Source organism: Alteromonas sp. DYW1 (assembly GCF_059752595.1).
The window spans coordinates 115,343-230,685 of sequence record NZ_CM186038.1 but is presented as its reverse complement, the minus strand read 5'-3'; the positions used below and the strand labels follow the sequence as shown (position 1 = coordinate 230,685).

106 protein-coding genes and 1 pseudogene (2 of these 107 running past the window's edge) are annotated in these 115,343 nt (G+C 45.8%); 60 read left to right on the top strand and 47 right to left on the bottom strand.

Features of this window, described 5'->3' with window-relative positions; genetic code table 11:
• Positions 1-858, top strand: partial view of a molybdenum ABC transporter ATP-binding protein gene (modC, locus tag AC121Z_RS01030; protein WP_498125916.1) — the 3' portion only. The gene continues 201 nt to the left of window position 1, outside the view; only the last 858 of its 1,059 coding nucleotides appear in the window; its start codon lies off the left edge, out of view; it ends in the stop codon at positions 856-858.
• Positions 859-883: 25 nt separating this feature from the next.
• Here modC and AC121Z_RS01025 read toward each other — a convergent pair whose 3' ends face one another.
• The gene (locus AC121Z_RS01025) at positions 884-2,674 is read right to left on the bottom strand and encodes a histidine kinase (protein ID WP_498128112.1); all 1,791 of its coding nucleotides are present in this window, start codon (positions 2,672-2,674) and stop codon (positions 884-886) included.
• A gap of 332 nt (positions 2,675-3,006) precedes the next feature.
• Between AC121Z_RS01025 and AC121Z_RS01020 the strand changes: the two genes are divergently transcribed.
• The 8 genes and pseudogenes from AC121Z_RS01020 (at position 3,007) to AC121Z_RS00985 (ending at position 11,493) form a co-directional block, all read left to right on the top strand.
• Positions 3,007-6,783: a nitrate reductase subunit alpha gene (locus AC121Z_RS01020; RefSeq protein WP_498125914.1), complete on the top strand. Its 3,777-nt coding sequence runs from the start codon at positions 3,007-3,009 to the stop codon at positions 6,781-6,783.
• 2 nt (positions 6,784-6,785) lie between these two features.
• The gene (gene narH, locus AC121Z_RS01015) at positions 6,786-8,318 is read left to right on the top strand and encodes a nitrate reductase subunit beta (RefSeq protein ID WP_100642516.1); all 1,533 of its coding nucleotides are present in this window, start codon (positions 6,786-6,788) and stop codon (positions 8,316-8,318) included.
• Complete coding sequence (gene narJ / locus AC121Z_RS01010; RefSeq protein WP_411272452.1) at positions 8,318-9,058, top strand: nitrate reductase molybdenum cofactor assembly chaperone; 741 nt, start codon at positions 8,318-8,320, stop codon at positions 9,056-9,058. Before narH ends, narJ begins: the two co-directional genes overlap by 1 nt.
• A 2-nt stretch (positions 9,059-9,060) precedes the next feature.
• Complete coding sequence (narI, locus tag AC121Z_RS01005) at positions 9,061-9,744, top strand: respiratory nitrate reductase subunit gamma (RefSeq protein WP_126828249.1); 684 nt, start codon at positions 9,061-9,063, stop codon at positions 9,742-9,744.
• 54 nt (positions 9,745-9,798) lie between these two features.
• Positions 9,799-10,593, top strand: a complete 795-nt coding sequence (locus tag AC121Z_RS01000; RefSeq protein WP_498125912.1) for a peptidylprolyl isomerase — start codon at positions 9,799-9,801, stop codon at positions 10,591-10,593.
• A 35-nt stretch (positions 10,594-10,628) separates the two neighbouring features.
• Entirely contained in the window at positions 10,629-10,964 is a 336-nt protein-coding gene (locus tag AC121Z_RS00995; protein WP_498125910.1) for a PM0253 family protein, read from the top strand.
• Positions 10,965-11,061: 97 nt separating this feature from the next.
• Positions 11,062-11,151: pseudogene (locus tag AC121Z_RS00990) on the top strand (CBS domain-containing protein); the annotation flags it as partial.
• Between the two features lie 15 nt (positions 11,152-11,166).
• Positions 11,167-11,493 (top strand): CBS domain-containing protein, encoded by a 327-nt coding sequence (locus AC121Z_RS00985; RefSeq protein WP_498125908.1) that lies wholly within the window; start codon positions 11,167-11,169, stop codon positions 11,491-11,493.
• Positions 11,494-12,382: 889 nt separating this feature from the next.
• Here the strand turns inward: AC121Z_RS00985 and AC121Z_RS00980 are convergent.
• The 10 genes from AC121Z_RS00980 to AC121Z_RS00935 all read right to left on the bottom strand — a co-directional run bounded on the left by AC121Z_RS00980 (position 12,383) and on the right by AC121Z_RS00935 (position 30,576).
• The gene (locus AC121Z_RS00980) at positions 12,383-15,124 is read right to left on the bottom strand and encodes a hypothetical protein (protein ID WP_498125906.1); all 2,742 of its coding nucleotides are present in this window, start codon (positions 15,122-15,124) and stop codon (positions 12,383-12,385) included.
• 579 nt (positions 15,125-15,703) lie between these two features.
• Positions 15,704-15,838, bottom strand: a complete 135-nt coding sequence (locus AC121Z_RS00975; RefSeq protein ID WP_498125904.1) for a hypothetical protein — start codon at positions 15,836-15,838, stop codon at positions 15,704-15,706.
• A 40-nt stretch (positions 15,839-15,878) separates the two neighbouring features.
• Complete coding sequence (locus AC121Z_RS00970; RefSeq protein ID WP_498125902.1) at positions 15,879-16,961, bottom strand: efflux RND transporter periplasmic adaptor subunit; 1,083 nt, start codon at positions 16,959-16,961, stop codon at positions 15,879-15,881.
• A 13-nt stretch (positions 16,962-16,974) separates the two neighbouring features.
• On the bottom strand, positions 16,975-20,100 hold the full coding sequence (locus AC121Z_RS00965; protein ID WP_498125900.1) for an efflux RND transporter permease subunit: 3,126 nt from the start codon (positions 20,098-20,100) through the stop codon (positions 16,975-16,977).
• Positions 20,101-20,408: 308 nt separating this feature from the next.
• A complete protein-coding gene (locus AC121Z_RS00960; RefSeq protein WP_498125898.1) occupies positions 20,409-21,881 on the bottom strand; it encodes a tryptophan halogenase family protein in 1,473 nt (490 codons plus the stop codon).
• A 29-nt stretch (positions 21,882-21,910) separates the two neighbouring features.
• On the bottom strand, positions 21,911-22,921 hold the full coding sequence (locus tag AC121Z_RS00955) for a cupin-like domain-containing protein (protein WP_498125896.1): 1,011 nt from the start codon (positions 22,919-22,921) through the stop codon (positions 21,911-21,913).
• A gap of 10 nt (positions 22,922-22,931) precedes the next feature.
• Positions 22,932-23,654, bottom strand: coding sequence for a SapC family protein (locus AC121Z_RS00950; RefSeq protein WP_498125894.1), 723 nt, complete (start codon positions 23,652-23,654; stop codon positions 22,932-22,934).
• Positions 23,654-25,213, bottom strand: coding sequence for a tryptophan halogenase family protein (locus AC121Z_RS00945; protein WP_498125892.1), 1,560 nt, complete (start codon positions 25,211-25,213; stop codon positions 23,654-23,656). The genes AC121Z_RS00950 and AC121Z_RS00945 overlap by 1 nt, the downstream gene beginning before the upstream one ends.
• Positions 25,214-25,284: 71 nt before the next feature.
• Complete coding sequence (locus AC121Z_RS00940; RefSeq protein ID WP_498125890.1) at positions 25,285-28,275, bottom strand: TonB-dependent receptor; 2,991 nt, start codon at positions 28,273-28,275, stop codon at positions 25,285-25,287.
• Between the two features lie 216 nt (positions 28,276-28,491).
• The gene (locus AC121Z_RS00935; protein WP_498125888.1) at positions 28,492-30,576 is read right to left on the bottom strand and encodes a tetratricopeptide repeat protein; all 2,085 of its coding nucleotides are present in this window, start codon (positions 30,574-30,576) and stop codon (positions 28,492-28,494) included.
• A 180-nt stretch (positions 30,577-30,756) separates the two neighbouring features.
• Here AC121Z_RS00935 and AC121Z_RS00930 point away from each other — a divergent pair, with 180 nt between their 5' ends.
• The 13 genes from AC121Z_RS00930 (at position 30,757) to AC121Z_RS00870 (ending at position 47,311) form a co-directional block, all read left to right on the top strand.
• Positions 30,757-31,464 (top strand): DUF6445 family protein, encoded by a 708-nt coding sequence (locus AC121Z_RS00930; RefSeq protein ID WP_498125886.1) that lies wholly within the window; start codon positions 30,757-30,759, stop codon positions 31,462-31,464.
• Positions 31,465-31,806: 342 nt separating this feature from the next.
• A complete protein-coding gene (locus AC121Z_RS00925; protein WP_498125885.1) occupies positions 31,807-34,926 on the top strand; it encodes a glycoside hydrolase family 16 protein in 3,120 nt (1,039 codons plus the stop codon).
• A gap of 345 nt (positions 34,927-35,271) precedes the next feature.
• On the top strand, positions 35,272-36,243 hold the full coding sequence (locus tag AC121Z_RS00920; protein ID WP_498125883.1) for a serine hydrolase domain-containing protein: 972 nt from the start codon (positions 35,272-35,274) through the stop codon (positions 36,241-36,243).
• A 149-nt stretch (positions 36,244-36,392) separates the two neighbouring features.
• Positions 36,393-36,806: a hypothetical protein gene (locus AC121Z_RS00915; protein ID WP_498125881.1), complete on the top strand. Its 414-nt coding sequence runs from the start codon at positions 36,393-36,395 to the stop codon at positions 36,804-36,806.
• An 11-nt stretch (positions 36,807-36,817) separates the two neighbouring features.
• Positions 36,818-37,027 carry a helix-turn-helix domain-containing protein gene (locus AC121Z_RS00910; RefSeq protein WP_498125879.1) on the top strand — a complete coding sequence of 70 codons (210 nt, stop codon included), beginning with the start codon at positions 36,818-36,820 and terminating at the stop codon, positions 37,025-37,027.
• 41 nt (positions 37,028-37,068) lie between these two features.
• Positions 37,069-38,502 (top strand): serine hydrolase domain-containing protein, encoded by a 1,434-nt coding sequence (locus tag AC121Z_RS00905; protein ID WP_498125877.1) that lies wholly within the window; start codon positions 37,069-37,071, stop codon positions 38,500-38,502.
• Between the two features lie 124 nt (positions 38,503-38,626).
• A complete protein-coding gene (locus tag AC121Z_RS00900; protein ID WP_498125875.1) occupies positions 38,627-39,274 on the top strand; it encodes a hypothetical protein in 648 nt (215 codons plus the stop codon).
• Between the two features lie 517 nt (positions 39,275-39,791).
• Complete coding sequence (gene nhaD / locus AC121Z_RS00895; protein WP_498125873.1) at positions 39,792-41,207, top strand: sodium:proton antiporter NhaD; 1,416 nt, start codon at positions 39,792-39,794, stop codon at positions 41,205-41,207.
• A gap of 70 nt (positions 41,208-41,277) precedes the next feature.
• Positions 41,278-41,730 (top strand): hypothetical protein, encoded by a 453-nt coding sequence (locus tag AC121Z_RS00890; RefSeq protein WP_498125871.1) that lies wholly within the window; start codon positions 41,278-41,280, stop codon positions 41,728-41,730.
• Positions 41,727-42,680: a VanZ family protein gene (locus AC121Z_RS00885; RefSeq protein ID WP_498125870.1), complete on the top strand. Its 954-nt coding sequence runs from the start codon at positions 41,727-41,729 to the stop codon at positions 42,678-42,680. The genes AC121Z_RS00890 and AC121Z_RS00885 overlap by 4 nt, the downstream gene beginning before the upstream one ends.
• Before the next feature lie 84 nt (positions 42,681-42,764).
• Complete coding sequence (locus tag AC121Z_RS00880; protein WP_498125869.1) at positions 42,765-46,025, top strand: S41 family peptidase; 3,261 nt, start codon at positions 42,765-42,767, stop codon at positions 46,023-46,025.
• Between the two features lie 185 nt (positions 46,026-46,210).
• Positions 46,211-46,804, top strand: coding sequence for a uracil-DNA glycosylase family protein (locus AC121Z_RS00875; RefSeq protein WP_498125867.1), 594 nt, complete (start codon positions 46,211-46,213; stop codon positions 46,802-46,804).
• Positions 46,805-46,894: 90 nt separating this feature from the next.
• The gene (locus AC121Z_RS00870) at positions 46,895-47,311 is read left to right on the top strand and encodes an alpha/beta hydrolase (protein ID WP_498125865.1); all 417 of its coding nucleotides are present in this window, start codon (positions 46,895-46,897) and stop codon (positions 47,309-47,311) included.
• Here the strand turns inward: AC121Z_RS00870 and AC121Z_RS00865 are convergent.
• Positions 47,293-47,841 carry a MarR family winged helix-turn-helix transcriptional regulator gene (locus AC121Z_RS00865; RefSeq protein ID WP_498125863.1) on the bottom strand — a complete coding sequence of 183 codons (549 nt, stop codon included), beginning with the start codon at positions 47,839-47,841 and terminating at the stop codon, positions 47,293-47,295. The genes AC121Z_RS00870 and AC121Z_RS00865 overlap by 19 nt on opposite strands.
• Before the next feature lie 57 nt (positions 47,842-47,898).
• Between AC121Z_RS00865 and hppD the strand changes: the two genes are divergently transcribed.
• The 5 genes from hppD to AC121Z_RS00840 all read left to right on the top strand — a co-directional run bounded on the left by hppD (position 47,899) and on the right by AC121Z_RS00840 (position 53,909).
• Positions 47,899-48,987 (top strand): 4-hydroxyphenylpyruvate dioxygenase, encoded by a 1,089-nt coding sequence (gene hppD / locus AC121Z_RS00860; RefSeq protein WP_498125861.1) that lies wholly within the window; start codon positions 47,899-47,901, stop codon positions 48,985-48,987.
• A 2-nt stretch (positions 48,988-48,989) separates the two neighbouring features.
• On the top strand, positions 48,990-49,538 hold the full coding sequence (locus AC121Z_RS00855; RefSeq protein ID WP_498125859.1) for a VOC family protein: 549 nt from the start codon (positions 48,990-48,992) through the stop codon (positions 49,536-49,538).
• Positions 49,535-50,542, top strand: a complete 1,008-nt coding sequence (locus AC121Z_RS00850; protein ID WP_498125857.1) for a fumarylacetoacetate hydrolase family protein — start codon at positions 49,535-49,537, stop codon at positions 50,540-50,542. The genes AC121Z_RS00855 and AC121Z_RS00850 overlap by 4 nt, the downstream gene beginning before the upstream one ends.
• Before the next feature lie 215 nt (positions 50,543-50,757).
• Positions 50,758-51,963, top strand: coding sequence for a sugar ABC transporter substrate-binding protein (locus AC121Z_RS00845; protein ID WP_498125855.1), 1,206 nt, complete (start codon positions 50,758-50,760; stop codon positions 51,961-51,963).
• Entirely contained in the window at positions 51,960-53,909 is a 1,950-nt protein-coding gene (locus AC121Z_RS00840; RefSeq protein ID WP_498125853.1) for a sensor histidine kinase, read from the top strand. The genes AC121Z_RS00845 and AC121Z_RS00840 overlap by 4 nt, the downstream gene beginning before the upstream one ends.
• A gap of 6 nt (positions 53,910-53,915) precedes the next feature.
• Here the strand turns inward: AC121Z_RS00840 and AC121Z_RS00835 are convergent, their stop codons facing one another.
• On the bottom strand, positions 53,916-54,209 hold the full coding sequence (locus tag AC121Z_RS00835; RefSeq protein WP_498125852.1) for a YebG family protein: 294 nt from the start codon (positions 54,207-54,209) through the stop codon (positions 53,916-53,918).
• A gap of 73 nt (positions 54,210-54,282) precedes the next feature.
• Here AC121Z_RS00835 and AC121Z_RS00830 point away from each other — a divergent pair, with 73 nt between their 5' ends.
• Complete coding sequence (locus AC121Z_RS00830; RefSeq protein WP_498125850.1) at positions 54,283-54,801, top strand: HAD family hydrolase; 519 nt, start codon at positions 54,283-54,285, stop codon at positions 54,799-54,801.
• Positions 54,802-54,879: 78 nt separating this feature from the next.
• Here the strand turns inward: AC121Z_RS00830 and AC121Z_RS00825 are convergent, their stop codons facing one another.
• Positions 54,880-55,974, bottom strand: a complete 1,095-nt coding sequence (locus AC121Z_RS00825; protein WP_498125849.1) for an SMP-30/gluconolactonase/LRE family protein — start codon at positions 55,972-55,974, stop codon at positions 54,880-54,882.
• Between the two features lie 155 nt (positions 55,975-56,129).
• On the opposite strand from AC121Z_RS00825, the gene AC121Z_RS00820 reads away from it, so the two are divergent.
• From AC121Z_RS00820 to AC121Z_RS00790, 7 genes are all read left to right on the top strand, one after another.
• Positions 56,130-56,471 carry an MGMT family protein gene (locus AC121Z_RS00820; protein WP_498125848.1) on the top strand — a complete coding sequence of 114 codons (342 nt, stop codon included), beginning with the start codon at positions 56,130-56,132 and terminating at the stop codon, positions 56,469-56,471.
• A gap of 87 nt (positions 56,472-56,558) precedes the next feature.
• Complete coding sequence (locus tag AC121Z_RS00815) at positions 56,559-57,785, top strand: cyclic di-GMP phosphodiesterase (RefSeq protein WP_498125846.1); 1,227 nt, start codon at positions 56,559-56,561, stop codon at positions 57,783-57,785.
• A gap of 94 nt (positions 57,786-57,879) precedes the next feature.
• Positions 57,880-58,677: a hypothetical protein gene (locus tag AC121Z_RS00810; protein WP_498125844.1), complete on the top strand. Its 798-nt coding sequence runs from the start codon at positions 57,880-57,882 to the stop codon at positions 58,675-58,677.
• A 156-nt stretch (positions 58,678-58,833) separates the two neighbouring features.
• On the top strand, positions 58,834-60,063 hold the full coding sequence (locus AC121Z_RS00805) for an S-methyl thiohydantoin desulfurase family protein (protein WP_498125842.1): 1,230 nt from the start codon (positions 58,834-58,836) through the stop codon (positions 60,061-60,063).
• A 136-nt stretch (positions 60,064-60,199) separates the two neighbouring features.
• Positions 60,200-60,847: a TonB family protein gene (locus AC121Z_RS00800; RefSeq protein ID WP_498125840.1), complete on the top strand. Its 648-nt coding sequence runs from the start codon at positions 60,200-60,202 to the stop codon at positions 60,845-60,847.
• A gap of 8 nt (positions 60,848-60,855) precedes the next feature.
• The gene (locus tag AC121Z_RS00795) at positions 60,856-61,431 is read left to right on the top strand and encodes a sigma-70 family RNA polymerase sigma factor (protein ID WP_498125838.1); all 576 of its coding nucleotides are present in this window, start codon (positions 60,856-60,858) and stop codon (positions 61,429-61,431) included.
• Positions 61,424-62,008, top strand: a complete 585-nt coding sequence (locus AC121Z_RS00790; RefSeq protein WP_498125836.1) for a hypothetical protein — start codon at positions 61,424-61,426, stop codon at positions 62,006-62,008. The genes AC121Z_RS00795 and AC121Z_RS00790 overlap by 8 nt, the downstream gene beginning before the upstream one ends.
• A gap of 101 nt (positions 62,009-62,109) precedes the next feature.
• Here AC121Z_RS00790 and AC121Z_RS00785 read toward each other — a convergent pair whose 3' ends face one another.
• The 4 genes from AC121Z_RS00785 to hslR form a co-directional block, all read right to left on the bottom strand.
• The gene (locus AC121Z_RS00785; protein WP_498125834.1) at positions 62,110-63,696 is read right to left on the bottom strand and encodes a phosphoenolpyruvate carboxykinase; all 1,587 of its coding nucleotides are present in this window, start codon (positions 63,694-63,696) and stop codon (positions 62,110-62,112) included.
• A 257-nt stretch (positions 63,697-63,953) separates the two neighbouring features.
• Complete coding sequence (locus tag AC121Z_RS00780; protein WP_498125832.1) at positions 63,954-64,535, bottom strand: hypothetical protein; 582 nt, start codon at positions 64,533-64,535, stop codon at positions 63,954-63,956.
• Complete coding sequence (gene hslO / locus AC121Z_RS00775; RefSeq protein WP_498125830.1) at positions 64,535-65,434, bottom strand: Hsp33 family molecular chaperone HslO; 900 nt, start codon at positions 65,432-65,434, stop codon at positions 64,535-64,537. Before hslO ends, AC121Z_RS00780 begins: the two co-directional genes overlap by 1 nt.
• A 35-nt stretch (positions 65,435-65,469) precedes the next feature.
• Positions 65,470-65,859 carry a ribosome-associated heat shock protein Hsp15 gene (gene hslR / locus AC121Z_RS00770; protein WP_498125828.1) on the bottom strand — a complete coding sequence of 130 codons (390 nt, stop codon included), beginning with the start codon at positions 65,857-65,859 and terminating at the stop codon, positions 65,470-65,472.
• A gap of 193 nt (positions 65,860-66,052) precedes the next feature.
• Here hslR and gspC point away from each other — a divergent pair, with 193 nt between their 5' ends.
• The 13 genes from gspC to AC121Z_RS00705 are packed head-to-tail and all read left to right on the top strand — an operon-like array spanning position 66,053 to position 77,855.
• Positions 66,053-66,973, top strand: coding sequence for a type II secretion system protein GspC (gene gspC / locus AC121Z_RS00765; RefSeq protein WP_498125826.1), 921 nt, complete (start codon positions 66,053-66,055; stop codon positions 66,971-66,973).
• 1 nt (position 66,974) lies between these two features.
• Positions 66,975-69,035, top strand: a complete 2,061-nt coding sequence (gene gspD, locus AC121Z_RS00760; RefSeq protein ID WP_498125824.1) for a type II secretion system secretin GspD — start codon at positions 66,975-66,977, stop codon at positions 69,033-69,035.
• Positions 69,035-70,591: a type II secretion system ATPase GspE gene (gene gspE, locus AC121Z_RS00755; RefSeq protein ID WP_498125822.1), complete on the top strand. Its 1,557-nt coding sequence runs from the start codon at positions 69,035-69,037 to the stop codon at positions 70,589-70,591. Before gspD ends, gspE begins: the two co-directional genes overlap by 1 nt.
• A gap of 1 nt (position 70,592) precedes the next feature.
• On the top strand, positions 70,593-71,813 hold the full coding sequence (gspF, locus tag AC121Z_RS00750; RefSeq protein ID WP_498125820.1) for a type II secretion system inner membrane protein GspF: 1,221 nt from the start codon (positions 70,593-70,595) through the stop codon (positions 71,811-71,813).
• Positions 71,814-71,825: 12 nt separating this feature from the next.
• Positions 71,826-72,251 (top strand): type II secretion system major pseudopilin GspG, encoded by a 426-nt coding sequence (gene gspG / locus AC121Z_RS00745; RefSeq protein WP_100658556.1) that lies wholly within the window; start codon positions 71,826-71,828, stop codon positions 72,249-72,251.
• A gap of 58 nt (positions 72,252-72,309) precedes the next feature.
• Positions 72,310-72,888 (top strand): type II secretion system protein GspH, encoded by a 579-nt coding sequence (locus AC121Z_RS00740; RefSeq protein WP_498128111.1) that lies wholly within the window; start codon positions 72,310-72,312, stop codon positions 72,886-72,888.
• Positions 72,885-73,259 carry a type II secretion system minor pseudopilin GspI gene (gene gspI, locus AC121Z_RS00735; RefSeq protein ID WP_498125818.1) on the top strand — a complete coding sequence of 125 codons (375 nt, stop codon included), beginning with the start codon at positions 72,885-72,887 and terminating at the stop codon, positions 73,257-73,259. Before AC121Z_RS00740 ends, gspI begins: the two co-directional genes overlap by 4 nt.
• The gene (gene gspJ / locus AC121Z_RS00730) at positions 73,252-73,890 is read left to right on the top strand and encodes a type II secretion system minor pseudopilin GspJ (protein WP_498125816.1); all 639 of its coding nucleotides are present in this window, start codon (positions 73,252-73,254) and stop codon (positions 73,888-73,890) included. The genes gspI and gspJ overlap by 8 nt, the downstream gene beginning before the upstream one ends.
• Positions 73,883-74,890 (top strand): type II secretion system minor pseudopilin GspK, encoded by a 1,008-nt coding sequence (gene gspK / locus AC121Z_RS00725; RefSeq protein WP_498125814.1) that lies wholly within the window; start codon positions 73,883-73,885, stop codon positions 74,888-74,890. Before gspJ ends, gspK begins: the two co-directional genes overlap by 8 nt.
• Before the next feature lies 1 nt (position 74,891).
• Complete coding sequence (gene gspL / locus AC121Z_RS00720; protein ID WP_498125812.1) at positions 74,892-76,085, top strand: type II secretion system protein GspL; 1,194 nt, start codon at positions 74,892-74,894, stop codon at positions 76,083-76,085.
• Positions 76,086-76,088: 3 nt separating this feature from the next.
• Positions 76,089-76,568 (top strand): type II secretion system protein M, encoded by a 480-nt coding sequence (locus AC121Z_RS00715; RefSeq protein WP_498125810.1) that lies wholly within the window; start codon positions 76,089-76,091, stop codon positions 76,566-76,568.
• The gene (locus AC121Z_RS00710) at positions 76,565-77,317 is read left to right on the top strand and encodes a type II secretion system protein N (RefSeq protein ID WP_498125808.1); all 753 of its coding nucleotides are present in this window, start codon (positions 76,565-76,567) and stop codon (positions 77,315-77,317) included. The genes AC121Z_RS00715 and AC121Z_RS00710 overlap by 4 nt, the downstream gene beginning before the upstream one ends.
• A 37-nt stretch (positions 77,318-77,354) precedes the next feature.
• Entirely contained in the window at positions 77,355-77,855 is a 501-nt protein-coding gene (locus tag AC121Z_RS00705) for a hypothetical protein (protein WP_498125806.1), read from the top strand.
• Here the strand turns inward: AC121Z_RS00705 and AC121Z_RS00700 are convergent.
• The 4 genes from AC121Z_RS00700 to yrfG all read right to left on the bottom strand — a co-directional run bounded on the left by AC121Z_RS00700 (position 77,842) and on the right by yrfG (position 80,474).
• Positions 77,842-78,309, bottom strand: a complete 468-nt coding sequence (locus AC121Z_RS00700) for a prepilin-type N-terminal cleavage/methylation domain-containing protein (RefSeq protein ID WP_498125804.1) — start codon at positions 78,307-78,309, stop codon at positions 77,842-77,844. The two genes, AC121Z_RS00705 and AC121Z_RS00700, sit on opposite strands and share 14 nt — an antisense overlap.
• A gap of 64 nt (positions 78,310-78,373) precedes the next feature.
• Positions 78,374-79,234 carry an SDR family NAD(P)-dependent oxidoreductase gene (locus AC121Z_RS00695; RefSeq protein ID WP_498125803.1) on the bottom strand — a complete coding sequence of 287 codons (861 nt, stop codon included), beginning with the start codon at positions 79,232-79,234 and terminating at the stop codon, positions 78,374-78,376.
• Entirely contained in the window at positions 79,227-79,769 is a 543-nt protein-coding gene (gene yjjX, locus AC121Z_RS00690; protein WP_498125801.1) for an inosine/xanthosine triphosphatase, read from the bottom strand. The genes AC121Z_RS00695 and yjjX overlap by 8 nt, the downstream gene beginning before the upstream one ends.
• A 15-nt stretch (positions 79,770-79,784) precedes the next feature.
• The gene (gene yrfG, locus AC121Z_RS00685) at positions 79,785-80,474 is read right to left on the bottom strand and encodes a GMP/IMP nucleotidase (protein WP_498125799.1); all 690 of its coding nucleotides are present in this window, start codon (positions 80,472-80,474) and stop codon (positions 79,785-79,787) included.
• A gap of 111 nt (positions 80,475-80,585) precedes the next feature.
• On the opposite strand from yrfG, the gene nudE reads away from it, so the two are divergent.
• From nudE to AC121Z_RS00670, 3 genes are read left to right on the top strand one after another with little or no spacing between them, the layout of a single operon-like run.
• Complete coding sequence (gene nudE, locus AC121Z_RS00680) at positions 80,586-81,152, top strand: ADP compounds hydrolase NudE (protein WP_498125798.1); 567 nt, start codon at positions 80,586-80,588, stop codon at positions 81,150-81,152.
• Positions 81,152-81,973 carry a 3'(2'),5'-bisphosphate nucleotidase CysQ gene (gene cysQ, locus AC121Z_RS00675; protein ID WP_498125796.1) on the top strand — a complete coding sequence of 274 codons (822 nt, stop codon included), beginning with the start codon at positions 81,152-81,154 and terminating at the stop codon, positions 81,971-81,973. Before nudE ends, cysQ begins: the two co-directional genes overlap by 1 nt.
• Before the next feature lie 13 nt (positions 81,974-81,986).
• A complete protein-coding gene (locus AC121Z_RS00670) occupies positions 81,987-82,556 on the top strand; it encodes a YceI family protein (protein WP_498125794.1) in 570 nt (189 codons plus the stop codon).
• Between the two features lie 136 nt (positions 82,557-82,692).
• Here AC121Z_RS00670 and AC121Z_RS00665 read toward each other — a convergent pair whose 3' ends face one another.
• Positions 82,693-83,979 (bottom strand): hypothetical protein, encoded by a 1,287-nt coding sequence (locus AC121Z_RS00665; RefSeq protein WP_498125792.1) that lies wholly within the window; start codon positions 83,977-83,979, stop codon positions 82,693-82,695.
• 188 nt (positions 83,980-84,167) lie between these two features.
• Here AC121Z_RS00665 and AC121Z_RS00660 point away from each other — a divergent pair, with 188 nt between their 5' ends.
• The 3 genes from AC121Z_RS00660 (at position 84,168) to AC121Z_RS00650 (ending at position 87,914) form a co-directional block, all read left to right on the top strand.
• Positions 84,168-85,958: a DUF885 domain-containing protein gene (locus AC121Z_RS00660; RefSeq protein WP_498125790.1), complete on the top strand. Its 1,791-nt coding sequence runs from the start codon at positions 84,168-84,170 to the stop codon at positions 85,956-85,958.
• A 76-nt stretch (positions 85,959-86,034) separates the two neighbouring features.
• Positions 86,035-86,619 (top strand): lysoplasmalogenase, encoded by a 585-nt coding sequence (locus tag AC121Z_RS00655; protein ID WP_498125789.1) that lies wholly within the window; start codon positions 86,035-86,037, stop codon positions 86,617-86,619.
• Between the two features lie 83 nt (positions 86,620-86,702).
• Entirely contained in the window at positions 86,703-87,914 is a 1,212-nt protein-coding gene (locus AC121Z_RS00650) for an ABC transporter substrate-binding protein (protein ID WP_498125787.1), read from the top strand.
• A 21-nt stretch (positions 87,915-87,935) separates the two neighbouring features.
• On the opposite strand, the gene AC121Z_RS00645 is transcribed toward AC121Z_RS00650, so the two are convergent.
• The 5 genes from AC121Z_RS00645 to AC121Z_RS00625 all read right to left on the bottom strand — a co-directional run bounded on the left by AC121Z_RS00645 (position 87,936) and on the right by AC121Z_RS00625 (position 93,833).
• Complete coding sequence (locus AC121Z_RS00645) at positions 87,936-89,825, bottom strand: tetratricopeptide repeat-containing diguanylate cyclase (protein WP_498125785.1); 1,890 nt, start codon at positions 89,823-89,825, stop codon at positions 87,936-87,938.
• Positions 89,826-90,171: 346 nt separating this feature from the next.
• The gene (locus AC121Z_RS00640) at positions 90,172-90,378 is read right to left on the bottom strand and encodes a YheU family protein (RefSeq protein ID WP_498125784.1); all 207 of its coding nucleotides are present in this window, start codon (positions 90,376-90,378) and stop codon (positions 90,172-90,174) included.
• Complete coding sequence (locus AC121Z_RS00635) at positions 90,375-91,409, bottom strand: hydrolase (RefSeq protein WP_498125782.1); 1,035 nt, start codon at positions 91,407-91,409, stop codon at positions 90,375-90,377. Before AC121Z_RS00635 ends, AC121Z_RS00640 begins: the two co-directional genes overlap by 4 nt.
• Entirely contained in the window at positions 91,396-91,899 is a 504-nt protein-coding gene (locus AC121Z_RS00630) for a TIGR02444 family protein (RefSeq protein ID WP_498125780.1), read from the bottom strand. The genes AC121Z_RS00635 and AC121Z_RS00630 overlap by 14 nt, the downstream gene beginning before the upstream one ends.
• A 5-nt stretch (positions 91,900-91,904) precedes the next feature.
• On the bottom strand, positions 91,905-93,833 hold the full coding sequence (locus AC121Z_RS00625; protein WP_498125778.1) for an ATP-binding cassette domain-containing protein: 1,929 nt from the start codon (positions 93,831-93,833) through the stop codon (positions 91,905-91,907).
• Between the two features lie 296 nt (positions 93,834-94,129).
• Between AC121Z_RS00625 and AC121Z_RS00620 the strand changes: the two genes are divergently transcribed.
• Entirely contained in the window at positions 94,130-94,336 is a 207-nt protein-coding gene (locus tag AC121Z_RS00620) for a YheV family putative zinc ribbon protein (protein WP_498125776.1), read from the top strand.
• Between the two features lie 11 nt (positions 94,337-94,347).
• On the opposite strand, the gene AC121Z_RS00615 is transcribed toward AC121Z_RS00620, so the two are convergent.
• The 5 genes from AC121Z_RS00615 to bioH form a co-directional block, all read right to left on the bottom strand.
• Positions 94,348-94,842: an RNA methyltransferase gene (locus tag AC121Z_RS00615; RefSeq protein WP_498128109.1), complete on the bottom strand. Its 495-nt coding sequence runs from the start codon at positions 94,840-94,842 to the stop codon at positions 94,348-94,350.
• 28 nt (positions 94,843-94,870) lie between these two features.
• Positions 94,871-95,170 carry a hypothetical protein gene (locus AC121Z_RS00610; protein ID WP_498125774.1) on the bottom strand — a complete coding sequence of 100 codons (300 nt, stop codon included), beginning with the start codon at positions 95,168-95,170 and terminating at the stop codon, positions 94,871-94,873.
• Between the two features lie 69 nt (positions 95,171-95,239).
• Positions 95,240-96,193, bottom strand: coding sequence for a putative metalloprotease CJM1_0395 family protein (locus AC121Z_RS00605; protein ID WP_498125772.1), 954 nt, complete (start codon positions 96,191-96,193; stop codon positions 95,240-95,242).
• A gap of 12 nt (positions 96,194-96,205) precedes the next feature.
• Complete coding sequence (locus AC121Z_RS00600; protein ID WP_498125770.1) at positions 96,206-96,538, bottom strand: hypothetical protein; 333 nt, start codon at positions 96,536-96,538, stop codon at positions 96,206-96,208.
• 109 nt (positions 96,539-96,647) lie between these two features.
• On the bottom strand, positions 96,648-97,469 hold the full coding sequence (gene bioH, locus AC121Z_RS00595; protein WP_498125768.1) for a pimeloyl-ACP methyl ester esterase BioH: 822 nt from the start codon (positions 97,467-97,469) through the stop codon (positions 96,648-96,650).
• Positions 97,470-97,485: 16 nt separating this feature from the next.
• Between bioH and AC121Z_RS00590 the strand changes: the two genes are divergently transcribed.
• Complete coding sequence (locus AC121Z_RS00590; RefSeq protein WP_498125767.1) at positions 97,486-98,193, top strand: ComF family protein; 708 nt, start codon at positions 97,486-97,488, stop codon at positions 98,191-98,193.
• On the opposite strand, the gene AC121Z_RS00585 is transcribed toward AC121Z_RS00590, so the two are convergent.
• The gene (locus tag AC121Z_RS00585) at positions 98,176-100,764 is read right to left on the bottom strand and encodes a M14 family metallopeptidase (protein ID WP_498125765.1); all 2,589 of its coding nucleotides are present in this window, start codon (positions 100,762-100,764) and stop codon (positions 98,176-98,178) included. The genes AC121Z_RS00590 and AC121Z_RS00585 overlap by 18 nt on opposite strands.
• 164 nt (positions 100,765-100,928) lie before the next feature.
• Here AC121Z_RS00585 and nfuA point away from each other — a divergent pair, with 164 nt between their 5' ends.
• Positions 100,929-101,507 carry a Fe-S biogenesis protein NfuA gene (gene nfuA / locus AC121Z_RS00580; protein WP_498125763.1) on the top strand — a complete coding sequence of 193 codons (579 nt, stop codon included), beginning with the start codon at positions 100,929-100,931 and terminating at the stop codon, positions 101,505-101,507.
• Between the two features lie 9 nt (positions 101,508-101,516).
• Positions 101,517-101,816 carry a hypothetical protein gene (locus tag AC121Z_RS00575; RefSeq protein WP_498125761.1) on the top strand — a complete coding sequence of 100 codons (300 nt, stop codon included), beginning with the start codon at positions 101,517-101,519 and terminating at the stop codon, positions 101,814-101,816.
• On the opposite strand, the gene AC121Z_RS00570 is transcribed toward AC121Z_RS00575, so the two are convergent.
• On the bottom strand, positions 101,761-103,041 hold the full coding sequence (locus tag AC121Z_RS00570; RefSeq protein WP_498125759.1) for an MATE family efflux transporter: 1,281 nt from the start codon (positions 103,039-103,041) through the stop codon (positions 101,761-101,763). The two genes, AC121Z_RS00575 and AC121Z_RS00570, sit on opposite strands and share 56 nt — an antisense overlap.
• 146 nt (positions 103,042-103,187) lie before the next feature.
• Here AC121Z_RS00570 and AC121Z_RS00565 point away from each other — a divergent pair, with 146 nt between their 5' ends.
• Positions 103,188-104,258, top strand: coding sequence for a polysaccharide deacetylase family protein (locus tag AC121Z_RS00565; RefSeq protein ID WP_498125757.1), 1,071 nt, complete (start codon positions 103,188-103,190; stop codon positions 104,256-104,258).
• A 105-nt stretch (positions 104,259-104,363) separates the two neighbouring features.
• Here AC121Z_RS00565 and AC121Z_RS00560 read toward each other — a convergent pair whose 3' ends face one another.
• The 3 genes from AC121Z_RS00560 to AC121Z_RS00550 form a co-directional block, all read right to left on the bottom strand.
• Entirely contained in the window at positions 104,364-104,774 is a 411-nt protein-coding gene (locus AC121Z_RS00560) for a hypothetical protein (protein WP_498125755.1), read from the bottom strand.
• Between the two features lie 94 nt (positions 104,775-104,868).
• Entirely contained in the window at positions 104,869-105,366 is a 498-nt protein-coding gene (locus AC121Z_RS00555) for a hypothetical protein (RefSeq protein WP_498125753.1), read from the bottom strand.
• Positions 105,367-105,472: 106 nt separating this feature from the next.
• Entirely contained in the window at positions 105,473-106,255 is a 783-nt protein-coding gene (locus AC121Z_RS00550; protein WP_498125751.1) for a hypothetical protein, read from the bottom strand.
• A gap of 153 nt (positions 106,256-106,408) precedes the next feature.
• Here AC121Z_RS00550 and AC121Z_RS00545 point away from each other — a divergent pair, with 153 nt between their 5' ends.
• On the top strand, positions 106,409-107,044 hold the full coding sequence (locus tag AC121Z_RS00545; RefSeq protein WP_498125749.1) for a response regulator transcription factor: 636 nt from the start codon (positions 106,409-106,411) through the stop codon (positions 107,042-107,044).
• Here AC121Z_RS00545 and AC121Z_RS00540 read toward each other — a convergent pair whose 3' ends face one another.
• The 9 genes from AC121Z_RS00540 to AC121Z_RS00500 form a co-directional block, all read right to left on the bottom strand.
• On the bottom strand, positions 107,045-108,763 hold the full coding sequence (locus tag AC121Z_RS00540; RefSeq protein ID WP_498125747.1) for an ATP-binding protein: 1,719 nt from the start codon (positions 108,761-108,763) through the stop codon (positions 107,045-107,047). It abuts the gene before it with no gap.
• Between the two features lie 66 nt (positions 108,764-108,829).
• A complete protein-coding gene (locus AC121Z_RS00535) occupies positions 108,830-109,222 on the bottom strand; it encodes a hypothetical protein (protein WP_498125745.1) in 393 nt (130 codons plus the stop codon).
• Between the two features lie 222 nt (positions 109,223-109,444).
• On the bottom strand, positions 109,445-110,572 hold the full coding sequence (locus AC121Z_RS00530; RefSeq protein ID WP_498125743.1) for an energy transducer TonB: 1,128 nt from the start codon (positions 110,570-110,572) through the stop codon (positions 109,445-109,447).
• A gap of 164 nt (positions 110,573-110,736) precedes the next feature.
• Complete coding sequence (locus tag AC121Z_RS00525; protein ID WP_498125741.1) at positions 110,737-111,834, bottom strand: MBL fold metallo-hydrolase; 1,098 nt, start codon at positions 111,832-111,834, stop codon at positions 110,737-110,739.
• Between the two features lie 135 nt (positions 111,835-111,969).
• Positions 111,970-112,557, bottom strand: a complete 588-nt coding sequence (locus AC121Z_RS00520; RefSeq protein WP_498125739.1) for a GNAT family N-acetyltransferase — start codon at positions 112,555-112,557, stop codon at positions 111,970-111,972.
• Between the two features lie 11 nt (positions 112,558-112,568).
• Positions 112,569-113,234, bottom strand: coding sequence for an SCO family protein (locus AC121Z_RS00515; protein ID WP_498125737.1), 666 nt, complete (start codon positions 113,232-113,234; stop codon positions 112,569-112,571).
• A complete protein-coding gene (gene cyoE / locus AC121Z_RS00510) occupies positions 113,231-114,145 on the bottom strand; it encodes a heme o synthase (RefSeq protein ID WP_498128107.1) in 915 nt (304 codons plus the stop codon). The genes AC121Z_RS00515 and cyoE overlap by 4 nt, the downstream gene beginning before the upstream one ends.
• Before the next feature lie 30 nt (positions 114,146-114,175).
• Positions 114,176-115,153, bottom strand: a complete 978-nt coding sequence (locus tag AC121Z_RS00505) for a COX15/CtaA family protein (RefSeq protein WP_498125735.1) — start codon at positions 115,151-115,153, stop codon at positions 114,176-114,178.
• Positions 115,154-115,165: 12 nt separating this feature from the next.
• Positions 115,166-115,343, bottom strand: partial view of a redox-active disulfide-containing membrane protein gene (locus AC121Z_RS00500; RefSeq protein WP_498125733.1) — the end only. Its footprint extends 377 nt past the window's final position; the window shows 178 of its 555 coding nt (coding positions 378-555); its start codon lies off the right edge, out of view; the stop codon is at positions 115,166-115,168.

Genomic DNA, 115,343 nt, shown 5'->3' with positions numbered 1-115,343 from the left:
CTTAAGCCGCACAAGCGAGCCATTGGATATGTCTTTCAAGAGCCAAGTCTATTTAGCCATCTCAGCGTTAAGGATAATCTTCTCTATGGTATCAAACGTGCCGTTCACGCAAGCAAACAGAACCTAGATGAAGCAATTTCAGTGTTGGGAATTGCACACCTGTTAAATCAAAAGCCTGCTGAATTATCAGGTGGGGAAGCACAGCGTGTCGGCATTGCTCGGGCACTGGCGTTGAACCCCAAGATTTTGCTGTTTGATGAACCACTGGCATCTCTTGACGATGACCGAAAACGCGAGATTTTACCTTTCTTAAAGCGTGTTAAGCGGCAACTGAGCATACCCATGTTATACGTTACTCACGCAGCGCCAGAAGTGGCAATGCTAGCAGATCATGTTGTTGTTATGCATGAAGGTAGTGTGGTATCTAGTGATTCGCTGTCGGCCTCGCTTTCAAATGAGATGTTACCACTAAGACTCAATGATGAGATATCGACGGTCTTGTCAGGCAAGGTAATAAAGATTGACAAGCAGTGGCACTTAGCTTGTATGTCTATTGGCGACCAAGCACTTTGGATACCCAACAATAGTTTCAAGATAGGCAACCAAGTAAGAGTTCAAGTCTTTGGGAAAGATATCAGCCTGGCGAATTCTGTAAGTAAAAACAGTTTTCAAAACGTGCTCAACGCTCAGATTGTAGCAATCAATGAAGGTGAGCACCCAAGCCAAGCAATTGTAAAAGCTACTGTAGGCGAAAATGCTTTTATGGTTTCGGTAACCAAACGCGCAATAGCAAATTTGTCTTTAGCGGCTGGTAGCCAAGCGTTGTTACAGGTGAAATCAGTTGCAATTCACAGTTGATAAAACGGGTCAAAAGCTTGGGAAATCAAGCACTCTTGCTCTTTACCTCAAGAGTTCGCGCATACTCCGGAATAAAACTAAACATGACCATGGTGCCGCGTTCATCATTTCGTTTGACTGATAATTCCCCATCCAAATTCCGGCTGCGTTCCTTCATAATGGCCAGGCCGTAGTGATTCAGCTTATTCGGGTCTTCAGGGATGCCAATTCCGTTGTCTTTAACCGTTAATATCACTTCTGATAAGGAATTAGTGGTTATGCCAATTTCAATATTGGAGCCCTTAGAATGATAGAATGCATTTTGGGTCGCTTCTCTGGCAATTTGTAAAAGATGTATTTCTTCTTGAGGCGTGAAGGGAATATTGCTTACGTGATAATTAAGCGTAAAACTGAAATCGTCTGAGCGGTTTTGCAATTGCGAAATCGTTTGCTCTAATGCGGCTTTGATGCCCTGTCCATCGAGTTTCAATCTGAAAGTAGTTAACAATTCACGCAGTTCACTGTAAGCCGCGCCAAGTCCATTTTTTAACTCATCAATAACTTGGTCTATTTGCTCCTGAGCACTGTCTTTTTGCTGCAGGCGTTGCAATCGAGTTACCTGAATTTTTAGGTAGGACAATGCCTGCGCCAGAGAGTCATGCAGTTCTCTGGCAATTATCGTGCGTTCGTTCATCAAAGCGATACGCCGCCCCTGTTCGTTTTGATGTTTCATGCTAAGACCATTGGCGACCTGTTCAGCAATGGCTTCAAACAGCTGGTGCTGCCAGTCTTCCAGAATACTCCCTTCAGCCAAACTCACCACCAAGACACCATAGTGTTGATCCCCAATACTTAACTGATACTTCATTTGCCCATTAACAGGTGGAAAAAGTGAATCATGCTCAGTACAGTTGTGACAGAGCTGTTGTTGGCATTTGTCTGGAATCGTTTTTTCGGTACTCATCAAATGTTCATAGGGGCTCGTGCCTTGCGCTGTCATAATGCATAGGTCTAAGTCTTTTACACCTGTTACGTCAGCCAGCTTGTTGAGTAATGGTTGAAAATCGACAGAGCCGGGTTCAACTTCATTGAGTTTGCGTGACACTTGAAACAGCAATTCGAGTGATTGATTTGAACGCGATAGCTTTCTTGTCTTTCGTTTGATTTGCTCTTCCAGTTGCGATTTTGAGCGATACAGGCTGCCGCTCATTTTGTTGATTGTTCGGGCCAACAATGCAAGCTCGCCTTTGCCCGTTTCCTCTGCTCTGGCAGTGAAGTCTCCTTGGCCTATTTGACGAGCTACTGCTGTCAGCTTTGAAAGCGGTTGCTCTATATGCCGATGCACAATCACCATCGCTAGCGCAATAAGTATCAGGGTGCAGAATAATGCCAGACTCTGAACTAATCGGATCGTAGCAATATTGGTTTCAGCATGTTTTTGGTAAGCAGTAACCACTAGTTCGATGTTTTCCACCAATGTGTTGAAAACTCCAAGACTAGAAGTATTATTCTCAGCTGACGCAGTTAAATAGGCTTGGATCAACGGCTTGACTTCTTCACTCCAGTATTTTGTAACAGCCGCATGATGCTTTGCAATATCACCGCTATCCCGAAGCGCCTGTTGATTAACCAGCACGCCGGTATTCAAAGTCAGATCAAATTCACCAACTAATTGATTGATTGTCTCAATATCATAAGGGCTTTCCTGCATCATGCTATGAATTCGATACGCCTGCATTCTCAATGAGCCCGCCACATTGACCGCCTGAGCATCAAACTGAGCGCCGTCACTCATAAACACGGTAGTAAACATACTGATGATCGCCAAAAAGCTCACCGAAAACATTAATGCGGCGATTTTAAAAACTGTCGAATGTATGAAACTTTTAATCGGTTGCATGGGATATTTTTAGATTTCGTCGACTTACAAGTGATACCTACAAAGATTAGTTTACGCTCAATTTCTAATCGGTTTTTAATGACATCAGTCTAGACCCCTTTAATACAAAGGAAAAGCAAAAAAATGCCTCTACCACTTTGGTGGTAACTCCCTTATTTAGCGCCATTTTCGAGCTCTTGCCGTGCGATTAACAATGCACTTTAATCCATGTAGAGCTTGAGTTTGCAGCGCATCTTAACGTTGCTATTCCATTGATAAAGGAGTCTGGCGTGAGTCATTTTTTAGACAGATTGCAGTTCTTCAAACGTAACGAAGAGCCGTTCTCAAACGGTCACGGGGTTACCACGAATGAAAGTAGAGGGTGGGAAGACGGATATCGCCGTCGCTGGCAGCATGACAAAGTTGTGCGTTCAACCCATGGTGTTAATTGTACCGGGTCATGTTCCTGGAAAATCTATGTAAAAGATGGATTGGTAACCTGGGAAACTCAGCAAACCGATTACCCACGTACGCGCCCAGATCTTCCTAATCATGAGCCAAGAGGTTGCCCAAGGGGCGCAAGTTACTCTTGGTACATCTACAGCGCCAATCGCCTCAAGCATCCAAAAATTCGTAAACGCTTAGTTAAACTTTGGCGAGTAGCGAAAGCCCAACACCAGGACCCGGTAGAGGCATGGCGCTCGATTGTCGAGGATCCTGTAAAAGCCAAAGAATATAAACAACAACGAGGCCTGGGGGGATTTGTTCGCGCTAACTGGAACGAAGCTAATGAGATCATTGCGGCTGCCAACGTGTACACGGCGAAAACCTACGGCCCTGACCGTATTACTGGTTTTTCACCCATTCCTGCGATGTCTATGGTTTCCTACGCCGCGGGTGCGCGCTATCTGTCTTTAATAGGCGGTAACTGCCTTAGCTTCTATGACTGGTACTGTGATTTACCACCTGCATCTCCTCAGATTTGGGGTGAACAGACCGATGTACCTGAGTCAGCTGATTGGTATAACTCGAATTACATTATTTGCTGGGGCTCAAACGTTCCGCAAACACGTACGCCTGATGCTCACTTCCTCACAGAAGTACGCTACAAAGGTACTAAGGTCATCGGTATCACACCTGATTATTCAGAAGTGGCGAAACTAACTGACCAATGGCTGGCACCTAAACAAGGAACCGATGCAGCATTAGCGATGGCATTTGGCCACGTTATTCTTAAAGAATTCCATGTTGAGAAACCATCAGCTTATTTTGCCGATTATGTGAAACGTTATACCGACTTCCCTGTTCTGGTCATGCTAGACAAAGCTGAGGACGGCAGTCTGCATCAGGGGCGATTCCTTAGAGCGTCAGATTTAGATGGTCAACTCGGTCAAGACAACAACCCTGAATGGAAAACCATCTCGGTCAATGATAAAGATGGCGAATTGGTTTCGCCTACAGGCTCAGTCGGTTATCGCTGGGGTGAAAAAGGTAAATGGAATATTACCCAAACTGATGGTAAATCAGGTGATGAACTCGACTTACGAGTAAGTCTGAAAGGTAGTCATGATGAGTTGGTCAGTGTTGCTTTCCCATATTTTGGTGGTGCGGAGCATGAATTTGGCTACTTCCAGAATACTGAGCACGACGATGTATTGCTGCGCAAAGTGCCAGCTAAGAAAGTCAAACTCGCTGATGGCTCTGAAACCTATGTTGCCACTGTTTTTGACTTAACACTTGCCAACTATGGTGTCGATAATGGCTATGACGATCCAAATGTGGCCAGCAGTTACGATCAAGATATTCCTTATACTCCTGCCTGGCAGGAACAAATCACAGGCGTTCCACGCGCGGATGTAATCAAAGTCGCGCGGGAATTCGCAACCAACGCAGACAAGACCAAAGGTCGTTCCATGGTGATCGTTGGTGCAGGTATGAACCACTGGTATCACATGGACATGAACTACCGTGGTCTCATCAATATGTTGATGATGTGTGGTTGCATCGGTCAAAGTGGTGGCGGTTGGGCACACTATGTAGGGCAAGAGAAACTGCGCCCTCAAACTGGCTGGCAACCACTGGCGTTTGGGCTTGACTGGCAACGTCCACCGCGCCATATGAACGGTACTTCTTTCTTTTACAATCATTCGAGTCAGTGGCGCTACGAGAAGTTAGAGATGACAGAGGTCATTTCTCCAATGGCAAACAAAGACAAATGGTCTGGTTCGATTATTGATTTTAACAGTCGCGCGGAACGTATGGGCTGGTTACCATCAGCACCACAACTTGGCATGAATCCGCTTCAGCTATGCAGAGATGCAGAAGCTGCTGGTAAGTCTCCACAAGACTATGCAGTTGAGCAACTCAAAAGCGGTGAGCTAAATTTTGCCTGCTTGGAGCCTGAAAATCCGCAAAACTATCCACGCAATTTGTTTATCTGGCGTTCGAATTTGCTCGGTTCTTCAGGTAAAGGCCATGAGTACATGCTGCGCCATTTGCTGGGAACAAAACACGGCTTGATGGGCAAAGATCTTGGTGAAGACGGCGGTAAAAAGCCAGAGGACATTAAGTGGGTCGATGAAGCTGCCGAGGGTAAAATTGACTTGTTGGTGACATTGGACTTCCGCATGTCAACCACCTGTTTGTACTCGGACATCGTGTTGCCAACAGCAACATGGTACGAGAAGGACGACTTAAATACGTCTGATATGCACCCATTTATACACCCATTAAGTGCAGCGGTAGATCCTGTGTGGGAGTCCCGTTCTGACTGGGATATTTTCAAAGGCATCGCCAAGCAATTCTCTAAAACTGCAGTCGGCCATTTAGGTGTAGAGAAAGACTTAGTCACCTTACCGATTCTGCACGATACGCCAGCAGAAATCGCACAACCCTTTGGCGTGAAGCATTGGTGGAAAGGAGAGTGTGACCTTATTCCAGGAAAGACTGCGCCGAACATGATTGTGGTGGAGCGAGACTATCCGAATACCTATGCGCGATTCACCTCGATTGGGCCATTGCTTGAAAAACTTGGCAATGGCGGTAAAGGAATAAGCTGGAATACCGACACAGAAGTCGAATTTCTTGGCCAGTTAAATCGTCGTCATGTTGAAGAAGGTGCGAACAAAGGTCGGCCTAAAATTGAAACTGCCATTGATGCGGCGGAAATGATTCTTTCACTCGCGCCGGAAACTAACGGTCACGTTGCGGTTAAAGCATGGTCTGCCCTTAGTGAGTTTACCGGGCTGGATCACACGCATCTGGCGAAACCCAAAGAAGAGGAAAAGATCCGCTTCAGAGATGTGCAGGCACAACCTCGCAAAATCATCAGCTCGCCTACTTGGTCAGGTTTAGAAGATGAACACGTTTCATACAACGCGGGTTACACCAACGTGCATGAGTACATTCCGTGGCGCACAGTCACAGGTCGCCAACAGTTCTATCAGGATCATGAGTGGATGCGCGATTTTGGTGAAACCATGTGCCTGTACAAGCCACCAATCAATCTCAAAACCGTGAAGCCAATGATGAATAAGCACCCCAATGGTAATACGGAGATTGCGCTGAACTGGATAACGCCACACCAGAAGTGGGGGATCCACAGCACCTATTCAGACAACTTGCTGATGCTTACACTGTCTCGCGGCGGCCCGATTGTGTGGATTTCTGAGCCCGACGCGCAGCGCGCAGGCATCGTTGATAACGATTGGATCGAGGTGTTCAACGTGAACGGTGCGATCGCTGCCCGAGCGGTTGTGTCACAGCGTGTACCGGAAGGCATGAGCATGATGTATCACGCTCAGGAACGCATAGTGAATGTGCCGGGTTCAGAAGTTACCAAAACTCGCGGTGGTATACACAACTCAGTCACGCGTGCGGTGATGAAACCGACTCACATGATTGGTGGATATGCACAACAGGCCTACGGTTTTAACTACTACGGTACTGTGGGATGTAATCGTGACGAATTCGTTATCGTTAGAAAAATGGCGAAAGTCGACTGGTTAGACGATGACAGCGTCGAACAGAGTGCAGATGAATTTAACAACTTTGGAGCGGAGGGCTAATCATGAGAGTTAGAGCTCAAATAGGCATGGTGCTCAACCTTGATAAGTGTATCGGTTGCCACACCTGCTCTGTAACTTGTAAGAATGTATGGACATCACGCGAAGGCGTCGAGTATGCATGGTTTAACAACGTTGAGACGAAACCGGGAATCGGTTATCCCAAAGAGTGGGAGAATCAGGAAAAATGGAACGGTGGCTGGACTCGGCATAGCAATGGCAAATTGACACCTAAGCAGGGTGGCAAGCTACGTATTCTGGCCAACATTTTTGCCAACCCCGACTTACCGGGTATTGATGATTACTACGAGCCGTTTGATTTCGATTATCAACATCTGCATAAAGCGGGAGAAAGTAAGCACCAGCCTGTTGCTCGTCCTCGTTCATTGATAACTGGTCAACGAATGGAAAAAATTGACTGGGGCCCGAACTGGGAAGAAATCCTCGGTACCGAGTTTTCCAAGCGTCGAGCTGACAGTAACTTTAATCAGATCCAGGCCGACATGTACGGCGAGTTTGAAAAGACTTTCATGATGTATCTACCTCGCCTGTGTGAGCATTGCATCAATCCTGCATGTGTGGCGTCTTGCCCATCTGGGGCAATCTACAAGCGTGAAGAAGACGGTATTGTCTTGATTGATCAGGACAAGTGTCGCGGCTGGAGAATGTGTGTCAGTGGTTGCCCGTACAAGAAAATCTATTACAACTGGAAAACCGGCAAATCAGAGAAATGTATCTTCTGCTATCCACGTATTGAAGCGGGTCAACCCACAGTCTGTTCTGAAACCTGTGTAGGTCGAATCCGTTACTTAGGCGTTATGCTCTACGATGCTGACCGCGTAGAAGAAGCTGCCAGTGTTGCCAATGATAAGGATCTATATCAAGCGCAGTGCGACATTTTCCTCGACCCATTCGACGAAGCTGTACAGGAAGCAGCACGCAAAGAAGGTATTCCTGAGGCGTGGTTGAAATCAGCCCAAGAGTCTCCGGTTTACAAGATGGCCATGGACTGGAAAGTCGCTCTACCGTTACATCCCGAATACCGCACACTGCCAATGGTATGGTATGTGCCGCCTTTGAGCCCAATTCAAAGCGCAGTTGAGGCCGGTAGTGTGCCAATGGATGGTGTCTTCCCAGACTTAAAAGCGTTGCGTATTCCAATGAAGTACTTAGCCAATATGCTGACTGCGGGTGACGAAGCTCCGGTTGAGCATGCGTTAAAGCGCATGATGGCAATGCGTAAATTTAAACGCTCACAACAAGTTGACGGCGAAGAAAATTTAGAAGCGCTGGAACAAGCTGGACTCAGCGTCGCGCAAGTTGAAGAAATGTATCGTTATATGGCGCTTGCCAATTACGAAGACAGATTCGTCATTCCGACTAGCCACAAGGCATATGCAGAAGATGCTTACGATATGAAATCCGGTTGTGGCTTCAGCTTCGGCAACGGTTGTAGTGGCGGTGACAGTAGCACCGACTTGTTTGGCGGTAAAAAACAAACCGTACGTCAAGTCATTCCTGTGGAGGTACAAGACTGATGGAAATTTTAAAAGTCCTTTCAAGACTTCTTGATTACCCGACAGAAGCGCTCTATGAGCACGGAATCGATATTGCAGAAATTATTGCAAACGATGCCGAGTTTGATGACTACAACAAAGCTAGTCTGCTCGCATTTGTCGATCAGCGCTTCTCAGACAGCTTGCTTGATTGGCAAGCTGATTATGACGGTCTGTTTGAGCGTGGTCGTTCACTATCGCTGCTCATCTATGAGCACATTCATGGAGAATCGCGCGACCGTGGTCAGGCAATGGTTAATTTGCTGGAGCAATACCGAGCCGCAGGCTTGGATATCGGTGTGAGAGAGTTACCTGATTATATCCCCTTGTTTCTTGAGTTCGTTAGCACACAAGGCAGCGAGAATGGCAAAGGCTGGTTGCAGGACATTGCACCCATCCTTGCGCTACTACAAGTGCGGCTGGAAAAAAGAGGGAGTAACTACAGTTCAGTCTTTTCAGCATTAGTTGCTCTTTCTGAGGCAGCTATTGATGTGCAGGCACTGCGTGAGCAAGTCAAAGATGAAAAACGTGATGATACCAAAAAGGCGTTGGACAAAGTCTGGGAAGAAGAAGCCGTCACTTTTGGTGGTGACGCAGTAAACGGCGGTTGTCCGTCTCAGGTCAATCGACCCTCTGAGACGCAACGTCGTGACCAGGATGTTCCCATCAGTTTTGTAGATAATTCGTCAGCCAAAGCGGCTGAGCAAGCAATAAGGAGCTAGTAATGGCTTTTTTAGATATGTTCTTTTTTGGCATCTATCCTTATATCGCAACCGGGATTTTCTTTCTCGGTAGCCTTCTACGGTATGACCGAGAACAATACAGTTGGAAAACTGGGTCAAGCCAAATGCTTAGTAACAAAAACTTTCGTGTAGCCAATATTTTATTTCACGTTGGTATCATTGCGATTTTATTGGGGCATTTTGCGGGCCTCGTATTGCCTTGGGAAATTTGGCATGCACTTGGAATTTCTTTGGCAACTAAGCAAGTGATAGCCATGGGTGTGGGTGGTTTCTTTGGTGTCTTATGCTTTATTGGTTTAACTATGTTGGTAAAGCGCCGTTTGTTTGATCCCAGGATCCGCGCTAACAGCAGTAAGATGGACACCGGCATTTTACTGCTAATCTACCTTCAGTTAATCGTAGGTATGTTTACCATCGTAATCTCTTCGGGTCATATGGATGGTGCTGTGATGTATAACCTAATGAGCTGGTCTCGTTATCTATTGACGTTCAGGCCGGTTGAAGCAGTAGAGTTTATTTCAACGGTTCATCCGGTTTACAAGTTCCACGTTACTTTGGGTATAACGTTGTTTGTACTATTCCCATTTAGCAGGTTGGTGCATATCTGGAGCGTTCCTGTGCAGTATGTCCGCAGAAGCTACCAGGTTGTTCGTTCAAAAGCATAATTACCACAATCACTCATTGGGGCAAGGAAGCCTCCTTTTTAAGTAGGATTGACTATGTCACTTACAAACACCCCCGATATTACAGTAAACGGGAAAACTATTAGCTCGGCTATGATCGACGCTGAGGTTCAATATCATCCGGCAGAATCACGCCGACAAGCGATGGTAAAAGCGGCAGAAACACTGATTATTGGTGAGCTAATTACGCAAAAAGCGATGGAGAAAGGGATACCACTCAACCCTAAATCAGGTGCAATTGAACAAAACAGTCAGTTGATTGATAGCTTGTTAGCCTCTGAAGTCTACGTTCCGGAAGCAACAACGGAGGAATGTGAGCGCTATTACAGTGCAAACAAAGGTACGTTCAAAACACCCCCGTTAATTGAAGCAAGTCACATACTGATTGCATCAGACCCGAAGGATCTTCAACATAGGGCAGAATCTCATGCTTTGGCAGTTAGCCTTATTCACAAGATACAAGGCGGAGAATCTACTTTTGGTGAGTTAGCGAAGCAGTTTTCTTCATGTCCTTCCAAAGATGTTTACGGCAGCTTAGGCCAGCTCTCACATGGCCAGACAGTAAAGGAGTTTGAACGCCAGGTATTTGCCGCTAATGAGGGGCTGATGCCACAGCCGGTGGAGACTCGCTATGGTTACCATGTTGTTCTTGTTGCTAGAAAAGTAGATGGCAAGCCGCTTTCCTTTGATATGGTAAACGAAAAAATCAAACAGTATCTTAATGATAAAGTGCATCGAAAAGCACTCTCGCAATATTTACATCGACTTGTCAGCGAAGCAGATATACAAGGTTTCAAGTTTGAATTCGATGATTCGATGTTAATGCAGTAGCGTTATTTAGACTTGAATAAGTGGTGGGGTAAAAGATGACAAATCCCTTCGCGGCGCGCTGGACAGCGCAAGGACACACGCTCTGTTTGGGGCATTGGGAAATCAGCTTTAACCAACAGCTTTTGGAATTGCCTTCGGTAAAAGCCGAGAACCACATGGGTACACGCGGTATTTTCAGTTGGCTATTCCCAGATGATGAAGAATATACAGAGGGATTAGAGATTCACGAATGGATTGAGGAGCAAGCGGACTGGCTTGTGCCGCTGTTTGAGCGTTACGACATTCCATTCGACGAACAGCATGTTGAGTGGTTTTATCAGGCGGTCAATCAAAATGACTGGCGATGCGGTAGTTGTGGTGGCTGCCTTTAACTAAGAAGGAATGGAAAAATGGTGAGTGATAGTACAACAGTGCTGGATCTGCTAGAGAAATACCACGTAGCAGCAATTGCCAGTACAGATTTATTGACTGCTTATTAAGGCTGGTCAATCAAAAAACTCTCTGAGTTTTTTTGCAAAGCACAAAATAACTGATGCGCCTGTTATTGCATCCGATGAAACCCTTGTAGGTGTTGTGACACAAACTGATGTTGTGAAATTTGAAGGCAGTAGCCCCGATGAAAAAGAGATTGAAAAAATCATTCAACACTACATTGGGCCACAGGGAACCGTGTTGCAATCAGAAATCGACAGAACAAAATCTCGTGCGTCAGATTACTGCACCGTTAACTCTATTATGACCCCCGAAGTGTTTTCAATAGACGAGAAAAGCTCCATTTCAGAGGCGTATAATACGCATGATATCCATCGTTTGTTCGTCACGCGAGAGTCAGAGCTGATTGGTGTTGTTACGGCCATGGATATTCTTAACTGGTTTATTCAATGCCCTACGGAAGATTAATAAAGCTTAGGGTTGTTCTGTGAAAGGCCTTATTATCAATAACCAGTTTTTGAAAGGGGATTAAGCTAAATTTATAAAAAATCTTTGAGTTTCTTAGTCAAATAGTCTGCCTAATAATTTGGGCTGCAAACTTTTTTGATGGCTTACCATAAAATGTGTTTCAAGATTTAGTTAACCAAGAGATATTTAAAGTGATGCAGCAGCAGTCGGTTAATGGTATGAAACTTTTTTGTATCAGATTTGAGTGATATCCACACCAATTTATTCGAATAGTATGATACTTTTTGATTTATTGGATAAGTTGGGTTTAATAAAATCAACAACTTAAATTCGCTATAGTATGATAGTTTTTTGTTAATCTATATTTTTGCAAATTATTGTTTTGCTCTGGTGTGACATATTCTATTGGGTGTTTCTAGCTTCTGCTCAGTGCCATTTGCTGCCGTTGGTAACTCATGTCGTGGGCGGCAGTTGTTTACGTATTGTGGACCTTCACGAATATGATTCGGTTATTATGAGAAGTCCTGATGCTAATCGGGAAACGCCTATTGTTTCTGCTAAAGCTGATTCAAATCCTTCAAACCTTTACAGTACTGCTTGCAGATATTACACATCTGATTGCAGGAAAGGAAAAGTCGCGCTTGATAATGAAATCCGCATTTTAGGTGATTTACGAACAAACTTGAGAGGGTAATCTCTCCAACATCCATGAGAATACGATGGCATGTCAGACGCCAAAATGTTAGGCCACGCACTGCTCGATGGTAAACGCCGCAATGTGAAATACTTGGTAATTAACATGTGCGTTGGCGGCCGCATGGGCGTGGCGGGCCCATTTGAGATTATCTTGCCGCTCATAAAGAGGTGCGAATTGCACATCCATTTGGTATTATTCCAACCGCCCGCGGGTCATTCTGGTCAACGCGTTCTCAAGGGTCTTCATTTCTTTGCTGTCGCAGGCATATCGCTGCATAAACGTTGCGACCCCCCGTAAGTTATCACTCATTGTAAATAAAGACTGTTGTGCATCTTTAGAAATGATACCAAAAGCGCCATAAATGCTTGCCATCGTGTCTATGTGACCGGCACTGGTCCCTTTACCTAGCTGGGTGAATATGTCGGCATGGCGCCTCGCAATCGTATAGTGATACGTTTTACTGTATGTATTGCGATACACCTCTTCCCCCATAATCGTTCGGCTTATCTCATCCCATATTTCAGTACGCGTAAAGTCGATAGGATTTGGGCCTAAGCATTTGGCTGCCAGGTGCTCATATGACACAATGAAAAACCCTGTCATGGCTGTGCTCATGCTAATACCCTTTAAGCTGTCTCGCATAGCTTGCTTCATGGCCTCTGGCTCACTGTCCCGACCAGCAAAAAGAGACGCTAGTTCGATCATGCCGGAATTGAGCATAGGCTCAGACAATTCGAGCATTGCCTTCTCAAATTTTTTGTCTTCCTCGGCTATAATTTGCATGTCGTTTCGATACAGCGCGTTAATGTAAACGGCGCCATCATCGTCGGCACTAAACGGGCCATTTCCTACCCTTATTCGATACGCGATAACTTCAAGTTCTGCCAAGCGGCGCTGTTTAGCCTCGTTAACTAATTGCCAGGTAAAGGAGTATTGCTTATCTGGCCGTATGAACAGGTCTGTAGTGATTTGGTTTAGTTCATCAATACTGGTAATTTTGTTGATTTCATCAATAACACTCTGGCTGACTTGCTCAAGAAAGGGCTCCCGCGCTTTAAACAGCTTGGCAAAAGTGTTGCTCACTACGGGTTGATTTCTGAATCCAACATACAAATCTTTATGTTGTTCAAACCATTTCTTATAGGCAAGAAGTGCTTCCTCCGGCGTTGCATGGCCGGAATCCGCAGGCAAAATATGTATCGAAAAATAATTGGCTAATAAAGCGGGAAGTTCACTATTAATATAATCTCTAATCTCGTCCCGGGCTCTTATATTCAGATCATTCCAACTGGCCAATGTCCGCGGTTCTGCGGCGCTCATCAGTGCCTTCATATCTCCATTTTGAGCCTGTTGTATGCGCGCATTAATTTCAGCATAAACCTCTTCTCGCTGCGATTTACCTTTATGCTCTTCCAGGTTTGCCTCAGCCTGTGTTTTTTCTTCAGACTTAACGACCTTAGATTCAGTATTAGTCTGATTCTTTTGTTCAACCAACCTGGTTTCAGTTTGAGCTTTCTCTACTGGCCACAATGCATTGCGAACATAAACAGACTGCACTTCAAATTCGCTCAACACCGAAGAGTCATTAGCTTTCGCTAACTCGTTTAGTGTGTAGGCCTGCCACTCGGCCGCGCCATCGAGCACCATGCCACCAATGGCGGCACTCATGTAATGCAAAACCCGCGGTATCTCGCCAAAGCCGCTCGACAAGACGTTAATGTGCGATCTTCTAACCGATAAGTTATTCTGCTGCGAGCAAACCCGCCCTAATTCGTAAACATAGCCTTCACGCAACTCATCATCCATATCTAATAGGCTTTGTTCAAAGTAATTGTTGAACACTGATGGCCTGAACAAATTTATCAGTTGAACGATTTGGATGCTTTGCTCCGACGTTCCCTTGTATTTGTTGAGCTCTTCTAGCCAGGCGATTAGTGAAGGCATACAGCCCGAACCGGCTTTTTGCTGCAATACAGGGTGCCGGCCCATGGCAACGTCTTGTTGTTGCGATCTAAGCACCTGCATTTGTTGAGTTAGCAAATTTGCCGCATCCTGATTACCGGCTTGCCGTTCTTGCGCTATTTGTGACTGTACTTTCTGCATTTTCGCGTTGATTTGATTTAGCAGAGCTTGTTTTTGCTGTTGTTTCTCACGTTGGGCCTTTTGCTGTGCTGCCATTGCCTTTTGTCGTAATCGATTTTGTTCGGCGTTAATTTTGGCGCTTTCGCTAAATAAGTCATTTACTTTTTGGCGCAGCTCAGCAACCAATGCATTGTTGCCTTCGGCTCTAGCTTGTTGCCCCTGAATTCTGAATGACTCAACCTGTTGGTTAATGAGATCTGTTTTGTTTTTGGCCTCAATAGCTCGCTGCTTCGCTTCCTCGACTTCCTCATCAGCCCCTACAGCACGCTGCATATATTCAGGCAGTGTATTACCAGCCACCAGCAAAATCGGCGCTTTTTGGCTACTTTGGGGGCCACCAAAAAACAGATATATCTCATCTTTATCTTTGCCTATCGCACCCAAAAGCATAACGGCTGGTTGCCTGTGAGGCTGATACTGAATTTTGAGCATATTTAGCTTAGGAATAAGTTCGCCGGTAAGCGGGTATGTAGCGGGCGCTGGTATGGTATTAAAAGCATCAATTTCCACGACATCGAGTATTACCCTCCCAGCTATCGGTTCCCCGCTGCCTAATTGCATCGCTAGGTCTTGCCCGTTCCTTGCGCCCCGGCGCATAGATGGTTGTACTTTGTTAGCTGAAGAGGCCAAGGCACTAGCATCAAGCTGGAGAGTTATGCGTTTAACGTGCCCTTGCTCAACAACCAGACCCGTCCAGACTTTGGATATCTCAGATAGCGCTGTTTCTGCACGGCTCAACGGGCAAAAGAAAATCCCGGCAATAGACAAAGACGCAACTAATAATCTGTTCAACTTAAATCCCTTTATTCATTTGTGACTGAGCATGCGGCATTAGTCCACCATCGCCTTAGCTCAGTCGATAACATTGTCTAAATAGTAACCTATCAGTGACTAATAGCCAAAATAGCCTTAACCAAAAAGTTAAGGCTTAAGCGATGATATGCAGCGTTCTCCTACTGCTATTTGTCATTATAATCCCCCAGCACGTACCAGGCTTTCTTTTTAATACCTTTTTCAGACAATAAGCCCTAGCAATTTCAAAAATCCTGAATGGTGGCAAGCGGTCTTACCGGTCAGCGAAAATCTTTTAGAACCCACTGCGACATGCCACAATTGGTGCAAGCAGGTGCAATCAAGATAGTCCGCTCATCGTCTTCAGCAGACCATCGCCTTGGCTGTGGTGACGATCCGCTATTCGCTCAAAACAGAAGCACAACTGTTCAAACAATATTTAGACTAGGTTACCGGGATTTAAGCTTGCCTACATGTTTTGATAACACAGCAAAGATTGAAGTTGTTATTGCATGTAATGGCTATAGATCGTCGCTGGAACTGGTAGCGATTGAACTCCAATCGCTACCGACTTTGTCTCTAAGAAAACGCTTGGCTAATAAACTTAGACATATTCTCTTTTTGGTAGTCTTCCATCGACGCATAAAACCCTAAACTTCCAATTAAAAGAAAAGCGGCTACGTAGGCCATTATTTTTTTTGTTTTTGCTTGCATGATACTTCCTTAATTTGATCGCACGTTCTGCTATGAATGATCACGACACACTTTGAATGGTCACTTCTTGCCCTTCAGTGAGACGTTCCGCCCCGCGAACCGCAATTTTATCTCCCGCCTCTAATATCTTGCCCTCTTCTGCAGGGCTAACTTCGACCCACTGACCTTCGCCTTTTCCTACACGCACCGGGATATGGTGAGCCTTATTTTCGCTGTCAATTTTCACCACATGGGTGCCTTCACGTCGGATGATTAATGCATCTCGGTTGATAAGTGTTACCTCGCCAACTTTGGTTACGGGTAACACAACATCAACGAGCTGACCACTGGCCCATTGAGTTCGCTCATCCAACTCGATCTTGGCGCGAATTTCAAAGGTTTGTGAACGTGCATCAGTGGCGGGAATAACTGCCGAAATCAATGCCTGAGATTGTTGTATATGCGTGAACTCATCACTGGCAATCGACATTGTTTGGCCCAGCGCAACAAACGGTAAATATTTGATCGGTACATAAAGCTGTACTTCCAGATTATCAATATCTAAAAATCTCACTAAGGGCTCGGCTCGACTAACCTCTCGACCAGAAAGTTGATAACGAGTACTGACCACACCATCAAAGGGTGCTCTAACCGTTGTCCTTTCAAGTCTATCCGCCAATTGTTGTAAACGAATTTTCGCCAGCTCAATGTCTGACTTAGCCATATCCAATTGATTCTGCGTTGAATCGATTTGACTTTGCGCGGCCGCATCGGTTCTGGCCAGCGACATCAAGCGTGATAGTTCTTTTTGCTGGAACTTAACATTCAACTCAGCACGACGGATCAAGGCTTCTTGCTCAGCATGCTGGAGCTGAACAGGTAACCTGTCTATCTGCGCGATAACCTCGCCCTTTTCCACAAACTGACCAGGCTCAGCGACAAATATCAATTGCCCGGCAGCCCCTGCGGTCAGGTCCACATCGTTGTGACCAAATACCGTACCATGCACCTTCACATTGGTGGTGAGAGGGGCTTGCTGAACGGTTTCGACTTTGACCGGCACTTTGATGTCTTGGGCAAATACATTGACCGAGAATTGAGCCAAAAATACTGCACCAGCCATTACATAGGTAAACTTACTCATTACGATATTCCCGTTAATTCGTTGCGCTAGAGGCATGTACAGTAAAGACTGAACCTGCACTTGATTCTTGGTGAGCGGATTGTTTTTTGTTACCCAATAACAGCAGACTGGGCATTAAAATAAGCGTGAACACCGCACTCACAGCCATTCCCCCGACAATCACAGTGGCAAGTCCGCGATAAATTTCAGAACCAACACCGGGCATGACCATCAGTGGCAACATGCCAAATAAACTGGTTAATGTACTCAAATACACAGGACGTGCACGGATCCTCACTGCCTGTTCAACGGCTTCAGAGCGGCTCAAGCCTGCTCTTTCTGCGGTACGCGTTTGATCAACAAGCAAGATGGCATTATTGACCACTAGACCTAATAAAATAATAAAGCCAATCATGGTGAGAAGATCGAGTGACTGGAAGGTAAACAAATTCAAGAACGCCAGCGCCAACACACCGCCACCGATGGCGAGGGGCATAATCAGCAATACCAACAGACTATCTTTGGCCGATTTAAACAGTGCCGTCATCAGCAAAAACAAAATAAATAGCGCCAAGAAGAAATTCATTGTCATTTCTTCTATCGCCGAATCCATTTGTTCCGCATTGCCACCTAAAATAACGCTTGCGTCGCTTGGTAACATAGCCTTGATGTCTGGCAGTACCTGTGTTGCCAATATTTGTTGGGCTTGTTGCAAACTCATATCGGCGGGGGGCGTGACGTCGATGGAAATGGTCCGTTTACCATTCACACGGCGCAACTGAGCCGGCCCTACGGTGCGTTGAATATCGGTAAGTTCACCGATCGTTTGGATGCCCGCATCCTGTGTGTAAATAGGAAGTTCAGCAAGCTGCTCCGGGGTTTGCCATTGCTGGGAACGTAAGATGACATTCATGCGCTCGTTGCCGTCAAAATATTCACTGACAAACATACCACTGGTAAAGGCTTGTACAGCGCGTGCAACATCGCGCCTATTTAACCCTGCTTGAGTAATTCTGCGATCGTCTGGATTTAAGCGTAATTCAGGTTCAGCCATATCCAATGAGGGCTGCGGCCTCGCCATTGCACCGGGCATCACTTCATTCACTTTACCTAACCCCACGCGCGCCACATCGATAAGTGCTTCAAGATCAGAACCCACCAAATCAATACTGAGTGTGCGCCCATCGCCACCATTGTTAACCCGGATCATCGAGCCACGGAATAAAAACACCTGGGTATCAGGTAAACCGGCAAATACCTCGTTGCGCGCTACATCCATTAATTCTTCCACACGAGTGGGATCATCTGAATAGATAAAGCCACCGGCGTTCGAACCAAAGGCATAAAAATTGAAATCTTTAATTTTGGGCAGCTTTTCCCCCTTGTAATAGGGCATTAAGCGCTCTTTCACGCGACTCGCCACTTCCTCTTCCATGTAGCCCAAGTTGCCTCCCGGCGGCGTGATAATGCTATAGAAGAAGCCATCAGTTGGCGCGCGGGGCATAAAGTCGGTTTGCGGTAAAAATAATAAGGTGACCAACGCGGAGCCTGCGAGCAAGCCACTGACCCAGCTCCACTGCTTCCAGCGTGCATTGGTTAAACTCATAACTAATCGAGTTAACCGTTGCCAATAATTCGAGAAGGGGTCAGCCACACTGTGGCTTTTCAGCAGATACTTACTGGCGATAGGAATGACGGTAATCGCTGATACAAAGGAAGCAATAACGGATATAGCCAAGGTCAGTGCCAGATCCGAAAATAATTGCCCCTCAATCCCCGCCATAAACAAAATGGGAAGGAATATCGCAACGCTTGTTGCGGTTGATGCGAATAGGGCTCCGCTGACCTGCGTAGCGCCTTTTAAAACGGCTTTCTTGTCATCAAACCCTTCACTACGCAGCCGCGATATATTTTCCTGCACGATAATAGCGGCATCCAATACTAGGCCTACGGAAAATGCCAAGCCAGCTAGCGATACCACATTCAACGAACGTTCAAACAAACTCAACGCAAGAAAAGCAACCATCAGCGAAACGGGAATGGTGCAGGCAATCACTAATGTAGGCCCAACGCCTCTGAAGAATAAGTAAAGAATACCCAAGGCTAAGGCCACACCGAGGCCCAAATTACTTTTCACCAGATCCAGTGCATTACGAATATGCACAGAAGCGTCATAACTCAGCTCAATGGCTAAACCTTCATTCGCTAGCGCGCCTTCATTCAACTCTTTTATTGCCTGATTAATACCATCTAACACCGCTACGGTATTCGAGTCATTTGTTCTGGCAATGGTAATGTAATACGCCGACTTACCATTTCTTAGCGTCATACCAAAGCGATCAGACAAGGTGTTCTCTACCGTCGCGATATCGCGCAAATAAATGGGGCGATTCTCACTATACCCTACGCGCATATCAGCAATATTTTCTGGCGAGTATTTACCCGTGAAGCGCACGGTGTATTGACGTCGCCCAACATCAGCTACCCCGCCGGATACATCAGTAGCGGTGGATAACGTATTCGCAATCTGGCCAATAGAGATGCCCAAGGATGCGGCTTTATAGGGGTCAAATGTTACCCGCAGCTCGCGTGGTCTCTGACTTGCCATGTTAACGTTAGCCACCCCAGGCACTCTGGCCAAGCGAGGCTGAACGATGTCATCAATGGCCTTTTGGTATTGTGCCATATCCAGCGTGTCGATATCTGTTGTCGGCACGATCAACAGTGATGCAGCCGCTACTCCACCGCCACCCGCACCAGGATTTCCACCACCCGCAGTTACGATCGGGTCAAATGCGTCCAATGGCAAAGGGGGGGCTTGATTGAGGCTGGTTAGCACGTCTAGCATGGCTTGCTGCATGTCTGCGCCAACGGCAAATGTCAGATTGATCACGCCACTGCCGCGGTTTATTTGTGTATTGACTTCTAATGCACCAGGCGTGTTTTTTACAGCATTCTCAAGCGGTTCAATGATCACCGACTCGATTTCCTCTGGTGCTGCTTGTCGCCACCCTGAAAAGATAGTGATTTGCGGTTGTTCTATCGTCGGTGTTAGCTGAATGGGTAATTTGAAAATACTCAAAGCACCGAACAACACGACTAACGTGAGTATCACCAAAACACTGGCGGGACTTTTTAGCGAGGTTCGAGTTAGGTTCATTAGCAAGACAATTTTTGATTAAACTGCCCATAGTTTAGAGAGTGAAATGCAATAAAAGAACTGCCTGAACCGCTTAAAACAGGGCTTTGAGACGAAGTACAAGTTCACGCAGACCAACGACTCAACTATTAATATCTTGTAACATTTATGACGCTTAGGGGTGCGGTTAAATTCATAGAAAAGAGGTTTATCCACCCCATAAAATTGGCCATTGTCAGCCAAGCCTGCGCTTCAACAATGAACTGACAGTGCGTAATATTCAGCAATAACGTGCCCAATATCGCCGCACTGACATAGTAGAATTGGACTTAACGCTGATTGAGAAAATGCTGAATAAATTGGGTATGTAACGGCAGACCTGAAAGTTTTTGCTGAACAACATTTTCTTGCTGCCGCATAAACATATGTAAGTCACGATCACTCATCATATCGACAATCGGATGATATTGCTTAGGTAGTAAGCCTTGCCCCATCATCACTTGCACCCAAGAGTTTTCTGCAAACAAATCGTCTTGCTCTTCAATGATGGTGCCGTTGTTGTGAAACAAGTCCATGATTTGCTGCAAACGGTCAGACACCTTCATTTCGCGTAAGTAGCGCCAAAATTCATGATCATCACGTTCTTGCAGGTGATAATGCAGCACGATGAAATCCCGGATCGTCTCGGTTTCAATGGTCATTTGCTGGTTAAAACGGTTGATCAGATTTTGATCGATACCCTCGGTCGGGAATAAACTGATCAACCAAATAATGGCTTGTTGGATAAGATGAATACTGGTGGATTCTAATGGCTCAATGAAACCACTGGATAGACCCACGGAAACACAGTTTTTATGCCAAAACTCCTTGCGTTGTCCGGTGGTAAACCGGATCAAGCGAGGTTCGTTGATTGGCTCGCCATCGATCCCTTGGAGCAAATCATCCAGCGCACTTTGTTCACTTTTGAATTCGGTGGAGAAAACTACGCCATTGCCCACCCGGTTTTGCAATGGAATTTGCCAGCGCCAGCCAGCATCTAACGCGATAGAACGGGTAAATGGCACTGCCGGACGATGTGACTCCGTTTGCACTGCGTAGGCTGCATTTGCTGGCAGTGTTTCACTCCAATCATTGTAACCAACACCTAAGGCCTGCCCTAATAGAAGAGAACGAAAACCCGTACAATCAATGAACAAATCACCATCGACACGTTGGCCTGAAGTAAGGGTAATCGACTCAATATGACCCGTCTTAGGCTCCAAATTCACCTGATCGATCTTACCTTCAATCCGCTTTACGCCGTGCTTTTCAGCTATTGTGCGCAAATACTGGCCATATTTCGCCGAATCTAAATGGTAGGCATAATTCAAGTTAGGATCTTGCATATGGGCAAACTTACCGCGCTCTGCCGCCATGGTTTCAAGACTATAAGCGGCATAGTCCTGCGCCATTTTTTGCTGTTGAGCGCGCACCCAAAAATGGTGAAAACCAGCAGCCCAGCATGACATACCTGACTTGCCAAAGGAGTGAAAATACTTGTGTCCTTTGCGGGTCCAGTCTTCGAACATGATCCCAAGTTTATAGGTGGCGTTTGTCGCCTTGAGAAAGTCCGCTTCATGGATCTTAAGCAATTGATGAATGGTCAGCAGCGAGGGTACCGTGGCTTCACCCACACCGACGGTAGGAATGTCATCAGATTCAATGAGAGTGACTTCCAGCCTGCGCCCAATGGTTGCCGAAATGGTTGCGGCGGCCATCCATCCAGCGGTGCCACCACCTGCAACTACAATTTTATTAACCATTTTTCCGTTCACCATCACGTTCAATCCAATTACTTAAGGTTGTTGATCAGCAATGCCTTGATTTTACGCGCTGCCGTTTCTGTTATGTGCGACTGTTGTTGTTTGCTGCGGGTTGGCAGATGGTCGAACATATCGTCGGGCTGTTCAAAGACAAAGTGATTAAATAATGTTTGCCACGCACGGCGCTGTGATTTGGGTAAATGCTTAATACTAAGCAGCGCATGTAATAAAGCTTGGTTGGGCTGCCCCAAATACGCGGGCGTCTCTCGCCACCAATAGTTAACTAGCCCATTCACTGCACTCATGCTCTGTACCGAATGCCACCACATACTCGGAATATAAATCGCATCTCCAGGCTGTAATTCCGCCGTTTGTGCCGCGGCCATAGCCTGCTGAAAACGTGGGTATTGAGCCAAATCTGGATCACGAATGTCGACCATACTGATAGGTTGGCCGGCAGGAGTAAAATCCAGCGGGCCAATATACATATTTTCAGTTTGTTCTGGCGGAAATAACGTGAATCGTCGCCTTCCCGCAATACAACAAGCAATATTCGCAGGGAAGTCAAAATGGGGGGCGACTACCGATTGATTACCCAACCAGATTGCCTCGCGAACTTGCTCTACCTTCAAAGAAAGCGGGTTTTTCGAACCAAAAGCAGGCAAATGCTCGCGCGTTTCCAAAGACCCAACATAGTATGTGGGCTGATTATCATGCCCTGCAATTTCAGCTATCTTGTTAAGTGCATCATCAAGATAGACTTGGGATTGCACAAAATTAAAACCATCCAGGGCCGCGTTATAAAAAATCCGCCCTTGCGCCTCCGGCTGAGCCATAAAGGCATTGACGGGCTTGCCATTATAAAATGAGGTTAAATAGTTAACGAACGCTTGGTCAGAGGTTTGCGCGGCTTTTACTACGGGCCAGTCAGCGACCAGTCCGCGTAAAACCACGGGGGAATCCGCACCATAAACATCGTCTGGCACATCTTGCGAAGTACATTGAACGTCGGCGATTGGCGTGGCGAAGGCTGGCTGCATTATTCTGTAATTAATGGCCTAATTTACGGTTGCGCATATCCACCAGATTACCAAGGTTAGACATCGATGCCATCATCATGGTGATCGGCAACAACAACTTTTTCTCGTTGAGATCGTGCAGAGCCTCGGCCGATAGTGCCTCAAATTTATCATCGGCAATGGTGCTAAATCCGACTAGCTCATAGCTGGTTCCATCGTTTAGGGTGATCGCGATGGTACTCTCTTCTAACAAATCGTATTTATCTAGTGCCGCAGCTAATAATTGATTTTGCGCGTGGCCGGTATCAATTGACTCTAGCATTTTAATGACTTTCTCAAGGTAAGGTGTATAGCCCCCTTGCGCATTGAATACGGCTTCACCTACTGATGTGTTGACTCTGGGGTGCGCAGGATTAAAGGTGATCACCTGCTGCTTTTCTGCACTGCCCTTTACCTGCTGAAAGCCAATCGAAAAGGGTTGGCGCTGCACTATAATCGGAATATAACGAGCATCCCATCCATTGGCTGACAAAAATAAGTTTTCACCTTCTTCAAAACCAAATAAGGCTACCGGAAAGGTGGTATTGGCTTCTCTATCGCGATACATCAAGATCGGATAGTGCGCCAAAACCAGCCGAAACTCGAAAGGGTATGTCATGCAAAACATAACATCGTCACCGAGCTCTGGGGCACGAGCAAGATTAATCTTTATGTCAGCATGGGCGACATTATTTAACATTTCAAAATTCGACATTATGACAACCTGTTAGTCCAACTGAGTTTAATATCCCGAAGCAGTTGTCGATTCGTTGGCAAATGCTGGGTTAATTTTTGTAATTCAGTTTGTTTCTTTGTTAATAAACTAGCAACGTAAGCTCGCTCTCGATCGGCTAGACGTTTCGACGCGAGGGAATGGTTGGTCTTGAATCCCATCCCGTACAGTATGTACTGATAACTCGCCGGCGGAAACATAGATTCAGCAACTTCTACGTCTGCATGCCATGGCGCGCGTGTTTGCCACATTGATAATGCACGCTGGAGCGATAACGGTATGGTACTCGGATCGCGATGATTTAACCAATAGTCACTGTCTGTGCGTTGCGACAACACATAATGAAGCTTGATAAAATCAATGATGTTACGCCAATGCAGATCCATGCGTTGATTGAACTTCGTCGCCACTACATCAAGGTTAGCTTTATCCAAAGGCAAATGGTCGCGGAGAAAATTAGCGGAGAATTCGATCAGTACCATTGCTGTCGCCTCGAGCGGGTCGATGAAGCCCGAGGACAAGCCAATCGCTATACAATTGCCCTTCCAGAAGGTTTCTAGATGGCCTGGATCGAGGGTTATTTCATTAGCGGTTAAGTCCGTAAATGGGATGTGTGGCATGTGTTCATTAATATACTTTTCCACAGTATCAAAGGCGTACTGCCGATCAGCATAGTCTGACGCATACACTAAACCGATACCTTTACGTGTTGGCAGCGCTATATCCCAAATCCAGCCATTCGGGTGGGCTGTGGCGTGCGTAGTGGAATTAATCGGTGCGCCTTCATTGGCATAGGGCACCTGAAACGCGATTGCGCGATCATTGAACAGTACTGATTTCTGACTTTTAAAAGGTACACCCAACGTTTGCCCAATCAACAAACGTTTGAAACCCGTGCAATCGATAAATAGATCGCCGGATACTAACCTACCGTCATCTAGCGTAACTGCTGAGATAGATTCTTGAGCATTTACGCTTACCCCGACGACATCTGCCGCAATATGTTTAACGCCGAGATGATTAACCGCATGAGTTTGTAGTAATTTCGCGAACTTCCCTGCATTTAAGTGATAGCCATAGTTGACCACATTCGCATATTCAGGGGTACTCGGCTGCTTAGGGGCAAGATGTTGATTACACACTGCAGTTTGCGCGGTAGCGAATTCGTCGAAGGGCAGCGTTCCATCAGATTCTAACCAATGCTCAACAATATTAATGTCCCTATAACCAATAGGTAATGAAAAGGGGTGGCAATAGCTTTCTCCCTTGCCATGTAGCCAGTTGATAAAGCGAGAGCCTTGTTTAAAGCTGGCGTCGCACTCGCTGATAAATTGTGCTTCAGATAGGCCGATGCGGCGTAAGGTTGCAGCCATGGTTGGCCAGGTGCCCTCGCCTACGCCAATGGTTTTAATATTGGGTGATTCGATCAAACTAATCTTGAAATGGGATCGAGTATCAAACTGCGCAGCTAATACAGCAGCGGTCAACCAGCCGGCGGTGCCTCCCCCGACAATGACTATCTCTTTAATTGCAGAATCCATAGGCCCTAAATTTAAAAAACTCACCAAAGCAGCAATGCTCTGGTGAGTTTATGGCTTATTGAACGTTAACGCTAGAACGTATAACGGAATCCAATGTTATACCGTGGACCGGTTTGTGTGACACCTGCAACTTGCAGGTAATCACGAGCGTAACCACGCGTAGTTTCGTCCGTTAAGTTAATCACTTCAAAGGCAACCACTAAGCCATTATCAAAGTCATAACTGGCGTTAAGATCCCATTGCTCATATTCATCAACATACCCTGGCTGACGGCCACCTGCGAAAGATAACCACTCATCACGCCAGTTGTAGGCTAGACGCACTTGAATACCATGCTTATCGTAATACAAGATTAAGTTACGTGTATCACTCAAACCAGGTAAAGCAAACTGCGCTTCGTTAAGTAAACGGTTAAACTCACGGTCAGAATTTGCTATGGTCGCATTCGCGATGAAACCAAAGCCGGTATCTTCGAAATCATGCTGAACCGCGATTTCCCAACCATCAATTGTTAACTCTTGATCACTGTTGATCCGCGTATCCAAATCAAATACCGCAGGACCATCACGACCCACGACACCCGTAATCGTACCGCCACCATTACCATCGAGCTGCACGCCCGGTGCATTCGGACGGTTTTCAAAAATCCAGTCACGGATTTCTTGGTTTGATGGTGTACCACCTAACGCAGCAACAGCCTCTTCAAATAGAGGTCCAAAACCTGGGAAGGCTAAGTCAGGAAAGATAGGTACATCTTCACGAATGGTAGAAGCGATGAAGTTTGATACCGTTTTATTAAAGTAACCAATTGAGAAGTAGCTCGCCTCGTCATAATACCACTCGTATGACAAATCATGGTTTTCTGACTCGTATGGCAACAGTCCTGGGTTACCGATACTACCGGTTGCCCGATAGAGCCCTGACGAGTTGTACTGAATAAAGTTGGCAATATTTAAATTACCGCGCAAATCACCATACCCTGCACGGGCAATCGTAGTGCTATAGGAATAACGCACCTTCATATCGTAATTGATGTCTACATCGATATCTAAACTGGGTAACCAATTATCGTATTTCGCGGTCAAGGAAGATGGCACCTCAGTACCGTCATCCTGTGCGATCCACTCTGTGGCTGCAACCCAGTCTACACGCGTGTAATTACGCGAGGCTGCACTTGAGAAAACATCAGTTTCTTCATAACGCAAGCCAAGTAAGAGGCGGTAAGGATAATCACCCCAGTCACCCTCAAGTTTATACTGCACGTACGCGGATACAGTTTCTTCTTCAAAGTTATTACCAAAGCCTTGGTTAAAGTCAGGGCAGAATGCGTTACCACAAGAACCCGCTAATAACGAGCCATCAGCCGCTAAAGCAGGCGCTAGGTAAAGCGGATTGCTTGGGTCCAATGATTCCAAGAAAACAGCACGTGCAGCCACTTCAGTGTAATCAAAGAGGAAGAAATTATTGGTAATTTGGTCACCCGCGCTGAAGGAGTCAAAAACACCTTCTAGGCTTGCCGGCGTCATTAAGTCAGCCATCGAGCCTAGCGCACTCGCCTGTGGCTCACCCCAGGTATTCCGCTGCACCTGACTGGTTGCCTCAAAGTTTGCAACTTTATTTAAGCCAACGCCAAAGTCGATAGTTTGGTATTCATCCAGATAATATTGACCTGAGAGCTGCGTTTGCTCAATGTTCATTTTCGCCCATTCATTGTTATAGACGCTGCCGGTCAACCGCATATCATCCGGCGATAGTGGGTCATTAGCTGTCGTTGTGGTTACCGGGATATCGCCACGGTAATCGATCGTGGTCGAAGCACGACTACGGCCACGCAAGCCTGCAACCGTTAGGAATGAGTTGGTTCCTCGGATCAGGTCATCCGGTTCACGCATGGACTCTGAGTCATGATAGTCCAGCGTCAGTTCCAGTTCGTCGCTGACTGTCCACTCAAAGTTGATACCAATAGAGTTTAATTCGTTACGCGATGCACCACCACCCGCAGCATGCGGGAAGTCAGGCTCACGGTTCACTTCGGTATAAACCAACGGCGATACAATAGGCCCTTCCGACCACAATACTTGATCAGGCACCTGTGCAACCCAGTAGGATACATCATTGAAGTTGTTCGATACCTCTTGCTCAGCATAGGTATAGTCCAACGTGACAGTTAACTCGTCCATTGGTCGGTATTGCAATGTCAATTGTGCGTTGGTTCTTGTACGTTCAATTTCACTTAACTGATAAACAATGTTACGCGGAATCCCAACGATATCGCCAGCCGTTGGCGCAGTGCCGTCTAAACTGACACCATCACGGATGGTCGAACCGTCAACCTCAGCGAAGAAGTTAGTTGTCGCAGATTGCGCCCCGTTGTTACGTTCTTGCACACTGCCGGTTAAAGCAACACCGAAGGTATCGTCAAAGAAGGTGTTGCTATAAATACCCGAAAACTCTGGAGTAAACGCATCACCAGTAATGGTTGACGTGTCATTAACCGCCTTTAAACCAAAGCTGGCGTTCATGCCCGGATTTTGCAGTGGTTTAGCCGTTAAGATATTAATGGTTGCACCGATACCACCGGTTGGAACAAAAGCTTTACCGGTTTTGTAGATTTCAACGCCTGAGACACTCTCTGACGCCAAATCACCAAAATCAAAAGAACGGCCAAGTCCAGAGTTTGTTGGCAACTGACGACCATTTAAGGTGACCAAGTTAAAGTCGGCGCCAAATCCACGCACTGTTACACGCGAACCTTCACCGTTCTGCCGGTCAATCGAAACACCGGTGATCCGTTGTAGCGATTCGGCTAAGTTAGTGTCTGGAAATTTACCAATGTCTTCAGCGTTAATGGCATCCACAACCCCTGATGATTCGCGCTTGGTGTCCATAGCGCGGATCAAGCTGCTGCGAATACCTGAAACCTGAATGACTTCATAATCTGGCTCTTCTGCATTTGCGCCATCAGTCGCATCTTGCGCATAGACAGGTGCCATTAAACTCACGCCTAAGGCAAGTGAAACTCCCCGCGCGACAGGGCTTTTTAGACGATTCTTGTATTGCATAGACGTGTGTCCCCGATTCCGTTTGTTATCAGTTTGTTATAAAGTTATTTCATATTTTAACTTCGCATAGGATTGCGGCAAACAGAAGCGGGTTGCGGTGAGTTGGTTTGGGCGAGCGGTAAAGCGGAATAATGTCAGACACCGCGTATTTGCTAACAAAAAACTAACATGGAAAGTGAACCCTGTCAGTTTTTTCTAACATTCTGATTTTGATTTTTATTCCACTTGCATGGATTGCCAACGCTGGGCTTCTATTGAGTCGCCTGCTAGCGTCATAATTTGCGCCATGCGTCGGTAAAGTAACGGAAACTCCTCTACGCGTTCTTCAGCAATTAACATTTTTGCATAACGCTTAACGGCTGCAAGGTAACTATGAAAATCATCCCTACGTTGGTTCTCTTGCGCATACTTTATTACCAACCCATAGGCCCGGATGGTGGCACCAATCTGCGCTGAATAATCATCAATTACACGGTCAAGATAACGTTTACCTTCGGCGTAATCGTTTAATTTCATATAGTTCAAACCGATCCAGCCAAGGGCTTGAGTCTCCTTGGTCGCATCGCTTCTGGCGTAATTCAGACTTGACAATAAATACTGATTTGCCTGCTGAAGTTCGCCTTTTGAGGATAAATACTCAGCTAATTTGATATAACTTTCATGATTGTGGGGATATTGCTCAACCACTTGTTTAAGGTGGTAGTAGCTCGCTTCATTGTTGCGCAAAAACCGATTCAGCTCAGCCAATTCGTAATGGATTTTCCAGTCAGCTTTACCACTTTCAACGAGCGGTTGACGCCTTGCAACAACCTCCGCAGGAGTGCCCACTTCAGCAATAACTGCATCTCGGCGGGCGGTTGTCGCAGCCACTAAATCTGCGAAATTAACTTGTTCAGAAAACGGCGCTTTTTGCACCATGCCCAGCAAACGATTCATCACCTGAATGGTTTCGTGATTGGGAAAACCAATCAAAGCTGCCGCGCGCTCAGCACTGATGGGTGTGTAATTGATTTCAGGCAGGACATCTTCTGCAATCGCTTGGGCAAACCCGCGCGCCAACACATAATTACCCGCAAAATCAAAATGCACATGCTCATGCAGTAAGTCCCAGCCTGGCGCGTTAGGCGCACTCGCAGTATCAAATACTGCTACATTATCAATAAAGGTGAGCTGATCACCCGCCATATCCTCCGCTACTTTGCGTACAATGTCGTTCATCACAGCCGTCGTACGAAACCGCTTGGTATCATAGTGTAAAGCCGCTTGATAATGTTCGCGTGCAGCTAAAAAGTCACCACGAGCTTCAAGTACAGAAGCTAGCTGAAAATGACTTTCCGCGTATTCTGGATCAATCACCAGTAACTCACGATAGCGCTGTTCGGCATGCGTCCAGTCCTGCTGTTCAAACGCCGCCAGCGCTTGTTCATAAAGCCGCTCCCATTGCACCTTCTGTGTGGCCGAAAACTCTTGTTTGTGCGCTGAACCAAACGGCGCTGAATGACGCAAATTCACCGGTACCGTAGACACAATGACATGCATGTTTTTGCGTTGTAACAAGGTCACTATATCGCGCAAATTACTTTCGTAGTGGCTGTACACTGAGTCTAGTCGCGGATCATCATGCGATACGCTAAACCCTGAAAACATTTGCATACCCTGCCATTCCAACTCTTCTTCGCCCGATGCCTGCTGAACACCTTGGACAAGGTTTTCTGCTACTTGCCAGATGCGGGTTCGTTTCAATGCTTGCAGTGACCGGATCAGCGATAGGCTGGACAAGAAGTTTTGACTAAAGGTACTCGGGCCATAGGGACCGACGACTTCATTGTTACCCATTAGCACTACTGCATAATCAGCAGAGTTCGCCGGCAATGTGCGGGCAACCTCGTACACCACATGCGAGTTCACCGACGTCATCGCGGTATTAATGATCTCGATTTTTTTATTTGGGAGTGCCGCTTGTAAATGCGCCGTTAAGTGCCGGTCGAGCCCATGATTTACGTGCGGAAATCCTTGTGCTGCAGAACCGCCTAAAACGTATACTCTGACAGTATTATCTGCGGGCGTCGGCGTTAATGTATTATTCAGTGGCGCAACGCCTAGGGACGGTGGGTAAAATTGATTGGCGAAGGATTTATTGTCTTGTAAATACGGCTCACCATTGATTTCAATGTGATTAAAATAACTATAATGTGTACCAAACCCGACTATCCGCAACCCCCCTTCAAGCAACACAAAAAATAATGCTGGGATGCCTACCACTGCAATAAAAGTAAAGGCAAATTTCTTGGCAGGCGACATATTACAGATTCCCTTTTTTGATGATATGCAGAGCTATTGAGGTTAGCGAATTATTTTGATGTGCTTCAATTGAAGCGCACATTAACTTAGTCTATGGCCCAACTAAGAGTCAATAGCTACCCCTCACTGGGGTAATTTACGTGGCACTCCGATGTGCCACAACGAGAAAGTGAAAGGTTTATGCAATACCCTATCAATCGAGCGGCAACCCCTTATCTAAGTCAAGTTGGAGAGCAAAAAACACCCGTTTTTATTCTCGACAATTTTCTCGACGATCAGGCTCGCTCACTGCTCAACTCCGTAAATACGCGAAGCTTTGAGCACGCCTCGACCTATTATCCCGGGGTCCGCGCAAAACTACCCGATGATTACGTAATCAATGTCGCTCAGGCGTTAATACCGGTACTACGGAAGATTTATGCCATTCCCGCTAATTACGCAGTAGAGTTTTTTGATAGCTACTATTCTTTGGTAACCCGTAAACCAGAAGATTTGACACTAGAACAGCAAATTCCGCACTTCGATGGTACTGATCCCTATCGATTCGCCCTGTTGCACTATTTGAATCCAAGTGCACACGGCGGTACAGCACTATTCCAACATGCCCCGACCGCAATCGAACGCGTTACTGAAGAAAATGTTAATCAATATTTGTCAGCTGTCAGTGCGCATTTCGAACAGCATGGCACACCAGAAGGACGCTATATTAACGATTCAAATACACAATTTAAGAAAATTGGCGAGATCCCATATGCACCCAATCGATTAGCCATCTACCCTGGCAACTTGTTGCACTCGGGAATGATTAATCCCGCTACAGATATCAATGAGAACCCGAATACTGGCCGGCTTACGGCAAATATTTTTCTAAATTTTAAAGCGCCATGATCAGTCGGTCATCAAAGGCCTGGATCCATACTGACTTGCCAAGTGAGTCTGTCACGCTGGTAACATTGAGTGCGTTTATTCACCTGCCCGATGTTGCGTAACCATATTAACTCAAGTGTCGGCGATGAGTGCCATTTCGGTCGTTGGTCAAATAGTTGAATGCTTTAGAACACCAATGGATAAGCTATCTGGTAGATACAGTCCGCTTCACCCCAATGCAGTCCCTTTTGACCGCAAATAAGGAACTCGGGTATTAACAATTAAATTACATCCTCATATATTGCATGATTAACAAAATCTTTACTTTTGTTGCATGCAAAAACATCGGAAACGAGGATAAAAATGATTAACCGTAGACGAACACTCAAACACGGGTTACTGCTGGCGTTTACAGGACTTGCAATAGCATCCTGTGGGGGCGATAAAGTTGGTGACACCAAGGACTCACCAGTAACTGAGCCGTTTTTCCCCGCCCCTGCTGAAGAGTGGGAGTTGGTATGGAGCGACGAATTTGATGGCGATAGCCTCAATACTGCCAACTGGGTATATGATCTGGGTGATGGCTCTGATCGTGGCTTGGATCGTTGGGGTAATAACGAACAACAGTATTACACTGACCAAAATGCTACGGTGTCTGATGGCACATTGAAAATTACTGCTCGTGCAGAATCAGTTCAGGATGGTTTCCCGTACACATCCTCACGTATTACAACAAAAGGTAAATTAGACTTTACCTATGGCCGCGTTGAAGCGTCGATTAAGACCACCAGCGGTCAAGGTCTTTGGGGTGCGTTTTGGATGCTTTCAAGCGATTCGCCTTATGGCTCAGATGGTTGGGCTGCAACGGGCGAAATCGACATCATGGAAGCCGCTAATCCGGGTGTGACCGATACTGAATTTTTAGGCTCCACAATATTCCATGGTTTCCCATGGCCATTGCAGCAAAATATTTCTGAACCTTTCCCTGCCGGCATTGACCCAACCGATTTCAATGAATATGCCGTTGAATGGGAACAGAATGAAATTCGTTTCTTTGTAAATGATATTCACTTCAAAACTATCACCTCAGATAGCTACTATTCTTACTTTTACAACGAAACTGCTGAGACCTATCAGTTAGCGCCGGACGGTGCTCCGTTTGATACTGACTTCCACCTTATCCTGAACATGGCTGTAGGTGGAAACCTTACCGGCAATCTGGTTGATGATGCTGCGCTACCCGGTGAAATGGAAGTTGATTACGTCCGCGTTTATCGTTGTAGCTACAACACAGCCGACGGTAAGGGCTGTAACTCTAACGTCAATCCAGACTTAGAAACACCAGATCCTCTGCGCCCTGCAACCGCATCGTACGATATTTATATTGATGAGCCGGCGACGTATAGCTGGACTATTGCAGGTGAAACCTATGACCGTCCATTAGCTTTGAATTCATTCTGGAATAATGACGGTGCATTAACGTTTGCCGAAGTAGAAGCAGGTGACCGCGGTACTGTGATTGAAGTGATTACATCTAATAGCGGTAACATTTCAATCAACCCAACGGTAGAGCCGATTCAACTCTTCGGTATGGGCAATAATCCAAACTTTGCAGAATTACACGCTGGGGAGCTTCGCTTTGATATTTATGTAAGAAGCGCTGATGCCGATAGCACGTTCTTCGTTAAAATGGACAGCGGTTATCCAGCATTAGGTCAGGTAGCCCTCGAAGCAGACAGCTTCGCGCGCGATACTTGGACAACAGTAAGTGTTAAGGTCAATGATCTTATAGCCTTCCGCGGTGACGGATTCTCTCCGCTTGATACAAGTGCGATTCAAAGTATGTTCGTATTTGAACCTACCGGTGCTGCCGATGTTTTAATCGATAATATTACCTTGTCTTGTGGTAGCCCGGGCGGCTGTGGCATTTCTGCTCCAGTTCCTCCTGCACCGCCAATTGAAGGTCCATTTGCAATGGAAGGTATTTGGGCAGTTGCTCCTGAAGCGGGTTCACTGGGTGTAGGTCCAGTACCGGGTGATATCTCCTGGTGGTCAATTGATGACGGTGGTGTATCTGATCGCGGCTGTTTCTATGATGATACTTATGTATTTAATGAAGACGGCTCATTCGAGAATATCTTGGGTGACGATACCTGGCTAGAAGAGTGGCAAAGCGGTAATCCTGAAGCTTGCGGTGCACCTGTTTCCCCTCATGACGGCATGGCCCCGGGTACGTGGGTATATGATGCTGACGCCGGCACATTAACTATCGATGGCTTCGGCTCTTATGTCGGTATCCCTAAAGCGGTAAACGGTGGTGAATTACCCAATGTGCCAACACCGCCTAATGTAACTTACAACATTGAAGAAGTGGGTAACGACCGCATGATTGTTACCATTGAAGCCGGTGACGGGGTGTGGTGGCAGTTTGTTATGCAGAAACTGGAAAGTTTCGGTGAGCCAGGGCCCGCACCAGAGCGCACATTTGCCGGTACGTGGCAGGTTGAACCTGTGGCGGGCGCCCTCGGCGTTGGCCCCGCACGCGGCGATATCTCATGGTGGTCTATCGATGATGCGGGTGTAGCTTTACGTTCATGTTTCTTCGATGACGATTATGTGTTTGACCGCGACGGTACGTTCGACAACGTACTCGGTGACGACACTTGGTTAGAAGCTTGGCAAGGTGTTGCTGGCGAAGAATGTGGAGCCCCAGTTGCGCCACATGATGGTGGCGGTGATTACACCTGGACATACACAGAAGACACTGAAGATTCCGGTACATTATTGATCGATGGCCTAGGCGGTTATATGGGCATCCCCAAAGCGGTCAATGCTGGCGAGTTACCGAATGTATCTGTGCCACCCAATGTTGAGTATCTGGTCACTTGGGAAAATGACAATACCGTTATCTTAGACATTGAAGCGGGTCCAGATGTATGGTGGCGCTATCGTATGGTGAAGACTGTGCAGCCAGCTCCGGTAGATCCAGGTAATGCAAGCCCAGTTGTCGGCACGTGGCGTGTTGCGCCAGAAGCCAACTCTCTGGGTGTAGGTCCAGCGATGGGTGATATTAGCTGGTGGGCAATCGATGATGCCGGTGTTGCAACCCGCGCCTGCTTCTACGATGACGATTATATCTTTATGGAAGATGGCAGCTTCGATAACGTACTTGGTGATGACACCTGGTTAGAGGTTTGGCAAGGCGTAGCTGGCGATGAATGTGGTGCACCAGTGGCACCGCATGATGGCAGCGGCGAGTATACTTGGGACCTTAATATGGATGCGGGCACAATAACCATTAACGGTATTGGCGGTTATTTAGGTATTCCTAAAGCAGTCAATGATGGTGAGCTGGGTAACGGCGGTACGGTTACAGGCTCTACGACCTACATGGTCGAGTTCAATGACGACAATACGCGCATGACCGTAGATATTGAATCGGGTGCGAACGTGTGGTGGCGATTCGTTATGGAAAAGCAATAAACCGCGCGGATTAACGCGGTTTACAAACCCGTCTGTTCGTTTTTGCAGTCAAAGCCCTGAACATATGTTCGGGGCTTTTTTTTACATTCAACTAGCAGACTCGATAGGTTTACCACAAGAAAAGATAGGGGCGCGAAAACGCAAAACTTGAATATATTCATGTTTTAGATTAATTTATTAATTGATTTAGCCTATTTTTACACTCCTATGATAATTCGTAGATTTTATTCAATATTGTTGTTCGTCTGTCTGAACGGATGTTCAAGTACAGAACCAAAGTATGAACCATTTGGTGTCGATACACCTTGGCCACTATCTACTTATGCATATGATGGCGATTCGGATTTGCAGGAATTTTTATCAAGCTTAACCACGAGCATCAATACAGATAAAAATGAACACGCGATACGCAGCCTACTTATTGTTCATCAAGAGAGCCTTTTATATGAAAACTACTTTGCAGACTATACAGCCACAACACCACAAGATTTGCGCTCTGCTACCAAAACAATTACTTCTTTACTAATTGGAATAGCGTTGAATGAGGGCTTTATTGGTCATTTAGACGACTCCTTTGTCAATTACCTGCCCGCCGAATATGACAGCATCACCGCAAATAATCAGGTTCTTGCCGCAATCCGAATCCGTGATCTTTTAACTATGGCCTCTGGTCTACAATGCGATGACCGTAACCCTCGAAGCCCAGGACAAGAAGACCGAGTCTATAAGACCAAGAATTGGACCTCGACATTCCTCAACCTTAAAAAAGTCAACGAGCCTGGCGAAGTCGGCGTGTACTGCACCGCTGGAGTAATTGCTTTGGGAGAAGTGCTGCGCGGAGCAACTGGAATGAGTGTTGATGAGTTTGCGCAAAGTCGTTTATTTGCTCCACTAGGCATTAACAATGTGAGATGGTCCACCTATGACAACAATCAAAAAGTAGATAGTGGTGGGCATTTGTATTTAGCGCCGTTAAGTCTAGCCAAACTTGGATTCGTGGTAGCCAATGAGGGCCGATGGCACGGCAATCAGGTTGTTCCTGCATGGTATATTCAAGCAATGTTGCAAGAATACCAACGAGTTGATGCGCAAAGCTATGGATTGCTTATCTGGCGTTACAAGGGCAGCATTGGCGATGAAGAAGTTTATACCTATGCGTTTCTTGGAAATGGCGGGCAGTTTGTCTTTCTTACACCACGCTATAACCTTGTTACTGCTTTTACTGGAAGCGCATATAACTCGAATAAAACAGCCTATCTGTTTGATTTATACTTTTTCCGCATATTGCCGTTTTTCGTCCAGCTAGAAAACAACTAGTTCATTTTTACTTTTTTTGACGGAGCCAATCATCGATCATGCAAAACCTGTGTAAGATTATCATTTACAGCTGCAATGTATTCATTCTGACGTTTGCACTGCTAGTTTTATATTGTTTGTTTTTCCCCGAAGATTACCAAGCATTTTTAATGTCTAATGCAACTCAGGAAATCCAAGTTCAGTGGAATACAATAAACCTAGCCCAGGTCTATGCAGGTCTAATACTCACAATTCTTTATACAGGTATTCTAGTCTCGGCTTTTTGGAAAATACGAATCGCTATACTTGGTATTGTAAGTGGCGTGTATTTCTCCGATAAAACTAACTTTGCATTAAGAAAATTTGCGCGGTTATTGTTTATATGGGTAATTCTGTCGCCGCTGCATACGATGGCACTCGGTTTAATATTCTCTTACAATCATCCTCCTGGAGAAAGAATCCTCGCCATCATCATTAATTGGGGCGATGTCAAAACGTTGTTCATTTCATTTGTTTTAATGGTTCTCTCAGAATTAATGGTAAAAGCCAATCAATTAGAAGTAGAGAATAAGCAGTTCATTTAGGGGGAGCCCCTTTGCCGATAGAAGTAGAGTTAAATGTGATGCTAGCCAAGCGAAAAGTTAAAGGAAAAGATTTAGCGGCTCAAATTGGAATTTCAGAGCAAAATTTATCACAGCTGAGATCTGGCAAAGTGAAAGGTGTCCGGTTTGTGACTTTGGAAAAAATATGTCGCGTCTTAGAATGCGAACCAGGCGACATATTGAAAATAAGTGATAATGAATAATCCGCAAACAATAATTGCGATCTGTTGACGGTCTAATTGAAATGAAATCTTTCGTGCGAACAACTCTACTTTGGTTTAATTTGTTATTCGCTGCAGCCAGTCAGGCAGCCAGCTTATCTAGTCAAGCTAACCAGATTCTGCAGCCATTTTTACAGAAGACTGGCATTCCTTCAGTAACCTACACTTACTTTCTTAATAATGGAGAAATTGTTTCCGGCGCTATTGGATATCGTGACATTTATTCACTTCAACCAGCTACAGAACTCACATATTACGATATCGGTTCCAACTTTAAAATTGTCACCGCGGTAGCCATCTTACAATTAGTTGATACCGGCAAATTGAGTCTTGAAGACCCCGTAAATTTGCACCTAAATGCTCCCATTAAAGCCCTAGACTATTATCCCAACGAGCGAGTACAGGTCAAACACTTACTTAATCACCTGTCAGGGATTCCTTCAGCAGCATGGTTAACCAAGATTTGGTCTCCACAGGATTATCCAACTAAGGCGACACTATATGATGCCATTCAGCTAACGAGTAAACCTGGAGAGAAATATCAGTATTGCAATCTTTGCTTTTTAATCGCAGCAGACATTGTTGAACATAAGACACACTTGACTTTCGAGGACTACGTACAAAGTTTCATACTCTCACCTGCTGGAGTTAAAAATCGAGGCTTTCTTACGCCAACGCCTGAGATGATTTCACAAATGGCCCGGCCATATCATATGCGCTTTGGTACTGCCTATCCCACGGACTATTTTGTAAATGCGACACCTCCAGGGGGCGGAGCATGGCTCACCACCACCGAATTGGCCAAAGTTTTGCGCTTTATATTTTCAACTGATAGCCAAAATAGCGCTCTCTCTACTTCGTCACTCCAATCGTTAACGACTCAATATACAAAGATCAGCAACTATAGTGGAGGTTACGGTCTAGGTGTCGGAATTGAAAACTACCCTTCTGGCATTTACCCTTTTCATCAAGGTTCTATGCCAGGGTTTATTTCACAATATATCTATGATCCTAAAAGCCAATCAGGTTTAGTTCTCTCCGCCAATGTTACCGCTGCAGGACTTGCAGAGTCCCAAGTACTTTGGCTTAGAGATCAACTTTTAAAGCTGCTCATTCCAAATTTCATATCACCTGTCAGCGATTATCAAACAGAAAATAAACCACCACTTTCTTTCGCTGAACATCTTCAACTGCCAAATATCGAAGGAAACTATGTCGCCCGAACAGACGGGCTAACCGTTTCCATTCGTACGATTGCCGGAGAGTTAATTTTTGAAAACCCAGCAAAGCAACGGTTTAAAATGAAGCGTATTGATAAAACCTTTTTTATCTTGACGACTGAGAACGAGAGTATTCAACTCACCTTTAGCGGAAACTCTCCAGCAACGCTCACTATACTCAATGCGCAAAATGAAGCGCTTCTGACCTTTGATTATCTATCAGCAGTTACTGGATAATCGCTTTGTCATTTTTGTGCACACGAAGCGCCTGAAAAAGCGATTTCAATTTCAATAATTGGTTCACCTTATATTCAGCTTCAAAGGTGTAGTTTGGGTTCTGTTTCTAATCGCACTGAATGTTATGAAAGCTCGCTACTGCACACTTCTTCCTCTTTTGGCTATGCTCTTAGGTTGCCAACTAACGCAAAATGGGCCTTCTGGGAAACGATTAAATTATGCCCCCATTAATCGCGCGTTGGTTTTTGCAAACAATCAATTAATCTCCAAATATACCTATTTAGACACCTTTTTTGTTAATCATCGCAATGCTGAGGTAAAGGTTTGGCTAAAGTCGTCGGATGAAACTCTATTCTTTGCAGAGCCAAGTAACGGACAACGCATACAATTACCCATCTTATCAGCAGACGTAGCACGCGATTCTTATTTGTACTACTCTATTAGTGACGCTGATATATACCTACTTCAGACATTACAACTTTCCGCAGTTCCACAAAATCTCAGCTACGACGAACTATTTATCGCGTTAGAAGATCAAAATGAACTGGCTGAAATTCTAGGTCATGGGCCTACGTGGTTAACACCGCCATTCGATACGCTGTGGATCTTCTTTGATGAGCCTGCCACAACGCGCATGATGGATCGCAGCGGTCATACGATTGACGAGAGATACGGACATGAGCAACGGATAAAAGTCGATGAGCATTTGCTTAACCAGGATGTCCGCATTACATTCTCGCACCCAGTAAAAAATATTCTAATGCTCAATTAACCGAAGCGTTCCCTAATAATTGACTCTCAGAACTAATATTCTGTTAGTCATTAAGGCTTTCTTTGTTATTATCCTCGCCGCCGATGAATAACCTCGTTGTGATTCCATTGACGGCGCAGACACCATAATTTCCTACGTTTCGACTAGTGACTGATTAATAAGTAACCGTGAAAGTGAATGTAATCTTTGCAATTCTGATCCTGGGCTGGATAGAGTTAGTTATTACTCCTGATCAGATGCCAACTGAACCCCTTGTGGAGCTATCAATACAGGCCGATACAGCCAGCATCACATGGGAGAATGAGGATTCGCAAGACTTTACTTTCGATTCCTCAACAAGAAGTAACTCCCTATTTATTATCATTAATTTATTTAGGAATTATTGTTCACACACGACAGTTAGTCGCAACTTAGCGATTATTCGAGCCCCGCCTGCATACTGAGCCTTACACACTTAGCTGTTATTCCAACAGTATTCACTTTTAGCTTACTAACTAACTTTTAAACGATCATTTGTATGCTCACTCGCTTATTTATAATGCTTTTCCTTATTCCTGTGCCAGCTTTTGCTTCTCAAACTGGCAGTATCGATCTCACGTCTGCATGGAGCGGGATCATTGCCATCGCTCTGTTCACGTTAGCTTATCTGTTTGTTATTGGTGAGGAGTTTCTACATTTACGAAAATCCAAACCCGTGCTCGTCGCTGCCGGCCTAATTTGGCTATTGCTCGGTTATGTTTATAGTCAACACAACCTGACTGATGAAGTCGAGCATGCATTTAATCAAAATTTGTTGGAATACGCCCAGCTGTTATTATTCCTATTGGTTTCTATGACTTACATAAATGCGCTGGAAGATAGAGGGCTATTTGAAGCGTTGCGAGAATGGCTGGAAACCAAACACTTTAGTCTGCGTAAGTTATTCTGGCTCACGGGTATTTTTGCCTTCTCGATTTCATCTGTGGCAAACAACCTTACGACCGCAATGCTGATGTGCGCGATAGTCATGAACGTGGCAAAGCACAATAAGAAATTCATTAATCTGGCCTGCGTAAATATTGTTGTCGCGGCAAATGCGGGTGGTGTATTTAGCCCATTTGGTGACATAACCACCCTGATGATTTGGCAGGCAGGTTGGGTGGAGTTCCAGCAGTTTTTTAGTCTCTTTTTGCCATCTCTGGTTAACTTCTTGTTACCCGCATTACTGATGAGCTTCTTTATTTCAAATCACCAGCCCGAACAGCACGAGAGTGAAGCGATCAAAATGAAGCGGGGAGCAAAACGGATATTATGTTTGTTCTTATTAACTATCCTAACGGCCGTCATATGCCACAGCGCATTAGGCCTGCCTCCAGTGTTAGGTATGATGTTCGGATTAAGTTACCTCAAGATTTTTGGTTTTTACCTGCGCAAGAGCTTACCCCGCTCAATCAATAAAAAGCGCGCTATTGCCAAAAGAAATAATGACTTAAAAGCACTGGAACGATTAGGGAATATTGTTCCTTTTGACGTCTTTACTAAGGTGGCACGGGCTGAATGGGATACCCTGCTGTTTTTTTATGGTGTTGTTATGTGCGTGGGTGGATTAGCGTTCATTGGTTATTTGCATTGGGTATCGTTGGTGCTCTACCAGCAATGGGACCCCACAATTGCAAACATCATTGTTGGGCTTTTATCCGCCGTCGTTGACAACATACCGGTGGTTTTCGCAGTCCTTGCTATGGCTCCTCAGATGGAGTTACACCAATGGTTATTAGTATCGCTGACCGCGGGTGTTGGCGGTAGTTTGCTATCTATCGGTTCAGCGGCGGGAGTCGCATTAATGGGGCAAACCAAGGGCCAATATACGTTTATTGGCCACTTGAAGTGGAGCTGGGCTATTGCTTTAGGATTTGCAGCCAGTATCGCGTTACATATCCTGCTAAACGCTTGAACCGCCCGATTTGACGAAGTCTGCGCTCGGATAGCTTGCTATTTTTTCTGATTATGTGATTATTTCGACTATGGCTGCATGCACTGTTATCGCTGAAATCAAACAACGCAATGGATCTCTCAAGGTGACTCTTGAGGGACCAATTTTTATTGCGGAATTCAAGGGCGCCTGCACCCCCAAAATTGCCGCGGTATTTCATCAAGCGGTGTTAGATGCCATTCCTTTGCTCCCAGCAAATGGGTGGTGTTACTTAAGCTCATCTGAAGACTATGCCGCAGCGTTGCCAGAAGTTGAAGCCAGCTATACCAAAACCTATCAGTTATGTATGCAAAATGGTTGTATCGTCGAGGCCTACTGTATGCCTTCAGTGGTGGGGTTGGCGCAAGTCGATAAAGCGCGCAAGGCATGTGGCGTTACCTCACCCATTCAGCCTTTGTCATTCAAAACCATTGCTGATGCGAAGTACTTCTTGTTATCTACGCTTGAGCATATTCAAACTCGGCGTAAAGAAAAAACCGAATGAAGATAGCCCATTGGTTTGCGTTTAGATCGCGGCGCCAAACCTTATTGTTTCGCTATGCTGTGTTAGCTCTATGTTTCTCACCGTTGTTTTTTATTCACCTTGAAAGTTATGGTTCGCCGTTTATTAACGCGTTACATGATGGTGCTCACATTGGCGTATTTTTCGTTGTTGGATGGGCACTCTTACCTTTATTTAGTGCGCGCATTCGTACAAGAATACTTATTCTTGTCTTTGCAACATTCATTGGCAGCTTGCTTATCGAGGGCATTCAAGAGGCTGTCGGTCGGGCATTTCAATGGATAGATATTTACCGTAATTTTATTGGTTTGGGACTGGGTATCGCCCTACGTGCGCGCTTGTATGTGACGGAGAAACATGAAAAGACGATTGCTAATTTGGCGCTTATTGGTCTGTCTGTCATATTTCTGATTGACCGGGCTACCTTTATAAAATTAGCCGCCGGACAAGGGTATTTTTGGCTGAATGCACCAATTCTTGCAGAATTTGATTATTCCTTTGAACATGTGAACTGGCGGGCTTTTGCAGCGGAAAAAACGATCGAGAAAAATGAATTAATCGTTACCGTGAACGAAGATAAACGGTATGCAGGTGTGGCTTTCACTGACTTCCCCGCTAACTGGAGTGAATACTCCGCGCTAGTGGTTGAAATCGAAAATCCTAATTCGGCCAATATCTCACTGACCGTTAAAATTACTGACCGCCAACACGATGTAGGAGTGCATCATTATGATGAGCGCTTTAATGGGCATTGGTCGCTACCTCCCGGCCCTGCAATATTGAACATTCCTATTGCAGATATTCAATCAGCCCCTAAACATCGCAAGCTAAATGTTACCGCAATCAACCGAGTAGATTTCTTTTTGGAAAATGCTGTGCCAGGCACGGCATTTAAGATTAAATCAATAACATTAAACCGAGACTCTTCGTAAACAGTTCTGCTTACTAAAAGTTAAACAACTACTATCACAGCTTAAAGCATAGTATTAACGTAAATTGACGACCCGAGTATGCTCATGAAATGGAAAACACTTGTAATTGTTGCTTTATTAATCCCTACCGTTGCCAGCGCATCTGTGGGGTATTTTCGCTTCCCAGCCGCGCATGATCAACATCTTGCGTTCACCGCAGAAGGCGATTTGTGGATAGCCCCTATCGCCGTCGGCCATGCGACTCGCTTAACCTCACATCCGACAGAAGAGCATAGCGCGGTGTTTTCACCCGATGGCAAAAAGCTGGCATTCGTGGCTGACTATGCAGGTGTCAGTGAAGTTTATGTAATTGACGTTGATGGCGGCCTCGCACAACGCGTCACCTTTGAAAATAGCCGGGTAAAATTACATCAATGGCATACTAATGCAGGCATCGTTTATTCGACCGATAGCCGCGTTGGCCCCACGAATAGCTGGGTGTTAAAAACACTGAATCCAGATCATCTGCAAACGCAAACCATTCCGTTGGCTGACGCAGTAGAAGGTCAAATTGATCCCTCTGGTACCTATATTTACTTTACTCAATTTGGCTTGCAGTTGTCTGGCGACAATGCCAATCAGTACAAGGGGGGTGCACAAGGCGAGATTTGGCGCTTTAATCTAGCCAACAACACTGAAGCACAACTGCTTACAGGCGACCACAATGCATCTGTACGCAACCCTATGGTGACAGCCAACGGTCTGTTTTTTATCAGCAATTTAAGTGGAATTGATAACTTGTGGTGGATGGCATTGGACGGCAGCCAAAAAAGGCAAGTTACCTTCTTTGCCGATTATGCAGTCAAAAGTCCAACACTCCGAGATGGCATGGTCGTATTTCAACATGGGGCATCCTTTAAAGCGGTCGACTTAGCCACAGATACTGTGAACACCTTATCCATTAGTTTACGCTCCGACTTCCCCCACTTACGGGAACGCTGGATCCAAGAACCATTAAAATACCTCAATTCGGCCCGCTACACAGGGCACGATAAAGCCGTTGCATTGACGGCTCGTGGCCGCGTCGCGATCGCCCACGCAAGCCAGCAGCGTTTGATTGAAATCGCCACCCCTGCCACCGCCCGTGTGCGCAACGCGGTTATCAGTGCAGATGGTGATTGGGTGTATGCGCTCAGTGATCAAAGCGGTGAACTGGAAATCTGGCGCTATGCCAGTGATGGCTCTTCAAGAGCAACCCAGCTGACCCACGATAGCAATGTATTCCGTTGGAATATCTATCCATCTCCGGATGGCAAATATCTGGTCCATGACGATAAAAAAGGCCGAGTTTGGATCCTCGATCTTGCAAGCGGCGAGAACCGCTTGATTACAGAAAACGGTTCTGGATTATCTGAAATCTCAGATGTTGCCTGGTCGGCAGATAGTCAACGGCTGGCGTTTACGTTCCCTCAATTGGGTGAAGAGCGAACGGCCATTTTGCTCTACTCGGTAACCGAGATGAAGCATGCCATAGTCACCAGTAATAAATACGAGTCTTTTGCTCCGGCTTTTAGTGCCGATGGGAATTGGCTATATTTCTTGTCGAATCGAGAGTTTGTTGCAACGCCTACAGCGCCTTGGGGTGACCGTAATATGGGTCCCGTTTTCGACCGGCGAACACAAATATTTGCGCTGGATTTAGTCAGCAATAGTCACTTCGTATTTGCACCACCTAATGAGCTAAATAATCAAACATCTCAAGCTTCAAACGAGGGTGAAGCAACGGATCCTTCGTCAACTAGTGTGTCTATCCAATGGCAAGGTTTGCAAGAGCGATTATGGCAAGTGCCAGTAAACGCTGGAAACTATTCTAGACTTAGCGTAAACAACGATTTCTTATTTTGGTTAGAGCGCAGCGCAACTCCACGCTCAGAGCCCAAGCTGCAAGCGTTAGCTTTAAAATCCGCAGCAAACGCTAAAACCGTAACCGAGAATGTGGCAGACTACCAACTCAGTCTTGATGGTAAAACCATGCTAGTTCGCAAAGCTGGAGCTAATAATGCGAACCAGTTTATTGTCGATGCGAGTGATAGTTTCCCAACCGATACCAAAGCAGCCAAAGTACAAACAAAACATTGGCAGTTACACATCGATCCGCAACAAGAATGGACACAGATGTTTAACGATGCGTGGTTAATGCACCGTGATTCGCTCTTTGATGCCAATATGCGCGGCGTGGATTGGCAAGCAACACGTGAGAAGTACCAACCGCTACTCAAAAAAGTGACGGACCGGCATGAGCTTAACGACGTCTTTGCACAAATGATGGCCGAGCTTAACGCATTACATTCGCAAGTGCGTGGTGGGGATCTGGCAAAAGATGCTAATAGCCCGAATGCGGGTGCGCTTGGTGCTGTGTTTGCGCCCGTTGCCGAGGGGCTAAAAATTACTCATATATATCGCCATGATCCTGAAGTTCCGGCGCAAGCAGCACCATTGAAAAAACCGGGCGTAGACGCATTGATAGGAGATATCGTTACGCACATCAATGGTACCGCTATAACTACCCCTGCAGGATTGCTTGCTACGCTTAGCAATCAAGCCGGTAAACAAGTACGGCTTACCTTGCAGCGCGGAACCGAGAAGTTTGACCAAATTGTTCAACCCGTAACTGCCGGTCAAGATTTCCGTTTACGCTATCAAGACTGGGTCATTGGTAATGCCAGCAAAGTGACACAAAGTGACCCATCAATAGGCTATTTGCACCTGTATGCCATGGGTGGTAATGATATTGCAGCCTTCGCCCGAGAGTTTTATGCACAGTATGAGAAACCGGGATTAATTATCGATGTACGCCGCAACCGCGGAGGGAATGTTGATGCTTGGATCCTAGAGAAACTACTTAAGCGCACATGGATGTTTTGGGAGACTACCAATGGTGAGCAATCAACCAACATGCAGCAAACCTTTCGTGGTCATTTAGTGGTATTAGCGGATGAGTTTACCTATTCGGATGGTGAAACCTTTACGGCAGGCGTCAAAGCACTTGAACTTGGGCCTGTGATTGGTAAACAAACCGCTGGTGCTGGCGTCTGGTTATCGGGTCGCAACCGCTTGGTCGATAATGGTATCGCTAGAGTGGCAGAGTATCCGGTATTCTCATTACAAGGTGAATGGATTGTCGAGGGCAGTGGCGTTAAGCCTGACATTGAAGTGATCAATTATCCACACGCCACGTTCAACGGCAAGGATGCGCAACTTGAGGCAGCGATCCAGTATTTGCAAGCCAAGCTAGCCAATGCACCGATACCCGCGCTAAAGGCAAAACCTTTACCTGATACAGCGGAGCCCGCGAAGGCCTTTTAGTCAACTAATACCCCAGGGGGCTCAAATTCGAGCCCCGCTTAATTTACACTTTTTACAATTAAGGCATATCCTGACTTGTTACTCGATTACTAATCCGAATATACAATGTGAAAAACGTTTTTTTAGCAGACAAACGTGCGGGTAGGTATGGTTTGCGTACCAGGTAAATTACGGATTAAAAGAGAATGTCAAAAATCAATCTAGAACCGGAGCAACATCTAGTTCAAAAAGCGACTCGCTGCATGCTGTGTAAGTGTTCGTTACCACAACTGCCACGCCCTATTTTTCGCTTCCGTTCGTCTGCTCCAATCAATTTGATCAGTCAGGCACCTGGGCAACTCGCCCACGATAGCGGAATTCCATGGAATGATGCTTCTGGTAAACGCTTGCGCGATTGGTTAGGTCTCACTGAACAAGAGTTTTATGCGCAGGGGCTAGTGAACGTGTTACCGATGGGTTTTTGCTTCCCTGGTTATAAAAACGGGGCTGACGCCCCACCCATAAAAATTTGCGCGCCGACTTGGCATCCACAGTTTCTCGCGCACAGCCAAGCATCATTAACTATATACATTGGCCGCTATGCCCAACAATTCTATCTGCCGGAGTATTCAACGCTAACAGCGGCTATAGAAGATTGGCGGGCACTAGCGCAACAATCCAAATTCGTCCTTCCACACCCATCAGGACGCAACAATCGATGGTTTGTTAAACACCCGTGGTTTCAATCCTCAACCTTGCCCCACCTGCGTGAGCTTATCAACCGTGTGCGACTAAGATAGTTTGTCTAACCAACGCAGCAGTGTTTGTTTTGCGTGGGCGTCGGTTCCGGCTGGCATGGCTGGATGCCAACGTTAGAGAAGTATCGTGTAATGTTGATGTGGAACGTGATTGCTCCGGTGATTACGCGGTTTAAGGGCTATCTGGCTTGGAGTCATCTTGGTATGGGGGAAGACCTGCCACTTGGGGTATACCAACAATGGAAACGCTGGTGTAAAAACCCACATTACTTTTTCGATGACCCTAATTTCCCAGAGGTTCATCAACTATTCGCGCAGGTCAAAATGCCGATTAAAGCGGTTGTTGCAACCGATGACTTGTGGGCAATGCCACGTTCACGAGATGCTTTCTTTAAACATTACATCAATGCAGCGGTTGAGCGAGTAGATCTAGATCCAACAAGCATCAACATGCAGCAAATTGGCCATATGGGTTACTTTCGTGCTGCAGCTCTACCTTTGTGGCATGACATTTATGATTACTTTAAAAGTCACTTAGGCGCAGCATGATCCAAGGTTTCTGCGTGGGCATATAGCCGATCAATAATATCGCTGAGTTGTTTTTGCTCGTTTGCGGATAAACAACTTAATAACGCCGTTTCGTATTGATAGGAGAGCGGCACTATCTCGCGATACACCGTCATCCCAGTAATGGATAAGCGTATTTCAGATCGGCGGCGATCATCACTGGCTATGCTGCGCTCAATGAGATTACGTTTAAGCAATTTACTAATGGCCCGACTAAGGATTGATTTTTCAAGCTGGGTTTTGACCGAAATCTCATCCGCAGAGACGCCTGGATGTTCACCCAATACCGCCATGATGCGCCACTCGGTTATCGACAATGCAAACTTATCTTTATAGGTAGAAGCAATAATTCCACTGACCTTGTTTGACAAAATAGATAGTCGATATGGCATGAAGCGCTCTAATCTAAGATGACGCTGTTCTATTGTCATAAATTCTTTACCCTCATCACTGGCCAAAAAGTGCTCAGACTTGACATTAGTTGCAATGACAACTAATTTAGTTGCATTCACAACTATTACGTATCATCCGAGTGTAATAGTCAACAGTTTGAACAGAGGAAGATTGCAATGGCAGATTTATTTGAAAACCCAATGGGACTCGACGGCTTTGAATTTGTCGAGTTTACAGCACCAGAAAAAGGTATTTTAGAGCCGGTTTTTGCCGCTATGGGATTTACTAAAGTTGCTGTGCATAAATCCAAAGAAGTTGAACTATGGCGTCAAGGCGACATTAACTTTATCACCAATTATGAAAAGAACAGTCCAGCCGCCTATTATGCTGAAGAGCATGGCCCATCTGCTTGTGGTATGGCTTTTCGCGTAAAAGACGCACAATTTGCGTACAACGAAGCGCTGCGCAAAGGTGCCCAGCCGGTTGAATTGTACACCGGCCCAATGGAACTTCGTCTTCCTGCGATCAAGGGCATCGGTGGTGCCGCTTTATACTTAATAGACCGCTACAAAGAAGGCGAAACCATTTACGATATCGATTTTGAATGGATCGAAGGTGTAGATCGTCACCCTGAGGGTTGTGGTTTCCACACCTTGGATCACTTAACGCATAATGTGTATCGCGGTCGCATGGGTTATTGGGCAGATTTCTATACCAATTTGTTTAACTTCCGTGAAATCCGCTATTTCGACATTAAAGGTGAGTACACCGGACTGTTGTCTAAAGCCATGACAGCCCCTGATGGTAAGATCCGCATTCCACTCAATGAAGAAGCTGGCGGTGGCGGCGGTGGTCAAATCGAAGAGTTCTTGATGGCCTACAATGGTGAAGGTATCCAGCACATTGCGTTTGCCTGTGACGACTTACTTGCCTGTTGGGATCGCCTAAAAGCGCAAGGTATGAAGTTTATGACAGCGCCACCTGCAACCTATTATGAAATGCTGGAAGAGCGTTTACCGGGTCACGGCGAGCCAGTCGATGAATTGCAGGCACGTGGGATCTTGTTAGACGGAACAACCGAAGGCGGACAACCTCGCCTGTTGCTACAAATCTTTTCAGAAACGATGTTGGGGCCGGTCTTTTTTGAATTCATTCAGCGCAAGCAAGACGAAGGCTTTGGCGAAGGCAATTTTAAAGCCCTATTCGAGTCGATTGAGCGCGATCAGGTTGCGCGTGGTGTAGTTGGTAACAAAGAGGAAGCGTAATTATGCAATTGTCTCGGATCCACCATGTTGCTTATCGTTGCAATGATGCCAAAGAAACCGTTGAGTTTTATCAACAGATGCTCGATATGGATTTTCAACTAGCCATTGCAGAGGACCGCGTGCCTTCTACACAAGCGCCAGATCCGTACATGCACGTTTTCTTAGATGCAGGCAATGGTAACGTATTGGCATTTTTTGAGTTACCCAACTCGCCACAAATGGGGCGCGATGGTAATACCCCAGAGTGGGTACAGCACATTGCTTTTGAAGTCGCAAGCATGGACGATTTGCTCGCTGCCAAAGCGCGCTTAGAAGCTGCAGATATTAAGGTGCTAGGTCCAACCGATCACGGTATCTTTAAGTCGATTTATTTCTTCGATCCAAATGGGCATCGTATTGAATTAGCGGCAAATACCCATACACCAGAAATGATGCAAGAACTCAAACGCGTAGCCCCTGCCATGCTGGAAGAATGGTCGCAGACCAAAAAAGCGCCGAAGCATGCGGAGTGGTTGCACAACGGACAAGGTTTTCCAGGAGCAAAAGCATGAAGTTAGCGAGTATTAAATCCGGTCGCGATGGCCAGCTAGTCATCGTGAACTCAGATCTAACCAAGATGACCACAGCGCAAGGTATTGCCTCAACATTGCAATTTGCCTTAGATAACTGGGATGAGGTTGCACCACAACTTGTGCAACGTTTCGCCGCGTTAGAATCGGGTGAAATTGAAGGCGAAGCATTTGACCAATCGCAATGCGCATCGCCTCTTCCGAGAGCCTATCAATGGGCGGATGGCAGTGCATATGTCAATCACGTAGAGCTCGTGCGTAAAGCACGTAACGCTGAAATGCCGGAGAGTTTTTGGACCGACCCATTGATGTATCAAGGCGGTTCAGACAGTTTCTTAGGACCGCGTGATGACATTGTCATGCCGCAGGACGAAGGGTTTGGTATCGACTTTGAGGCTGAAGTCGCAGTTATTACTGGCGATGTACCGATGGGCGTTAGTGCTGAAGACGCGCTGCAATATGTCCGCTTAGTTATGATCGTCAACGATGTCTCTTTACGCGGATTAATTCCGGGCGAATTGGCAAAAGGATTTGGCTTCTTCCAATCAAAGCCGTCTAGTGCGTTTAGCCCTGTCTGTGTAACGCCTGCACAATTGGGTGACAAGTGGAAAAACGGTAAGCTCGAATTGCCATTAGTATCGCACTTAAATAGTAGCATGTTTGGTAAACCACACGCCGGCATTGATATGACCTTCAACTTTGGTCAACTGATTGCCCATGCTGCGAAAACTCGTCCATTAGCTGCGGGGACAATTATCGGCTCTGGTACTGTCTCCAATAAGTTGGATGGTGGTCCTGGCAAGCCAGTCAGTGAAGGCGGCGTTGGGTATAGTTGTATTGCGGAAATTCGCATGATTGAAACTATCCAAGATGGCAAACCGTCCACGCCATTTATGCAATTTGGTGATCATGTAACCATCGAAATGTTCGATGCTGATGGTCAATCCATTTTTGGACAAATCGCGCAAACTGTCGTTAAACAATAAAGCCCCTGTCCTAGCTAGCTAAAAACCCCGGTCGATTGACGTTGAGCGGGGTTTATTTTTTTGCGCAATGATGGCTCGCCGCAGATGTGCAGACTGCATTATCGTTAATCGAAACGTTCATGACTTCGCGCAAAATCAAGACCTAATTAGTGGAGTTGGAAGCTAGTACAAAAATTGGTTTATACTCAAAACACTGTCAACTGCTTTGAGTCATTATGCCGCGATTTGTAACTGTGCTCTGCTTTATGTGCCTGCTATTGCTGTCGTTGCACTCAGCAGCACAATCAATTAGCCGCGAGCGAGTGAACATCAACTTATGGTTAGCCTCTCCGCAATTAGAACAGCCGCTGCAACAGCTCGCAACACAGTATTCTGCGCTTGATCCTGCGACGCTCATCAATGTTGTTAGTATTCCAAATGAAGATCTCAAGACGTCAATCATAAAGACTGTCAATTCAGGTAAAGCGCCAGATATTGTGATTTTAACCTCTGACAATACGGTCTATGCCCGCCCCATGCGCCTATCTTCAGTGCCTGCGGACCTGGCAGTTGCACAACTCAGTGAGAAAGAACGGGCAGCTTTACGCTTCAACAATGCCTACTTTGGGCTGCCATTGCTGCGCGATAACCGGCTGCTGCTATATTACAATAAAGCGATCGTTACCGAACCTGCTACTAATTGGGAGGCGATTTCGGCACAGGCAAGCACACTTTTAGAACGCAATATTTTGCCGGTTGGCGTGCTGTTTGACGAGGCCTATTGGTTTGCCCACTTTATTAGTTTATTTGGTGGTTCACTGGCGAGTAACGGCAGCCCAACGCTAGATAGCTCAGCGATGCAACAAGCGCTAAGCTTTTATCAAGAGCTCAGTAAAAATGGCACCATTGACCCTAGTTGCGGTTATGATTGCGTCTCCATAGACTTTTATCAAGGCAAAGTGGCTTATGCGATTAATGGTACTTGGGCTTTACGCGAGGCCGTAAGTGAATTAGGCACAAACCTAGGAGTTGCTGGACTACCTAGCTATCAAGGCACACCAATGGCGGCGCTAAGTTCACTGGTTGTAATGACATTTCCCAATGATAGCTGGAATGGTCCCAATCAAGCAGCCATTCGCAAGATCGCACAGTTTCTGCAGTCAGCTGAAACACAACGCTATCTTGGCGCAGCAACTCTCATGCAACCTATTGCGGCAAAGAATGCTGCTCCATTGGATGAATCCTATTGGTTCGCAGTACAACGGGAGATCAGCATACAAAACAGATATATGCCAGCCGATACCGCTTTCGTTTCCGCTTGGAGCGCACTGCGCAAAGGTTTAAAGTTACATCAATCTGGGGTTCTGGATCCGCGACAAACGGCCACTTACATGCAAAAAGTAGCAAGCAAAAATCACCATCAACTGGAGGCATTAAAGTGAGCAATAAGCAGCGCCTGGCATTATCACTGCGCACTACACTCATTGCCCAGTTTGTATTATGCGCTTTGCTCCCCTTATTACTCCTCAGCATCTTTTTTATTTCGAGCTTCCGCAGTATTCAAGTTGAACAGCAGTTAGATAAACAAAATGCGATTGCAGCAAATACGATGAACAATACTGAGTTTGCTCTGGAAAAGGCTATTACAGCGTTAACCCAGATAGCGCGCGATAAAAACATGGCGTTAGCGGGGCAATCGGGCTTATTCGGCTACAGTGCGGCGAATACCCTCAATGACTTCGTCATGGAACATAGCTTTGTTGCTGCGACCTTATTGCTTGATGAATCCGGGTTTATTGCTGAAGCGGCCCCTGAAGTCGCGTTAATGATAGATGCTGCGAGTATTAAGCAACATGTTAATACAGAGGTGTTTACCCGGGTTTCGTCGGTAAAAAGCCAGTTTATAACCGACCACGCGCTCGCCGAATTATTGTTCGATACCACCCGCAACATTCCCCTTGCTGGCGAGTTGTCTGGACACATGTTGGTTTTGTCCATCCCATTATTTTTAAGCGAAACTGAGCGTCTGGACTCCCGTTCGACGTACACCGGACATGTTATCGCGTTCATATTAGCCGAAGATATCGTTAAATTGGTTTATCAACGCAGTGGAAGCTTGCAGTTAGCTAGTGTATCCATTGATGAGCAGCAACTTATCTTTCAACCAGGGTTGGCACGCGAGGGAGTGATCGCGACATCGGCAGGCTTCCAGGTCGCAGAAACCGATATTACTATCAGTGCTCAGTTCTTTGTTGAAGAACGTGAAGCGCTTGCAGCAGTAGACGCTCTAACCGCTAGATTTGCGTTGTATGCAGGAGCCATTGTCGTACTCTTCGTCGCGTTGGGCTATTTATTTGTAAGGTTGGAACTCAAGCCCTTGGAGAAGTTAAATGATATGGTACAGGCCTTCCATGATGGCGACCTGACCTATCATCAAAATGAGCTTCCTTTCAAAGAGTTCAAGAGTGTTACTGCTTTACTGGCAGATATGGCATTAAATATCCGTGATTATCAGGAAGATCTTGAAGCAAAAGTGACACTACGCACAGAAGCTCTTGAAAATGCCTTGGCGGAAGTTAAGAAAATCAATCGTGAGTTGATCCGCACTCAGAATCAACTGGTTGAGTCTGAGAAGATGTCACAAATTGGAGTTTTGGTTGCTGGTGTCGCGCACGAAGTTAATACTCCTATTGGTGTTTGCGTAACGGCAACGAGCATTCTCGACGAGCGTCTAAAAACCTTAAAGCACGCCTATGATAACAATCAACTCTCGCGCTCTGTATTGATCGAGTTTATTGACCAAGCGAACAACTGCATGGAGATTTTAAGCAAAAATACCGAGCGGGCTGCAGACCTAATTCAAAGCTTTAAAGCAGTATCGGTGGATCAATCCAGTGAGCAAAAGCGAACCATAAACATCAGTGAATACATCGATTTAGTACTCAGGAGTTTACATAAAGAACTGGAAAGAAATGAGGTGCTGGTGCAGGTATCGGGCGACCCAGAATTAGATGTTGAAACTTATCCCGGGGCCTTTAGTCAAATCCTAACTAATCTTGTGCTCAACGCAATTAAGCATGGCTTTACTGAATCTTCTCAGGACGTAAAACAAATTAGCATAGATTTTCTTATAACCGACCATGGCGATTTGGATCTGACGTTCAAAGATAACGGCCGCGGCGTCCCTTCGACGGCATTACCAAAACTCTTTGAGCCTTTTTTCACGACTAGCCGACAAACGGGTGGCAGCGGACTGGGCTTGAGTATCGTTTATAATTTAGCGACTCAACGTCTCGGTGGAAAGATCAATTGCTACTGTGAGCCTGGCGACGGCCTAACCATCTTCATTGAGTTCCCAGTAAAACAGGTAAAAAAAGCCGCTAGCTAACGTGCCCTATCCATTTGCCGCTTTATCCATTGACAAGACTTGTGCAGAATCGGCCTCTAATAGTTGTGCTGCATCAGAGCCTTTCAGCAACTTGCTAATTGACAGCTTCTCTTGTGCCAGAGTAAACGCCAGCTCTTCAATTGTTTGCTCGTCAAGTGCCGGCATTTTCGCGGTTAAATAGGTTTGCAAATTGTCAGCGATATCCAGCATTTTGTCATATTGATCGGCTGCCTTTTTATCTGTTGTTACCAATTTTTCAACCCCTTTGTACGATACGACGTATTGAATAGTGATTGCCATGTTATAGTCCTTACGTTTGATGAACTTCAGTTATAGACTACACAACAATACTGTATAAATAAACAGTTATCTTATGCGTGAATTATATAAAGCAAAAGCCGTTATCTTTGATTTGGATGGCACTCTGGTAGAGTCATCGCTCGATTTTGTGGCTATTCGACAGGAAATTGGCTGCCCCCATAACCAAGATCTGTTGGCCTACATCAGTACCCTAGCAGACTCAATGCGTGAGGCTGCAGAAGCTGTAATCTTAGCGCACGAGATAGCTGATGCGACACAATCTGGTTGGTTAAGTGGTGCTCGAAGATGTGTTTATGAGCTTGCAAGTAGAAACACACCTATGGCGATAGTGACACGAAATTGCCGTCAAGCCACTCAGCGTAAGTTACAGCAAAATGCTATCCCAATTCAGTTAGTTTTAACGCGCGAAGATGCGCCAGCGAAACCAAAGCCAGATGCACTGCTAATGATCGCCGCCCATTGGAATATAGCGCCCCACGAGATAGTTTATGTGGGCGATTACAAATATGACGAGCAGGCTGCGCAAAACGCGGGGATGCAATTTATGTACTCTACCTTTGGGCAAGACTAAGAAAACACGAGCACATGATCGCTGCAAGATATATGCTCTATTAGACGCTGTTTACCGTCACTGGCTGGCAACGTACACTCAATCACTCAGAAGAGCTCGGTCGATAACCACCACATAGGGTTCGGTCAAACTTGTGATGTACAAGTTTTGCTCATAATCAAGGACACCTGTAGTAAGTGCCAACTTACCACTTCGATCAATCAGACTAAAGATGACATCTCCCTCTGCTGAGATTTTTAACACACGACCTTGACGCACTGCCTGAGGCTGTAAAAAGTGCGGTAATTTAGCGATTAAGTTTCTGACCGTCGGCCAAGTCGCGAGACGATCCAACAGCGTTGAACGTGGTGCTGCAAGACCGACCCAATAACCTGCATCATCGGCCAGTGATAAGTTATCAGGAAAGCCCGGTAAGTTATCAATCAGAACTTGCGGACTCCCTCTTTGAGGCCCCTCCAAAGGGATCTTTAGTATGCGATAGCTGCCAGTTTCATTCACCAGCAACGATTGCTGATCGCGACTAACGACAATGCCGTTGGCAAACTGCAAGCCCGCGGTCAAAAGTTCTAGACTTTTATCGGCCGGTTGATAGGCAAAAACTCGACCATGTCCACCATGCTCCAGTATATCCAGATGGCTTGCCACTGTTGGGTTAACAAAGTCCCTTGGTCCGAATTTAGCGCTGGCGTCAGTAAAATAGATGGTGCCATTTTGAGCAATCGCGACCGCATCAACAAAGCCGAGAGGGGTGCCCGCATAAGTGTCAACCAACACTGTTATTTCACAATCCGGCGCAATACTCAGCAGCCCTCGTAGAGCATCGGCGACAATCAAGCTGCCTTTACGATCGAAGCGTAAACCCAACGGAAATCCCTGTGTGCTGCACCATGGAGAGAAAAGCCCTTGCTGCGGTGATTTTTTTAAAATCACACCGTTAGCTGAGGACGCATAAAGTGCACCGTTAGCATCCACTGTGACATCTTCTGGGCCAAAGGCGTCTTGCAAAGCAAGGAGCCTTATGTCGTCTGCTGAGATTTCAATGTTAAGCTCAGCGCTCGCTCTGTCAGCATCTGACAACTCCCAATATTCTGCGTCAATAGGGGAAGGGATAAGCAGTATCCCTGCAGCCATGATCGCAGCAAAGCCACCAATGAACTGAAATTTTCTCTGCATTCTTCTCTCCATTTAACACCAAGCAAAACTGCGTGATTTCACATTTTTACTAACAAATTCGCGCAAACTAACCATTACGTTATACACTTTACGATCGAAAAACTCCTAACAGTTCCCAAATTTACTTTGGCCGACATACCAAGATGGTAAATTGAATGGCAACCGATTCCATGCAACGCATTTGGCACGTAGTTAAACTTATCCCGGTTGGGCACGTGGCAACATACGGGCAAGTCGCTGATCTTGCCGGTTTACCTGGCCGTGCACGTTTAACGTCAAAAGCACTTGGCGCAGCACCAGAGTCAATGCAATTACCTTGGTTTCGCGTCCTACGCAGTGATGGTAAGATTGCCTTCGATCGCCACAGCGAGTATGCCTTGCTGCAACGTGAAGCGCTGCTTGCAGAAGGGGTAATGGTGTCTAATTTCCGGGTTAAATTAAAGCAATGTCAATGGCAACCTGCGCTGAATACCCTGCTATATGAGTTGGATTTTTAGTGCAACCAAAGAGTTTTCATGTGCAATACCTTGTTTCATAACCCAGATTGATTTAACTTCCATATATTACAAAGAATTTACAACCCGATGTCTGACTCAAAGCTCACTAAAATTTCAATAAACGACCTTAAGCCAGGAATGTTTGTTGATAGTATTGCCGAACAAAAAGGCAACCTACAGGTTGCTAGCCGCGGTAAAGTGACCAAACGAGCTATTGTCACCTCGTTAAAAAAACGCGGTGTTCTATCCGTCATTATCGACCCTTCAAAACAATTTGTTCCAGACGAAGGAGAGAGCCCGCCGGAAGCAGAGTCCGATGCCGCAGAAGTAGAAACCCCACAAAAAGAAGAACCCGCGCAAAAACGCGAAGTCAGCTTTGATCAAGAAGTTGCTGTCGCCAACAAACTGCATAAAAAAGGTAAATCCGTCCAGAAGGTCTTACTGAATTCGGTAGCCAAAGGGCTTCCAATGGACATTGCAGTACCTGAGGAATTTACCAAAAATCTAGTCGGCTCCATCGATCGAAACCCAAATGCGTTGTTGTGTTTAACTAAAATTCGTGAAAAAGACGACTATTTGCTAGAGCACTCACTCAATGTTGCTATCTTATTGGCTAATTTTGCGCAGTACATTGGACTTGAAGAAGAAGTAGTACAAGAATTGGCCTTGTCCGGTTTCTTGCATGATATTGGCAAGATCCGTATTCCAGATAAGATTTTGCATAAACCAGGACGGCTAACTGACCAAGAAATGAATATCATGCGCGACCATGTGATCTATGGGATTGAAGCCTTACAGGAAATGGACATCCCGGAGCGCATGATCAGAACCGTGGGTGAGCATCACGAGCGCTTAGATGGCTATGGCTATCCGGAAGGGGCTCGAGATGATGAGATTAGTTTCTACGGCCGCATGATCGCGATTGTCGACGTTTACGATGCGTTGACCGCCGACCGCTGTTACAAAGCCGGCATGCCCAGTCAGAAGGCACTGCAAATCTTACTCAAAGACACACCACATAAATATGATCGGGAACTTGTGCAAAAGTTTATCAAGTGTATTGGCATTTACCCTGTGGGTAGTCTGGTAAAACTCTCTGACGAAACGATTGCGATGGTAGTCAAGCACAATGAAGACGCACCATTGAAGCCCATCGTAAAAGTCTTCTATTCACTTCGTGGCAAACATTATCTTGCGCCCAAAGACATTAATTTAGCGAAAATTGAATATCGTCTCGATATCGAAAAGGCCGTTTTGGCCAGCGATTACAAATTAGACTTCAAAAACTTCTTCGAAAATAAAATCGCGATTTAAGTCTCGCGTTAGGTATTCATATAGTCTGAACTAATAATTAACTAATATACTCCTACATGGAATTCACACAAATTGTTAAAAAGGAATTTAACCAATGAATCTATTGCGCAATATTGCGATATTTATTTTTGGTATTTTAGTCGGCTTTGGCTTGTCTCAGATACAGCCAGCATCAGAATCGACTGTGTCAGATGGATGCGATACCAGTACCTCACTGACAGAAATTAAGGGTGTAAACGAAGACACTTCTCTTACTGCAAACGCTGCTGGTAACTTTGATTCGGAAAATAAAGTAAAACTTCCCAATACTCAGTCCTCTCCAGCAACAAATTTAGCTGCTCCAGATCCAGATAGTAGCCCTAACACTGCTCGTTCAACCATAACGCAAAGCCAGACTGCTTTGTCACCTCTTGACTCTAAATCGGCTAGCATTGATGACCATGACAACCAAGCCTTCAGCGAATGGCAATCTGCTCGAAAGGCAGAGCTTTTTGAATTGATTTCAAATCTAAAAGACACAGAAGCGAGGGATTTTATTTCGAACATGGTGATTAATGAAAACCCATTTCTAACGGAATCAAGTGCCCGCCAATCCGAACTTGATGATGAAATATGGTCTATGCAAATGCAGCAAGACCTATACATGCTGTTTAATACCCAGCAGGATGTTGCTTCTGGTGCTGTTCAAATTGACAGTCTAGTATGCAAACAGCTTGTCTGCGAGATCGTAGCAAAAGAGCAAGTGCCGCGCATTTGGATGAACGTGTATATAAACGTTATGAAGCTGTTAATTGAGCGCGGCGAGAAATTAGACACCACCAGTCCGCATAACTATGAATTTAATTTTGACAATAATTCGTTTATTTATAATCAATTTGTTTTCATCATGTAGGCCCTTAACACCGAATCACTCCCTAAGCATTGCAAAGGGATTAAAATTGGACCGTTGTGCATTTGAATATATGAAAGCCAATATAACAAACTTCTATAGCTAATTTTCTTAACTTTGTTTAACCTGAAATCCTGTAAAGCTCTTGCTTGAGGCATCATGAAGACTAATCATAAGAAAAACATATTGATTGGAATGGCAATCTGCCACTTTATGTTACTTGGCTGCACGAACAGCACCGCACAACTTGTTGAAAAACCGAAAGTTACCAAGCTAACAGAACAAAACTTGATAGATATCCTCGTTGGTTCATGTATTCAATCAACACGCAATTGTGACCCCTCTGATTCGATAAAAGACGTTAAAAAGGCGTTGGCTGATGGCTATCGCTTTACTCTAATACACCCCAAAGATATAGCCACGAATGAATGGGTGATTGCAGTACAAGGAATCGGCGGCGGCGGTCCTTGGCAATATGTCATTGACCGCACCGAACAACAAGGTCTGAGCAAGATCGCCAACCCAAATCGCGCAGTCGTCGAGTTGTTTAGCCAATATACCAAACAACCTGTAACCGCTTTGGTTCGCTCTGAGGCAGCAGACGCCACAGCTAGCGCGCTATTGCTAAGTGCTGAAATGGGAATACCGCTATTGGATGCAGGGATCACTGGGCGAGCAGTGCCGGAGGTCCAGCAGTCGATTCCTTGGTTAAACGGCATCTCTTCTGTACCTACTGCAATAATTACTCCTTGGGGAGATCAAATAGTGATAGCAAAGGCTGCTGATGAATATCGCGTAGAAGACTTGGCGCGGGCCATCGCGGTCGCCAGTGCGGGCGATGCCTGGATTAGCATGACACCTATGTCTGGTGAAAATCTGGATATTGGAGTCCTCACTGGCAGCATTATGGAAGCAGAGTTATATGGCCGAACGGTTCGAGAATCGCGGGAAACAGGGCTCGACCCTATTGCCGAGCTAGTTAAAGTGAGTGGCGGTTACAAGGTTTTTGAAGGAACGGTAGTTGCCAGTAATGAAAAGGGTGACAGAGGCTTTAATTGGGTTGAAGCAACATTTGAGGGAACCAATGAGTTTAGTGGCGATACATACCGAATGTTCGTTAAGAATGAAAACATTGTTGGCTGGAAAAATGGCGAAGTAAATGCAATGTCACCTGATTATATCTACAACCTTGACCCCACTACCGGTGAATCAACATTAGGCGTCGGTTATGGCGGATACGTGGTTGGTGAAAATGTCGCAATAGTAGTAGTGCCTGCGCCTGCACAATGGCGATCAGAGAAAGGTATTGAACTTATTGGGCCCAGACATTTTGGGTTCGACTTTGATTACGTGCCAATCGAAACATTGCAGCAAAATCAAGAGCCCTAGGAAAACTAAATGTTAGTCACCGGTTTGAATGAGACGATTGTCACAGAGCCGGCATTACATTCTTTGTAAAACCGAATACTAAGAAATAACCCCTTTCTTTCCTCTCAGTCGTTAGTGTAGAAAAAGAGGAAGTATTATGAATCCAGTCACCACATTATATCCAGAGTCTTTGCTTAGAATTTCAACTCGAACCTTACTATCAATGGTAATCGCCAGCGCGTTTACATTTGGACTTTTTTTACTAATGCATCTAATGGCCAAACAGGAAGGCCGTCCCACAGTGAGTCAAACTACACCCGTTATAATCGATCCGGTTTTCAAAGAGCCTGATGAAACGCTGATTGAAAATACTCGAGTTGAGCCGCCCCCCAAGGTACAAAAACTCCCAGAATTACCACGCGAAGTACCAGACGATCCTATTGCACCAAATGGCTCTCACTTTACGGTTAACATTCCCACTGCGCCCGGTGTCAGAATAAACGGGCCCGATACTTTTGGTCAAATGGACTCAGAGCTACGCCCCATTGTAAGGGTGGATCCAAAGTATCCGGTGGATGCTGCCAGAGATGGTATAGAAGGCTGGGTCAAGCTAAGTTACGACGTTGATCCTACTGGTTCAGTGATAAATGTTGACGTACTAGATGCTCAGCCCAAGCGCCGTTTTGACAAGGCAGCGAAGCAAGCACTGACTCGCTGGAAGTACCAACCGCGTAAAGAAAATGGTATCACTGTTTATCAAACAGGATTAACCGTTGTGCTAGAATTTACCTTAGATAATCAATAAGGAAGTGGATGAGTCTATCGTTAGCAATCAAAGGCTGGTTTGGCAAATCAATCAGTAACGAAAAACTGATGCAGCAGTACGCTCGCGACCGTCAACGGCAGCTACTGGCGCAGTTGTACGAAAACTGCGGAGATGACCTTTATCATTTTTTGCTGACACTGTCAGACCCAATTCAAGCGGAAGACATCGCACAGCAAGTGTGGCTAAAAGTCATTGAAAAAAGTCATCTCTACCAACCCAATGGACAATTTAAGTCTTGGCTGTTTACCATTGGTCGGCGTTTATTGATTGACGAATTACGTCGCAGTACAAAGCTTACTGCAGAGTCCTTGAGCGAAGGCACATGTGCCGATATTGCTGCAGACACAACTGATGAACTGGCACTTTTTAATCAATTATTAAAGGCTCTCCCCTTTGCACAAAAAGAGGCCTTCTGTTTACAACACGAGGGCTTTTCGCTGGAGGAAATTGCTAGCATTACACATTCCTCGAGAGAAACGGTTAAAAGCAGACTGCGTTATGCAAAACAAAAATTAAGCCAGCATTTGGCCGACGCGACACAATCAGGAGATGTCGATGACTAATCCACAAGACGAAAAGCTACGTTCGCTTTATCGTCAACGCAAGCAGGGTATTGAAACACCCGTCGCTATACGCCATGCCGCGCTGAAACGTGCAAAAACTCAGGCCCCAGAATCGGCTAAGATTTGGTGGAACTTTGGCCGTCAATTATCGCTGGCATCGGGCTTAGCCTGCTTAGTTGTGCTGGGTCTATTTATTAACCATACACTATCGGGCAACCACCGTTCTCAGCAAGCAGAAACTTTCGTTGATATTACGCAGATAAAGTCTGAGCCCAAAAGTATTCGAGAAAGTCTTAATGAAGACTATCGCCATGCAACAAATAACCTCGCGCAGCGTCAATTAACCGCAGCTATCCACCATAAGCAGGTCGCACAATTAGCCTTTGCTGATGGACGGTGGGAAGTTAAAATGTGTAACAATAATTTGTTGTCAATTAGTCCGCAGCTGCTGGCGCAATTAGCAGAAAATAATGCGCTAGCATTAGATGCTCAGCAAGGTGATTTTGTGGAGCTTGCCTTCTCTAACACCGGTCATTTGATCAGCATCGCGAAACCAACAATTCAGGTACATTGTTAATTTTTGTAACTACGATGCAAACTTTAAGCAGGCGCGCAAAAGCCGCACAAAAAAGCCCGGATAACGCAATGTTTCCGGGCTTGTAAAGTTTTACGCAAAGTCTATATTTTCTTTGGACCTGCGTCGACGATGGCTTGATCAACATCATACTTGGCGAAGTTTTGATTGAACTCACCGATTAATTTATCCATGTAGGTCGTATATGCAGCTGGATCCTGCCATGTTTTCTGTGGCACTAACAACTCAGGAGCAACGCCAGCAACCGCATTTGGCACGCGTAAGTTCAACCCGTCAATCAAGGTAGTGTCAGCCACATCTAGAGTGTCATTAACGATAGCGTCGATCACTGCACGCGTAGTCGGAATATCAAAACGCTTGCCTTGTCCATAAGGACCGCCAGTCCAGCCGGTATTTACCAAATAGACTTTAGTCCCAAATTCACGGATGCGTTTGATTAGCAATTCTGCATAAACCCGTGCTGGACGAGGAAAGAATGGCGCGCCAAAACAGGTGGAAAAGGTAGATTCAATGTCCGCAGTAGAGCCAATCTCGGTGGATCCAACCTTGGCCGTATAACCACTTAAGAAGTGATACGCCGCGGCTTGTTCATCGAGGATTGAGACCGGCGGTAAAACGCCGCTAACATCGCACGTCAGGAAAACGATCGCGCGCGGCTCGCCGGCACGATTGGCTTCAATACGTTTCTTAATGTGCGTTAGCGGATACGCGGCTCGCGAGTTCTGAGTCAGTGACACGTCGTCATAGTCCGGTGTACGCGACTCATCTAAAACGACGTTTTCAAGGATCGCACCGTATTTGATCGCATCCCAGATAACCGGTTCATTTTTCTGCGAGAGATTGATGCACTTGGCATAACAGCCGCCTTCGAAGTTAAATACACTACCCACGCCCCAACCGTGCTCATCGTCACCAATCAAGAAGCGTTTGGGGTCAGCTGACAAGGTGGTTTTTCCGGTACCAGACAAGCCAAAGAAAAGTGTCACATCGCCTTCTTCACCCACATTGGCAGAGCAATGCATAGGCAGTACTTCAGCTGCTGGCAATAAGAAGTTTTGCACTGAGAACATGGCTTTTTTCATTTCACCTGCGTAACGCATGCCTGCCAATAAGACTTTGCGCTCAGCAAAGTTAATGATCACAACGCCATCACTGTTAGTGCCATCACGCTCAGGGATACACTCAAAACCTGGGCAATTAAGGATTTGCCAAACGGGCTTGTCTGCACGATGCGCATCTTGTGAAGGAATAAACATATTCCGCGCAAATAAGTGCTGCCACGCGGTTTCAGTTCGCACACTTACAGGTAAACCAAAATCTTCACAGGCCCCTACCTGCATCAGTGAATGAAAATGCTCGCGCTCAGCAATAAACGCTTCTACTCGGTCCCAAAGTGCAGTAAAAGCCTCGGCAGGAAATGCACGGTTCACTTTACCCCATTCAATTTCTGCAGCCGTCGATGGCTCTTGCACAATAAAACGGTCAGCAGGCGAACGGCCTGTGCGGGCACCGGTTTCGACAACCAATGCACCATTGTCAGCAAGACGACCTTCGCCACGACGGATCGCATGCTCGATAAGCTCCGCGTGCGAGAGATTATGATAAATGGTAGGGGCTTGTTCAGTTACAGCCTGGCTGTTGAGTTTTGATGCTTCGACGGCAGCGTTCATATTGGGGCTCCAAAAATGTAAACTTTCAGCACAACTTACAACCAGATGCGCTTTTCGGCCGCGACAATACAGAGCTTTGTCGCAGACTGCAAGCTTAACTGAATAAGCACACCAAAACCCAATAGATAATGGACATACTCGCTATTCACAATATCTAGATAGCTATTCACCCTGCTGCATTTTCGGGCTAAACGTGGAGCATCAATCATTCCAAACAAAGATAAAATTACAGCATTTCTGTAATTTAATTACAAAAATTAAGTAACCTGAAGTATTTCTGCGAGTTCTTTCACATATTGCGTATAGCCATTGCTATCAAAATTAGCAGAATGTTGATTCATAAAACCATGCAAGTAGTCAGTCTGATGTACTTTTACATTGGGTATTCGGTGCAATTCTGTGTTGAATTCAATTACGTCAAAATGCGCCTCATGGCATGCTGAATACCATTCAATGGGAACGCTTGGTGCAGCCGGTAGCAAATGTCGAACCTGTCCACCATAGAAACCAATAAAGCGCACCGAGCGGATTTCTGGATGCTGGGTAAGACAATGCCAGAGCGCAGATGCGCCTACACTGAATCCCATAACATGTGTAAGCGCGGAATTTTGCCGAATTTGGTGGTAAATTTTCGTCGCATAATCATGCACCGATGATTGCTGACAAAAAAATTCGTAAGCAAGCGCCTCATTGCTAAATGAGGGGGCTTCACTACCGTATGCATCAATGACAGATGCCTTCTGACCCAGCGCTTTTGCTAATGCAAAGAGCGCTGGGGTTGCACCAAATATATCGGCAGCGATTAGCACTGAGGGTGCGTTGCTGTGATGCTCACTCACTACTGCGGAGTATTATTGGGCGTTGCGTTAGCAAAACCAGCATGAATACTCTCTACATCCATACTGTCAAACTCGTACTTAGTATGACAATACTGGCAATCCATCGCGATAACACCTTGTTCAGCAATGATCGACAGCAGTTCACCTTTATCAATATTTTTTAATGCTTCAGCACTGCGTTCACGTGAACACGTGCAGGAAAATTGCACTTGATGGGCAGGATACAATTCCACATCATGCTCGTGATACAAGCGATGCAATAAGGTATTGGCGTCTAAAGACAGTATTTCGTCTGCCGTCATCGTATCAGTTAGCATGGCAAGCTCATTAAATGCTGCATGCTCATGCGCCGCAGTTGCTGCACTGCTTTGCGGTAGTACTTGTAACAGCAACCCTGCCGTTTTGGGCGTTTCAGTATTGGTGTCGGTAAACAATGCGACCCGAGTGGGCAGTTGCTCAGACTGCTCAAAGTAGCCTTGGATACAGGCCGCGAGTGAGCTCTGGTCAAGACCAACCAGTCCTTGGTAACGCTCGCCCTTCTCTGGCGTGATTGTAATTGCCAAGACGCCCTTGTGGAATAATCCGCTAAACTGCTGTGGCCAAGCATCATCGCTCTCATCCCAGCGTGCAATACCTCGTACCTTCTGATCATGCGTAGCGTCGACAACCGCATAACGGATTTTGCCTTCGCTCTGAATTTGTAAGCTAATTTCGCCTTTAAATTTCAATGTTGCCGTTAGTAAGGTCGCCGCGCTAAGCATATCGCCCAACAGCTGCTTTACGGGCACAGGATAGTCATGCGAGGCCAGTAATTGCGCAAAGCTTGCTTCTAATTGCACCAGCTCACCGCGCACATGCGCTTGGGGAAAAACATAACGTTGTAGTTGGTCTTTATTCATAGTCAATCCATAGGTTCTAAAACATGGCCGCTCGGCTATTGGTGCTTAATACGGATCAGTTCACGACGTTGCTTTTTATCTGGTCGCTGATCGGGGTGCGGATTATGAAACGCTTGCGCTTTGCGGGCCTCTGCATTTTGCTGGCGCTTAAGCATACTGGGCGCTGTCTCGCGATACATCTTTTGCGCTAGTGGTGCAGCTCTGCGTTTATCAAAAATTTCGATGATTTCTACTTCTTTGACATCATAACCCGCCGGCACCCGCACCATAGCCCCAAGCTCTACCGCTTTGCCCGGTTTACTGCGTTGCCCATTGTAATGCACTTTGCCAGCTTGCACAGCATCTCTAGCCAACGCTCGGGTCTTAAAAAAGCGCGCAGCCCACAACCATTTATCTAAGCGCACGGCATCGTTTGTTTCTGTCATTGGAACTAAATTGCCTTTAATATCGTCATAAATGTTTCATACCCTCGCATTAGAGTTGTGACCGCGACCTAGACTAGGCTATTATGGGGCGCGTTATTAATTACTCAAGAACGAAACTTAGCGTAAATGCTATCGTAGCAACCTTTTTCGCTCTTACGAGAGTGCCGAGTTAACCGAATAAAAATAATATCAAATGCCAACACTGCAATCAGCTACACAGTTTGTACAACAGCGTCAAGCATCGATCCGCACGGTCGTTGTGCTTTTATTAGCGTTGTATTTATTAGCATTTATGGCAGAACTCACCTGGCGCATGATACCTGTACCTGACAATGGTCAAGGTAATCCAGTAGTAAGCTCACCTGCCAGCAGTGTGTCCAACGGTTCACGGATCAATGTTAATCGGATAAAACAGTTAGACTTGTTTGGCCGTTTTAATCCGCAGGTTCAGGCACAACCAGAGGAAACAGTTACTGACGCGCCAGAAACCTCATTAAACTTAGTATTAACGGGGGTAGTTGCCAGTACTGAAGCTGATGCCGGTGCCGCCATTATCGAACACCGTAATGCGCAACAAACCTATGGTATTGGTGACAAAATCGATGGTACCAATGCCACTTTACGCGAAGTATTTAGTGATCGCGTCATTATTCGCAATGGTCCGCGCAACGAGACGTTAATGCTAGATGGCATTGACTATGATGAAGCCAATAAACGCAAAAGTCAGGTGGCCAGCCGCCCAGTAACGAGTGCTCCGCGCACAACGACGCCACGGCCAGCATTGTCTGACGATGCCATAGCGGCAACTCAGCAGCTACGCTCCCAGCCAACCAAATTTACCGACTTTCTATCGATTTCTCCGGCGCAAGCGAACGGAGAGCTGCTAGGATATCGAGTCCAGCCGGGAAAAAATCCAGCGCTGTTTGAAGCGGCCGGTTTGACGGCGGGTGATGTAATCACCGAAATCAACGGGTTGGATGTTACCGATCCGCAACAGGCTCGTGAAGCCATGGGTGAGTTACAAACCGCAGAATCATTGCAATTAACCGTACTTCGGGATGAACAATATTTAACGCTGTATCTGGATCTGCCAGAGCCAAGCGATGAGGAATAGGATGAGAAATACAGGCTTTATGCACCGAGTTAAATTGCGACTCTGTTTAGTGGCGTTGTTATCGCTAGGATTGTCATATTCTATCGGCGCAGCAGCAGAGCAATACCAGCCCAATTTCAAGGATACTGAGATCAGCGAATTCATTAATATTGTTGGTAAGAATCTTAAAAAGACCATCATTGTTGATCCCAATGTACGCGGTAAAATTTCTGTCCGCAGTTATGATTTGCTGACTGAAGAGCAGTATTACCAGTTCTTTTTAAATGTCTTACAAGTCTATGAATATGCCGTGGTAGAAATGCCCAGCGGCATCTTAAAAGTTGTCCGTTCAAAAGATGCAAAAGCGTCAAATATTCCGGTTGTAGAAGGCGCACTCATGAACGGCGATGAGTTCATTACCCGCGTGGTGCCTGTGTATAACGTGCCTGTGCGCGAGTTAGCCCCGATTTTACGGCAATTAAATGATCAAGCTGGTGGTGGTAACGTGGTTAGCCATGACCCATCCAATGTAATGATGCTTACTGGCCGTGCTGCGGTTGTGAACCGGTTAGTAGAAATCATCGAGCGTGTTGACCGCGCAGGTGATGAAGAAGTCGAGATCATTAAGTTAAAATACGCGTCTGCCTCGGAGATGGTGCGGATTATTGAAAGCATTAACAAGTCACAGGGTAAAGCTGCCGGTTCAGGCGCCAAATCGGACCCTCGCGTAGTCGCCGATGACCGCACTAACAGTGTGATTGTCAGTGGTGATATTAAGGCCCGCCAGCGCCTAATAAACTTGATAACCCGCATGGATCAAGAGTTGGAATCAAGTGGTAATACCCGCGTTATCTTTTTGAATTACGCCAAAGCCGAGGACCTCGTCAAGGTATTGCAAGGTGTAAGTGCCAGTATTCAGGCCGAAGAACAAGGTAGTTCGGGCAACCGCCGTGGCAGCGGCAACCGCGAAGTCAGTATCGATGCCCATGAAGACTCAAATTCCGTAGTTATCACTGCTGAGCCTGACATGATGCGCTCCTTAGAAGAAGTCATCCGCCAATTGGACGTGCGTCGTGCACAAGTTCAGGTGGAAGCTATCATCGTGGAAATTTTCGAAGGCGATGGCACCACGTTGGGGGTTCAATGGATCTCAGAAAGTGGCGGTGGAACGCAATTTACCAACGGTGTAGTGCCGGTTGGAGGCCTTGGAGTAGCGTTACGTCAAGCGGAAGACCGTGAAGTGACACGCACCACGACGTCCGCTAACGGTAACCCAGTGCAAACCACTGATACGATTGAAGGCAACCTAACGCCATTAGCCAATTTACTCGGTGGTGCGAATGGGCTGATCGCCGGGATCATCGAAGATGGATGGGGTGCGGTGGTACAAGCGGTGAGTAACGATACCAATTCAAACATACTTGCAACCCCGCACCTTACAACGATGGACAATGAAGAAGCGTTTTTCATTGTTGGCCAAGAAGTTCCGATTATCACAGGTACTACAACGGGTTCAAATAACTCAAACCCGTTTACCACAGTTGACCGCCAAGAAGTGGGTATAAAGCTTAAAGTCACGCCGCAAATTAATGAAGGTGACGCGGTACAACTGTTAATTGAGCAAGAAGTGTCCAGTGTTAGCGGAGCTACATCGGTGGATATTTCTATCAATAAACGCGAAATTAAAACGACCGTCATCGTCGATGATGGTGGTACGATTGTGTTGGGTGGTCTGATCGACGAAGACGTGCAAGAAAGTGTATCAAAAGTCCCGTTATTAGGTGACATTCCCATTTTAGGGCATCTGTTCAAAACTACCTCTACCAGTAAACGTAAACGCAACTTAATGGTCTTCTTACGTCCTAAAATTGTGCGTGACGGGGTAACCATGAACGAAATCTCCCACCGTAAGTACAACTTTATTCGCGCACAACAGTTACAGCGTCAGTCAGAAGGCATTCCGTTAATGCCAGCGTCTGAAGGCCCGGTTATTCCGGAATGGAATGACGCACTGGCTTTACCCCCGTCGTATGAAGAGTATTTGCTCGAGAAGCAGAAAAAAGAACGTGAGCAGGATGAGTAATGGCTGAGCAGTCTGAACCGAATGCGTCAATAGCGCTAATGGAACAAGCTGAACTGGCAACTGAAGAGGCCGGGGAAGTTAGCGGTCATTCACAACTCTCCTTCAGCTTTGCTAAGCGCCACAAAGTGATACTGGAGACTGCGGAAACACCGGCTAAGCTTTATTATACCGCCGAGACGCCGTTTCATATCTTCGCTGAAGTTCGTCGCTTTTATGGCGCCCCGTTTGTGCTGGAAGAAATCACCAACGAGCGCTTTGAGCATGTCCTAACCAACGCTTTTCAACGTGATTCATCAGCTGCGAAGCAGTTGATGGAAGACTTGGGTAATGAAAGCGATTTATTTTCGCTTGCTGAAGACTTACCCGACACTGAAGATTTGCTTGAAAGTGAAGATGATGCCCCGATCATCAAGCTAATCAATGCCATGTTGAGTGAAGCAATTAAAGAAGGTGCATCAGATATCCATATTGAAACCTTCGAAAGCCAGTTGGTTGTGCGCTTCCGCGTGGATGGTGTATTGCGAGAAATTTTACGGCCGAACCGTAAGCTTTCGTCAATGTTGGTATCGCGTATCAAGGTTATGGCCAAGTTGGATATCGCAGAAAAGCGCGTACCACAAGACGGCCGAATTACGCTCCGTATTGCTGGACGTGCAGTTGATGTGCGGGTTTCAACCATGCCAGCCAGTCACGGCGAGCGCGTTGTACTGCGTTTATTAGACAAAAATAACGCGCGCTTAAACCTCGAAGATTTAGGCATGACGGCAGCGAATCGGGAAAAATTCTCAGTGCTTATTCGCAAACCGCACGGGATTATTTTAGTTACTGGCCCCACAGGTTCAGGTAAAAGTACCACCTTGTATGCCGGTTTGAGTGAAATCAACTCCAAAGATCGCAATATTTTGACCGTTGAAGACCCCATCGAATTCGATTTACAGGGCATAGGTCAAACACAAGTTAATCCGCGAGTCGATATGACCTTCGCCCGTGGTTTACGGGCCATATTACGCCAAGACCCAGACGTCGTGATGGTGGGTGAAATCCGGGATGTTGAGACCGCACAGATTGCCGTGCAAGCCAGCTTAACCGGTCACTTAGTTTTATCTACATTGCACACCAATACCGCGGCAGGTGCTATTACTCGTTTGGAAGACATGGGGATTGAGTCATTTTTGTTATCCTCATCCTTACTTGCTGTGTTGTCGCAGCGTTTAGTCCGCACGTTATGCCCAAGCTGCAAACAGCCCCACAACATCAGCGAACAAGAAGCGCAGGTGTTGGGGATCAGTACAGAACAAGCCCAGCAAAAACAAATTTTTCGTGCTCGCGGCTGTGCGGAGTGCAATCAAACCGGTTACCGCGGTCGTACTGGCATTCATGAATTATTAGTGGTGGATGAAGCCATTCGTGACCTCATGCACGAAGGTAAGGGCGAGCAAAGCATTGAACGCTATGTGCGGAAAACAACCCCGAGTATTCGCGAAGATGGTTGCGCCAAGGTATTAGCCGGAATTACCACGCTTGAAGAAGTCTTGCGTGTAACGCGCGAGGACTAAGATGCCAGCTTATGCCTATAAAGCGCTAACCCAAGCCGGTAAGAGCAAATCCGGTGTACTTGAAGCTGATACGCCACGCCAAGTCCGGCAGCAATTACGTGACCAAGCACTCATCCCCATCGATGTTGAAGAGGTTAGTGAGCGGAAAAAGCAAAACCACGGCAAAACACGTTTGGGACTGTTTCGTCCCTCCATTAGTGTTGCTGATTTAGCCCTACTCACGCGCCAACTTGCAACCTTAATTGAGTCAGCGTTACCCATCGAAGAAGCTTTACAAGCGGTCGCAGAGCAGAGTGAAAAACCCCGCCATAAGCAAATGATGATGGCCATCCGTTCAAAGGTAGTAGAAGGCTACACGTTAGCAGATGCACTCTCTGAATTTCCCAGTGTCTTCGATAATTTGTACCGCTCCATGGTTGCGGCCGGCGAAAAGTCGGGTCATCTAGACACCGTATTAAACCGCTTAGCGGATTACACCGAACGGCGCAATATCGTTAAGAACCAGATCACACAGGCCCTTATCTACCCTATCATCATGTTAATTGTGGCGATTGGTATTGTCAGTCTTCTACTAACCTATGTGGTGCCGCGTATCGTCGGGCAGTTTGACAATATGGGGCAAGAATTGCCTGGCGTGACCCAGTTCCTTATCGCAGTGTCTGAAGGAACCCAAGACTACGGATTACTGATCCTACTCGCTTTGGTCTTGGGGTATGTGGGTTATCGTCAGCTCATGCGCAGCAGCGCATTTAAGTTAAAGTCGCATCGTTTGCGACTAAACTTTCCGGTGCTCGGCAAGGTCATAAAGAGTATTAATACCTCGCGCTTTGCCAGCACACTCAGTATTTTAACCGCGAGCGCAGTGCCGGTTTTGGAAGGGATGCGTATCGCCGGGAATGTATTGGAAAACACCTACATCAAACAATTGATCGTAGAGGCGGCCGGTAAAGTGCAAGGTGGCTCTAGCTTACGTAGTGCACTCGATGGGACGGGCGTTTTCCCACCCATGATGATCCATATGATTGCGTCTGGTGAGAAGAGCGGTGAATTACAAGATATGCTGGCGCGCGCAGCATTAAACCAAGAACGCCAGTTCGAAATGCAGGTCAATATTGCGCTCGCAATACTTGGCCCAGTATTAATTTTAACGATGGCAGCGATCGTCTTCTTTATTGTGATCGCAATCCTGTTGCCCATCATTTCGTTAAACAACATGATTTAGTAGGAGAAGTAAATGAAAAATAAAGGATTCAGTTTAATCGAGGTCATGGTTGTGATCTTGATTATCGGTATTATGACGGCCATCGTTGCACCGAACATCATCGGCAATCAAGAAGAAGCCCAATTAAAAAAAGCCGCTATTGATATCCAGAACTTAGAAAGTGCACTGCAGATGTATAAGCTGCGAAATAATGTATTTCCTACTACCGAGCAAGGTTTAGATGCCTTGGTTAATGAACCAACGATAGAACCATTACCGAAGAACTTTCCGGTCGGTGGGTTTATCAATCGTTTACCCGATGATCCTTGGGGTAACCCATACAATTTGATCAGTCCGGGAGAGCTCGGCTTAATTGATATTTACTCCAACGGACCTGACCAACAAGCCGGTACTGAAGATGACATTGGTAATTGGAATATCAACGAATACTTAGATTAAGTAAGTGCTTACTCACACCATAAAAAGACAATCGCAGGGCTTTACCTTATTAGAAATTATGGTGGCCCTGTTTTTGATCGGCGTGGCTACCAGTATTGTTTTATTCAATGCTTTTTCCGCCAGTGAATCCGATCGCTTGAAGGAACACACCCAGCGTCTCCAAGTAGTGTTTGATATGGCAAGTGATTTCGCCATCCTCAACCAGCAACAACTGGGTTTGTATATTGATGAACAAAACTCCCTTTATCGCTTTGTTTGGTTGGATGAAGAGCAAGAGTGGCAGCCGATAGTCGATAATCCCGTTTTTGCTGAGCAGACACTACCGGAGCCCTTTCGCTTGGAATTGCAACTTGAGGACTTACCTTGGCAAGATCCCGATAGCCTGTTTGATAATGGGATTTTTGACGAATCATTGTCCGTCTCTGACGAGGGTGTAGAGATTGGTGATGAAGAAGAAAAAAAACACCCCCCGCCACAGGTGTTGATCCTGTCCAGTGGCGATATCACGCCCTTCAGCTTACTGTTTAAATACGAGCCAGATTTTGGCCAGGACGCACCGGTTTATTTTCGTTTGAATGGCACTGAGGTCACACCATTAGAACGTTTAGGGCCCCTCACCCAAGCAGAGGCCTTATGAACCAACGCATGCACGGTATGACATTGTTGGAAGTCATGGTGGCACTGTTCATCTTTGCCGTCGCCGGTATGGCAATGATGAAAGCTGCCACCGACCATCTCACTAATGTTGGGGTTGTCGAAGAAATCACGTGGGCAACTTATGTGGCGAATAATCAAATGACACGCGCGCACTTGGATGATCAGTGGCCACCCCGCAATAATCTGAAAGGCAGCGAACAAATGGCCGGGCGCACTTGGTACTGGCAACGCACAGTTAGTAAAACCAATGATGATGATTTGCGTGCCATCGAAATCTCCGTCGGCTTGAGTGAAAACTACGCTGACACTATCACAAGTGTCACCAGTTTTGTGGCGAAACCCAATGACTAGTTGTTGTCGACCACGCGGTTTCACCTTACTTGAAATTCTCATTGCGATGGCTATTTTCGCCGTGATCGGGGTTGCCTCTGCGGGCCTATTGTCACGTGTGATGGATGGTAATGAATTGTCACAGTTACGCTTTTCTGAACTGGAAAAGATCCAACGCGCTATGCTCACTATTGAACGCGATTTATTGCAAGCGGTAGCCCGCCCGGCTCGTATTGAAGGCGATCTAAACGAGGTGGTTATCGCCAGTGGCCGTGCCAGTGACAATAGTGATGGGGATAGTTTAGCCTTCGTTAGAACGGGTTGGCATAACCCACAGTTCATGTTACCTCGCAGCAATATGCAAGCGGTTGCCTACCGTCTCAAAGAAGACCGACTCGAACGAATGTATGGCAACTACGTCGATAATGTGATTGGTTTTGAGCCCAAAATACGCGTGCTATTGGAGCATGTTGAAGACTTTCAGATTAGCTTTTTTATAAAAGCCAAGGGTGCGCCTGAGAGCGAGCGTGATTGGCAAGAGGATTATCAGGGGACTGTGCTACCACGTGCTATCGCAATTGAAATTACCAGCAAAGAATATGGGCTAATCCGTCGCGAGTTCGTGATCAGCGGGGGCATAAGCGATGAGTAAGCAAGTTCGTCCAAAACATGCTCGTGGGGTTGCCCTGATTACAGTACTTATGGTGGTTGCACTGGTAGCTATTCTTGGCACCGAAATGATCACCCGCTTGCAACTGCAAGTGCAGCGTACGGCCAATATCAAAGATGCGAATCAAGCATACTGGTACGCACTTGGTGCAGAACAGTATGCACGCAAATCCATCGGAGAGTTGTTGGAGCTGAGCGGTGATAAGATCCATCTCAATCAACCTTGGTCACAGGAATTTGTTTACCCGCTGGATAACGGCGGAATACAGGCGCAGTTAGTGGACATGCAGAGTTGCTTTAATCTGAACGCCTTAACCTTTAATCAAGAAAACACAGAATTTAGCACGGGTTCACAGGTAACGGCAGAAATGGAGGCGTTCCAGCGCTTACTGCTTACACCCGAACTCATCCCTGGACTCGATAGCTACAGCGCAGACGTTGTGCGGGATTCTCTGGCTGACTGGCTGGATGACAATGATCAGATACGTAGCTTTGGTGCAGAGGATGTGGATTACGAATCGCTGCCTAATCCCTATTTAGCCGGCAATGCGCCGATGCATAACAAAACCGAACTTCGCTTGGTTAATGGAGTGCGGCCAGAATGGATTAATTTACTGATGCCTTTAGTGTGCGCGCGCCCCAATGATCTCGCTATGCAAATCAACGTCAATACCATGACCGAAGAATTGGCCCCCGTTTTAGCTGCGGTGACGGGTCTGGATGTTGAGCAAGCGCGACGTTTGATTGCCGCCAGACCCAGTGACGGTTATGATGACGTAACTGCGTTCTTGTCAGAGCCCGATATAACTGCACTTGAGCTACCCCAGGATCGCCAGCAATGGTTTTCAGTGACTACACAATATTTTATTTTATACACCAAGACCCGTTACAATAACGCCACGTTCGCAATGTCATCCGTTTTTCATGTGGATGCCAATAAACAGGTAACCGTGGTACGCCGAGAATTTGGAGGCAGATACTAACATGGAGCAGCTTATAGTCCGCTTAGGCGGTGACCAACACAGTCCAGTTCATTGGATTGTTTGGTCAGAAAGCGAACAAGAAATTATTGCCTCTGGCGAACTAGAGAATGCGGCTGCGATGGCATCGTTATCTGAACGTGCAGGTTCGCGTTCAGTTATCGCCTTGGCCCCAAGCAGTCATGTATTACTTAAGTGGGTCACGTTGCCACTCAAAGCGAGTCGCAAAGTCCTAGCAGCCATCCCTTATATGTTAGAGGAAGAACTCTCCACCGATGTGAGTGAGCAGTTCTTTGCCCTTGGTCCTAGAGAGGGTACTGAGCAAGCCGTGGCGATTGTTAGCCATCAGCAAATGGCATTATGGCGCGACATGCTAATTAACGCGGGACTGCATTGTGACCGTCTAATTCCTGACGTATTAGCCTTGCCACACAACCCAGATGCCTGGAGCTTACTGCAACTGGGTAATGAATGGCTAATTCGACAAGACGCCTGGGCCGGAATGCAAGGGGAGCACGAATGGCTGCTGCCCGCCATTATGCACTTTGCTAAGCAACAAGAAGATCCGCTAAAAATCTATGACTATAGTGGCGTTTCAGTGGGTGTAACACCCAATGTTGAATGGCATGCACAGACCTTAGATATGCCGATGCACGTGCTTGTAAAAGGCAGTCAGGCGGCAAAATTTAATCTGTTACAAGCCGAGTATAAAGTTAAGAAGCAAGCCAGTGGAACGTGGCGTAAATGGCGCTTAGCGGCCATTCTCGCAATTCTGGCTTTAGGCTTATCGTTAGCAGATAAAGGCATTACCCTTTTACAATTACAACAACAGCAAGACGCATTGAGCGCTGCCATTGATGACGAGATAAAACGCGGATTCCCTGATATTGGTGTGTATCGTGATGTCAAACGTAAACTCAATGATGAGCTGGCAAAACTCGAACAAGGCGGAACCGGTGTCTCTATGTTGGCAATGCTTGAGCAACTAGGTTCAGCTTTTTCTCAGACTCAGGTCAAGCCGCAATCCTTGCGTTATGATAGTCAACGCAGTGAATTGCGCATGCAAGCCGTCGCAGCTAATTTTGAGTCACTAGAGCGTTTTCGTGCACAAGCGCAAGCGGCGGGTTTCACTGTTGAACAAGGTGCAATCAACAACCGAGACAATCAAGTGATTGGCTCAGTGATTATTAAGGGGTAAGTCATGCAGTCACTGATCCAACGCTTTAAAGCACTAACTGAACGCGAGCAATGGATTGTTTTAGTCGCTATTGTTGTAAGTATTGTTGGCCTGTTTTATTTCCTCATCTGGGCTCCCCTGAACAACGCGATCAATCAGTCGCAAGTACAAATAGAACGCCAGCAAGAATTACTCTCATGGGTACAGGCTAGTAGTCAACGCGCCATTCAGTTACGCCGTTCAAATGGTGGCCAACGCAAGTTTACTGGATCGTTACCACAAGCGGTTAATCAAACCACCAGCCGTCTGAATATTGTTATCTCACGCATGCAACCACAAGGTGATGAGCTACAAGTATGGGTCGACGAGGCGCCTTTCGATGCCGTGGTTGATTGGATCCACGCATTAGAAAACATGGGAATTGCAGTATTACAAGTCGATGTTACTGAGGCTGAATCACCTGGGCAAATCAAAATCCGCCGTTTGCAGTTAGGAAAACCATGAAGTCAAAACTTGTTATAGCGCTAACTAGCGCCGTTATCTTTATCTTCTTTTTATTGGTTTATTTACCCGCGCAACAAGTCCTTGGCCGGGTTGAAATGCCGCGTAACATTACTGTAAGTGGAGTATCTGGCACTCTCTGGGACGGCTCTGCCCGCCGCGTCATAGTCAATGGACTCACGATCAACAACGTACACTGGGAACTTTCTGCAATTCCACTATTGTGGGGCCAAGCATGGCTAAATATCAACGCAGGAAGTCAACGGCAAGCCACCGAAGTCTCTATGGCCGGTGAGATAGTCACATCAATTACTCAACCTTTAGTCTTTAGTAGCGATGATTTTGTCTTGTACTTACCGACTGATCAGGTGTTAGCAAATGTCAGCTTGCCCCTCCCAGTAGAGGCTGGTGGGCGTTTTCGGGTGACCTTGAGCGAGTTAGACTTTGATCAGACCTGCCAAGCTTTACAGGGCACCGGAGAGTGGTTGAACGCTAGTGTGCAAGGCACCCAAGGCACAATCCCGCTAGGGGTGTTTAGTGCCCGTTTAGGGTGCGATAACCGCGCGGTTACTGTGAATGTGCAAGAGCCTAACCTGTTTGGTTTAAGCCTTGATGCTCGCGTAGCTTCAATGCGCGATATTGCGGTTGCCGGCAAGTTCAAGCCCGACCCATCGTTACCGCAAGAAGTACATGACGCAGCGAAGTTCTTTGGCCAACCAGATAATCAAGGCTACATTAGCTTTACGCTGTAAAATACCATAATTTCTAAGCCATACAGGGAGTTCAACGATGGAAGGTATCTTTTTCGAAATACTTAAGGTTGGCACAGTACTTTTCATGGCCAGTGTTGTGTTGCATTACACGGCTTACAAAAAAGGAATTTATCGTGGCAAAGAAGGTAATGATGATATCCTTGATGAGCTTGATGACGACCTAGCGGAAAAGAACACCCCTCGAATAACAAAAAAATGGTTGGAGTTTGGTGGTGGATACTATGGCTGCGTTGCCTTTACCCAGTTGATCTTCATTGAATTCAAGCAAATCAGGCAATTTATCGCCGACTGGCAAGGCTGGGACAACCTTGTACAAGGCAGCGGTTTAAATGCCATCATTAGACTTTTAGTGAATGCCTTTGTTGAGCAATTTCATAACTTTGCTGCCGCAATATCTTGGCCCGCACATTACGTTTCAAACTATCCTATTGCGCAATGTTTTATTTTTGTGGTTGTGACCTATGTACTTTTCTATCAAGGGCAATCACTCGCCTGGCGACGATTTAACAGCCAGTAGTGGTTGCTGCATACGCGGGTGGGCGTGTCGCACGGGCTGAAGTATAGCGGATCTTGCAATTAGCAGGATCGGGCGCATCACTGATCCGTACCTCTATTGCTCCCAACTGACCGCCGCAGTTTCCACCAACCCAAGTAAAAGGGGCTTCCGTAACTACGGCTCTCGCAATACCACTGGGATGCGGACACGGGTAACCACATCTTAAGGTAATTGTTTGTCCCCCCATATCCACGGTTGGATCGGTGGCGCAGTCCAGCTTATTCTCTATGCGGGCTTTCATATTCACGAGGTCAGATGCAGTCTTCATGCTGCCTTGTAGGGACTCAATCGAAGCAATCCGTGCATCAGAGCTAAAATTCAGAAAACGGGGGGCTGCCGTTGCGGCTAAGACACCAAGGATTACGATCACTATGATCAACTCGATTAAGGTGAAGCCCTGTTTGTAAGAGTGCATGTTAAACCCTGCCCGCCAGATACGTTAGCGCTATGCTATCAAACAATTTGTTAGCGGCGAAGCACTACGGGCGTTTTTGGTAAAATGCACGAATACGGTCTAGCGATTGCCCAGACGGCATCAATTTCTCAACCATAGGCCAATAGTGGCGAGGGAAAAGTTTGGCTAACCAACGAATGACTTTTGCGTCAGTACCGACCATTATCTCTGCCCGTCCCCGTTGCATACCATCAAGAATGATTTGCGCGGCTTTGTGCGGCGATAACACCAGAGCTCGATTAAACTCCTGTACGCCTTGCTGATACTCACTCTCGTCTAAACCCTCAGCTTTGCGCGATTGCTTGGCAATACGGGTGCGAACTCCGCCTGGGTAAACAATTGAAACAGCCACGTCGGTTTCGACTAATTCATGCTGCAGTGCTTGAGAGAAACCGCGCACCGCAAATTTAGATGCTGAGTAAGCCGTTTGCCCTGGTGGCGCAATGATGCCGAATAGACTAGAGATATTTACAATGTTGGCGCTGGAACGACTTAACAGGTGTGGTAAACAAACTCTGGTCATATGCACGAGTCCAAGAAAGTTAATGTTTATTAGCCAGTTAAAATCGGCCTGACTCATTTGACCAAAAGCCCCCCCAAGTGCTACGCCGGCATTATTGATGAGTACATCCAAGTGACCATGTTCAGACACTACCGTAGTGACCGCCTGTGCAATACTCTCACTGTCGGCGATATCACAATAGTGATATGTCAACTGCTGCCCATCGCCTTGCTTAACTGTGCTCTGTAGACGTTGGTATTCGCTGGCTAAACGTGGCTCATCTACATCCAACATTGCAACCTGATAGCCACGAGCCAAAAGCCCTTCCGTCAACGCCAGTCCTATCCCACTCGCCGCACCGGTAACCAAGGCAACCTTATGCATTGATATCATCCACGTATGAGCTCATAGCCATAATCGTCGCAGTTTCATAGACACTCTGACGTGTGGCTAAGCCTTTGGTTAACACCCCGATAGCCCCGCCTTTTTGTTTAATATTTTGCGTGTTGAAATGTTTATCAATTACCGGACCTAACTCTTTACCTTTCAATAGCTCAGCATAAACAGGACGCGGTAACGGTAGATTACCAGACCGTCCAACCGCCATTTTTTTGCCGTTACTGATAGCAACGTAAGCAAAAGTCGCAGGGCCGTCTTCAAACATATCCACGCCCCCCTCATAAGCCACAATCCAATCAAACGCGTTTGCGTTAAGTTTTAGTTCAGCCAAACACTTGCGTACGCGATTGACAGCGCCTAACCGCGTTTCTGCTTCAGTCATTGGCTGATCGGCTACGCCAGACGGAACTGCAATACCCTGCGCTTCTACATGGGCATTGTCAAACCACTGACCCAGTGCACGCTTGGCTGCGCCAATTTTGACTGGATTGAGTGAACCTACAAATAACCGCTTCATCATGCTCTCCTCGCTGTCTCAACGGTGGTTTTCGATTGGATAGCGCCTAATATCATTAATTAACGTCCGATAATCACTGACCGATTCAAATTCATCAATTTGGCGAGCAGGTAATTGGCTATCTGGATTTTCTACCGCCAGTAAATGCGCAATACCATAGGTTTTAGCCGCGGTTAGAATTGGCACGCTGTCATCGACAAAAAGTGTTTTAGCAGCATCAAAGCCTGTGAACTGTTGCAATTTCTGCCATAGCAATTGAGACTCTTTCGTCACCCCAAACTGGTGTGTGGATATGAGTCGGTCAATATGACTGTCTAACTGAGTGTGTTCAACCTTGAGCGACAAGCTTCCAGGATGCGCATTGGTGACCAGAATGACTTCTCTACCGCTCGCTTTCAATGCATCCAAGAATGGGATGGTATCGTCGCGCATACTGATCAAGTGCTCGACTTCTCGTTTTGCCGCCATGATGTCCATATCTAGGTAATCCGCCCAATAATCCAAACAATACCATTCAATTTGACCATTAATGCGCGCATAATGAGCGAGCATGTCAGCACGACATTTTTCTACCGCTTGTCCGGTCTTCTCAGCAATCTTTTGCGGTAAATGCTCAATCCAGAAATAGTTATCGAAATGCAAATCGAGTAACGTACCGTCCATATCGAGAAGCACGGTATGAATGTTTTCCCAGTCAATATTTGGCAAGTGATGGTCCTTGAATTAGAGTAAGCAATAAAATCAAAACAACGACTGCAATCGATCGGTTCTAAGAACGAAGCAGTACACAATAATAGTAAAGTTTAACTGGTTCAGTTGATGAGTAAAATAGACCCGAACAAACCATTACCTACGATCCACCACCGCGAGATAGTCGCGAAAAGCCGTTTCTTCAATGTGGAGCGGGTTGATCTTGAGTTTTCGAATGGGGCGACTCGTCAGTTTGAGCGCATGGCCGGACAAAACCGTGGTGCGGTGATGATCATTCCGATGCTGGATGACAAACACTTTTACCTGATCCGTGAATATGCAGCTGGCACACATTCGTATCAATTAGGTTTTCCGAAAGGCTTGATTGACCCTGGCGAGACACCATTGCAAGCCGCCAATCGCGAACTGCAAGAAGAAGTCGGCTTTGCTGCCCATCAACTGCATGATATACATAGCGTCGGTATGGCGCCGACATTTTTCAGCTCACGGATGAATATTGTGGTAGCGCAAGATTTATATCCGCAACGCCTTGAGGGCGATGAGCCTGAGCCGCTTGAAGTGATACAGTGGTCACTGGATGACATCGATGAATTGTTGGCACGCGCAGACTTTATTGAAGCCCGCGGTATTGCTGCGCTATTCTTATTACAACGGTGGTTAAAGGAACAAGAGTGATGTCAAATTACAGCAAGGATTTTCTGCTTAAATTAGCCAAAGAAGCGGCGTGTAAAGCAGGTGCTGCTGTACTTGAAATTTATGACTCTGGTGATTACAAGAGTTATGAAAAAGCAGATGAGTCCCCGGTAACAAGCGCTGACTATCATGCCAATGAAATCATCACCGAAATGCTCTCACAACAAACCCCTGACATTCCTATCATGTCGGAAGAGTCAAAGATTGAGCGTCTCTCCGAACGCCAACATTGGCCACGTTATTGGTTAATTGATCCCATTGATGGCACCCAAGAATTTATCGCTCGCAGCGGAGATTTTGCTGTCAACATTGCGCTCATTGAAAATAATGAACCGGTGATCGGGGTGATCTTTTGGCCGCCAGGACAATCCCTGTATTATGCGTCCAAAGGTAATGGTGCCTTTAAAGATTGTCCGGAAGGCGTGCGTCAGATCCATGTTCGCAAGCTCGATGATCCGAGTGAAAGCGTCGTGATTATTGCGATTAGTCGCCGCCAGTCGCGGGAGAAGGTGTTTTCACGCATGAGCGCGAAGCGCGTTTATCAAACCTTACCGCTGGGTAGTTGCTCACTAAAATCCTGCTTTATTGCTGAGGGTAAGGCTGATGTGTTCATGCGTTTGGGCGTTACTGGCGAGTGGGATACTGGCGCCTCGCAGTGCATTATTAATGAAGCCGGCGGTCAAATACTCGCGGCTAATTTTGAGCCATTAACCTACAATCAACGTAATTCCTTAGAGAATCCAGATTTTGTTGTGTTGGGCGATCCACGTGTGGACTGGCACAACATTGTTGAATATTACTAATTGCGGAGTTTGTATGCGTTTGTTACCCATCGGCTTGTTATTTTTATCAACCTCAGTTTTCGCCAACTGGCAACTCGACAATGACGCAAGTACATTGCATTTTATTTCGACGAAAAATGAGCATATTGCCGAGGTCCACACCTTTGACCGATTAAGTGGCGAGTTGAGTGACGCTGGTAATTTGGCAATTAGCATTGACTTAACGTCGGTCAATACCATGATCCCAATCCGTAACACGCGGATGCAAGAGATGTTATTTAACGTCAGTGAATTCGCTCAAGCGACGTATACAACTCAACTACCCAGTAATGTCATGGATCTGGCTACGGGAGAATCAATGCAAGTAACGCAGTCAGGTACGTTGTCACTGCACGGCGAATCTGCCGAGGTCAGTTTTGTGATCAATATTCAGCGCTTGGATGATTCAAAGTTCAATGCCCACACCGCTAAGCCAACCCTGGTAAATGCGAGTCAATTTGGTTTAACTGCAGGTGTTGATGCCTTGCGCAAAATTGCTGGATTAAACAGCATTAGCTATGCGGTTCCGGTAACCTTTTCGGTGACGTTTAAGCAATCAAAGTAACTACCACCTGCCGTATTAAAAGGTACTACTCCTGGCTGCTCAGTTGAAATCTTACCCACTCGATTTTGTCACTGGTAGAATCTTTAAACACCTCAACGTGCGCTAGCAGCGGCCTTGCTAGCGCAGCGAAAGTTGCTTAATCATTTTTTATCCGATTAGCATCAGATAAAAAGAACGGAATACTCCACTCCACGTTATCCTTTGCGTGCAAGAGCTTAGTGATTGTCAGCGTATTTTCACCAGTATTGGCTTGTAACAAGTCAACATAAGCGAAAATGCCTGATTGTCCGGTCCGAGGGTGATCCATGCGTTTAAACTGAGGGGTAATCTCATTGCCATTTAATAGTATTTGATGGTAATACTGATAGCATGCCGCTGTCTTTTCACGCTTGCTGACGTCTTCAGAAAGCTGTAAAGCGTTATTACATAGTGGCTGACTGACCCGTTTCTCGTGACGAAGCACCGGAATAAAAAGTGTGGTCACAGGGCGTTGTAAAATCTCGGCCTCAATTTCAGGGGCAATTAGGTAAGCCGCCTCACTATTATTCTTGGCGTAGAATTCTGTGTAAACTCGAGTGTTGTCTGCAAAGTAGTCATCTTGTAAGAAATAGAGAGCTTTAGAATTAACGGTAAAATAAACTGAGGCAGAGAGTCCGATCACAAAACATCCACTCATCAATACGAACAAACGCTTCTTATTCTTAAAGTTACTCCCGAATGTCATAAGAATTTGTAGTACTGGCGTAAAGAATGGCCCCAAAAAAACCCAGTTTTGAAAGCGGGTAATTTGATAGTAAAGCGTCTGCATACGTTGATTTGCATGAAAGCGCTTTAGATTAGCGATTGCACTGACGATAGATTGAATAATCGCTGTCGCGGCTACAAAAATGGCCGGCATAATCAACAACCAAAATGGCAAGTATGGCTCCAATAAGTTGTAATAAACTAAAAATAGTCCCAACAACACCGCAAAATAGGCGTACATCACCATTAAGCAGAATGCGATCGAAAAAATCACACTGCATTGGTCATCAACTTTATGGATAGAGTCTTTTACCTGCGGCAAAATCGCCAACATTTTCTTCGTATAGACTTCTGAAAACGCACTATTTTTAGTTTCAGTCTCGCTAAATACAGAATTCAGCCCGACTAATCCCACCCAATAAAACCGCAAGAAAAAATGCAGTATAAACATGCTGGTTAGCATGCTAACCGCTAACATCCCAGTATAGGTTGCCACATAGCCGATAAAATATTGAGTCGTTGGTAAATAATCGAGCATTACATACATTAACCACTCAACGACAGCGAATAATTGAAATGACGCAAAAGTGCCGATGGCTGAAACTAATAGCTCAGCTTCCCAACTTTGTTCTTTGAGGCGTTGTAACCAAGATGACTCTTCTATTTGTGTCTCTTCCATGTGCTTTACGATGTGCATTGAAACTGATAGCTACCATGCTATACGGGCTTACATGGTTTTGCCAGCCAAACAATGCTGCGTTCACAGCGGTTAAATGGGTATCGAACCATGAAAAACTGGGGCGTAATTGATAGTAATTATTCTGGCTTTTATCTGCTAGGATAAACAAAAACAAAAAGGCTATCACCATGAAAAAAACCGCCCTTTCCCTGCTCATTTGTTCGTCAATCACCCTAACGGCCTGCCAACCCAATGTGGCAAATAATCAATCAACAACTGGCGCCCCTGATCAGGTAGCCGTACAAGAAGACCAGAACGCCGCATTTACCGCATACAGTGAAGCCTTTATAGAACGGTTTTGGCAGCAGTACCCGGAATATTCTGTATGGGCTGGGTACGGAAAATACGACGATGTGATCCGTATTCCCGATGAAGCGGCGCGAGCATCTGACCGAAATTTTATCGCTGAACAACTGGCTGAGCTTGAGCGCTTCGATTTAACACGCCTGAATGACACCAATACGATCGATTACTATTTAATAGAGAATACGCTTAAGCAAGCCCTGTGGGAGCTAGACACCTTTCAGTCGTATCAATGGGATCCGTCGCAATATAATGTTGCCTACGGGTTTGCGAATATATTAAACAGTCGATTCAAATCTAATCAGGAAAAAGTTCGCCAAGTCTTTAACCGCTTGCAATACGTGCCTGATTTCTACAACGCGGCACAAGCGAATATAACGCTACCAACATTAGAGCATACGCAATTAGCTATTGCCCAGAATCAGGGGGTATTCAGTGTGCTGAATGACAATATCCTGGCGATGCTGGCGGATAGCGATTTGAACACTGAAGAGCAGACGATTTTTGCCGCACGGTTAAATGCCGCAACAGAAGCGGTTAATGGCTATATTGCGTACCTACAAGCCCTCGAAACGGCGTTAGTTGAAAATGGTAACGCGCGTTCGTTTCGGATTGGTGAAGCGCTATACGAGCAAAAGTTCGCCTTTGATATTCAGTCTGGCTACAGCGCTAAGCAAATGTATGAAAAGGCGATGCAGGATAAAGCCGAAGTGACCGCTGAAATGGTTAAGCTGACCACACAATTGTGGCCCAAGTACTTCCCTGACACGCCACAACCTACTTCTGAAAATGAGGCTATAGCCACATTAATCAAACACTTATCGGTGAAGCATGTGCAAAGAGAGAACTTTGTAGCAGAAATCCGCGAGCAAATTCCTATGTTGGAAGCCTTCGTGCGTGAACATGACCTCATTGAACTTGACCCAGAAAAACCGTTGGTAGTGCGCGAGACGCCTGAATATATGCGTGGTTTCGCAGGTGCATCAATCAGTGCTCCTGGTCCCTACGAGAAAAAAGAGAATACTTACTATAACGTAACCCCGCTGGATGATATGACAGAAGAACAGGCTGTGTCGTACCTGCGCGAATACAATCATTGGATCCTGCAAATCTTGAATATCCATGAAGCGATCCCTGGGCACTACACCCAGTTAGTCTATTCAAATAACTCACCTTCGTTGATTAAAAGTGTATTTGGCAACGGGGCAATGATTGAGGGTTGGGCGGTATATACCGAACGCATGATGTTAGAAGAAGGATACGCCGACTTCGAACCAGAAATGTGGCTGATGTACTACAAATGGAACTTGCGGGTTATTTGTAATACCATTTTAGACTACGCCATTCAAGTCAACGGCATGAGTAAAGAAGAAGGGCTAGACTTGTTGATGAATGGTGCTTTTCAGGAGCAAGCTGAAGCCGAGGGCAAGTGGCGTCGTGCCACCTTAAGTCAAGTGCAGTTAACCAGCTATTACAGTGGTTATCGCGAGATTTATGATTTCCGCGAGGCGCAAAAAGCCACATTAGGTGAAAACTTTGATTTAAAGGCATTTCACGAGGAGTTCTTGAGTTTTGGTAGTGCTCCAGTGAAGCATATCAAAGCATTGATGCAATAAGAGCCAACTTTACTTTATGCACCATTCAAGGCTATGGCTTGCTGCTTATCTGGGTAGCAGCCTAAGTTATTTATTTATGGTAATTGGATGGCCAGAGGCGACGCTAGCTTGGCATAAGGCCATCCCAGTCAGTATTTTAGCACTTTGGGTCATAAGAGTTACTGCAACGCCATATCGCGCAATCATTGCAATGGCGTGCATAGCCTCACTGTCAGGTGATTTTATCTTGGCCCTTGATGCTAGTTGGGCATTTACTGCAGGCTTAGGTTGCTTCTTGCTGGCCCATGTCGCCTACACCTCGGCCTTCTGGTGTTTGGCGAAGCATCATCCATGGCCCAAGCTATGTTTACTGGTAGTGATTTATTGGGGTATGTGCCTCATCTATCTAGTACCCAGCGCCGATAACCTTGCATTACCGGTCGGTGTTTATGCTACGGTGATTAGCTTAATGGTGTGTGTAGCATTTAAAACCCAAGATCGTCGCATTATTGCTGGGGCGTGTCTATTTGCACTTTCAGATTCTCTGATTGCGTACGACCGCTTTCTGCATTCATTTGAATTGGCAGAGTTCATGATCATGACAACCTACTACATTGCACAATTGTTATTGATATTGACCTTTGTGAGTCATTACAGAAAACCCCATTCAGCGACTCCATGAAATGCTCGATCATCGTGCTGCTGGCTGGCACTTACAGAAGCTAAGGCTATACTTAGCCGAGTAGTCTCTGCATTGGTAAAAATATGCGCGAATTCAACTGGTTTCTGCCGTTTTTAGGCCTAACGCTGCTTGTTAGTGCGTCTGTAGGTGTTTTACCGGCAATGGCTAAAGAGCCATTGAAAATAGCCTTTTTGTCTGCCGAACCCACGCAAATTGCATCATTAACAGAAACTGTCGAGACATTTGAAGCCCTCTATCCCGATCAAACAATTGAACTCTCTACCTATAGCGATGCTCGGTTTAAAGCAGCGATTAACACATGGTTAACCCGTGGCGAATTTGACATTATTCACTGGCAGGCGGGCGAGCGATTGTTTCGATTTGTTGCGCAAGATTTGATTGAGCCAATAGATACCTTGCTAGATGTTGACACCCTGCGCCTACACTATAAAGACGCTAACCTTAGACAACTGAGCAGTGACGGTCGATTATATGGTTTGCCCCTTGCGGTTTATATTTGGGGTTTTTATTACAACAAATCGGTTTTTGCCACACTCGATCTCGCACCACCGAAAACTTGGCAAGAATTCACGAACGTAGCCCAAACACTAAAACGAAACAATATTAAACCATTGGTTCAAGCCAACGAAAGTCAGTGGGAAACACTTGCCTGGCTTGATTATTTAGCATTAATGCACGGCGGCAAATCACTCCGCAAGAAGATGACGCTCGGTGACTCAATAGGGTCTACTCAGGCCGCAGAATTACTCGCACCGTTAACCGATCTGATCGAGCACGACTATTTTTTTGCACCGGATCATGAGTGGAGTTGGGTACAAGCGGTTGCTGCGGTTGCACGTGGCCATGCCGGTATGACCTTAAGCGGTTTATTTATCGAAGAATCACTAAACAGTGTTCTTGGCAATGAAGTAGGATTTTTTGCTTTCCCAGATAGCCATCGCCACGGCACCGTTGCGCCGCTGGACATGCTAATGATTGCTAAAAATAGTAATAACAAACCTGCCGCCGCAAAATTTTTAGAGTATCTTGCGACCACCAGTTCCAGCGACAAGCTTGCCATGTCATTGGGTTGGCTACCAACATCTACACAGCCTCAAGTCAATTCGTTAACTGAGCGACAAAAACGCGCTCTAGCTACGATCAGCAATGCGCCAATACTGGTTCAATATTTTGATCGGGATACGAATTCAGAGCGCGCCGTAATGTTAGATAAACATTTAGATACGCTCTTCGCATCAAGTAATGCTAAACCTTTAATTGATTATATTAAATAGACGCAATGATAGGGGTGTTGTTTAGCTGGTTTCTTGCGCTATCTGGTATTGATTTTTACCCCCGCGCTTAGACGCGTATAGTGCGTTATCTGCCGACTCGAGTAAAGCCTCCATGTCAAACATTTGGTCCTGCTGGGGTGCATAACACGCGATACCTATACTCACAGTTATCGCGACTGTACTATCCGGTCCAACCTCAAACTCTAGTGCTGCAATCTCGTGTAATAAGCGTTGTGCAATATCTTTTGCTTCATCAAGATCTGCACGCGGCAAAATAACCAAAAACTCATCACCACCGACACGGCTGACAATATCATTTGCCCTCACCACCTTAGCTGCCGCACTGGCAACCACTTGTATGACATCATCACCCACCTTATGGCCGAAATTATCATTAATGTGCTTAAAGTCATCTATATCAAAATAAAGAACGGCTATTGACGAAGACACTCCGCCCGACACAAAGCGCCAGTTTTCAAAAAAATCAAACACATAGCGGCGATTGTGTAGCCCGGTAAGATCATCTCTTATGGACAGAGCCATTAATTTTCGTGAATGTCGAAATTGCAATATGCCGAAAATTAAAAGGAGCAAGACAATGATAACCGCACCAGCAATAATCAGCCTTTGTTGCTGTACACGTAACGCCTGCTCAGCTGCACTGACTTCTTGCAAGCGAGCTTGCTGTTTGAGTAAATCTATCTCTCGATCCTTACGTTCAGCCTCTAATGACGATTGCATCCTGGCCATTCGCTCAGAACTGTTTTCCCGCTGGAGTGCAATTAAATTGCGGTAATAGTCGTCAAGTAGTGTAAATGCCTCGTCCTTATTGCCTTGTTGAAAGGCAATTTGACTGTTGATATAGGCGATTTCTAGCTCCCATTGCGTCCCCAGCAATTCCGGCATATCCATGAATATCTGCTGAGCATCAGCAACGTCTGACTTAGCTAAATCAATGTCACCTTCCGCGAGGTAGCATCTAGCACGTTGCTTCAATAGTTCAGCCCGATAGTCGATGATGCCCTCAAGTGCCAGCGCGCTCTCTATGGCAGGAATGGCAGCCAAACAATCGCCTTTTTCAGCCAGAGTCATCGCTCGACCATAATATAAATAGAAACGTTCACTGAATGTTTGTTTAAAAGCAATACTTTGCTCATAACGATCAAAGGTTGCGAGAGCTTCATCCCAGTTTTTCAAACGCCGATGCACAATAGCGATACCGAGTAACGTACTGGCAATAAAGGGCTGGTAGTCTAGTGATTCAAAATGCATTAATGCGATCTGATAGTATTCTAATGATTTTGGATAATTGCCGGAGTAGTTGTAAGTATCGCCTAAACTTTCCGCAATCAACCCATTGTAGAAGGCATTATCCAACGCAGTGAATTCTGTATAGGCCGTATGTAATATCGAATTTGCCTGGAAATAATCACCTGCCAGAGCACGGGCATAGCCTAATTCACGGATAGCAAGCGCATAAATTGTTGTGCTGTGCTTTTCTCGCAGGAGTTCAACAGTGGTTTCGAGTTGCTTTATGCTTAACTCAAGTTGCCCTGTTTTGTGGGCATTTACACCTCGCAGATAATAATAGTAGGCCAGCTGCGCTTGAGTCATTACTGGCACTTGGGGCTGCAATTCATCTAACGTTGCCGTAACCAGAGTGTATCGCGTCAACACATCATCCACTTGCGCCTTACGCAACAAGAGCCAAACGTAATCTTCGCCTTGATAATTATCTGTTGCGATTGCGCTCTCAAGTGCGCGCAAAGTAGCTACTGGTGCAGAATAAATGGCTGTATCAAATTGGGCTAACTGAGCACGGCTAAACGTTTGTGCATGCACACTTGCGGTGGTAAATACCACAACACTCAATAACGCAAAAAAACCAACAGTGTGTTTACAGCTCGTCAAGACTAACTCCTTACAGCTAACGACACCTAGCAGTCGTCAAAACCCACTAGCCATGCTTTATTCTACCCCGAGTGTAGAGTCATTCGCTACAACTGTATTTGCCACCAGAAAGATGTAATCTGTGTGAGCCCAAATATCAATGAGAGTGTTTCTGAAGGTAGGAGGATTACAAGTATTCTGCTTCAGCGCTGAGAGTACTCTGTTCAGCAGATTTAAACTTAACAAGCACACATAATGCAAGCTCTGCTTGTGCGCCAAGCTAATAAATAAATCTTTCTCAGCACTGGGTGGAAATTCTAAATCAAATAAATGTAGGTGTGATTATGGTATCTGTATAAGCGGAAACTTAGCGCTTGCTAATAATATCTACACTGTCGTGTAATTCAGAATATTGCAGCACCGCATCACCCGCGCGTAACTGCTGCAAGACTTGCTCTACTTTGGTCGCGAACTCAACTTCGGCTTCGCCATAATCTGTACCCTCGCGTAAAACCACACTTTCCACTACATTGCGCAGTGTATCGGGCGCTAGCTCTTCGATTGGAATGATCATTTAGTTGCTGCGTGCCATTGCTTCAACTGCTCATCTAAGAACCTATTCAGGCGTTCGTGTAACCATATTTTTGGTTGCCAAGGCGTACCCTGCATAAAACCAACATGCCCGCCTTTTTCGCTCAATTCAAGCGTGACCGATCGCGCGAGTTCATGTTCTTCTGGTATCACGTGCTCGTTCATGAAAGGGTCATCTTTTGCGTGTAACACCAAGGTTGGTGTGCGTATCGCCTGTAGATAGTGATAACCGCTGCATTTCTCATAGTAATCGATGGCATCTTCGAAACCGTGTATAGGAGCGGTGATTAACTCGTCGAACTCGCGAAACGACCGTATTCTTTTCACTTGCTCTTCAGTCAGTACCAGCTCTTTACTGTAATCTAGGCGCTGCATTTTGAGTAGTAAGGTTCGGCGCATACTGGCCAGTAAATAGCGCTGATATACCCTTGAAAAACCTTGATTTAGGCTTTGTGCACATTCTGCTAACTTGAGTGGAGCTGAAATTGCACATGCACTTTGTAACCACTTTTGCAGCGGATTCTCACCCAGTAATTTGAGAAGCATATTGCCGCCTAAGGAAAATCCTACACCAGCAAAAAACTGATCTGGGAATTGCTTTCTGAGGCGGTCAAGAATAAACGTCGCGTCGCGCGTATCGCCCGAATGATAGGTGCGTGTAGTGTTATTCGGTTCCCCACTACAACCGCGAAAATGCATCAACACCGCCTGCCAATTTTGCGCAAATAATGAGGCAAAAAGATCGTTCGCATAATGCGACCGGATACTCCCTTCCAAACCATGGAAAATAACCACTAAACCCTTGCATAATTGCGGTTTAGGCGACCACGCTAAATCAATAAAGTCGTTGTCTGGCGTTGCTACTCGCTCATTGCGAATAGCAATTTTTTTGCGCTTCTGCAAAAACCGTGGCCACAAGGTTTGAATATGGCGATTGCGCGCCCAAAATGCCGGCTTAAACTGACTTTTGAGCAATCGTCCATGCGCTTTACGTTCAAATTCAGTGTGACTCACTCTCACTCCTTAACCCATCATTGGCAGTCGTCATCAAGAGCGACAACTGCTGACGCTGTTGTTCTGGTACTTGGCAATACGCTAAATATGTCATTAACATCGGCTCGCGCGTGGTGGGCTCAGCCGCAACCTGACTATGTTGAACAGCATGTTGATTGACAACCGCTACCAGAGAACCATGTTGCAATTTTTCTAATTCCACTTCTTGCTGCTTGAGTAATTCATAACTTTCTGGCTGTTCATGTTTGGCAATGCGGCGCTTTTGCCGATGCCTTGCAATTGTTTGTGAGCTGGGTTCTAGCAACTCCTCGAGTTGTGCAAACTCTAACCCAGTAACATCCGTGCGCATCAGATCCAGATAATGGCAAAATAATACCACATTCACATTGCAGCCAAATTTATCTTGTAAGTGAATTAACTGAGTCGCAACACCAGGAAAAGCATACAACTGCAACGCGAAGTTCCAGGCATCAAGCCGATCGATAGGCATGGCGCTTAGTCTCCAAGATTGAACTCTGCCTCAAGCTGCTCTAATTCATCCAACCTTTCCATCCAAAGCTCTTCTGCATCAGCAAGTGCTAACTTACACTCGGTCTCTTGGTTGAGAATATCTTTTAATTTCGCCTTATTCGACTCGGCATAAATAGCAGGATCTGCCAACTGCGCTTGCAATTGTGATAATGCTGCCTGGTGCTTAGCAATGGTCTTTTCGTCCGCCAGAATCTGTTTGCGCAACGGCGATGTACGCTGTCGAAATTCAGCCTCTAGTCGCTTTTGCTCCTTTTTATCCACTGATTTAGCAATATTACTTGCTGCAACTGGCGATTGGGCGTTAGCTAAGCGTTTTTCTGATTCCGCTAGCCACATCCGATAATCATTCAGATCGCCTTTAAACGGCGCAACTTCACCTGCGTCGACTAAATAAAACTCTTCGCTTACGCTCTCCAGCAAAAAGCGATCGTGCGAGACTAAGATCATCGCCCCTTCATAACCTTGCAGGGCCATATTGAGCGCTTCTCGCATATCCAGGTCCAAGTGATTGGTCGGCTCGTCTAGCAACAATAAGTTAGGCTTTTGATAAACGATCATAGCCAGTACTAAGCGTGCTTTTTCACCGCCGGAAAAAGGGGCGACTGGCCCTAAAGCACTATCCCCATGAAAATTAAAGCCACCTAAATAATCACGTATGGATTGTTCACTGGCTTTTGGATCGAGACGCTGAATATGGGTTAATGCAGAAGCCTCTAAATCAAGGTATTCAAGCTGATGCTGGGCAAAATAGCCAACATGCAAACCTGCTGACAAATCATAGCGCCCAGCCATGGGTTTGAGCTCATCCGCTAAGAGTTTGATTAAGGTGGATTTCCCCGCACCATTTCGACCTAATAAACCGATTCGACTACCTGGTACAAGGTTCAACTTTACGTCATGTAAGATGACCTTTTCACCGTAGCCAATTTGCACATTCTCCATACTGATCAATGGATTAGGAAGTTTATCAGGTGTAGCAAAGGCAAAGGAAAATGGCGAGTCTACATGTGCCGGTAACAACAATTCCATCTTTTCTAACTGCTTAACGCGACTTTGCGCTTGTTTCGCTTTCGACGCCTTGGCCTTAAAACGCGTTATAAACGATTGCAAATGCGCAATTTTATCTTGTTGTTTGACGTACTCTATTGACTGCAAGCGCGCGCGTTCTGCCTTCTGCTTCTCATAGGCGCTGTAATTACCGGTATATCCAACCAACTGTTGTTGTTCGACACTCAAAATTCGGCCTGCACAACTATCGATAAACGCCTTATCGTGCGAAATCAATAACAAGGTTCCAGGGTAGTTCTGGATCCAGCGCTCTAACCAAATCACTGCATCTAAGTCTAAATGGTTAGTAGGTTCGTCAAGCAGTAATAGGTCAGAAGGACACAACAGCGCCTGAGCAAGATTCAAGCGCATTTGCCATCCACCAGAAAAGGCACTAACCGGCTGTGACAGTTGGCCTTGTTGAAAGCCAAGTCCGGCCAAAATAGTCGCCGCCTTCGATTCCACCGTGTAAGTGCCAGCGTGCTCTAGCTCGGCATGCAATTCGGCGATCCGCGCACCATGCTCAGCATGATCGAGTTGTTCTAAACGCGCCAACTCTGCTTGTAAATTGCGTAAATGATCATCTCCATCAATTACATAGTCAATCGCTTTACGTTCTGTAGCCGTGACCTCTTGAGCAACAGAAACGATGCGCCAATGGGGCTGTACATAGAGTTCACCTCCTTCGGGCGCTAGTTCACCGCGTAACGCAGCAAATAAGCTCGACTTTCCGCAGCCATTAGCGCCAATCACCGCTACCTTTTGGCCCGGCGGAATTTCAATGCTCGCGCCTTGTAGTAATACTTTGCGACCACGCATTAAGGTGAGATCAGTAAGCTTTATCATATGCTCAGTTCTGGAATGAAAAACGCTGCGGATAATAGCAAAATTCCCCTAAAAAAGGGGAGTTAGTTCACCAATACTTAATGATTAAACGCACTGGCTGAGAGCAAATACACTTACTTGCGTTTTTTACTTAAGTCCATATGTGCAGTCATTCTCGCCGTTATTAAGCACAGCATAGTTAATCGACAAGGTAAAAAGCTACGTCTTTGTTGTACGACTAAATACGGCAATATCGATCGCTAGGTTATCGCACTACGTATAGGTACAATAAGATTTTTTTAGAGCAAAAGAGAACTATGACCAAACGCGTTAAGAAGCGGTTTATTGCCGGTGCTAAGTGCCCAAAATGTCAGTCCCTTGATACATTAATGCTGTTCTTTGAAAACAACGTTGAAAAAATGGAATGTGTATCTTGCGGGTATCACCAATCACAAACCGATAATGAGGTAAAACAAGCGGCAAAGGGTACAGGTGATGTCATTGGGGTGTTTAAACCCGAGTAATTAGTGCGAGCTCACTTCGCTATCTTGGCATTGTTATTAGTATCTCGCACCTGCCGAATAAATTCATCCCCATGCGGATAGTCACTTTTTGCCATCCGATCATACAATACAACATTAGCGGTTGCCGCCAAGTTCATACTGCTGCGAGTGGGGATATAGACTACGTGATCAGCAAGATCAATTACGTCTTGTGGGACAGAGTTATCCTCCGGACCAAAAATGTAGTAAGCGTTAGTCGGATGTTCAAATTGAGGGAGGGGTAACGCCCCTTCTACCAACTCGATGACCACGGATTCAGCATTTTTCGGTTTCATTGCCATGATGTCTTCTACACCGATGGTTGGCACTTGTTGATGCGTGTTCTTCGTATCTGTATGAAAAGCTTTTGCATAGCGAAAGCGTTCGCCAGTATAAAAGATACTGCTAGCACCGTAACAGCCACAAGCACGCAGAATAACCCCTACATTTGTCGCTGATTTAGGATTGATAAGCCCAATGCTGACCATTCCACGAAAACTTTGTTGAACGGCGGTTTTATGCAACGCTAATGTCCCCTATGATAAACCCAACGCCGACACTGATCAGCTTCGCAAATAGCCAAAACCAGATCCCGTCTATCCATTCCGCATTGGAGCGATAAACCAATAAATAACAATACACAACAGCACCAGTGACGACGCCGATGATAGGGACTAAGGAAACTAAGGAACTCAGTGCCACAATGGCCAGCAGCGATAACCAATCAATGCGAATGAACGAAAGCCTTACAGCAATAACAAGAACAAACGCAGTAAGGCCTAAATCAAGGTAGTAGAAGTCTGGACTGACTAGCATGCAACTTTCAGCGAGGTCGAAGAATATAACGAGTGTAAAGGGCTTAACGGTGTCACCGCAACCGCAACATTAAGCTACTGCTGAAAAACCGGTCTCATTAGGTGTGACAATGGCAAGGTAACGTGACTGGATAACATCCACGCGTTTTAATGTTTGCTCATCTTGCTTAAGTGTTTCACGCTGCTGCGACGCGCTTAACGACTCGCGATCAACCGCTGCACTTGCCCCAAACCCATTGTTGTCTAAGGTGCGTTCGGGAATCGAAATATCGATACCATCGACAATTTCGTCAAGGCTCGGGACTTCGGGTTGGGCTGGGTTAGCACTTTGCTCAACTGGATTAGCCGCACGAGACAGTTCTTCAGCGCGCTGTTGCGCAATATCACTGCGTGCTTCAAAGGCTTTTTGCGTCGCTTCACTGGCAACTCGTAAATCTTGTGGTGAAGGTTCAGCTGGCGCTAGCGCAGCCGCCTTAACCTGTTGCATCTTGCGTAATGTTTCTTCTGGTGAAGATTCTTCACCAACATCGATAGAAACTTCTCCACCCACCGCATAGCGTTTACCGTCGGGGCCCGTTTCATATTCATAGCTCGGTGACCCAGCATACTGCCCGCCTACGCTAGCATGTGCTTGTTCGTGACTACGGACTTCACTATCGCGCTGTTTTAATTGCTGAATTTCTCGTTCGTCACGCTGCTCTTGCTCCTCGCGCTGACGCTCTTCCGCGTTTTCTTTACCAGCACTTTGATCTTTACCATTATCAAATGCGCCTTCACCAGCAAATGCCTGAGCATTGGCATTCGGGTTAGGTAGCGGACGTTCATAAACTAAAGGAGCTGGCTGCTGCCCGGGGTTTTTTAGACGGTCAGATTCTGAGCCAAGGCCAGATTTAGCTTCGGAGTTCTCGTTAGCACCCGTTTGCGGAATAGTTTCACGCGCAAGATTCTCCCGCCGAGCAGACTCGGTGTTCAAATTGGTATTGGTGAAAACAATACCGGTTGGGATTGGCGTGACAATGTTCACAATGACTATCGGCTAAGCAAAAATGTCAATAATCCGACCAATAGTCTCTTCAGCGGTATCAACCACCGCTGCCGATGCTTGCGCATTGCGTGCATTGATCTGTAATGACAGCAAATCGCTGGTTAAACTATCACCAGGCGATGGCAGCGTATTACGCAAATTACTGATTTGCTGTTCAGCTGCTCCTAGCAATACTCCCGCTGGACCGTTCTCGGCAACATCTTGCTGCGCGGTTCGCTGTGCTATGTTTAACGACGCCAGAGTGATCCCATCAGACGCTCGTTGTAACCCAAACTGACCTGATAAGATCGCTGAGTTCACGTTATATCCTGTATCAATTGGCATACAATTACCCTCACACTACCTCTCGATCAGTATGCCCGAAATTGGTTATTTTTTGAACCCTTTTCTTCATCTATTTCGCTATATGCACTATGAATTCTAGTATCAATAGCTATATCGTTTGGGTAAAAATATGCAGTTTTTCTAGCCACGCTTGCCGGTGAGAAATAAAGGGGGCATGCGCTGCATGTGGCATAACGGCATACTGAGCACTGGGTTGTAACTGTTGGATCGGAGCAATAACATCGTGTGGAACCAACGAATCTAAACGACCATACAGGCGCAATGTAGGACATTGGATACGTGCGATAACGTTGCGCAGGTCGACTGAAGACAGTAGCGCCAATCCGTCCATTAAAGCCATATGTGATGGATCTGGAAACGCTTGTACGTGTGCCTGAATCAATTTTATATCAGCTTTTGCGGAGGGGCTGCCTAACGCTTGGATGGCAAGAAAGCGTGCTAACGTTTTGCCAAAGTCATATTCCAGCTGAGCTTCAAATGCGTTAAGTACCGCTGGCTTAATACCGTGCCAATCAGCTTTTTGAGCAAAACACGGTGTTGATGCTACCGTCACTAACCCCTGCAAACGTAGTGGCTGCTCTATAGCAATTGCTTGTGCAACTAACCCCCCTAGTGACCAACCCACCAGTATTGGATCCTTGGGCAAACTTAGACTTATCAACTCAACAATATTCGCCAAAGAGTAATCATCCGGCAACACCGCGTTGTTTAGTCCAAAACCGGGTAAATCAATTGTCGTAACCCGCGCAAATTCAGTGAGCTCAGGGATGACCGATTGCCAAACCCCGCTATTCAACCCCCAACCATGCACCAAAACAAGCTCTAGGTTTGAATCAGCTCCATCACGACTATAAGTACAGCAGACAAGCCCAGAAAGTGGGTGCACTATTTGTCTTTTGGTAATACTCATTGGGCTCCTATATGGAATGCGGAGAAAATGGATTGTGGCCTTAAGCCGAGGATTATTGCACGTTTTGGGGCAACGCTGTATTGCTTGTCAGTTTCCCACCAGCGAACAACCCTGCTGTTACTGTACAGCACAAATTCCGCGACTACCCATGGCAAGCTATCACTATGACCTGCGCAACTGGCCGCGCGTCGCACAGAGCATCCGACCGCACCGACTCGCACCACTGCATGTAACCTGTGAGTACACTTACCCTTTTTCACATTGGATCGCTGAGCTTAAATTGCAGAGTAAGTTGTTTTATATCGCTCCACTAACACGGCTGTTCTGTGCTGGAATACACACGCGTCCAAAACAAATACCAAACGTTATCTTGCCTGCACCCATGCACTTTTCTCGGTATTTAAAGCGACAATTTAACCACACCCGCGAACTCGCACTAGCCATAGGGCAGCGATTAGCAATTCCGGTCCTCGATTCTGCTCTGACTAAAACTCGACTATCGCCCGCACAACGGACATTGTCACGGGCTGAGCGATTAGTGAACATGGACAACAGCTTTGCTTGTTCTGCGCTTGATCCCGACATTAAGCGTTTAGCTATTTTAGATGATGTAATAACAACAGGAGCAACCATGCAAGCGATGTTAAATGCCATTGAAGCAACCAATCCTCATGTTGAGATTGAAGTTTGGTCGCTTGCAATTACCCTACTGCGTGGCGATTAAGCCAGCCATATAAATCGCATTAGCAAAAACTTTACTGGTGCCATACCAGTAACCACGGAAGTTTAAATTGTCAGCAAAGCCAATCACTCTCCCTCTTCCCAACGAGTGAGCAACCGCCGCCGGAGTTTCAGCTATGAGTTCTGCTAACTTAGGATCGGCGTAGCCTGATACCAATGGCGCTGCTGTGTAGGTAAACGGAACAATGAATGGGTTGTCGATGTTACGAATAATCGCATTGTTAGTTTTAAACACTGGCAGCTGTGCATCAGCAATACCGAAGGCAAGCGGGTGAGTCATATCTACGTCGGTCATAAATACAGTACCGGCAATTAACTTCTTAGCCGCAAGCTCACTGCGCTGTGAGTAATTGAGGTTCTTCGCTGAAAATAGCTTATCCACTTCAGTTGGCGGCATCATTTCAGCATTTAACCACTGCTTCTGGATCATAAACTCCATACCACGCTTTTGACCGATAAGCACTCCACCTGCGTTGATCCACCGAGTAATCTCATCGACCGCGTGCGGCGACAAACCGGAGTAATCACCGTTGGCAAGTACAATATGGCTATACTGTGCAAGATCAACACGGTCGAGACGCCACTGCTCAATGATAGAGACAGGGACCTGCATACGCGTATCAAGGTAATGCCAAATTTCACCGACTTCGTACTGTGAAACACCATTTCCACCGATGAGTGCAATACGTGGTGCAGTGACAGGTTCAAGTTGACGCGACCCCAGGTCAATACCTTGAGGCGTTAAACCAGACACAATGGCGTGTACGGGTAATTGGTACTTTTGGGCTAAGCGCTGTATCTCAGCCACAAAGTCAGTAGGTTGTTGAAGTCCACGTGGAACTATCAGGGTACCCGGCGCAAAATCGCGGTTTTGCCGTAGCGTTTGCGCAGTAAAACCTGCGCCGGCGATACGCACCTGCACATCTAAACTTAACAATTCGCTTAATAATGCAGGCGCATTATAGCTGTCCCAGTCAATTGCATAAGCATACGCGTTAACCGGTAGGTCTGGTTGCTGCGCCGCTGCAAGACTATCTGTTAGCTTGAGTTTACGCAGCATGCTCTTATCGATTTCTTGATAATTCAAATCAAAGGCATAAGGCAGATTCCAGCTAGAAACATCGTAAAACGTATTATCGGCAAAGCTGGTTTGGGTGGAAAAGAGAGAACTCAGTAAGCGGTATTGTGCTTGTTCTACACCTACAAATACACTGCCAGCTGGGAATGTAACACCGTCACTGTCAAAGCCTGATGTTAAATAAGAAAATTCTATCTGATGCTGCCGCAAAATGTCAGTAAGCGCTTGCATACGCGCAGCATCATTATTCGCTTGGATTAAGTATCCACGTGTTCGATCTTGTTCAGCGAGCTCTTGCGTATCCTGAAAAAACTGATGTTGATACTTCAAGATGGCTTGTTTATTTGCTAATGCACCAGCAAACGTAGACAGACTAGTAGTGACTTGATTCTGGATCGTATCAGCAAATGCAAGCTCACCATTAATAGACTCTTGCAAGTGACCGCGACTACTGGCTTGCTCAAACAAAATACCGATGCTGCCGTGCGCATCGGGATAAGTCGAGCCTTTACCATAGTAAAAGTCATCAAAGCTTTCCTCGCTAAAATACAAGACCCCCTCAACATCAAACGCCTTGGCATGAAACTCCGCGAGCGCTTCAGTTAACGTAACATTCGATTGCGGCGTTAATGGATTCTTGCGGCTAGGAATTCCGGGTTGAAAAAAGTAGGTACTGTCGGTACCCATCTCATGAAAGTCCGTCAGGATATGGGGGCGCCAAGCATGGAACTGCTTGATCCGTGCACGTGATTCCGGGTGGGTTAACAATAGCCAGTCTCGGTTCAAGTCAAACCAGTAATGGTTGGTTCGACCCGATGGCCAGCCTTCTTGATGTTCCCGATGGTCACGATCAGCGTTTAAAACTTTACCTCGATGCATATTAGCCCACTGCGCAAACCGTGAAAGTCCATCGGGATTTAAAGACGGGTCAAGCAACACCACATTTTCGCGAAGTAACAAATTAACCGCTTCGCTTTGCGCAGCCGCTAAATAATAGGCGATCAGTAATGCCGCGTTTGCGCCTGACGGCTCATTGCCGTGCACACTGTAGCCCATGTAAAGGACTACAGGTGCGTCATTGCTTGGCTTGTTGCCCGCTTGCAAATTCTTGATATGGTTTTGTTGGATACGGTCGATTTGCTTCTGATTTTCCGCGGATGTGATGGTTAACAATAGCAGTGGCCGATTTTCATGGGTCCGCCCGGTCTCCTTTATAGTTATGCGCTCAGAAGCGTCTGCAAGTGCATACATGTAGGTGACGAGCTGATCATGGCGAACGTGCCATTCCCCTACCTCGTTACCCAGAATGCTCTCAGGTAAAGGTATAGAAGGGTCATATTGGATACCTTGCGGTAAATAATCATGGCTGGGTTTACCCGCGATACTGGCGTGACTGAAGAGCAGCCCCCAAACTAACGCGACAACAGCGAATAAACCTGATTGCCAACTGCGACGATTCAACCTATATGTGCTCATAATGACCCTTACTTCTGATATTCAAGTAAATTTCTCGGGAATTGACTCACCTTATCCTAATTCGATGGATAAGTATAAATAATGAAAAAAAGCCATAATACTTGAGTGTTTTACTTGGTTAATTTTGTTATCATACGCAGTAATGCGATTTTCAGGTTAGTATTATGATCACAATTTCAGAACAAGCCCAAGCACACTTCGTTAAGTTGCTTTCTAAACAAGCCGAGGGTACAAATATCCGCGTATTTGTCGTTAATCCTGGCACCTCAGGCGCAGAATGTGGGGTTTCTTATTGCCCACCTGATGCCGTTGAAGATCAAGATATTCGCCTTAATTTCAATGGGTTTGATGCCGTTGTTGATCAAGAAAGCGCCCCTTTCCTTGAAGAAGCAGAAATCGATTTTGTTACTGACCAAATGGGTTCTCAATTGACCCTGAAAGCGCCAAATGCTAAAGCACGTAAATTAGACGACGATGCCCCATTGGTAGAGCGAATTAATTACATGATTGAAGCTGAGATCAATCCTAATTTGGCGAGTCACGGCGGCAAGGTTTCATTAATGGAAGTAACTGAAGACGGAATTGCAGTATTGCAGTTTGGCGGCGGATGTAATGGCTGTTCTATGGTCGATGTTACGCTTAAGGACGGGATTGAAAAGCAAATGCTCGCGCAATTCGCTGGAGAATTGACTGGTGTTAAAGACGCTACTGAACACCAAGCTGGAGAACATTCCTACTATTAAGCTGTTTGCATGAGTCGGATCAAGCATACCCTGTACCGCGCTGGACAAAACCCAGTGCGCAGTTGGCAGCGCTTCAAGTTAGGCTTGGGATTATTTGCCGTTGGGTTAATACTCTTACTGCTCTTGCCTGCAACACTTAGCGCCATGAATTTATTGTCAATAGCGGTTCTCATTCTCGGTTTTGTCTTCGCCATGTGGGGTTATTGGGGGATGTTTGCTAATCGTTTTGCTCGTGTCATTGAACAGCGCGAAATCAATCGAGCAAACGATCCTTTTGCCACCGACCGTAATAGATCCAACCAAGACTAACGCCTCGCGCGGCGAGAAATGCTAAAAATGCCCACCATAAGGCCCAGTTGCCATGTTGCTGCAACAGCCACCAAAGCGGGAAGAATACAACCAACGCACTAAACACCATAGTATTGCGCATGGCTTTCGCATCACTGCAACCAACAAAGACACCGTCAAATAAAAAGCACCAATGGGCAAGTAAAGGTAAAAACCATATCAATGGCAGAAAAGCCTTCGCTGCTTCCATCAAGTGAGTCTTGTTAGTCAACAAACTAATGACCCAGTCACCCGCAACGAAGAAAAAAATGGCATAAAAGATGGCAAATGCGGATGACCAGATCAGGCCACCCTTGGTGTGCTGATGGATCAGCGCTGCGCTGCGCCGCCCCTTGGCCTCTCCGACCAGTGCTTCTACCGCATAGGCAATACCATCAAGCCCGAGCGAAATCAGCACAAAAAATTGCATCAATATGGCATTTATCGCCGCAGTCTGGGCGCCAAGTTGAGCGCCCTTAAAGGTGATGAATGCCAAGCACAATTGGAGCATTAGGTTACGCACAAACATCGCGGTATTCAGTGAAAGGATCGTTACACATTCCTTTGGCGCGAACCATATTAATGCGGGCAGTCGGTTAGCGAGCGGACGTAATGCCAGAGCTCCACCCATCGCTAACATGGCATACTCAGCACACACTGTCGCCGCTGCAACGCCAACCACGTTTAACTGTAAGCCAAACACAAAAATGACGTTCAACAGAATGTTGAGCAAATTTCCTAACACTTGGATGACCAACACCGCTCGTGTCTGTTGCTGCCCAACTAACCAGCCAATCAAGACCAAATTAAGTAACGCCGCTGGGGCGCCATAAACCCGAATAGATAAATACGTGTAAATAAACTGATTGGTTAACGCATCGGTTTCTGCCATCCATTGCGCCAGCGGGATTAACCATTGTATCGTTGCGCCGATCAATAGCGCGAGCATCAATGCTAGACCTGCACCTTGATATAAGGGTTTTGCATAGGCACCATTACCCTGTGCTGTTGCCGCGGTAGCCTCACCCTTTACTTGTGCACTTAGCCCGGTAACAGACATGCGCAAGAACCCGCTGACCCAATAAATTTGCGTGATCACTAATGCGCCGATAGACGCACCCGCCAACGCTTCAACCGAAGGCAAGTGACCCAATACAGCAGTATCCACTAGCCCCAACAATGGCGTAGTAATATTGGCAAGTATCATCGGTATTGCTAATGCAATAATCCGTTGGTGAGGTTGGAATAAATGGCTAAACAAGAGAAGAAATGATCCCGTCTCGACGTATTTACCATAGAATACCCGAATCACAGATAAATTCCTGCGAGCGCATTCAATTCTGAGGAGAGTCTATGCCACGCCCACTAGCCAGCGTTTTCACGTTTATTTCTGCCCTCGCGTTTGCATGGACGTTCGCGCTTGCGCTCAGTCACGCCACCGAAGGGAATTCGAGCGCTGTTATTCTCCTCTATCACCATGTTGCTGAAGATACGCCGGCGTCGACTAGTATCAGTCCAAAGACGTTTGCTGAGCACTTAGAGTATTTGAGCAAACACCATACGGTCATTGATTTACAAACAGCGGTAACCGCCATGCAGGCTGATAACCCGTTACCTGATGACGCGGTCGTGATCACCTTTGATGACGGTTACCGAAACATCTTGGAGAATGCGCATCCATTGCTCAAACGCTATGCAATGCCTTACACCATTTTTGTCAATCCCGGAGTAGTCGGGGTGCAGGCAGGGCATCTTACCTGGCAAGAGATGCAGCAAATGGCAAAGGAAGGTGTAGTTTTTGCCAATCATAGCTTACACCATAATCATTTGTTAACCCGACAACCGAACGAATCCGAAGAAGCCTGGCTACAACGCACTCTCGATGATATTGACTCAGCAGAGCAAATACTCGCCGAGCACTTGGGTTATTCACTCAAATATGTGGCTTATCCCTTTGGAGAATTTAATCAACGGCTAAAGCAGCAATTGGTGCAGCGCGGTTATACCGGTTTTGGGCAACACTCGGGGGCCGCAGGCAGTGTTAGCGATTTTGGCGCCATACCGCGCTTCCCCGCCGCCGGCATATACGCCAACTTAACAACACTCAAGGTAAAACTGAATAGCCTACCACTGCCGATAAAACATGACGAAGTTGAGCCAATGCAAACCTTGGGTAGTCAGCCTTCAATCTCCTTAACGCTGCAAACAACCCCACCGCTTGGTAGTGCAGTCACCTGCTTTTTTGAAAATAAGCCTCTGGAACTGCAAGCTAATTCAAATAGCTTCAGTTTTCGTTTGCCTAAACCATTGAGCGCAGGCCGTAGTCGCGTTAATTGTACCGCTCCCAGTCAACAATCTGGTCGCTTTCATTGGTACTCGCAGCCGTTTTTCGTGGCTGATAAAAATGGACAATATCCAGACTGAGGGTAAAAGAACGCTCGAAAAAGCTAAGTGAACAATGTTTGCTACATAACTTTTTTTCAACAATGGTGATTGGTTAACAAAACACATGGTTTGTTGATCGCTAATTTATAGTTCCAATTTTGCAGCTGCTTTTAGTTGATTCTTCATCCATTCCTTCGCCGCTGACTTGTCATCAAAAAACCTATTTGTAGCGCCCGCCAATGCGTAGATACCAGAGATGTGCTCTTTAACAATTGAAAAAGAGGAACAGGGTATAATCGCCGTAGCGATGAGCCCTCTTTCTCTTAAAAGCTTCAAACTAAATACTAATGTCTTTTCAGCCTCTGGTGTCAATAAGCTGAGCCCATGCAAGGTTAATACTTGCCCCCAGATTTGGCCATTAAGCGTTGAGATATATTGCTCTATCTCGACTTTAAGCGCTTGGATAAACTCCTTATTAAATGGGCCCACTGCATTAATAAAAAGAATATCGTTTTCCTGCTCAGTGGAATACGTTCCATGCTGATTAAAATCCATATAAATGCTCCTTAAATAACTACTGGAATAAAGCTGAAGTACTTTAAATTCCTGTATTACAAGCTTAATCTGGTCAGCGTATTCAGGGGTTAGATTACTCCACCATGGTGAAAATAACCCTCTGTCCCATATCGAAAGCGTCTTGCTTCAAATTAAACTTGTAGTCTTCCACGCGAGTAAATTGTTGCTCTGATAAAAACGCAATATTGGTATTAAACAAATGCGACTTTTCAGGAATGGCGGCATTAGTAGCTGTTACAAAATCAAACACATAGTGTCCATGGGTCCAAGAACTATCGCTTAAAGTAAGCTGTACTTGGTTACCTTGGGGACAGAAGTGACGTAGATTTAGTTTTCCATCATCAATCGTATAAATGGTAATAGACTTGTGTGTGGCCGACATTGTCCATTTTTCCAGCAGGGCGTAGCCACCCGAGATCAATTCATATTCGACTTCAACGATACGGCCATTGGGGTATTTTCCTTGCCACTTCCCAGCTAAACTCGCTAGATGTTGAAATGTCCTTTCATGCTTATCCGCTGCAAAAACACAGGAGCTCAAAAATGCAGCGAAGATTACTGAAATACGCATATGTTTTCCTTTCAGTAAGCGAGTTTGGGGCATTGATAAAGCAATTCTTACAACCTAAAAGAGGACGCAAAAACTTGCGCCCCAAAAATCATAATGTATGGAGTACTTAGTTCCGCGTTCTTAGATATTCAAAGGCAAACAAACTCTTCCCAGAAGCCTTATTGTAGTATTGGCAATATAGCTTCTCACCATTTGCGGGGGCTAGCGTGCTTGTGTTGCCATGTACACTTAGCATGGTTTTGCCTCTAGAATCTAAGTCCTTATCCCAAGCTGCGCTTCTATCACTGTTACTTCCTTCTGCGCATTCACCTGCATTGGCTACATTATGACCGCAATGCAGCATATAATGCTTCGGCGATAAATAATCTACCTTTGACGGGTATTCAGATTTAATCTCATCAATTGCGCCAGCTCCCGGGTCTTCCGATCTAACACACTGCATTTCCCAATCGTTTGAGCTTCCCATTGCCTTATACTTAGCAGAATCTACTTCCATATAAATTATCTGACGAGACTGGATAGACGGCAAAATACAATCACGTGATACGCTTCCTTCTTGCCTATCAATAAATCCGCTACGCTTTTCCTTGCTAAATCCTTGTTGAAATTCATAATCCCCAAGTCTGCCTATGGTCACCCGCTCTAGTTCGAGTCCGGCACATTGAGTGAACTGAACCAGCTCATCGCTTGGTCCACCTTCTAAGCTTGGCGATCCTTGCATGGAACTAGAAGTATCATCAGCCTTCTTCTTAGTATCTTCAGCGGTGTCCAAAAGCTTCGTGGCCTTTTCAGCTTTCTCTTTTAATTTGTCGAAGAATTGAGCCTCTGCATCTATGGAGCTAACGCTCAACCCTAAGCCCAGAATGTATAAAAATGTTGTTTTACGCATAGTGTTGTCCTAATCATCATCTGTTGTGCGCAGATGTTATCCTTCAAATTACTTCTCTCGATGAAATTTCATACTTTAGTAGTAAAAACTCTGCGTATTCTGTAGCTTTATGTGAATATGACTCTCCCTTACTTTGTTACTTAATTTACTGCTATGAATGAAATTGTCAGCCTCGATGACCACCCCATTTTCAGTTGCGGTTTAACCGAAAGCTTAAAGCAATTCTCAAATGAGTTTCGAGTGCATCCATTTACATGCCCCCAGAAAACGCTAAGCCATTTAAAAACCAATCCCCAGACTGATTTACTGGTTCTTGATCTTGCGATGCCTGAAATAGATGGTATTTCTTTTATGCATGGAATGAACAATAGAGGGATTCACACACCAGTGATCATTATGTCTGCGGCGGAAGATATGCAATTATTCCAAACAGCTTTAAGTATGGGAGCTTTAGGAGTTATTCCTAAGTCGATATCAGCTACAGAAATTGCCTCGTATATACGACTCGCCTTGATGGGGGAAATAGTTCTGCCCGAACGTATAAAAAGGCGGTTAAGCCAAATGTCAAAGTTTGCTGAGGAAAACACTGAAACGATACTCAGTAATCGTCAACTAGAAATTGTCAAAATGCTTTACGCTGGTTTGTCCAATAGTGAGATAGCGAGTGTTCTTTTTATCAGCGAAGTTACGGTAAAGTCACACCTACAAAAAATCTATAAAATCCTGGCTGCAAAAAACCGCGTTGATTGTATTCGCAAAGCCGAAAACATGGGAATAATAAGCAAATAGTCAATTTGTTAGCACGCAGCGTTGAATGACGCTCCTCAAATGCGCCGGTTTAGCAGGCTTATGCAGCATGACAAACCCTCGCTTTGACACTTCGTCAATAATATCTGGAGCAGTATCTCCGCTAAGAATAATTGCCGGAATGTCGGAAACGTTTTGCTCCTCTCTTAATCTTTCAATGACATCCATGCCATAATCACCATTTTTTAGCCTTAAATCTGATAACAAGATATCGAATTTTTCCGATCCTCGAATAAGCGCCAAGGCCTCCTGAGTGTCGTTAGCAGAAGAGGCATGCATGCCCCAAACATTAACTTGAAACACTAAACCTTCTAGTACATTTTCGTTATCTTCAATTATCAATATACGTTTATTCTTTAAGCTCCAAGTGGCTGATGCGTCACATTTGTCTAAGACTTGCTTGGGCTCTTCACATTGGGGAATTTTAATTCTAAAAGTTGTCCCTTGATGCTCGATAGAATTGAATTCCAACTCTACATTCAGTTTCTGCGAAATCCTTTTAACTATCGACAATCCTAGTCCAAATCCTTTATTGCTATTTCTTTCGTTGTTACTCACTTGATAAAAAGGTTCGAACACAAATGTCTGCTTATCTTCAGGAATACCTACACCGGTGTCAGAGATAGTAACGCAAACAAATTGGTCATCTGTTACTTCTGCAATAACTTCGACACCGCCGCTCTCCGTGTAACGTATTGCATTATCCACTAAATTTGATAATAGCCGCTCAATCATTACCGGATCTGTCTCAATCCAGTAGTCTGTTTCAGAAACGAAAAAGTCGATCCCCTTTTTGTCAGCCTTCGAAGCAAACGTAATTCTCAAAATCTTTAGTATTTCTTGTAAGCTTGTTGGACTAACCTCAGGCTGAAACGTTTCGCTACTTAGTTTGGATACATCCAAAATATTAGTGAGTAGGTCGTTGAGTGTTGATGAGCTTTTTTTAAGATGTTCTATCAGTTTTTCTCTATCCACTTCATGATGGCTTTCCTCTAATGCTGATATGAGCAAACTCAACGCTTGTGACGGTTGCCGCAAATCATGGCTAGCGGCTGCAATAAATTGATTTGTTGTCTGTACTAGGATTTCGTTTTCCTTCACAAGCGACAGATGTTCAATAGTATTTCTGTAACTAATATTTACCGTGCGCAGGGCAAACAAGGCAAACGCAATATAGACCGCCACTAAAAGATAAGATGGGTTTGGAACCCCAATGATAAATGCTAGGGCAAAAAGACTCATAAAAGGTATCAGATAATAATAAAAATACCGATACCAGACCGCCCCTAAGACTGTTGCACCTACGCCTATGCCCAAGTTTATCGCTAAAATAAATACCGACTCTTCTGGATATTTAACGAAGTCTAAAAAAAAAGCAGTGCTTCCCCATAATAATGAACTACATGCAACAAGAAAAAGAGAGAACTGCTCAATTTTTTTGGATAGAACTTCCGTTTCAGAATGACGAACATGCCAGACGATTAATAGTTTTCGCGCCAATAAAAGAGCTACGTGCAAGAAAAACCATAATGCAATATAGACAGGTTCGTATAAGTCATATGCAGCAACAACAAAAGCGGTACCTAATAGCAATTGCATAGCAAATACAGAGCTATACATTGCAATCATTTTTCTAGCTTGTTCACGCTCAATGAAATCTTGAACTATTTTACTATCTTGACTAAGTGCAATTGATTTCATGGCATCTCTGAACACATTGATTTGCAGAAGCTAATTGCAAATTAGGCTACTACTCGTTAAACAAGTCTATCGCTTAAAATTCTTTAATTCAGGAATAATTACTGCCGCTGCTTCTGAGTTTCTCGCTTGTATCGAATTTATCTCAAGCATCAGTTCTTGCAGCTCTGCGGCCAACAGCGGCATTAATGGTGCAATTTCCATAGCTACGTCTTGATTTGTTTGATCTAACTTAGCAATTTCTTCCATTGCCGACGCGTACGCTCTGCCCAGTTCAGCCAGCTCATCTTTCTTCTCATTTGCATCGCCTATTGTCGAGATCGAACTTACCAATTTTTTAGCGCTGGTGACTTGTTGTAATGCAAAATCAACAGTGTGACTAACATCTCCATCTTTTGCACAGGCTACCAACAGCCCCAATATAGCTAAGCATAGCCCTACAGTTCTAACTAACGGTTTCATATTTTCTCCCTTTACCTATAAGCATTAACTTTGAGGTCACTTGCAGTGACCTCACGCCATATAATCACTTTTAAATACTTGAGAGATTATTTTTGCTACTTTAGTAGGACAAATTTATACCGTGCAGCTAAATATAAATGGCTCACCTAAGACCTAGCAGTGCTATCTTGCAAGAATAATACAACCGTTTTTCGGGACTGATAAAAATGGACAATATCCAGATTAGTAAGCGATAGAAAAGTCCATTTGAACATAGCGACTGGTAGCTATCTCAGCTTTACCATTCACAAATTTAGGAGCATAGCGCCAGTTCTCCAATGCAGCCAGAGATGCTTCACCAAAGCGTTCACCACCAACCACTTCAATAATACGAGGGTTTGCTACGAAACCGTATTCATCAATATCAAACTCGATTTTAGCGTAGCCTTCTCTACCTTGGCGCGCATAACTTAGTGGGTATTCAGGGTTGGTGCGATAAATTGGCTTAGGTTCCAAGATATTTTCATCCCAAGGTGTCATTTTACCTATCGCCACACAATGCTCAGTGGCTTTATCTGACAACCCTTTGCTCTCGTATATTTCAACCAAATGAGCGTGCGCATTTAAAGCCCATGGATGGGTAAATTCAAGGTTGCTATCCAAGGTTGTGACGATAGCCTCATACTGCTCAGTCGCCGCATCGTAGCGATCAGAACTCTTATACAGTTTGGCCAAATACAATTGAGATTCGACTAACCGCTGATCATGAGATTTGAAGGACTGCTGCATCAATTTAACCGCTTGCTCTGTAAATTTAGTCATTTTGCGTAACGTTAGAAACGAGCTATTCGAGCGCTGTAATACGGCAATCAATCCATAGTGGTAATGAGCGGCTTTTTCTGGGGTCTGTTCCGATAATACGTCAACCTGTTTCAGCAGAGATTTACCTATTTGTTTTTGCGCTTTACTGTAGTCTCTGCCATGTAACATCGAGGCTGCAAAGTAGCGCTCGATGCGTACAGGAAAGACCGCAGCAGCATGCTTACCATCGCGCGCTACAAAAGCCTCCTCAATTGATCGGTACAACGCGTACGCTGCTTTATAATCACGATTCTGTTGCAGCATGTTGGCATAGTTGAACTGCAAATTGAGGTAGTTGTCCGAATCTGTAGCGAACTGTGTCTCACCTAATTCTAGCGCTTGACGCGCTAACGGAAGGGCTTGCTTAAAATCATTTTGAGCGATCGCTTGTTGAAAGGCCTGATAGACGACTGCAAAGCTTGCTTGTTCTTGTTCATTCGCAGCAACAGTAAAAACAGGAGGTATACTCAAAAGCATACCAGTTAAGGCGTTGCGATACTTATTCAACATATTAAATTCCATTTAAAATCGGCTAAGCATTAGAGGTCGAAACGAAAATTACCACATTAATTGATACAATTAAATCTTCGTTGAATTCGCCAATACTGGCCGTCTGAGTATTAATAAACCCGCGATGGAGCATGATTTAACCAAATTCGAAAACGCAGATTCAGTTAAAGAGAAACGCTTTCTCCCTCATTGAGTATTAGGACTGGAAGTTGTGTATTGACCGTTTGATGCATTTTCAACAGACGTTTCAGCGGCGAGTGAGAAGAGTGATCACCCATTTGCCAACTGGCATTACCATAACCCCAGGGGATCATCACTTTACAATCGAGGTCATCTGCTGCTACCAAAGCATCCTCGGGCGTAGTGTGAACATAGCGATACCACGCGCCGTGTTCTGGATGATAATAAGACGCAATAGGGAGTAAACAAATATCTATACTGCCGTAATGCTTTTGAATGTCCTTAAAGTGCGCAGAGTAACCCGTATCGCCAGCGAAAAATAACCGCTTCCCTTGATATTCAAGCAACCATCCGCCCCACAGTGCCATTTCATTATCGTTATACAGTAAAGGAACCCAGTAACGACTGTTAAAATGATGCGCCGGTACCGCGCTAATACGCAAGTCACCGAGTTGGAAGTCACTGAACCAACTCATCTCTTTAACGTTCAACCCTAATTCAGGTAAATAATCAGCGGTGTCTTGATGCACAAAATAAATCGGCGCGTTACCCAGCTGCTCAATGTCTGATTTATTAAAGTGGTCATAATGTAAGTGAGAGTACAGCACCGCATTAACCTTAGAAGTCTCTGTATTCGGCCAATCCGGTGTTTTCCGAATGACCCCACCGCTCAGTGCGTGCAACCAATCAATTGGCCAATCAAACTGCTCACTAACCGGATCGAATAACAGACTTGTTTCGTTTGGCAGAGAGATTAAAAAGCTTGCATGACCAAGCCAAGTAATTTCAAAACCAGTGTTTAACTTAGGTTTTACCTTTGCGTCGGTATATATGCATTGCTCGGTGGTAGGATCACAGATCAATTGTTTAGCTTCGGGATAGCAGTCCTGTTCACAGGTGACGGGATAGTTTTGCTTACCCGGATAGAGGTTTTCGTAGCGCCCATCACTGGCCTTTGACACCAGCCCGGAGTCAGACGCAATGACTGCGACATGATTCTGGTTCGACAAACTAGCGCAACCAGACAAGGCGGTGATAACTGCTAGTAGAAACACAAAGCAGCGACTTAAAATGCAGGGCATCGTGCTCAGCAACCTTAAACTCAGATTTTAGTAATGGCAAAATCCTAAAGGCTAGCGCAGCGACTCGCAAACCTAAATTGTTACAAGCAATTATCCAACACTAGCGTTTTAGGTAACAATAAGCAGATGCATTCGCTAGATTTCCTTAACCCAGCGCGTATATTTTCCACTTGGCGATGTTGCTGCATAGCTAAAGTTGCACTTCCGGTAGAGCGCTAACGCTGCTGTGTTCGTTGTCTCAACATCAACAATGAGTTCTTTTTTGTTGAGTCTTTTAGCAATAACGCTGGCGTGTTCAACCAGCGCTTTCGCCAATCCTTGCCCTCTGGCAGATTCGTTCACACTTACATGCCCAAGTGCGACCTGATGTGCTTGCGGAAAGCGCAGTTCACTTTGTAAACACTGATTGATTAGTAAGATCTGCATGGCGTTCTCGGCGCCTAAAAATGCCACAATGGAGGCAAGCGTGGCCTGATCAAAATCGCTGGCAAGTTTATCATGCCAGACACACGCACAAGCAACCGTGTGCTGCTCGCGGATCACAAAGTGATTGCCATACCCATACTGACCATTCACATTTTGAAAACTGTGCTGCAGGAACGCTTTGGCTTGCTTCGCATCACCTTGCCCCAATAGTTCGGTGAGTTGCTGCGGAGCCGACAAGAAAACCAGTTGCGCCAACTCTGATGCGTCGATGCGTGTTGCTGCGACAACGGTTGGCACAAGCAGTTAACTTAACCTTGCTGCATGATAACGGGTAAGTCAGCAATAATTTGGTCAGTATCACTGATCGCTAGTTCGCCGGGTGTATGCTGTGGCTTAAATCGCCCAATCACTTGGGCTTGCGGATTGATCACCACCACTGACGCACTGTGATCAACCAGATAATTTGGATTATCAGTACTATCTGTCATGGAATACATCATACCCATGCTGCGCACTAGTGGAAACAGTTGGGCATGCTCTCCAGTCATACCGATAAACTGGTCGTTGAAAAAGGTCATGTATTGATCCAACCGTTCAATAGTATCGCGCTTGGGATCGACCGACAAAAACACGACTTGTAGTGGATCGCTGGCTTCTGCCATTAGCTCGGGGTACGCACTATTAATGGCAGCCAAGGTGGTTGGACAAATATCCGGGCAGTATGTGTACCCCACAAAGAGTAGACTCCACTTACCGTTAAACATCGTCTTATCCACCGGCTGTCCTTTATGATTTGTCAGGGCAAAATCCGTGAGTTCGCGCGGTTGCGGAAAGCGCTGCATATATTGTGTATCAGCCACAGTGGTTGGCGCTGCGCCTTGATTAAAACCTGGTGGCGCAATAACAATCGCCGCATAAATGCCGCCAATCAAAGCGATCGCAGCAACGATCCCGGTTATGGTTTTTTGCTTCATAAAGGTAATGCTACGTAATGATCAACTAATAATACAACGAAAAGAACCATCAAGTGGATGATCGAGAACTTGAAGGTTTGCATCGCTGTTTGGCTTTCACAAGCAAACTTCAGTTTCCATGCATAATACATAAACCCTGCATTCAAAATGGTTGAGCCCAACAAATAAATTAAACCGGTCATACCAACCAAATACGGCAACAAACACACAATACATAACAGAACGGTATATAGCAGTACTGAGGTTTTAGTAAACGCAATTCCATGAGTAACGGGTAGCATCGGAATTTCAGCCTTGGCATAGTCCTTTTCACGATGGATCGCTAACGCCCAGAAATGGGGTGGCGTCCAAGTGAAAATGATCAGAACCAACAGTAAAGCATGTGCATGAATTTCGCCGGTTACCGCGGTCCAACCAAGCAAGGGCGGTGCCGCGCCAGCTAAACCACCAATCACAATATTTTGCGGTGTGGCGCGTTTGAGGAACATGGTATATACCACCGCATAGCCCAACAGACTGGCGAAAGTTAGCCACGCGGTAATGGCGTTTACCCAAACGAATAATGTCGCCATACCAAGCACAGTCAATGCCAACGCAAAGACTAACGCGCGGGTCACTGACACCTTGCCGCGTGCCACCGGACGATTGAAAGTTCTCGCCATTTGGCTATCAATGCGATGGTCAACGACATGGTTTACTACGGCCGCCGCTGAAGATAAAAAGCCGATACCCAATAGTCCGGCGATCAATGTCTGCCAAGCAATCCAAGTTTCGCTGGCTAAACACATGCCGACCAGCGCAGTTAGCAATAACAACATAACTACGCGTGGCTTAGTTAATTCATAGTAGTCTCGCCAGGATGCGGACTGATTAAGTGCTGACGCAGGCTTAGAAGAGCTGGAAATGGGAATAGAGCGAGCCACGAAAATCTCCTGAAGAATTTATATCTTGCGATACAGGGTGTAGGTCAACATAACCATGACCAATAATAAACAAGCAGCAACGGCATTATGCGCAACAGCGACAGTCAGCGGTAAACTAAACACCACATTACTGACGCCAAGCAGTACTTGCACACCTAATACACAAACCATCAATACCACAAGACTTTTGATCATGTTGGATGAAGCGCGCTTATACAGCGCAAGCGCTAACCAACATAAATAAACAAAAGTTACCAGAGCGCCAATACGATGCATAACGTGCATCGTCATACGCTCGCCGTAATCATGCGCACCAAATTCATAATTTTCAGCCGGGGGAATGGTAAACGCACCGACAAAATCCAAGCGCTCAGTCCAATTGCCTTCACAAAGCGGAAACTCTGTGCATGCGAGTGCCGCATAGTTCGCGGAGGTCCAACCGCCAAGCGCTATTTGGCAAACTAAAATCACAATGCCCAGCGCGGCAAACTTTGCGAGTGACTTCAGGTGCGGGTCACCCCCAGGGATCCGATATGGCGTTAAGCGCAGGTACAACAAAAACAAACAGGACAGGACAGTGAAGCCACCCAACAAATGGCCCATGACTACCGCTGGTAGTAAATTCAGAGTTACGGTCCACATCCCTAACATGCCCTGAAATATCACTAAACCCAGCAGGACAATGGGTAATTTAAAGGGGCGGTGGAAGTTTCGCTTCACAAAAGCCATAACGGCGATGATTAGAATAAAAAAGCCAAGCGTTGCAGCAAAATAGCGGTGCACCATTTCATTCCACGCTTTCTCTGCTTCGACTGGACGCTCTGGAAAAGCTTCATTGGCAGCAGCAATGTGCGCATCAGTTTTTGGTACCGTGAGATGCCCGTAACAGCCCGGCCAATCAGGGCAACCTAACCCAGCATCGGTTAATCGAGTATATGCGCCTAAAACGATGACGACGAGCGCCAGCAATATACTCGCCAATACCAGCTTTTTCATTCCAAATTTCCCCTAACCAATCCGTGACAGTTTCAGCAATTTTTTGAGGTCTGCCAAAATATCACGGCTGTGCATGACTGCTTCTTGTTGTTGTTCTTGCAATGGATAACGCAGCATTACGTTATTCATTGTGTCAACTAGGAAAATACCATTTGCTGCGCCATCTTTAAACACCTTATTAACATTTTGC

What these genes read in the sequence shown, in the direction of transcription:
- AC121Z_RS01000 (WP_498125912.1), top strand. Translation starts at nt 9,799, where the DNA reads ATGTCACTTACAAACACCCCCGATATTACAGTAAACGGGAAAACTATT.
- gspI (WP_498125818.1), top strand. Translation starts at nt 72,885, where the DNA reads ATGAACCAACGCATGCACGGTATGACATTGTTGGAAGTCATGGTGGCA.
- yjjX (WP_498125801.1), bottom strand. Translation starts at nt 79,769, where the DNA reads ATGATGAAGCGGTTATTTGTAGGTTCACTCAATCCAGTCAAAATTGGC.
- AC121Z_RS00890 (WP_498125871.1), top strand. Translation starts at nt 41,278, where the DNA reads ATGGCTGCATGCACTGTTATCGCTGAAATCAAACAACGCAATGGATCT.
- gspE (WP_498125822.1), top strand. Translation starts at nt 69,035, where the DNA reads ATGGCTGAGCAGTCTGAACCGAATGCGTCAATAGCGCTAATGGAACAA.
- AC121Z_RS00620 (WP_498125776.1), top strand. Translation starts at nt 94,130, where the DNA reads ATGACCAAACGCGTTAAGAAGCGGTTTATTGCCGGTGCTAAGTGCCCA.
- gspF (WP_498125820.1), top strand. Translation starts at nt 70,593, where the DNA reads ATGCCAGCTTATGCCTATAAAGCGCTAACCCAAGCCGGTAAGAGCAAA.
- AC121Z_RS00845 (WP_498125855.1), top strand. Translation starts at nt 50,758, where the DNA reads ATGCCGCGATTTGTAACTGTGCTCTGCTTTATGTGCCTGCTATTGCTG.
- AC121Z_RS00665 (WP_498125792.1), bottom strand. Translation starts at nt 83,979, where the DNA reads ATGGAAGAGACACAAATAGAAGAGTCATCTTGGTTACAACGCCTCAAA.
- AC121Z_RS00965 (WP_498125900.1), bottom strand. Translation starts at nt 20,100, where the DNA reads ATGAACCTAACTCGAACCTCGCTAAAAAGTCCCGCCAGTGTTTTGGTG.
- AC121Z_RS00950 (WP_498125894.1), bottom strand. Translation starts at nt 23,654, where the DNA reads ATGTCGAATTTTGAAATGTTAAATAATGTCGCCCATGCTGACATAAAG.
- AC121Z_RS00900 (WP_498125875.1), top strand. Translation starts at nt 38,627, where the DNA reads ATGAAAGCTCGCTACTGCACACTTCTTCCTCTTTTGGCTATGCTCTTA.
- AC121Z_RS00825 (WP_498125849.1), bottom strand. Translation starts at nt 55,974, where the DNA reads ATGCAGAGAAAATTTCAGTTCATTGGTGGCTTTGCTGCGATCATGGCT.
- AC121Z_RS00610 (WP_498125774.1), bottom strand. Translation starts at nt 95,170, where the DNA reads ATGCTAGTCAGTCCAGACTTCTACTACCTTGATTTAGGCCTTACTGCG.
- AC121Z_RS00545 (WP_498125749.1), top strand. Translation starts at nt 106,409, where the DNA reads ATGAATGAAATTGTCAGCCTCGATGACCACCCCATTTTCAGTTGCGGT.
- AC121Z_RS00655 (WP_498125789.1), top strand. Translation starts at nt 86,035, where the DNA reads ATGGTAATTGGATGGCCAGAGGCGACGCTAGCTTGGCATAAGGCCATC.
- AC121Z_RS00670 (WP_498125794.1), top strand. Translation starts at nt 81,987, where the DNA reads ATGCGTTTGTTACCCATCGGCTTGTTATTTTTATCAACCTCAGTTTTC.
- AC121Z_RS00975 (WP_498125904.1), bottom strand. Translation starts at nt 15,838, where the DNA reads ATGCAAGCAAAAACAAAAAAAATAATGGCCTACGTAGCCGCTTTTCTT.
- hslO (WP_498125830.1), bottom strand. Translation starts at nt 65,434, where the DNA reads ATGAATAAAGACCAACTACAACGTTATGTTTTTCCCCAAGCGCATGTG.
- AC121Z_RS00615 (WP_498128109.1), bottom strand. Translation starts at nt 94,842, where the DNA reads ATGGTCAGCATTGGGCTTATCAATCCTAAATCAGCGACAAATGTAGGG.
- AC121Z_RS00625 (WP_498125778.1), bottom strand. Translation starts at nt 93,833, where the DNA reads ATGATAAAGCTTACTGATCTCACCTTAATGCGTGGTCGCAAAGTATTA.
- AC121Z_RS00800 (WP_498125840.1), top strand. Translation starts at nt 60,200, where the DNA reads ATGAATCCAGTCACCACATTATATCCAGAGTCTTTGCTTAGAATTTCA.
- AC121Z_RS00815 (WP_498125846.1), top strand. Translation starts at nt 56,559, where the DNA reads ATGTCTGACTCAAAGCTCACTAAAATTTCAATAAACGACCTTAAGCCA.
- AC121Z_RS00740 (WP_498128111.1), top strand. Translation starts at nt 72,310, where the DNA reads ATGGTGGCCCTGTTTTTGATCGGCGTGGCTACCAGTATTGTTTTATTC.
- AC121Z_RS00805 (WP_498125842.1), top strand. Translation starts at nt 58,834, where the DNA reads ATGAAGACTAATCATAAGAAAAACATATTGATTGGAATGGCAATCTGC.
- hslR (WP_498125828.1), bottom strand. Translation starts at nt 65,859, where the DNA reads ATGACAGAAACAAACGATGCCGTGCGCTTAGATAAATGGTTGTGGGCT.
- AC121Z_RS00880 (WP_498125869.1), top strand. Translation starts at nt 42,765, where the DNA reads ATGAAATGGAAAACACTTGTAATTGTTGCTTTATTAATCCCTACCGTT.
- AC121Z_RS00905 (WP_498125877.1), top strand. Translation starts at nt 37,069, where the DNA reads ATGAAATCTTTCGTGCGAACAACTCTACTTTGGTTTAATTTGTTATTC.
- AC121Z_RS00930 (WP_498125886.1), top strand. Translation starts at nt 30,757, where the DNA reads ATGCAATACCCTATCAATCGAGCGGCAACCCCTTATCTAAGTCAAGTT.
- AC121Z_RS00995 (WP_498125910.1), top strand. Translation starts at nt 10,629, where the DNA reads ATGACAAATCCCTTCGCGGCGCGCTGGACAGCGCAAGGACACACGCTC.
- narI (WP_126828249.1), top strand. Translation starts at nt 9,061, where the DNA reads ATGGCTTTTTTAGATATGTTCTTTTTTGGCATCTATCCTTATATCGCA.
- AC121Z_RS00795 (WP_498125838.1), top strand. Translation starts at nt 60,856, where the DNA reads ATGAGTCTATCGTTAGCAATCAAAGGCTGGTTTGGCAAATCAATCAGT.
- AC121Z_RS00530 (WP_498125743.1), bottom strand. Translation starts at nt 110,572, where the DNA reads ATGTTGAATAAGTATCGCAACGCCTTAACTGGTATGCTTTTGAGTATA.
- AC121Z_RS00885 (WP_498125870.1), top strand. Translation starts at nt 41,727, where the DNA reads ATGAAGATAGCCCATTGGTTTGCGTTTAGATCGCGGCGCCAAACCTTA.
- gspG (WP_100658556.1), top strand. Translation starts at nt 71,826, where the DNA reads ATGAAAAATAAAGGATTCAGTTTAATCGAGGTCATGGTTGTGATCTTG.
- nudE (WP_498125798.1), top strand. Translation starts at nt 80,586, where the DNA reads ATGAGTAAAATAGACCCGAACAAACCATTACCTACGATCCACCACCGC.
- AC121Z_RS00850 (WP_498125857.1), top strand. Translation starts at nt 49,535, where the DNA reads ATGAAGTTAGCGAGTATTAAATCCGGTCGCGATGGCCAGCTAGTCATC.
- AC121Z_RS00540 (WP_498125747.1), bottom strand. Translation starts at nt 108,763, where the DNA reads ATGAAATCAATTGCACTTAGTCAAGATAGTAAAATAGTTCAAGATTTC.
- AC121Z_RS00650 (WP_498125787.1), top strand. Translation starts at nt 86,703, where the DNA reads ATGCGCGAATTCAACTGGTTTCTGCCGTTTTTAGGCCTAACGCTGCTT.
- AC121Z_RS00915 (WP_498125881.1), top strand. Translation starts at nt 36,393, where the DNA reads ATGTCTAATGCAACTCAGGAAATCCAAGTTCAGTGGAATACAATAAAC.
- AC121Z_RS00555 (WP_498125753.1), bottom strand. Translation starts at nt 105,366, where the DNA reads ATGCGTATTTCAGTAATCTTCGCTGCATTTTTGAGCTCCTGTGTTTTT.
- AC121Z_RS00785 (WP_498125834.1), bottom strand. Translation starts at nt 63,696, where the DNA reads ATGAACGCTGCCGTCGAAGCATCAAAACTCAACAGCCAGGCTGTAACT.
- AC121Z_RS00710 (WP_498125808.1), top strand. Translation starts at nt 76,565, where the DNA reads ATGAAGTCAAAACTTGTTATAGCGCTAACTAGCGCCGTTATCTTTATC.
- AC121Z_RS00630 (WP_498125780.1), bottom strand. Translation starts at nt 91,899, where the DNA reads ATGCCTATCGATCGGCTTGATGCCTGGAACTTCGCGTTGCAGTTGTAT.
- AC121Z_RS00960 (WP_498125898.1), bottom strand. Translation starts at nt 21,881, where the DNA reads ATGGTTAATAAAATTGTAGTTGCAGGTGGTGGCACCGCTGGATGGATG.
- AC121Z_RS00835 (WP_498125852.1), bottom strand. Translation starts at nt 54,209, where the DNA reads ATGGCAATCACTATTCAATACGTCGTATCGTACAAAGGGGTTGAAAAA.
- nfuA (WP_498125763.1), top strand. Translation starts at nt 100,929, where the DNA reads ATGATCACAATTTCAGAACAAGCCCAAGCACACTTCGTTAAGTTGCTT.
- AC121Z_RS00855 (WP_498125859.1), top strand. Translation starts at nt 48,990, where the DNA reads ATGCAATTGTCTCGGATCCACCATGTTGCTTATCGTTGCAATGATGCC.
- AC121Z_RS00870 (WP_498125865.1), top strand. Translation starts at nt 46,895, where the DNA reads ATGTTGATGTGGAACGTGATTGCTCCGGTGATTACGCGGTTTAAGGGC.
- AC121Z_RS00640 (WP_498125784.1), bottom strand. Translation starts at nt 90,378, where the DNA reads ATGATCATTCCAATCGAAGAGCTAGCGCCCGATACACTGCGCAATGTA.
- AC121Z_RS00560 (WP_498125755.1), bottom strand. Translation starts at nt 104,774, where the DNA reads ATGGATTTTAATCAGCATGGAACGTATTCCACTGAGCAGGAAAACGAT.
- gspC (WP_498125826.1), top strand. Translation starts at nt 66,053, where the DNA reads ATGCCAACACTGCAATCAGCTACACAGTTTGTACAACAGCGTCAAGCA.
- AC121Z_RS00820 (WP_498125848.1), top strand. Translation starts at nt 56,130, where the DNA reads ATGGCAACCGATTCCATGCAACGCATTTGGCACGTAGTTAAACTTATC.
- AC121Z_RS00875 (WP_498125867.1), top strand. Translation starts at nt 46,211, where the DNA reads ATGTCAAAAATCAATCTAGAACCGGAGCAACATCTAGTTCAAAAAGCG.
- AC121Z_RS00955 (WP_498125896.1), bottom strand. Translation starts at nt 22,921, where the DNA reads ATGCAGCCAGCCTTCGCCACGCCAATCGCCGACGTTCAATGTACTTCG.
- AC121Z_RS00565 (WP_498125757.1), top strand. Translation starts at nt 103,188, where the DNA reads ATGCCACGCCCACTAGCCAGCGTTTTCACGTTTATTTCTGCCCTCGCG.
- AC121Z_RS00575 (WP_498125761.1), top strand. Translation starts at nt 101,517, where the DNA reads ATGAGTCGGATCAAGCATACCCTGTACCGCGCTGGACAAAACCCAGTG.
- cysQ (WP_498125796.1), top strand. Translation starts at nt 81,152, where the DNA reads ATGTCAAATTACAGCAAGGATTTTCTGCTTAAATTAGCCAAAGAAGCG.
- narJ (WP_411272452.1), top strand. Translation starts at nt 8,318, where the DNA reads ATGGAAATTTTAAAAGTCCTTTCAAGACTTCTTGATTACCCGACAGAA.
- AC121Z_RS00515 (WP_498125737.1), bottom strand. Translation starts at nt 113,234, where the DNA reads ATGAAGCAAAAAACCATAACCGGGATCGTTGCTGCGATCGCTTTGATT.
- AC121Z_RS00550 (WP_498125751.1), bottom strand. Translation starts at nt 106,255, where the DNA reads ATGCGTAAAACAACATTTTTATACATTCTGGGCTTAGGGTTGAGCGTT.
- AC121Z_RS00715 (WP_498125810.1), top strand. Translation starts at nt 76,089, where the DNA reads ATGCAGTCACTGATCCAACGCTTTAAAGCACTAACTGAACGCGAGCAA.
- gspJ (WP_498125816.1), top strand. Translation starts at nt 73,252, where the DNA reads ATGACTAGTTGTTGTCGACCACGCGGTTTCACCTTACTTGAAATTCTC.
- AC121Z_RS00970 (WP_498125902.1), bottom strand. Translation starts at nt 16,961, where the DNA reads ATGAGTAAGTTTACCTATGTAATGGCTGGTGCAGTATTTTTGGCTCAA.
- AC121Z_RS00935 (WP_498125888.1), bottom strand. Translation starts at nt 30,576, where the DNA reads ATGTCGCCTGCCAAGAAATTTGCCTTTACTTTTATTGCAGTGGTAGGC.
- AC121Z_RS00590 (WP_498125767.1), top strand. Translation starts at nt 97,486, where the DNA reads ATGCGGAGAAAATGGATTGTGGCCTTAAGCCGAGGATTATTGCACGTT.
- AC121Z_RS00570 (WP_498125759.1), bottom strand. Translation starts at nt 103,041, where the DNA reads ATGATACTTGCCAATATTACTACGCCATTGTTGGGGCTAGTGGATACT.
- bioH (WP_498125768.1), bottom strand. Translation starts at nt 97,469, where the DNA reads ATGAGTATTACCAAAAGACAAATAGTGCACCCACTTTCTGGGCTTGTC.
- AC121Z_RS00535 (WP_498125745.1), bottom strand. Translation starts at nt 109,222, where the DNA reads ATGAAACCGTTAGTTAGAACTGTAGGGCTATGCTTAGCTATATTGGGG.
- hppD (WP_498125861.1), top strand. Translation starts at nt 47,899, where the DNA reads ATGGCAGATTTATTTGAAAACCCAATGGGACTCGACGGCTTTGAATTT.
- AC121Z_RS00830 (WP_498125850.1), top strand. Translation starts at nt 54,283, where the DNA reads ATGCGTGAATTATATAAAGCAAAAGCCGTTATCTTTGATTTGGATGGC.
- narH (WP_100642516.1), top strand. Translation starts at nt 6,786, where the DNA reads ATGAGAGTTAGAGCTCAAATAGGCATGGTGCTCAACCTTGATAAGTGT.
- AC121Z_RS00925 (WP_498125885.1), top strand. Translation starts at nt 31,807, where the DNA reads ATGATTAACCGTAGACGAACACTCAAACACGGGTTACTGCTGGCGTTT.
- gspD (WP_498125824.1), top strand. Translation starts at nt 66,975, where the DNA reads ATGAGAAATACAGGCTTTATGCACCGAGTTAAATTGCGACTCTGTTTA.
- AC121Z_RS00790 (WP_498125836.1), top strand. Translation starts at nt 61,424, where the DNA reads ATGACTAATCCACAAGACGAAAAGCTACGTTCGCTTTATCGTCAACGC.
- AC121Z_RS00505 (WP_498125735.1), bottom strand. Translation starts at nt 115,153, where the DNA reads ATGAAAAAGCTGGTATTGGCGAGTATATTGCTGGCGCTCGTCGTCATC.
- AC121Z_RS00660 (WP_498125790.1), top strand. Translation starts at nt 84,168, where the DNA reads ATGAAAAAAACCGCCCTTTCCCTGCTCATTTGTTCGTCAATCACCCTA.
- AC121Z_RS00585 (WP_498125765.1), bottom strand. Translation starts at nt 100,764, where the DNA reads ATGAGCACATATAGGTTGAATCGTCGCAGTTGGCAATCAGGTTTATTC.
- AC121Z_RS00600 (WP_498125770.1), bottom strand. Translation starts at nt 96,538, where the DNA reads ATGCCAATTGATACAGGATATAACGTGAACTCAGCGATCTTATCAGGT.
- gspL (WP_498125812.1), top strand. Translation starts at nt 74,892, where the DNA reads ATGGAGCAGCTTATAGTCCGCTTAGGCGGTGACCAACACAGTCCAGTT.
- gspK (WP_498125814.1), top strand. Translation starts at nt 73,883, where the DNA reads ATGAGTAAGCAAGTTCGTCCAAAACATGCTCGTGGGGTTGCCCTGATT.
- AC121Z_RS00945 (WP_498125892.1), bottom strand. Translation starts at nt 25,213, where the DNA reads ATGGATTCTGCAATTAAAGAGATAGTCATTGTCGGGGGAGGCACCGCC.
- AC121Z_RS00700 (WP_498125804.1), bottom strand. Translation starts at nt 78,309, where the DNA reads ATGCACTCTTACAAACAGGGCTTCACCTTAATCGAGTTGATCATAGTG.
- AC121Z_RS00525 (WP_498125741.1), bottom strand. Translation starts at nt 111,834, where the DNA reads ATGCCCTGCATTTTAAGTCGCTGCTTTGTGTTTCTACTAGCAGTTATC.
- AC121Z_RS00695 (WP_498125803.1), bottom strand. Translation starts at nt 79,234, where the DNA reads ATGCATAAGGTTGCCTTGGTTACCGGTGCGGCGAGTGGGATAGGACTG.
- AC121Z_RS00940 (WP_498125890.1), bottom strand. Translation starts at nt 28,275, where the DNA reads ATGCAATACAAGAATCGTCTAAAAAGCCCTGTCGCGCGGGGAGTTTCA.
- AC121Z_RS00810 (WP_498125844.1), top strand. Translation starts at nt 57,880, where the DNA reads ATGAATCTATTGCGCAATATTGCGATATTTATTTTTGGTATTTTAGTC.
- AC121Z_RS00705 (WP_498125806.1), top strand. Translation starts at nt 77,355, where the DNA reads ATGGAAGGTATCTTTTTCGAAATACTTAAGGTTGGCACAGTACTTTTC.
- nhaD (WP_498125873.1), top strand. Translation starts at nt 39,792, where the DNA reads ATGCTCACTCGCTTATTTATAATGCTTTTCCTTATTCCTGTGCCAGCT.